The sequence below is a fragment of the Microbacterium sp. C23T genome (assembly GCF_053345975.1).
Window position 1 is genome coordinate 1 of record NZ_JBKFBD010000022.1, and the last position, 84,067, is coordinate 84,067.

At 70.3% G+C, this 84,067-nt stretch carries 80 protein-coding genes and 2 tRNA genes; 32 read left to right on the forward strand and 50 right to left on the reverse strand.

The genetic code is table 11. The features are described 5' to 3' along the window. Positions 1 to 129: 129 nt before the first annotated feature. The 8 genes from ACLBXX_RS13285 (at position 130) to ACLBXX_RS13320 (ending at position 7,667) form a co-directional block, all read left to right on the forward strand. Positions 130 to 1,041, forward strand: coding sequence for an ABC transporter ATP-binding protein (locus ACLBXX_RS13285; RefSeq protein WP_387137025.1), 912 nt, complete (start codon positions 130 to 132; stop codon positions 1,039 to 1,041). Beyond that, positions 1,038 to 1,847, forward strand: a complete 810-nt coding sequence (locus ACLBXX_RS13290) for an ABC transporter permease subunit (RefSeq protein WP_387137022.1) — start codon at positions 1,038 to 1,040, stop codon at positions 1,845 to 1,847. The genes ACLBXX_RS13285 and ACLBXX_RS13290 overlap by 4 nt, the downstream gene beginning before the upstream one ends. A 125-nt stretch (positions 1,848 to 1,972) precedes the next feature. Continuing rightward, positions 1,973 to 3,211 carry a sensor histidine kinase gene (locus ACLBXX_RS13295; RefSeq protein ID WP_447658448.1) on the forward strand — a complete coding sequence of 413 codons (1,239 nt, stop codon included), beginning with the start codon at positions 1,973 to 1,975 and terminating at the stop codon, positions 3,209 to 3,211. Beyond that, a complete protein-coding gene (locus tag ACLBXX_RS13300; protein ID WP_447658395.1) occupies positions 3,208 to 3,909 on the forward strand; it encodes a response regulator in 702 nt (233 codons plus the stop codon). The genes ACLBXX_RS13295 and ACLBXX_RS13300 overlap by 4 nt, the downstream gene beginning before the upstream one ends. 46 nt (positions 3,910 to 3,955) lie before the next feature. Next, complete coding sequence (locus ACLBXX_RS13305) at positions 3,956 to 5,065, forward strand: mechanosensitive ion channel family protein (protein WP_447658396.1); 1,110 nt, start codon at positions 3,956 to 3,958, stop codon at positions 5,063 to 5,065. Continuing rightward, positions 5,062 to 5,544 carry a globin gene (locus ACLBXX_RS13310; protein ID WP_310291127.1) on the forward strand — a complete coding sequence of 161 codons (483 nt, stop codon included), beginning with the start codon at positions 5,062 to 5,064 and terminating at the stop codon, positions 5,542 to 5,544. Before ACLBXX_RS13305 ends, ACLBXX_RS13310 begins: the two co-directional genes overlap by 4 nt. A 39-nt stretch (positions 5,545 to 5,583) precedes the next feature. Beyond that, positions 5,584 to 7,242 carry an FAD-binding dehydrogenase gene (locus ACLBXX_RS13315; protein WP_447658397.1) on the forward strand — a complete coding sequence of 553 codons (1,659 nt, stop codon included), beginning with the start codon at positions 5,584 to 5,586 and terminating at the stop codon, positions 7,240 to 7,242. Beyond that, positions 7,239 to 7,667, forward strand: a complete 429-nt coding sequence (locus tag ACLBXX_RS13320; RefSeq protein ID WP_387137006.1) for a GNAT family N-acetyltransferase — start codon at positions 7,239 to 7,241, stop codon at positions 7,665 to 7,667. Before ACLBXX_RS13315 ends, ACLBXX_RS13320 begins: the two co-directional genes overlap by 4 nt. A 16-nt stretch (positions 7,668 to 7,683) precedes the next feature. Here ACLBXX_RS13320 and ACLBXX_RS13325 read toward each other — a convergent pair whose 3' ends face one another. Further along, complete coding sequence (locus tag ACLBXX_RS13325; protein ID WP_387137003.1) at positions 7,684 to 8,361, reverse strand: hypothetical protein; 678 nt, start codon at positions 8,359 to 8,361, stop codon at positions 7,684 to 7,686. Positions 8,362 to 8,472: 111 nt separating this feature from the next. On the opposite strand from ACLBXX_RS13325, the gene ACLBXX_RS13330 reads away from it, so the two are divergent. Next, positions 8,473 to 9,333, forward strand: coding sequence for an acyl-CoA thioesterase (locus ACLBXX_RS13330; RefSeq protein WP_447658449.1), 861 nt, complete (start codon positions 8,473 to 8,475; stop codon positions 9,331 to 9,333). A gap of 13 nt (positions 9,334 to 9,346) precedes the next feature. On the opposite strand, the gene ACLBXX_RS13335 is transcribed toward ACLBXX_RS13330, so the two are convergent. The 4 genes from ACLBXX_RS13335 to ACLBXX_RS13350 all read right to left on the reverse strand — a co-directional run bounded on the left by ACLBXX_RS13335 (position 9,347) and on the right by ACLBXX_RS13350 (position 12,764). Next, entirely contained in the window at positions 9,347 to 9,868 is a 522-nt protein-coding gene (locus ACLBXX_RS13335; RefSeq protein WP_447658398.1) for an acyl-CoA thioesterase, read from the reverse strand. Further along, the gene (gene ettA / locus ACLBXX_RS13340) at positions 9,861 to 11,540 is read right to left on the reverse strand and encodes an energy-dependent translational throttle protein EttA (protein WP_447658399.1); all 1,680 of its coding nucleotides are present in this window, start codon (positions 11,538 to 11,540) and stop codon (positions 9,861 to 9,863) included. The genes ACLBXX_RS13335 and ettA overlap by 8 nt, the downstream gene beginning before the upstream one ends. 111 nt (positions 11,541 to 11,651) lie before the next feature. Next, positions 11,652 to 12,179, reverse strand: coding sequence for a DUF6993 domain-containing protein (locus ACLBXX_RS13345; protein WP_447658400.1), 528 nt, complete (start codon positions 12,177 to 12,179; stop codon positions 11,652 to 11,654). 42 nt (positions 12,180 to 12,221) lie between these two features. Then, positions 12,222 to 12,764: a single-stranded DNA-binding protein gene (locus ACLBXX_RS13350; protein ID WP_387136993.1), complete on the reverse strand. Its 543-nt coding sequence runs from the start codon at positions 12,762 to 12,764 to the stop codon at positions 12,222 to 12,224. Between the two features lie 227 nt (positions 12,765 to 12,991). Between ACLBXX_RS13350 and ACLBXX_RS13355 the strand changes: the two genes are divergently transcribed. Further along, positions 12,992 to 13,255 carry a hypothetical protein gene (locus ACLBXX_RS13355; RefSeq protein WP_447658401.1) on the forward strand — a complete coding sequence of 88 codons (264 nt, stop codon included), beginning with the start codon at positions 12,992 to 12,994 and terminating at the stop codon, positions 13,253 to 13,255. A gap of 34 nt (positions 13,256 to 13,289) precedes the next feature. On the opposite strand, the gene yczR is transcribed toward ACLBXX_RS13355, so the two are convergent. Then, entirely contained in the window at positions 13,290 to 14,714 is a 1,425-nt protein-coding gene (gene yczR / locus ACLBXX_RS13360) for a MocR-like transcription factor YczR (RefSeq protein WP_447658402.1), read from the reverse strand. 61 nt (positions 14,715 to 14,775) lie between these two features. Between yczR and yczE the strand changes: the two genes are divergently transcribed. Further along, a complete protein-coding gene (yczE, locus tag ACLBXX_RS13365; protein WP_447658403.1) occupies positions 14,776 to 15,384 on the forward strand; it encodes a membrane protein YczE in 609 nt (202 codons plus the stop codon). Between the two features lie 46 nt (positions 15,385 to 15,430). Here the strand turns inward: yczE and ACLBXX_RS13370 are convergent, their stop codons facing one another. Then, positions 15,431 to 15,643, reverse strand: a complete 213-nt coding sequence (locus ACLBXX_RS13370) for a methyltransferase (protein WP_220287448.1) — start codon at positions 15,641 to 15,643, stop codon at positions 15,431 to 15,433. Positions 15,644 to 15,749: 106 nt separating this feature from the next. Here ACLBXX_RS13370 and ACLBXX_RS13375 point away from each other — a divergent pair. The 6 genes from ACLBXX_RS13375 to ACLBXX_RS13400 all read left to right on the forward strand — a co-directional run bounded on the left by ACLBXX_RS13375 (position 15,750) and on the right by ACLBXX_RS13400 (position 17,837). Beyond that, positions 15,750 to 15,822, forward strand: a tRNA-Arg gene (locus tag ACLBXX_RS13375). Between the two features lie 77 nt (positions 15,823 to 15,899). Further along, entirely contained in the window at positions 15,900 to 16,526 is a 627-nt protein-coding gene (gene orn / locus ACLBXX_RS13380) for an oligoribonuclease (protein ID WP_310291146.1), read from the forward strand. Between the two features lie 38 nt (positions 16,527 to 16,564). Then, positions 16,565 to 16,640, forward strand: a tRNA-His gene (locus ACLBXX_RS13385). Positions 16,641 to 16,699: 59 nt separating this feature from the next. Next, positions 16,700 to 17,047 carry a metallopeptidase family protein gene (locus tag ACLBXX_RS13390; RefSeq protein ID WP_082496959.1) on the forward strand — a complete coding sequence of 116 codons (348 nt, stop codon included), beginning with the start codon at positions 16,700 to 16,702 and terminating at the stop codon, positions 17,045 to 17,047. Next, positions 17,038 to 17,346: an ATP-dependent Clp protease adapter ClpS gene (clpS, locus tag ACLBXX_RS13395; protein WP_447658404.1), complete on the forward strand. Its 309-nt coding sequence runs from the start codon at positions 17,038 to 17,040 to the stop codon at positions 17,344 to 17,346. The genes ACLBXX_RS13390 and clpS overlap by 10 nt, the downstream gene beginning before the upstream one ends. After that, the gene (locus ACLBXX_RS13400; protein ID WP_447658405.1) at positions 17,343 to 17,837 is read left to right on the forward strand and encodes a DUF2017 family protein; all 495 of its coding nucleotides are present in this window, start codon (positions 17,343 to 17,345) and stop codon (positions 17,835 to 17,837) included. The genes clpS and ACLBXX_RS13400 overlap by 4 nt, the downstream gene beginning before the upstream one ends. A gap of 7 nt (positions 17,838 to 17,844) precedes the next feature. Here the strand turns inward: ACLBXX_RS13400 and ACLBXX_RS13405 are convergent, their stop codons facing one another. The 6 genes from ACLBXX_RS13405 to gatC all read right to left on the reverse strand — a co-directional run bounded on the left by ACLBXX_RS13405 (position 17,845) and on the right by gatC (position 23,534). Continuing rightward, a complete protein-coding gene (locus tag ACLBXX_RS13405) occupies positions 17,845 to 18,438 on the reverse strand; it encodes a hypothetical protein (protein ID WP_447658406.1) in 594 nt (197 codons plus the stop codon). Beyond that, positions 18,413 to 18,733: a hypothetical protein gene (locus tag ACLBXX_RS13410; RefSeq protein ID WP_310291154.1), complete on the reverse strand. Its 321-nt coding sequence runs from the start codon at positions 18,731 to 18,733 to the stop codon at positions 18,413 to 18,415. The genes ACLBXX_RS13405 and ACLBXX_RS13410 overlap by 26 nt, the downstream gene beginning before the upstream one ends. A gap of 82 nt (positions 18,734 to 18,815) precedes the next feature. Continuing rightward, entirely contained in the window at positions 18,816 to 20,078 is a 1,263-nt protein-coding gene (locus tag ACLBXX_RS13415; RefSeq protein ID WP_447658407.1) for a DNA polymerase IV, read from the reverse strand. A gap of 102 nt (positions 20,079 to 20,180) precedes the next feature. After that, a complete protein-coding gene (gene gatB / locus ACLBXX_RS13420) occupies positions 20,181 to 21,704 on the reverse strand; it encodes an Asp-tRNA(Asn)/Glu-tRNA(Gln) amidotransferase subunit GatB (protein WP_447658408.1) in 1,524 nt (507 codons plus the stop codon). Then, a complete protein-coding gene (gene gatA, locus ACLBXX_RS13425; protein WP_447658409.1) occupies positions 21,704 to 23,224 on the reverse strand; it encodes an Asp-tRNA(Asn)/Glu-tRNA(Gln) amidotransferase subunit GatA in 1,521 nt (506 codons plus the stop codon). Before gatA ends, gatB begins: the two co-directional genes overlap by 1 nt. Before the next feature lie 10 nt (positions 23,225 to 23,234). Beyond that, positions 23,235 to 23,534, reverse strand: a complete 300-nt coding sequence (gene gatC, locus ACLBXX_RS13430; RefSeq protein ID WP_447658410.1) for an Asp-tRNA(Asn)/Glu-tRNA(Gln) amidotransferase subunit GatC — start codon at positions 23,532 to 23,534, stop codon at positions 23,235 to 23,237. A gap of 60 nt (positions 23,535 to 23,594) precedes the next feature. Here gatC and ACLBXX_RS13435 point away from each other — a divergent pair, with 60 nt between their 5' ends. Further along, positions 23,595 to 25,295, forward strand: a complete 1,701-nt coding sequence (locus tag ACLBXX_RS13435) for a long-chain-fatty-acid--CoA ligase (protein WP_447658411.1) — start codon at positions 23,595 to 23,597, stop codon at positions 25,293 to 25,295. Positions 25,296 to 25,299: 4 nt separating this feature from the next. Here the strand turns inward: ACLBXX_RS13435 and ACLBXX_RS13440 are convergent, their stop codons facing one another. The 4 genes from ACLBXX_RS13440 to ACLBXX_RS13455 form a co-directional block, all read right to left on the reverse strand. Continuing rightward, complete coding sequence (locus ACLBXX_RS13440; protein ID WP_447658412.1) at positions 25,300 to 25,608, reverse strand: YciI family protein; 309 nt, start codon at positions 25,606 to 25,608, stop codon at positions 25,300 to 25,302. 54 nt (positions 25,609 to 25,662) lie between these two features. After that, the gene (gene ligA / locus ACLBXX_RS13445; protein WP_447658450.1) at positions 25,663 to 27,990 is read right to left on the reverse strand and encodes an NAD-dependent DNA ligase LigA; all 2,328 of its coding nucleotides are present in this window, start codon (positions 27,988 to 27,990) and stop codon (positions 25,663 to 25,665) included. A 127-nt stretch (positions 27,991 to 28,117) separates the two neighbouring features. Continuing rightward, entirely contained in the window at positions 28,118 to 29,215 is a 1,098-nt protein-coding gene (gene mnmA, locus ACLBXX_RS13450; RefSeq protein WP_447658413.1) for a tRNA 2-thiouridine(34) synthase MnmA, read from the reverse strand. Positions 29,216 to 29,224: 9 nt separating this feature from the next. Next, the gene (locus ACLBXX_RS13455) at positions 29,225 to 30,409 is read right to left on the reverse strand and encodes a cysteine desulfurase family protein (RefSeq protein ID WP_447658451.1); all 1,185 of its coding nucleotides are present in this window, start codon (positions 30,407 to 30,409) and stop codon (positions 29,225 to 29,227) included. A 123-nt stretch (positions 30,410 to 30,532) separates the two neighbouring features. Between ACLBXX_RS13455 and glgX (ACLBXX_RS13460) the strand changes: the two genes are divergently transcribed. The 3 genes from glgX (ACLBXX_RS13460) to glgB all read left to right on the forward strand — a co-directional run bounded on the left by glgX (ACLBXX_RS13460) (position 30,533) and on the right by glgB (position 36,952). Beyond that, positions 30,533 to 32,617 carry a glycogen debranching protein GlgX gene (gene glgX / locus ACLBXX_RS13460; protein ID WP_447658414.1) on the forward strand — a complete coding sequence of 695 codons (2,085 nt, stop codon included), beginning with the start codon at positions 30,533 to 30,535 and terminating at the stop codon, positions 32,615 to 32,617. A gap of 76 nt (positions 32,618 to 32,693) precedes the next feature. Further along, positions 32,694 to 34,778 carry a maltotransferase domain-containing protein gene (locus ACLBXX_RS13465; protein WP_447658415.1) on the forward strand — a complete coding sequence of 695 codons (2,085 nt, stop codon included), beginning with the start codon at positions 32,694 to 32,696 and terminating at the stop codon, positions 34,776 to 34,778. After that, positions 34,775 to 36,952, forward strand: coding sequence for a 1,4-alpha-glucan branching protein GlgB (glgB, locus tag ACLBXX_RS13470; RefSeq protein ID WP_447658416.1), 2,178 nt, complete (start codon positions 34,775 to 34,777; stop codon positions 36,950 to 36,952). Before ACLBXX_RS13465 ends, glgB begins: the two co-directional genes overlap by 4 nt. A gap of 91 nt (positions 36,953 to 37,043) precedes the next feature. Here the strand turns inward: glgB and ACLBXX_RS13475 are convergent, their stop codons facing one another. Beyond that, positions 37,044 to 37,985: a tetratricopeptide repeat protein gene (locus tag ACLBXX_RS13475; protein ID WP_447658417.1), complete on the reverse strand. Its 942-nt coding sequence runs from the start codon at positions 37,983 to 37,985 to the stop codon at positions 37,044 to 37,046. Continuing rightward, on the reverse strand, positions 37,985 to 39,868 hold the full coding sequence (locus tag ACLBXX_RS13480) for a glycosyl transferase (protein WP_447658418.1): 1,884 nt from the start codon (positions 39,866 to 39,868) through the stop codon (positions 37,985 to 37,987). The genes ACLBXX_RS13475 and ACLBXX_RS13480 overlap by 1 nt, the downstream gene beginning before the upstream one ends. 176 nt (positions 39,869 to 40,044) lie before the next feature. Here ACLBXX_RS13480 and ACLBXX_RS13485 point away from each other — a divergent pair, with 176 nt between their 5' ends. Next, complete coding sequence (locus ACLBXX_RS13485; RefSeq protein ID WP_387136937.1) at positions 40,045 to 41,112, forward strand: AI-2E family transporter; 1,068 nt, start codon at positions 40,045 to 40,047, stop codon at positions 41,110 to 41,112. A 3-nt stretch (positions 41,113 to 41,115) separates the two neighbouring features. On the opposite strand, the gene ACLBXX_RS13490 is transcribed toward ACLBXX_RS13485, so the two are convergent. From ACLBXX_RS13490 to rpsB, 9 genes are all read right to left on the reverse strand, one after another. Next, a complete protein-coding gene (locus tag ACLBXX_RS13490; protein ID WP_375872003.1) occupies positions 41,116 to 41,841 on the reverse strand; it encodes an alpha/beta hydrolase in 726 nt (241 codons plus the stop codon). Between the two features lies 1 nt (position 41,842). Continuing rightward, positions 41,843 to 42,127 (reverse strand): hypothetical protein, encoded by a 285-nt coding sequence (locus ACLBXX_RS13495; RefSeq protein ID WP_447658419.1) that lies wholly within the window; start codon positions 42,125 to 42,127, stop codon positions 41,843 to 41,845. A gap of 3 nt (positions 42,128 to 42,130) precedes the next feature. Next, entirely contained in the window at positions 42,131 to 42,808 is a 678-nt protein-coding gene (locus ACLBXX_RS13500; protein WP_447658420.1) for an aggregation-promoting factor C-terminal-like domain-containing protein, read from the reverse strand. A gap of 138 nt (positions 42,809 to 42,946) precedes the next feature. Beyond that, positions 42,947 to 43,510 carry a DivIVA domain-containing protein gene (locus ACLBXX_RS13505; protein WP_387136930.1) on the reverse strand — a complete coding sequence of 188 codons (564 nt, stop codon included), beginning with the start codon at positions 43,508 to 43,510 and terminating at the stop codon, positions 42,947 to 42,949. After that, positions 43,507 to 44,550: a phosphatidate cytidylyltransferase gene (locus ACLBXX_RS13510; RefSeq protein ID WP_447658421.1), complete on the reverse strand. Its 1,044-nt coding sequence runs from the start codon at positions 44,548 to 44,550 to the stop codon at positions 43,507 to 43,509. The genes ACLBXX_RS13505 and ACLBXX_RS13510 overlap by 4 nt, the downstream gene beginning before the upstream one ends. 9 nt (positions 44,551 to 44,559) lie before the next feature. Further along, on the reverse strand, positions 44,560 to 45,114 hold the full coding sequence (gene frr, locus ACLBXX_RS13515) for a ribosome recycling factor (protein WP_045297881.1): 555 nt from the start codon (positions 45,112 to 45,114) through the stop codon (positions 44,560 to 44,562). Between the two features lie 52 nt (positions 45,115 to 45,166). Next, positions 45,167 to 45,886: a UMP kinase gene (gene pyrH, locus ACLBXX_RS13520; protein ID WP_045297882.1), complete on the reverse strand. Its 720-nt coding sequence runs from the start codon at positions 45,884 to 45,886 to the stop codon at positions 45,167 to 45,169. 84 nt (positions 45,887 to 45,970) lie between these two features. After that, entirely contained in the window at positions 45,971 to 46,798 is an 828-nt protein-coding gene (tsf, locus tag ACLBXX_RS13525; protein ID WP_387136925.1) for a translation elongation factor Ts, read from the reverse strand. A gap of 101 nt (positions 46,799 to 46,899) precedes the next feature. Next, on the reverse strand, positions 46,900 to 47,808 hold the full coding sequence (gene rpsB, locus ACLBXX_RS13530) for a 30S ribosomal protein S2 (protein WP_447658422.1): 909 nt from the start codon (positions 47,806 to 47,808) through the stop codon (positions 46,900 to 46,902). Between the two features lie 404 nt (positions 47,809 to 48,212). Here rpsB and ACLBXX_RS13535 point away from each other — a divergent pair, with 404 nt between their 5' ends. After that, complete coding sequence (locus ACLBXX_RS13535) at positions 48,213 to 48,725, forward strand: murein hydrolase activator EnvC family protein (RefSeq protein ID WP_447658423.1); 513 nt, start codon at positions 48,213 to 48,215, stop codon at positions 48,723 to 48,725. A 7-nt stretch (positions 48,726 to 48,732) separates the two neighbouring features. Here ACLBXX_RS13535 and ACLBXX_RS13540 read toward each other — a convergent pair whose 3' ends face one another. The 9 genes from ACLBXX_RS13540 to ACLBXX_RS13580 all read right to left on the reverse strand — a co-directional run bounded on the left by ACLBXX_RS13540 (position 48,733) and on the right by ACLBXX_RS13580 (position 55,859). Further along, on the reverse strand, positions 48,733 to 49,638 hold the full coding sequence (locus tag ACLBXX_RS13540; protein ID WP_447658424.1) for a tyrosine-type recombinase/integrase: 906 nt from the start codon (positions 49,636 to 49,638) through the stop codon (positions 48,733 to 48,735). 72 nt (positions 49,639 to 49,710) lie between these two features. After that, positions 49,711 to 50,898, reverse strand: coding sequence for a DNA-processing protein DprA (gene dprA, locus ACLBXX_RS13545; protein WP_447658425.1), 1,188 nt, complete (start codon positions 50,896 to 50,898; stop codon positions 49,711 to 49,713). After that, a complete protein-coding gene (locus ACLBXX_RS13550) occupies positions 50,895 to 52,418 on the reverse strand; it encodes a YifB family Mg chelatase-like AAA ATPase (protein WP_447658426.1) in 1,524 nt (507 codons plus the stop codon). The genes dprA and ACLBXX_RS13550 overlap by 4 nt, the downstream gene beginning before the upstream one ends. Next, positions 52,415 to 52,783 carry a YraN family protein gene (locus ACLBXX_RS13555; RefSeq protein WP_447658427.1) on the reverse strand — a complete coding sequence of 123 codons (369 nt, stop codon included), beginning with the start codon at positions 52,781 to 52,783 and terminating at the stop codon, positions 52,415 to 52,417. The genes ACLBXX_RS13550 and ACLBXX_RS13555 overlap by 4 nt, the downstream gene beginning before the upstream one ends. Before the next feature lie 112 nt (positions 52,784 to 52,895). After that, on the reverse strand, positions 52,896 to 53,219 hold the full coding sequence (locus tag ACLBXX_RS13560) for a DUF2469 family protein (protein WP_045297888.1): 324 nt from the start codon (positions 53,217 to 53,219) through the stop codon (positions 52,896 to 52,898). Positions 53,220 to 53,280: 61 nt separating this feature from the next. Further along, a complete protein-coding gene (locus tag ACLBXX_RS13565; RefSeq protein WP_447658428.1) occupies positions 53,281 to 53,940 on the reverse strand; it encodes a ribonuclease HII in 660 nt (219 codons plus the stop codon). Next, positions 53,937 to 54,713 (reverse strand): signal peptidase I, encoded by a 777-nt coding sequence (lepB, locus tag ACLBXX_RS13570; RefSeq protein WP_447658429.1) that lies wholly within the window; start codon positions 54,711 to 54,713, stop codon positions 53,937 to 53,939. Before lepB ends, ACLBXX_RS13565 begins: the two co-directional genes overlap by 4 nt. 132 nt (positions 54,714 to 54,845) lie before the next feature. After that, positions 54,846 to 55,196, reverse strand: a complete 351-nt coding sequence (gene rplS, locus ACLBXX_RS13575; protein ID WP_310291209.1) for a 50S ribosomal protein L19 — start codon at positions 55,194 to 55,196, stop codon at positions 54,846 to 54,848. 168 nt (positions 55,197 to 55,364) lie between these two features. Beyond that, positions 55,365 to 55,859, reverse strand: a complete 495-nt coding sequence (locus tag ACLBXX_RS13580) for an MFS transporter permease (protein WP_447658430.1) — start codon at positions 55,857 to 55,859, stop codon at positions 55,365 to 55,367. Positions 55,860 to 55,978: 119 nt separating this feature from the next. On the opposite strand from ACLBXX_RS13580, the gene map reads away from it, so the two are divergent. After that, positions 55,979 to 56,761, forward strand: a complete 783-nt coding sequence (map, locus tag ACLBXX_RS13585; protein WP_447658431.1) for a type I methionyl aminopeptidase — start codon at positions 55,979 to 55,981, stop codon at positions 56,759 to 56,761. 23 nt (positions 56,762 to 56,784) lie between these two features. On the opposite strand, the gene glgX (ACLBXX_RS13590) is transcribed toward map, so the two are convergent. Both glgX (ACLBXX_RS13590) and ACLBXX_RS13595 read right to left on the reverse strand, forming a co-directional pair. Beyond that, positions 56,785 to 58,986: a glycogen debranching protein GlgX gene (glgX, locus tag ACLBXX_RS13590; protein WP_387136906.1), complete on the reverse strand. Its 2,202-nt coding sequence runs from the start codon at positions 58,984 to 58,986 to the stop codon at positions 56,785 to 56,787. 64 nt (positions 58,987 to 59,050) lie between these two features. Further along, on the reverse strand, positions 59,051 to 60,463 hold the full coding sequence (locus ACLBXX_RS13595; protein WP_447658432.1) for an aminotransferase class V-fold PLP-dependent enzyme: 1,413 nt from the start codon (positions 60,461 to 60,463) through the stop codon (positions 59,051 to 59,053). Between the two features lie 305 nt (positions 60,464 to 60,768). Here ACLBXX_RS13595 and nirB point away from each other — a divergent pair, with 305 nt between their 5' ends. The 4 genes from nirB to ACLBXX_RS13615 are packed head-to-tail and all read left to right on the forward strand — an operon-like array spanning position 60,769 to position 65,646. Continuing rightward, on the forward strand, positions 60,769 to 63,348 hold the full coding sequence (gene nirB / locus ACLBXX_RS13600; RefSeq protein ID WP_447658433.1) for a nitrite reductase large subunit NirB: 2,580 nt from the start codon (positions 60,769 to 60,771) through the stop codon (positions 63,346 to 63,348). After that, positions 63,345 to 63,743: a nitrite reductase small subunit NirD gene (gene nirD, locus ACLBXX_RS13605; RefSeq protein ID WP_387136900.1), complete on the forward strand. Its 399-nt coding sequence runs from the start codon at positions 63,345 to 63,347 to the stop codon at positions 63,741 to 63,743. Before nirB ends, nirD begins: the two co-directional genes overlap by 4 nt. Next, entirely contained in the window at positions 63,740 to 64,513 is a 774-nt protein-coding gene (cobA, locus tag ACLBXX_RS13610) for a uroporphyrinogen-III C-methyltransferase (protein ID WP_447658434.1), read from the forward strand. The genes nirD and cobA overlap by 4 nt, the downstream gene beginning before the upstream one ends. Continuing rightward, complete coding sequence (locus ACLBXX_RS13615) at positions 64,510 to 65,646, forward strand: uroporphyrinogen-III synthase (RefSeq protein WP_447658435.1); 1,137 nt, start codon at positions 64,510 to 64,512, stop codon at positions 65,644 to 65,646. The genes cobA and ACLBXX_RS13615 overlap by 4 nt, the downstream gene beginning before the upstream one ends. Before the next feature lie 39 nt (positions 65,647 to 65,685). Here ACLBXX_RS13615 and trmD read toward each other — a convergent pair whose 3' ends face one another. Beyond that, positions 65,686 to 66,381, reverse strand: a complete 696-nt coding sequence (gene trmD / locus ACLBXX_RS13620) for a tRNA (guanosine(37)-N1)-methyltransferase TrmD (protein ID WP_447658436.1) — start codon at positions 66,379 to 66,381, stop codon at positions 65,686 to 65,688. A 179-nt stretch (positions 66,382 to 66,560) separates the two neighbouring features. Between trmD and ACLBXX_RS13625 the strand changes: the two genes are divergently transcribed. Further along, entirely contained in the window at positions 66,561 to 67,994 is a 1,434-nt protein-coding gene (locus ACLBXX_RS13625; protein ID WP_447658437.1) for an MFS transporter, read from the forward strand. Positions 67,995 to 68,221: 227 nt separating this feature from the next. On the opposite strand, the gene ACLBXX_RS13630 is transcribed toward ACLBXX_RS13625, so the two are convergent. The 4 genes from ACLBXX_RS13630 to rpsP all read right to left on the reverse strand — a co-directional run bounded on the left by ACLBXX_RS13630 (position 68,222) and on the right by rpsP (position 73,694). Next, the gene (locus tag ACLBXX_RS13630; RefSeq protein ID WP_447658438.1) at positions 68,222 to 72,274 is read right to left on the reverse strand and encodes a molybdopterin-dependent oxidoreductase; all 4,053 of its coding nucleotides are present in this window, start codon (positions 72,272 to 72,274) and stop codon (positions 68,222 to 68,224) included. Positions 72,275 to 72,375: 101 nt separating this feature from the next. Further along, complete coding sequence (gene rimM, locus ACLBXX_RS13635) at positions 72,376 to 72,978, reverse strand: ribosome maturation factor RimM (RefSeq protein WP_447658439.1); 603 nt, start codon at positions 72,976 to 72,978, stop codon at positions 72,376 to 72,378. A 49-nt stretch (positions 72,979 to 73,027) separates the two neighbouring features. Next, complete coding sequence (locus tag ACLBXX_RS13640) at positions 73,028 to 73,258, reverse strand: RNA-binding protein (protein WP_106814138.1); 231 nt, start codon at positions 73,256 to 73,258, stop codon at positions 73,028 to 73,030. A 4-nt stretch (positions 73,259 to 73,262) separates the two neighbouring features. Continuing rightward, on the reverse strand, positions 73,263 to 73,694 hold the full coding sequence (gene rpsP / locus ACLBXX_RS13645) for a 30S ribosomal protein S16 (RefSeq protein WP_387136885.1): 432 nt from the start codon (positions 73,692 to 73,694) through the stop codon (positions 73,263 to 73,265). A gap of 229 nt (positions 73,695 to 73,923) precedes the next feature. On the opposite strand from rpsP, the gene ACLBXX_RS13650 reads away from it, so the two are divergent. Further along, positions 73,924 to 75,087, forward strand: coding sequence for a glutamate--cysteine ligase (locus ACLBXX_RS13650; protein ID WP_447658440.1), 1,164 nt, complete (start codon positions 73,924 to 73,926; stop codon positions 75,085 to 75,087). A gap of 120 nt (positions 75,088 to 75,207) precedes the next feature. On the opposite strand, the gene ffh is transcribed toward ACLBXX_RS13650, so the two are convergent. The 3 genes from ffh to ACLBXX_RS13665 form a co-directional block, all read right to left on the reverse strand. Next, positions 75,208 to 76,773, reverse strand: coding sequence for a signal recognition particle protein (gene ffh, locus ACLBXX_RS13655; protein WP_310291237.1), 1,566 nt, complete (start codon positions 76,771 to 76,773; stop codon positions 75,208 to 75,210). Between the two features lie 73 nt (positions 76,774 to 76,846). Then, the gene (locus ACLBXX_RS13660; protein ID WP_447658441.1) at positions 76,847 to 78,916 is read right to left on the reverse strand and encodes an elongation factor G; all 2,070 of its coding nucleotides are present in this window, start codon (positions 78,914 to 78,916) and stop codon (positions 76,847 to 76,849) included. Positions 78,917 to 79,015: 99 nt separating this feature from the next. Further along, entirely contained in the window at positions 79,016 to 80,011 is a 996-nt protein-coding gene (locus tag ACLBXX_RS13665) for a TetR family transcriptional regulator (RefSeq protein ID WP_447658442.1), read from the reverse strand. Between the two features lie 128 nt (positions 80,012 to 80,139). Here ACLBXX_RS13665 and lipB point away from each other — a divergent pair, with 128 nt between their 5' ends. Together lipB and lipA are read left to right on the forward strand one after the other, a co-directional pair. After that, positions 80,140 to 80,778: a lipoyl(octanoyl) transferase LipB gene (lipB, locus tag ACLBXX_RS13670; RefSeq protein WP_447658443.1), complete on the forward strand. Its 639-nt coding sequence runs from the start codon at positions 80,140 to 80,142 to the stop codon at positions 80,776 to 80,778. Beyond that, the gene (lipA, locus tag ACLBXX_RS13675; RefSeq protein ID WP_447658444.1) at positions 80,775 to 81,833 is read left to right on the forward strand and encodes a lipoyl synthase; all 1,059 of its coding nucleotides are present in this window, start codon (positions 80,775 to 80,777) and stop codon (positions 81,831 to 81,833) included. The genes lipB and lipA overlap by 4 nt, the downstream gene beginning before the upstream one ends. Positions 81,834 to 81,846: 13 nt before the next feature. Here lipA and ACLBXX_RS13680 read toward each other — a convergent pair whose 3' ends face one another. The 3 genes from ACLBXX_RS13680 to ACLBXX_RS13690 form a co-directional block, all read right to left on the reverse strand. Continuing rightward, complete coding sequence (locus tag ACLBXX_RS13680; protein WP_447658445.1) at positions 81,847 to 82,347, reverse strand: DUF2004 domain-containing protein; 501 nt, start codon at positions 82,345 to 82,347, stop codon at positions 81,847 to 81,849. Positions 82,348 to 82,428: 81 nt separating this feature from the next. Beyond that, entirely contained in the window at positions 82,429 to 83,301 is an 873-nt protein-coding gene (gene ftsY, locus ACLBXX_RS13685) for a signal recognition particle-docking protein FtsY (RefSeq protein WP_447658446.1), read from the reverse strand. A 26-nt stretch (positions 83,302 to 83,327) separates the two neighbouring features. Next, positions 83,328 to 83,819, reverse strand: coding sequence for a hypothetical protein (locus ACLBXX_RS13690; protein ID WP_447658447.1), 492 nt, complete (start codon positions 83,817 to 83,819; stop codon positions 83,328 to 83,330). Positions 83,820 to 84,067: the final 248 nt, after the last annotated feature.

Below are 84,067 nucleotides of genomic sequence, written 5' to 3' on the forward strand. Positions count from 1 at the left end.
CGACGGATGCCTCGCCCCTGCGTGGGTCGAGGCATCCGTCGTCTTCGGCACCCTGGTACCACGTCGTCGGCCATTGTTCATCCCGAAGGCTGACGCGCACGGGCACAGCTGACTCATAGCGTTGTGGGCATGATCGTTGCAGAACAGCTCACGAAGCGCTTCGGAGACAAGACCGCGGTGTCCAACGTGTCGTTCACCGTGCAGCCGGGGAAGGTCACCGGGTTCCTCGGTCCGAACGGCGCCGGCAAGTCGACCACCATGCGGATGATCGTCGGCCTCGACCGGCCCACCTCCGGCACGGTGACCGTCGCCGGCCAGAATTACGCGCACCTGCGCTCACCGCTGACCGAGGTCGGCGTCCTGCTCGACGCGAAGGCCGTGCACACGGGTCGCTCGGCCCGCAACCACCTGCGCGCGATGGCCGCGACCCACGGCATCGGACGCTCGCGCGTCGATGAGGTGATCGAGCTCACCGGCATCCAGTCGGTCGCCGGCAAGCGGGCGGGCAAGTTCTCGCTCGGCATGGGCCAGCGGCTCGGCATCGCGGCGGCGCTGCTCGGCGATCCGCGCACGCTCATCCTCGACGAGCCGGTGAACGGCCTCGATCCCGAGGGCGTGCGGTGGGTGCGCCAGTTCGTGCGGCACCTCGCCGCCGAGGGTCGCACCGTGCTCCTGTCCAGCCACCTCATGAGCGAGATGGCGCAGACCGCCGACCACGTCATCGTGCTCGGCCGCGGGCAGGTGCTCGCCGATGCCGAACTGTCCGAGCTCGTGCAGGCGTGGACCACCAACAACGTCATCGTGCGGTCGCCGCGCCTGTCGGAGCTCGTCGCCGCCCTCGCGGGCCCCGACGTCACCGTGACGGCGTCGTCCCCCGGGGTCGCCGAGATCTCGGGCGTCACGGCCGCGTCGATCGGCGACCTCGCCGCATCGCTCGGCATTCCCGTCCACGAACTCACCTCCCGCACCGGATCACTGGAAGACGCCTATCTCGCCCTCACCGGCGACGCCGTCGAGTACACCTCCAAGGAGATCGCATGACCGCCCTCGCCCCCGCCACGCGTGCCGACGCCGGAGCGCGCGCCGCATCGCCGTACCGCCTGACGTTCGCGAATCTGCTGCGCAGCGAGTGGATCAAGATCACGACGCTCCGCTCGACGTGGTGGTCGCTCGGGATCACCGCGGTGCTCTCGATCGGCATCTCGATGATGATCGCGTCGGCGTCCGCCCAGTTCGGCGGCGGATTCCCCGCGGTCAGCGCGATCCTCTCGCCGACGCAGTTCACCATGCTCGTCGCCGGCATCCTCGGCGCGATCGTCATCACCGGCGAGTACTCCACCGGCATGATCCGCTCGACCCTCACCGCCGAGCCGCGCCGCGGCGCCGTCGTCGTGGCGAAGGCGGTCGTCATCGGCGTGCTCATCGCGCTGACGACCGTGGTGACCTACGCCCTCGCGATCGCGGCGACCGCCCCGTTCCTCGCCGAGGGGATCGACTGGTCGGAGCCCGCGCAGTCGATCGTGCCGCTCGCGCTCGGCGTGCTCTCGATGGTGGTCTTCACCTTCATCGGCCTCGGCTTCGGGTTCATCCTGCGCAACGGCGCCGGAGCCATCGCGGTGACCGTCGGCGTGCTGTTCGTGCTGCCGATCGTGTTCAGCCTGTTCTCGATGTTCGGTGAGAGCTGGAGCTGGATCGCCGACCTCGCCCAGTACCTCCCGATGAATGCCGCGTCCGCGGTGACCGCTCCGGGCGCGGAGGACCTCGCGGTCCCGCTCATCACGCTGGCCGCGTGGGGCCTCGTGCCCCTCGTGGGCGGCTGGGCGGTGCTGCGCGGTCGCGACGCGTAGAGTCGACCGAATGCCGCGAACCGCCAGCCAGGCCGTCGTCGGTGCCGTTCCCGGCACCCCCCGGCGGCTCCGCCCGCCGCGCCCCGGGCGGGCGCCCCCCCCCCCCCCCACCCGCCCCCCTGCTGCTGCCGCGGCCCCCGGGCGTCTTCCGGCGCTTCTGGGCGCGGCATCCGCGAGCCGCCGATGTGATCGTCGCGGTCCTCGCGTTCCTCCTGTCGGCACCCACTGCCGCGTTCCGCTCCGAGTATCCGGTCCCCCCGACGGTGCCGCAGACGGTGTATGCGATCGTCGTGGTCGTCGGCGCCTGCGTCGCCCTGGTGTTCCGCCGCTCACGGCCGCTCCTCGTCTTCGCCGTGGCGGCGATGCCCCTGGTGATCCTGCCGCCGAGCCTGGTCCCCGCAGCCCATGTCCTTCCGGCTTTCGCGATCTACGCGGTCGCGGTCTATCGGTCGGTGCGGTCGTGCTGGATCGCCTTCGCCACGGCGACGGGCCTCATGGCGGTGTACACGGTGATCGCCGGCCTGGCGGCTCCTGCGACGTGGGGCTATCTCGTCACCTCGCTGGTGTCGGGCGCGATCGCCATGCTCATCGGCGCGTTGATCGGGATCAACGTCGGCAACCGGCGGCGGTATCTGGAGGCTCTCATCGACCGATCGCGCCAGCTGCTCGTCGAACGCGATCAGCAGGCGCGCCTGGGCGCCGCCGCCGAGCGCACGCGGATCGCCCGCGAGATGCACGACATCGTCTCGCACAACCTGACCGTCGTCGTCGCCCTCGCCGAGGGGGCGACCGCGACTCCGGACCCGGCCCGCGCGCGGGCGGCCACGGAGCAGATCGCCGACACGGCGCGCGGCGCCCTGACCGAGATGCGCGCGATGCTCGGCGTGCTGCGCGATCCCGAACTCTCCCCGGACGCGCCCCTCGCGCCGGTCGACGCGGCGTCGGTCGCGGACGCTGTCGAGTCGGCGCAGCGCGCCGGGTTCCCCGTCGTGCTGCACGTGGAGGGTCGCCTCGACGATGTCCCCGCGGAGGTGCGGTTCGCAGTGGCGCGCATCGTGCAGGAGTCCCTCACGAACGCGATGCGGCACGCCCCCCTCGCCACCACGATCGACGCGCGGATCGCCGTGCGGGCGGACGCCGTCGACCTCGACATCGTGAACGACGGCGTGCGACCGCGCACCGAAGCGGCGGATTCGCCAGGGGGCGCGGGGTTCGGCCTCCCGGGGCTCCGCGAGCGCGCGGCGCACGTCGGCGGCACGCTGCAGGCCGGAGCGGTCGACGGCAGGCGCTGGGCGGTACGCGCTTCGCTGCCCCTGCCGGCGCAGGCAGGCGCGCAGGCCGACCTCGAGGAGAACGCACCATGACGACACCCATCCGCGTGCTCCTGGTCGACGACCAGGAGCTGATCCGCCTCGGCTTCCGCCTGGTGCTCGAGGCCGAACCGGACGTCGAGGTGGTCGGTGAGGCGGCCGACGGCGACGAGGCGCTGCGTGCGGTGGCGGCGCATGCACCGGATGTGGTGCTGATGGACATACGGATGCCGCGCACCGACGGCATCGCGGCCACCCGGTCGATCGTCGCCGCACACCCGTCGACACGCGTTCTCGTGCTCACGACGTTCGACCTCGACGAGTACGCCGTGGGGGCGCTCGATGCCGGCGCCAGCGGATTCCTCCTGAAGGATGCGCACCGGTCCGAGCTCACCGCGGCGATCCGCGCTGTGCATCGGGGTGACGCCGTGCTGGCGCCGTCGGTCACACGGCGGCTCATCGACCGGCTCCACGCGGCGCCGCCCGTGACGGGACCCGCGAGCCCGGCGAGCGACCCGACGGCCGAGCTCACCCACCGCGAGCGGGAGGTGTTCCTCGCGATCGCGCGCGGGATGAACAACGCCGAGATCGCGGGTCACCTGTTCCTCAGCGAATCGACGGTGAAGACGCACGTCGGCCGTGTGCTGGCCAAGATCGGGGCGCGAGACCGGGTGCAGGCCGTGATCCTCGCCCATCGTCACCGGCTGGTCGACGAGTCCGCGCCGCCCGAGGGTGAGCGGTCCACAACCTGAGCGCCGCCCAGGGTGAGCGCATCCTCACCTCGTTAGGATCGTGACGATGATCAGCGTCCCCCTCGACAACACGACTCCCGACGAGCCGACCATCGCAGACATCGAGTTCTGGCAGGCGATCGGCGCGTTCTTCGTTCAGGCCGGCTGGAACCTGCTCGCAGTCGCCGGCATCATCGTCGGCGCCGTGCTCGTCGTGTGGATCCTCCGCTTCGTGATCCACCGGGTCGTCGGCCGCATCGTCAACGGCGCCAAGAACAAGGCGAACGTCGACGACACCCAGGCGCTCGAGCGGTCGCCGCTCGCGTCGGTGCGGCTCGTCCAGCGCACGCGCACGCTCGGCTCGATCCTCGGCAACATCGTCAATGTGACGGTGGTGATCATCGCGCTGCTGCTGATCATCAACGTGCTGGCGCCGTCCGCGCTCGGATCGCTCACGCTCCTCACGGCCGCCATCGGCGCCGGCCTCGGCTTCGGCGCGCAGAACATCGTCAAGGACGTGCTCAACGGCATCTTCATCGTCGCCGAGGACCAGGTGGGCATCGGCGACGTCGTCGACCTCGGACTCGCGACGGGCATCGTCGAGTACGTGAGCGTCCGCGTCACGCACGTGCGCGACGTCAACGGCACCCTCTGGTACGTGCGCAACGGCGAGATCCTGCGCATCGGCAACCTCTCGCAGGGGTGGTCGCGGGTCATCCTCGATCTCTCGGTGGCCACCGACTCCGACATCGGCGAGGTCGAGAAGGCGATGCTCGACACCGCCAAGGAACTCGCGAAGGATCCGAAGTGGCGCACGCGGATCCTCGAGCAGCCCGAGGTGTGGGGCCTCGAGTCGATCTCGGGCGACGCGCTCGTCATCCGTCTCGTCATGAAGACGCGTGCGAACGCGAAGGACGACGTGGCACGCGAGCTGCGCATGCGCCTGAAGCACACGATCGACGAGATGGGCATCACGCTGCCCGCCCTCACGGCAGTCATGCCGAGCGGCCTCGAGGGCGCGCAGCGCGTCCGCGGCGCCAACCCGCCCAAGACCAAGCCCACGCCGGTCGCTTCCACGCCGGAGCGCCCCGTGTGGAAGCCGAAGCGAACCCCCAAGAAGCCGTCGACACCGTCCACGGGCGACGAGTCCGGCCCGACCACCGGAGGAACCCCATGACGGACCCCGCCACCCCGCTGAGCTTCTACGACGAGGTCGGCGGCCACGACACGTTCGTGCGGCTCGTCGACGTGTTCTACCGCGGGGTCGCCGAGGACGAGGTCCTGCGCCCCATGTACCCCGAGGAGGACCTCGGCCCGGCGCAGGAGCGGCTCACGCTGTTCCTCGAGCAGTACTGGGGCGGTCCGACGACGTACAGCCAGGAGCGCGGCCACCCTCGGCTGCGCATGCGTCACGCGGCGTTCCACGTGGACCCCGACGCGCGCGACCGCTGGCTCGCGCACATGCGGGTCGCCGTGGACGAGCTCCAGCTCCCACCTCTCCACGAGGCCACCCTCTGGGATTACCTCCAGCGCGCCGCGTATGCCATGGTGAATACCTTCGAGCCCTCGGGCATCGGACCCGCCGCAGGACCCCGGGCTGCAGCATCCATTCCCGTCACGGCGGCACCGCCGGCTGACGCCGACCCCGCTCGCTGAGCTTCGCCTCAGCCTCCCCTCGCCGACGAAGGAGTCGACATGCCCTCCCACCACACCGACATCCTCGTCATCGGATGGGGACTCGCCGGCCTCGTCGCCACCGCGGAGGCGGTCGCGGCGGGCAAACGGGTGACGATCGTCGACCAGGAGCCGCGGTCGAATCTCGGCGGGCAGGCGTGGTGGTCGTTCGGCGGCCTCTTCTTCATCGATTCGCCCGAGCAGCGGCGCCTCGGCATCCACGACTCGCTCGAGCTCGCGCGGCAGGACTGGTTCGGCAATGCCGGGTTCGACCGGGATGAGGATCTCTGGCCCCGACGCTGGGCCGAGGCGTACCTGCAGTTCGCGCACGAGGAGAAGCGCGCGTGGCTGCGTGAGAAGGGCGTCGGCTTCTTCCCGATCGTCGGCTGGGCGGAGCGGGGCGGGTACACCGCGACCGGCCCGGGCAACTCGGTGCCGCGCTTCCACATCACATGGGGCACCGGGCCCGGGATCGTGGCGCCCTTCCAGGCGGCCGTGGAAGCCGGCGAAGCCGACGGACGCGTGACGATCCTCCCCCGTCATCGCGTCACGTCGCTCACCGTCGAGGGCGGCGTCGTCACGGGCGCGGCCGGTGATGTGCTGGCGCCGTCCGGCGCCGCGCGCGGCGTCGCGAGCTCGCGCGAGGTCGTCGACACGTTCGAGGTCACGGCGGACGCGACGATCGTGTCGTCCGGGGGTATCGGGGGCAACCACGACCTGGTCCGCCAGTGGTGGCCCGAGCGCCTCGGCACTCCCCCCGCGACGATGGTCACCGGGGTGCCGGCGTACGTCGACGGCTCGATGCAGCCCGTGTCGGAGGCTGCGGGCGCGCGCCTGATCAACGGCGACCGCATGTGGCACTACGTCGAGGGCATCCAGAACTGGGATCCGATCTGGCCGGATCACGGCATCCGCATCCTTCCCGGACCTTCGTCGGTCTGGCTCGACGCGACGGGCAATCGCCTGCCCGTCCCGCTCTTCCCCGGTTTCGACACGCTGGGCACGCTCGCGCACCTCCGCGCCACCGGGCACGACCACTCGTGGTTCGTGCTGTCGCAGAAGATCATCGAGAAGGAGTTCACGCTGTCCGGCAGCGAGCAGAACCCCGACCTCACCGGCAAGGACGTCAAGCTCCTCGCGAAGTCCCGCCTCGGAAAGGGCGCCGCGGGTCCCGTGCAGGCGTTCATGGATCAGGGCGCCGACTTCGTCGTGCGCGACAACCTCGACGACCTCATCGCGGGCATGCAGGCGCTCCCCGGCGGCGACGCGCTCGACGCCGACCGCGTCCGATTCGAGGTCGAGGCTCGCGACCGTGAGATCGACAACGACTTCACCAAGGACGCGCAGATCGCGATGCTGCGCTCGGCGCGCGCGTTCCGCGGCGACCGCCTCATCCGCACCGCGAGCCCGCACCGCATCCTCGACCCCAAGTCCGGACCGCTGATCGCCGTGAAGCTGCACGTGCTCACCCGGAAGTCCCTGGGCGGCATCGAGACCGACCTGTCGGGCCGCGCGCTCGGTGCCGGCGGCGAGCCCGTTCCCGGCCTGTACGCCGCGGGCGAGGCGAGCGGATTCGGCGGCGGCGGCATCCACGGCTACCGCGCCCTCGAAGGCACCTTCGTCGGCGGATGCCTCTTCTCGGGGCGGGTCGCCGGGCGTGCGGCAGCGGCGGCAGTATGACGCCGTCGCCGGTGGAGTTCGTCGACCGGATCCCGACTCCCGCCGAGCATCGGACGATCGCCGAGGCCGTCGGATGGACCCACGCCTTCGACTGGGACACGATGGACGCGTCGCTCGCGGGCTCCACCGCCGGCGTCGTCGCGGTTCGGGACGGTCGTGCCATCGGCATGGGCCGCCTGGTCGGCGACGGCGTGAAGTACTTCTACGTCCAGGACCTCGCCGTGGTCCCCGAGGCCCAGGGCGAAGGGCTCGGTGCCCGGCTTCTCGACCACCTGCTCGCGTGGGTCGCCGATCATGCCCCCTCCCACGCATTCGTCGGGCTCTTCGCGACGGCGGAGGGGGATGCGCTCTACCGCTCCCGCGGGTTCGAGCGGGGCGACATGGCGGGCATGTTCCGCATCGTCGCTCCCACCGAACGGAGCTGAGCCTCGCGCGCGAGCGTCAGTTCGCAGAGGAGCCCGTGCGGCGCACCGGCGTGAGTCCGGTCGCCACCGGTCCGCGCACCAGCACGTGCCCGCGGCTGAGGCTCACTCGCGTCCATGGACCGCTCGCGAAGACCCGAGCGGTCTCGCCGCCGCTGATGAAGCCGAGGCTCAGGGCTGCGAACGCGACGCCGAGCGGCAGACCGCCCAGCTCGTCGTCGGGCGCGCCCCACACGGCGGCGCGGACGGTGCGCACCACGTCCTCGCCGGCATCCGTCGGCACCGTGTCGGCGACGCGGGCGATCCCTCCTTGGGCCTTGGCGGCGAGCGTCGAGGCCTCGATGCCGGGCCGCGCGTCCCACCCGCTGCGCGGCGGGGTGATGCCCGCCCACGCGGGCGACAGGGCGGTCTCGGGGAGCGTGAGCGCGCGCGGATCGTCGGCGTTCGCAGAGAGGGCGGATGCCTCGACCACGAGGTCGCACACGAGCTCGGGGTCCGCGTTCAGCGACCGGAGTGCGAGGACAGTCGGGGTCGGATCCCCGAAGCCGCGCGGCGCGAGCGGTGCCGCGGTCATCGCCAGGATCCCGCCGGAGGCCTGCAGCCGCACGCCCTCGACGGTGAAGCGCGCTGCCCGACCCGCGAAGGTGAGGGCGTCGGCGGCGGACTCGGGATCGGCGAGCAACAGGCGCGGTGACATCGCCTCTAAGCTACCAAGCGGACCTGCGGGCGGCCGCCGCCCCGGAGAGGAGCACCCGTGGATGCCGAGCCGAACGCCGAGACCGCGCCGGAGAAGGATCCGGTCGCCTCGATGCTGTCGGTCATCGATCTGAGCGCATCCGATGCGCGCACCACGGAGGACATCTTCACCGGCGCATCGCAGTCGATGCCGCTCGGGCGCGTGTACGGCGGCCAGGTGCTCGCACAGTCCATCGTGGCCGCATCGCGCACGATCCCCGAGGAGCGGATCGTGCATTCGATGCACGGGTACTTCCTGCGCCCCGGCGACTCCGCGAAGGGCATCACGTTCTCGGTGGACCGCATCCACGACGGCCGCTCGTTCTCGACCCGGCGCACGCAGGCGTTCCAGGAGGGGGTCCCGATCTTCTCGATGATCGCGTCCTTCCAGGATGAGGACCCGGGGCTCGAGCATCAGGAGCCGATGCCGGAGGGTGTGCCCGCGCCCGAGGACCTCCCCGACATCGAGTCGCATCTCGGCGGCCTGCATCCGATGTCCAAGCGGCTCTTCACCGATCGGCCGGTGGATCTTCGGCACGTCCCGGCGCCCATCTACGTCAGGGCGGACGCCGAGAAGGCGCCTCGCCAGGCCGTCTGGATGCGCGTGCGCCGCCCGATCCCGGACGACCCAGCGATCCACCGCGCCGCGCTCGCGTACCTGAGCGACCTCACCATCCAGGAGTCGATCCTGCGCGCACACGGCGTCTCGTGGGCGACGCCGGGGCTGAAGGTCGCGAGCCTCGATCACGCCATGTGGTGGCATCGGTTCGGCCGCGTGGACGAATGGATGCTGTACGTCCAAGAGTCCCCGAGCGCCCGCGGTGGCCGGGGCCTCGCGTCAGGACGGATCTACGCCGCTGACGGCACCCTGATGGCCAGCGTGGCGCAGGAGATCATGATCCGGGTTCCCGGGGCCGGAGGCGACGCCGGCTGAGTCCGTCGGCCGGTCAGCGCCGGTGGGCGTAGTGGATCGGCTCGCCGACGTAGGGCCCCCACGCCGCGCGCTCCTCGCCCGTGAGCCGGAGCGGGCGCCCGGTCTCAGCATCCACTTTCACGATGACCGTGGTGGCGCGTGCGTACAGGGTTCGACCGCCCGCAGCGGACTCGACCGGGCTGTAGACCTCGTAGCAGACCTCGATGCTCGACCCGCCCAGCTTGCCGAACCACATCTGCACGTCGAGCGGGTGCCGCTGATACGGCACGGGCGCCAGGTACTCGATCTCCTGCCGGGCGATGAGCGTCAGCATCCCGCTGAAGATGCTCGAGTCCAGCACCGCCGTCGGCGGTGCGTCCTCGCCCGGTTCGGGCAGCCAGAACGCTCGCACTCGGGCCTCTTCGAGCAGCTTCAGCATCGACGTGTTGTTGACATGGTTGAACGCGTCGAGGTCTCCCCATCGCAGGTGGATGGGGATGTGCAGGCGGCGGTCGCCGGCCGTGGCTGCGACCGCCGCGTCGCCTGCCTCAGTCACGCGTGAGCTTGCGGTACGCGGTGCGGTGCGGACGTGCCGCCTCCGCGCCCAGGCGCTCGATCTTGTTCGCCTCGTACGCCTCGAAGTTCCCCTCGAACCAGTACCACTGGTCGGGGTTCTCGTCGGTGCCTTCGTAGGCGAGGATGTGGGTCGCGATGCGGTCGAGGAACCACCGGTCGTGCGTGATGACGACGGCGCAGCCGGGGAACTCGAGCAGCGCGTTCTCGAGCGACTGCAGCGTCTCGACGTCCAGGTCGTTGGTCGGCTCGTCGAGGAGCAGCAGGTTGCCGCCCTCCTTGAGGGTCAGCGCGAGGTTGAGGCGGTTGCGCTCACCGCCGGACAGCACCCCCGCCTTCTTCTGCTGGTCCGGGCCCTTGAACCCGAACTTCGACACGTAGGCGCGCGAGGGGATCTCGGTCTTGCCGACGGTGATGATGTCGAGACCGTCCGAGACGACCTCCCACAGCGTCTTGTTCGGGTCGATGCTCGCCCGCGACTGGTCGACGTAGCTGATCTTGACCGTCTCGCCGATCTTGAGGGCACCACCGTCGAGCGGCTCCAGGCCGACGATGGTCTTGAAGAGCGTCGTCTTTCCGACACCGTTCGGACCGATCACGCCGACGATGCCGTTCGGCGGGAGCGTGAAGCTCAGGCCGTCGATGAGCGAGCGGCCATCGAAGCCCTTCTGCAGCTTCTTGGCGTCGATCACGACGCTGCCCAGGCGCGGCCCGGGCGGGATCGTGATCTCCTCGAAGTCGAGCTTGCGCGTACGGTCCGCCTCGGCGGCCATCTCCTCGTAGCGGGCGAGGCGCGCCTTCGACTTCGCCTGGCGGCCCTTCTGGTTCGAGCGGACCCAGTCGAGCTCCTCGGCGAGACGCTTGGCGAGCTTGGCGTCCTTCTTGCCCTGGATGGCGAGGCGCTCCGCCTTCTTCTCCAGGTAGGTCGAGTAGTTGCCCTCGTAGCCGATGAGGCGGCCGCGGTCGACCTCGGCGATCCACTCCGCCACGTTGTCGAGGAAGTACCGGTCGTGGGTGATGGCGATCACGGCGCCGGGGTACTTCTGCAGGTGCTGCTCGAGCCAGAGCACGCTCTCGGCGTCGAGGTGGTTCGTGGGCTCGTCCAGCAGAAGCAGGTCGGGCTTCTGCAGCAGGAGCTTGGTGAGAGCGACACGGCGCTTCTCACCGCCCGAGAGCGGCCCGATCTCGGCGTCACCCGGCGGGGTGCGCAGCGCGTCCATCGCCTGCTCGAGCTGGGAGTCGAGGTCCCAGGCGTCGGCGGCGTCGATCTCTTCCTGGAGCACGCCCATCTCGGCGAGGAGGGCGTCGAAGTCGGCGTCGGGGTCTGCCATGAGCCCCGAGATCTCGTTGAACCGGTCGACCTTCGCCTTGATCGCGATGCCGTCCTGGATGTTCTCGAGGACCGTCTTCGTCTCGTCGAGCTCGGGCTCCTGCATCAGGATGCCGACCGTGAAGCCGGGGCTCAGCTTCGCCTCGCCGTTGGACGGCGTGTCGAGCCCGGCCATGATCTTCAGGATCGTCGACTTTCCGGCGCCGTTGGGGCCGACCATGCCGATCTTCGCGCCGGGGAGGAACGCCATCGTGACGTCGTCGAGGATCAGCTTTTCGCCGACGGCCTTACGGGCGCGGACCATCGAGTAGATGTACTCAGCCATGCGGGTTTCTGCTCTCCTTGGACTTCAGACGTCAGCGTCCCAGCCTACCGGGCGATGCGACGAGCGGCGTGAGCCGACCCCCTCCGAGACGAGGTGGGTGGCCCTCGGACGTCACCAGTCGATGGGCCGGGTCAGCCCCACGAGGCAGTTCCCCTCGGCGAGCACCGGCACCACGACGGTGACCGGGTCCCCCGTCGCCGGGCCCACCTGGCCGATGAGGCACTGATCGTTCCAGCGCACCGAGAACTGGATGCTCTCGGCGGGATTGCCCACCGTCGACTGGTCCTGGGTCACCTGCATCGCGGCCTTGTCGAACCCCGCCGCAGTGAGCGCGTCGATGTACGCCCGCCCCGTCACCCGGGCGTCGGTCGCCCATACCGCCGCGGTGACCGACGAGAACAGCGGGAGGTTGTCCTCCGCGGTTCCGTCCGGCACGAGCGTGGGCTCGGCCGGCGTCGTCGGCGTTGCGCTCGGGCTCGGGGTGCCGTCGGCGGTCGTCGTGGTGGGGGTGGGTGTCGCCTCCGGGTCACCGGGGCTGCACGCCGCGAGTACCCCGACGAGCGCGACGGTGAGGATCACCCGCGCGGCGCGCCGTGAACGGACATCGAAGCGAGCGCGGGGCGGGAGGTCTCGGGCCACGGGGAGAGTTTAGGGCCGCCGGCCCCGCGCAAGCTGAACGCCTCAGAAGGGCGCCTCCATGCCGTCCGTCGACGAGTCGCCGCCCGCCGCGACGGCGACGAGCACCGGCCTCACGGCCTCTTCGACCTCGCCCGCGGCCCCGCCGTCGATCCCGGGGGTCGCCCACGCGTCGTCGCCGACGGGAGTCGGCCGCGCCGCGGCGGGGTCGATCGTCGCGCTGTGAGAGTCCTTCACGAAGGTGGTGGTCCCCCAGAGCAGGTCATGCCCGATCGCGTCGGCGTCGATCTCGATCGCCGTGCCACGGCGCGTGCCGTTGTCCCATTCCCGCAGCCGGAGGCGGCCCGTGAGGATCACCCGATCTCCCTTCTGCAAGGACTTGTAGGCATGGTCGGCCAGCGAACGGAACACCGACACGGTGTACCAGTTCGTCCCGGCGTCGGTCCACGCCTCCGCCCCGCGGTCGTAGCGGCGCTGACCGCTCGCGACCCGGAAGGTGGTGATCGGCACCCCGGCCGGCGTCCGTTTCAACTCGGGAGGTGTCGCCACGTTCCCGGTGATCGTGATGGTGTCGCCTCTGTCGCTCATCGCTCATCCTCTCTGTCTTCCGAGGACCCTCCTCGGTCCTGCCGGCGCCCCGTGCCCGAGGACGCCGGCAGTGGATCCAGCCTCACCGCGCCGAAGCGCCTGGAGTGAGGCGCGCGGGTGATCTGTGGACAGCGGCGTCGTGCGCTTGCCTGGGGAGGAAACGCCGGACGAAACCGTCACCCTGGATGTCGGAGGTCGTATCTATGTTCGAACACGAAGGAGGCACCATGTCAGCTCTCATCGAAACCCGCACCTCGGGCGCTCCGCTGCTCGAGTCGCGGACCCGCATGCGTCTCGTCACCGCGGCCCCTTACCTGTGGCGGGTCGTGGAACCGGGTGGCCGCGTGATCGGCCATCTCCAAGAAGTCGCACAGGCGGGCAGCATCCGCTTCCGCGCGCGGCGCTACAACCCCGCAGCCCACGTCTTCCGCGATCTGGGCGATTTCTGGAACGCCGACGACGCTGTCGAGTGTCTGGCGTTCGCCCGCTGAACCCGCATGGCGGGCATGGGGCGCCACCCGTGGTTCAGATGACCGCGCCGACCTGCTCCACGAGCGTCGAGGGCGCGCCGGCGCGGACCGACGACCAGGCGTCCGCGAGCACGTCTGCGGCGCGCACCATCTCCTCGGGCGGCGCAGTGAAAGGCACGCGGAGGTGTCGCTCGTGCCCGCCCTCCACGGAGAAGCGCGGTCCGGCGCTCAGCAGCACGCCGCGCGTCCGCGCCTCGATGACCAGCGCGGAACTGAGCGGGGCGCCCAGCTCGATCCAGAGCGAGACGCCGCCATGCACGTCCGGGACGTCCCACGAAGGCAGCCGCTGCCCCAGCGCTCGCACCAGCGCGTCGCGACCCGATCGCAGCAGCTCCGAGCGCTGCCGGACGATGCCGTCGAACTGCGAGAGCAGTCGGGTGGCGATCGCCTGCTCGAACTCCGGCGTGCCGAGGTCGTGCGCCGGCCGCGCCGCGACGAGCCTGCGGATCAGGTCGCCGTCCGCGCGTACCCACCCGAGCCGCAGCCCGCCCCACACCGTCTTGCCCAGAGAGCCGATGCGCACGACCGTCCCGGGCTCGGACGCCGCGAAGCCCGCGGCGAGCGGTCCGCGGTCGATGTCCAGATCGGCGGTCGTCTCATCGAGGACGAGCACCGTTCCCGACCGCTCCCCCGCCGCGAGCATCGCCTCACGCTCTCCGACGCTCATGCTCCGGCCCGTGGGGTTCTGGAAGTCGGGCATCAGGTACGCCATCACGGGAAGCGTGCGCGAAAAGGCCTGCTCCGCCCGATCGAGATCCCAGCCTTCCTCAGTCGTGACCGGCACACCCACCAGCCGGGCGCCGGCCCGGCGGAGAGCGTCGGCCGCGTGCGGATAGGTCGGCGTCTCGACCAGCACACGGTCCCCGCGGCCGATGAGCACGGTCGACACGAGATGGATCGCGCTCTGGGCGCCCGTCGTCACCAGCACCTCATCCGGGCGCGTCGGCACCCCGCGAGCGGTGTACCGGTCGGCGATCGCCTCACGCAGCTCGATGCGTCCGAGCACGTCGTACCCCACGCGCGATACGAGTGCGGACGCACCGCCTGCCGTCTCGGCCATGATCCCGGCCAAACCCGGCCACGCGGGCGGGCTGGCCTGCTGGAGATCGATCATCCCCTCGCCGGCGTCGGCGCGTCCGGGCTCTCGGCGCCCGAGAGGCAGCGTGACGCTGCCCGACCCGCGCAGACTCGCGATGTGGGCCGTCTCCCGAAGGCTCCGATAGGCAGCTGCCACCGTGCTGCGGCTCAGGTGAAGGGCGGACGCGAGCTCGCGCTCGGCCGGCAGGGCGGTGCGAGGGGCGAGGCGGTTGTCCAGACAGAGCAGACGGATGCCGTCCGCCAGTGCTTCGTAGGCCGGCTCGCGCGTGCGCCAACCACCGAGGGCTGCCGACAGGGCGCGCGCAGAGATGCGGGAGTCCATGAGGCCAGAGTAGTCGCATTGGACTGCAGGTAGCGATCCACTTCTGCGATTGGATGGACCCATGCCGCGCCGAATCGTCCAGTTGCTCGTCGGTCTCTTCCTTTACGGAGCGGGCTGCGCCCTGACCGTCGAAGCCGGCCTCGGCGTCGATCCGTGGACCGTCTTCGCCCAGGGACTCTCCGTCCGCACGGGGATCGGCATCGGCTGGGTCACCAATATCGTGGGCTTCTTCGTGCTCCTGTTGTGGATTCCGCTCCGGCAGAAGCCGGGCGTCGGCACGATCGCCAACATCCTCCTGGTCGGCACCAGCATGCAGATCGTGCTCGGTGTCGTCCCGCCGGTGTCGGGGCTCGTCGCCCAGTTCGCGACACTGCTCGGCGGGATCGCCCTGGTCGCGATCGCGTCAGGCCTCTACATCGGGGCGCATTTCGGGCCCGGGCCCCGCGATGGCCTGATGACAGGCATGCATGCGCGCCTCGGCTGGCCGATCTGGCTGTGCCGTGCACTCGTCGAGGTGTCGGTGCTGATCGTGGGATGGCTTCTCGGCGGCACGGTCGGCATCGGCACGGTGCTCTTCGCGGTCCTCATCGGCCCGCTGGTGCACGTCGCACTGCCCCTGCTCGACACCCGCAGGACGTCGACGCGCGTCGCCGCCGAGCATACGGCGTGACGCGCGTCACCCGGCGGCGCACCCGCGACCGGGTGCGCCGTGCAGGTCAGTGCTCGCGGAACATGGGCCAGTCGCTGCCCGGCGTCATATGCGAGTGAAGTGCGCTCTTCGCGATCTCCATCGTCGGGTACGTACCCGTCGCTTCGCTCGCGCCGGCCATGGTGACCGTGTAGCCGTCGTCGTCCTTGCGGATGCTTCCGGCGACGCCGGATGCTCCGTAGGCGACCCAGAGAGGGTGGTGCGTCTCCGTGGTGCTCATCGGTGAACTCCTTTCGATGCCTCCGGTGCCGACGCTACGCCGAGAGGCCGTCATCCGCCAGCGTCCGCGACGGCGTGGTGCGACCCGGTAGTGTGGAAGGACCTTTCCCTCCGTAGCTCAGGGGACAGAGCGAGCGGTTTCTACCCGCAAGGTCGGGGGTTCGAATCCTCCCGGAGGGGCGAACGGGTCCGGCGTGGGAGTCGGCACCTGGGTCCAGGCCCGTGGGATGTCTGGACTTGCGATAAGGATGGAGCACATGGTGGGTGCATCCGAGAACGACCGTCTGGTGTGGATCGACTGCGAGATGACGGGCCTCGACCTGGGCGTCGACGAGTTGGTGGAGATCGCCGTTGTCGTCACCGACTTCGAGTTGCGAACGCTCGACCCGGGCTTCTCGGTGGTGATCAAACCGGACGACTCGGCACTGGCGAACATGAACGAGTTCGTCACGAACATGCACCGCTCCTCGGGGCTGCTCGACGAGATTCCGCACGGCGTGAGCCTGGCGGACGCCGAGTTCCAGGTCCTCGAGTACATCCAGCGGTTCGTCCCACTGGAGGGCAAGGCTCCCCTCGCGGGCAACACCATCGGCACGGACCGCATGTTCCTGGCGAAGTACATGCCGCGGGTGGACCGCTGGCTGCACTATCGCAACGTCGACGTGTCGAGCATCAAGGAGCTCTCGCGCCGCTGGTACCCGCGCGCGTACATCCACGCACCCGCGAAGGACGGCGGCCACCGCGCCCTCGCCGACATCCTCGAGTCGATCCGCGAGCTCGCCTATTACCGCCAGGCGGTGTTCGTTCCGGAGCCCGGTCCGACGAGCGACGGCGCGCGCGCAGCCGCTGCTGCCGTCGTGTCGTCGTTTGCTCCCGAGGTGTGAGAGAATCATCTGGTTGCCCCGCGCGAGCGGGGCACATGGTGGGTATAGCTCAGTTGGTAGAGCGCGGCCTTGTGGTGGCCGATGTCGCGGGTTCGAGCCCCGTTACTCACCCCAAGTCAGATCGAATGGGGCGCGTCTCACGCGCCCCATTCGCGTAGAAGCGGGGCATCATGATGGAGATGGATGCCGCCACCTTCGAGACGCTCGTCATCGACGAGCTGGATGCGCTCCCCGACGACATGGTCGAGGGCCTCGACAACGTCGTGTTCGTCGTCGAGGACCGGCCCGAGGACGGCAGCCTCGACCTGCTGGGGTTGTACGACGGCTGGGCGCTGACCGAGCGGGAGCGCTACGGCATCGGCGAGCTGCCGGATCGCATCATCGTGTACCGCGAACCCCATCTGGCGGTCTGCGACGACGAAGACGAGCTGCGCGATGAGGTCCACACGACGCTCGTGCACGAGATCGCGCACTTCTACGGAATCGATGACGACCGCCTTCACGAGCTGGGATGGGCATGATGGCCGCGCTCGCCACACCGTCGGTCGACGAAGACATCGACCTCTCCGAGCTCGTCGATCCCGTACGCCCCTGGCAGACCGTCGTCTGGGACGATCCGGTCAACCTCATGAGCTACGTCACGCACGTGTTCCGCGAGTACTTCGGCCTCGCCCGCCCGGACGCTGAGCGCCTCATGCTCGCGGTTCACAACGAGGGGCACGCGGTCGTCTCGCGCGGCCCCCGCGAGCAGATGGAGATGCACGCGCAGGCGATGCACGACTACGGCCTGTGGGCCACCGTGAGACAGGAGCCCCGATGAGCGACCGGGTCGTCGTGCTCGAGGTCGCCCGCCTCGAGGCCGCCCATCTCGCGGGCCTGGTCGGCCAGTTCGCCGAACTGCTGCGCGAATCCGCGCCCGACGACGGCGACCCCGCCATCGCCCGGCTGGTGCCGTCGGCCTACTCGGACGACGAGGACGCGGCGCGGGAGTTCCGGGCGCTCACGCAGTCCGACCTGCTCGATCGGCGTGCCTCCGACGCAGGTCTCGTGCTCGCATCCCTCCAGGACGCGGCCGAGATCCCGGAGGACCCCGACGACCCGGCACTGCTGGAGCAGGTGGAGATCAGGCTCGCCCCCGAGACGGCTCAGGCCTGGTTGCGCACCCTCGCCGCCGTCCGCCTGGTGCTCGCCACCCGGTTGGGCGTCGTCGACGAGGACGATCACGAACACGACGATCCGCGGTTCGGCGTCTACGACTGGATCGGGTACCGGCTCGACGGTCTCGTCGCGGCTCTCGACAGCGGGGACTGATCCGCACTCACGGCACGGGGAACACGAGGGACGCGAGGCTCATCGGATCGTCGCGGGTCACGTGCTGCTGTTCCTGCCGCGCCCATCGATCCCAATGAGGACGGTACGTCGCGCCGTCGCGGGCCAGGGCGCGCTCCTTGCGCGATGCCGCCGGCGACTCGAGCCACACCCGCACATCCGCGAGCCGAGCGGTCGCCGGGGTGAGCGCACCGGAGCCTTCGACGATGAGCGGCAGAGACGGATCGACGGCATGCGCCTCAGCAGGTTCGCCGACGGTCCAGTCCCACCGTTGCCACACCCCCACGATTCCCTTGGCGTGCGGCGTCAGGATCAGCTCCCTCGCGAGCTCGACGCCGTCGTCCAGGCCGTCCCAGCCCGGGTAGACCGAGTCGAGCGCCACGAGTTGAACGCGGCCGCGCAGGGGCCATCTCGCCACGAGCGTGCGTGCCAGCGAAGTCTTGCCCGCACCGCTTCGTCCGTCGATGAGGACGACGGGATTGGATGCGGCGACCTCTGCGACTGCCGCGATGATCCGATCGACCGCGATCCCGAGCGAATTGCCGACCGCGTCCGAGTTACTTCTTGAGGGTGCGGATGACACGGCTGAGCGCGCGACCGGCGAAGAAGACGAACGGAACCGCGACCGTCAGGAGCGCGATGATGTTCGGCTCGAACCGGAGGTCATCGCCCCGACGGATGTATGCGCCGACCGGGATGGCCCAACCGCCTCCGCCGCCACCGCCGTTCCCCGCCTCGTCGGATCCGCCGCCGAAGCCGGACCACGTCAGCGCCACCGGGATGATGCGGACGCCGTCGACGTCCTGCTGATCGCCGTATGCGCTCTTCACGCCGAAGGACGCGGACTGCTTGCCGAGTTCGAGTGCGATGTTGGGCATGGGTCCAACGTACCCGCCGCCGCGCCGCGCGCACAGCGCGCAGGCCAACTCGGGTGACCCCATCCAGCCTCGACCGAGCGCGTCACCCCTGGTCGAGCCGGGGCGGGGGCGGGCTGGACGGCAGGGTGCCTCCGCCGCGCGTACCGAGCAGTGTGGCGCGGGTGACCGCGCCGCGTCCGAATTTCGCGGTGGCACCGTCGAGCGCGTCCTCGATGCGGCGCCATCCCTCGTCGTCGTCCCACAGCGTCGGCATCGCCGCGCCCGCGGGGCGCAGCTTCTCCGCGCGCACACCGATGAGCCGCACAGGCAGCGCTCGATCCACCGACGCGAAGAGCTCGTGGGCGGCATCGCCGATGCGCTGCCCCACGGCCGTGGGCTCGGTGAGCGTCTGCGAGCGGGAGATCGTCGTGAAGTCCGCGTAGCGCACCTTGATCGCGACGGTCGACGCCTCCCACCCGCTGCTGCGCAGTCGGGCACCCACACGATCGGCGAGGCGCCGCAATTCGGAGCGCAGGATGGCGGTGTCGCCGATGTCCTCATGGAAGGTCTCTTCGTGCCCCACGCTCTTCTCGACGCGGCTCGTGTCGACCTCGCGCGCGTCGATCCCCCGCGCCAGATGCCAGATCCGATCCCCCATCGCGACCCCGAGAGCACGGTCCAGCAGCTCGCGGGGCGTGTCGAGCACGTCGGCGATGGTACGGATGCCGCGTGCCTCGAGCGCTTCGGACGTCTTGGGGCCGACGCCCCACAGCGCGCGCACCGACCGCGGCGCGAGGAACGCGGTCGTGTCTGCCTCCGCGACGATGAGCAGCCCGTCGGGTTTGCTCATCGTCGAGGCCATCTTCGCGACGTGCTTGGTCGCCGCGACGCCCACGCTGCATGTGAGGCCGGTCTCGTCGAGGACGCGGCGGCGCAGCATCCGTGCGATCTCTCCGGGACTCCCCCACAGCCGGCGCGCGCCCCGCACGTCGAGGAACGCCTCGTCGATCGACAGCGGCTCGACCAGCGGGGTGACATCGCGGAAGATGCGCATGACCTGTGCCGACGTCTCGAGGTACCGGTCGAAATGCGGGGGGACGACGACCGCGTGCGGGCACAGCCGGAGCGCCTGGCCGACCGGCATGGCCGAACGCACGCCGTAGCGCCGGGCCTCGTACGACGCGCTGGACACGACCGAGCGGCTGTCGGGCGCGCCGATGATGATCGCCTTGCCGCGCAGCGACGGATCGTCCAGCTGCTCGACCGACGCGTAGAACGCGTCCATGTCGACGTGCAGAATGCCGGCGCCACTGTCATCGGCACCGTCTGGTGAGACGACACGGCCGGTCCCGTCGCCACGCCCCATGCGTCGATCCTTCCACCAACCCCGGACATCGAAGAAGGAGGGCGGATCCCAGCCGGGATCCGCCCTCTCGAAGCTGCACGGGCGCTCACGCGCCCTCAGCCGTTACGCGCCCGTCGAGCCGGCGCGCTCGAGCACCAGCTCGCGCACGCGTGCGGCGTCCGCCTGGCCCTTCATCGCCTTCATGACCGCGCCGATGACGGCGCCCGCGGCCTGCACCTTGCCGTCGCGGATCTTCTCGAGCACGTCGGGCTGAGCGGCCAGCGCCTCGTCGATCGCCGCGATGAGCGCGCCGTCGTCCGAGACTACTGCGAGGCCGCGGGCGTCGACGATCTCCTGCGGCGTGCCCTCACCGGCGATCATGCCCTCGAGCACCTGGCGCGCGAGCTTGTCGGTGAGCGTTCCCGCGTCGACCAGCGCCTGCAGTGCAGCCACGTCCGCGGGGGTGGCGAGCTCCGCGGGTTCGCGCCCCTCGGCGTTCGCGATGCGCAGCAGCTCACCCGTCCACCACTTGCGCGCCGCTGCCGGCGACGTGCCCGCGGCGATCGTCGCCTCGACCTCGGCGAGCAGACCGGCGTTCACGACACCCTGGAAGTCGATGTCGGCGAAGCCCCAGTCCGCCTTGAGACGGCGGCGGCGGGCTGCGGGCGGCTCGGGCAGGGCCGCGCGCAGCTGCTCGATCAGCTCGATGGACGGCGCCACCGGCAGCAGGTCGGGCTCGGGGAAGTAGCGGTAGTCGTCCGCGTCGGACTTCGGACGACCGGGCGACGTGGTGCCGGTGTCCTCGTGCCAGTGGCGCGTCTCCTGAGTGATCGTCCCGCCAGCGGCGAGGATGGCGGCCTGACGCTGGATCTCGTACCGCACGGCACGCTCGACCGAGCGCATCGAGTTGACGTTCTTCGTCTCGGTGCGCGTGCCGAGCTTCTCCTGGCCGCGCGGACGCAGCGAGACGTTGGCGTCGCAGCGGAGGTTGCCGCGCTCCATGCGCGCCTCCGAGATGCCCAGTCCGATCACGATGTCGCGGATCGTCGCGACGTACGCCTTCGCGATCTCGGGCGCGCGGTGCTCGGCGCCGAAGATCGGCTTCGTGACGATCTCGACGAGCGGGACGCCGGCGCGGTTGTAGTCGACGAGCGAGTACTCGGCGCCCTGGATGCGACCGGTCGAGCCGCCGACGTGCGTGAGCTTGCCGGCATCCTCTTCCATGTGCGCGCGCTCGATCGGCACCGTGACGATCTCGCCGTCGGCGAGCTCGATGTCGACCGAGCCCTCGAAGGCGATGGGCTCGTCGTACTGCGAGATCTGGTAGTTCTTGCCCAGGTCGGGGTAGAAGTAGTTCTTCCGCGCGAACCGGCTCGACGGTGCGATCGAGCAGCCGAGGGCAAGGCCCAGGCTGATCGAGTACCGCACCGCGGTCTCGTTGACGACGGGGAGCGCGCCCGGCAGTCCCATGTCCACGGGAGCGACCAGGGTGTTCGGCTCTGCACCGTGGTTCGCGTGGTTCGCCGGGTTGGCCGCCGCCGAGAACATCTTGGTCTCGGTGTTGAGCTCGACGTGCACCTCGAACCCGAGCACCGGCTCGTAGAGCTCGAGCGCCTTGTCGAAGTCCATCAGCTTGTCCTTCGCCATCAGCGGGCACCTCCGTTCGCGCCGAGCGCCGGCGCCCTGTCGAGGAGCGGGCCGCCCCACGAGTCGACGAGCAGGGACTCCAGCGCCGCACCGACGCGGTACAGGCGAGCGTCCTCGTGGGCCGGGGCGAGGAACTGGATGCCGACCGGCAGGCCGTCCTCGGACGCGAGGCCCGACGGGATCGAGATGCCGGGCACGCCCGCGAGGTTCGCCGGGATGGTCGTCACGTCGTTGAGGTACATCTGGAGCGGGTCGTCGATCTTCTCGCCCAGCTTGAACGCCGTGGTCGGAGCCGACGGCGTCGCGATGACGTCCACCTTCGAGAACGCGTCCGCGAAGTCCTGCTGGATGAGCGTGCGCACCTTCTGGGCCGAGCCGTAGTAGGCGTCGTAGTAGCCCGCCGACAGGGCGTAGGTGCCGAGGATGATGCGGCGCTTCACCTCGTCGCCGAAGCCGGCGTCGCGTGTCTTGGCCATGACGTCTTCGACGGTGCCCCCCGGCACGTCGACACGCAGTCCGAAGCGGACTGAGTCGAACTTCGCAAGATTGCTGGATGCCTCGGCCGGGAGGATCAGATAGTACGCGGCGACGCCGTACTCGAAGTGCGGCGCGCTGATCTCGACGATCTCGGCGCCCTGGGCCTCCATCGCGGCGAGAGCCGCGCGGAAGGACTCCGACACGCCGGCCTGGAAGCCGCTGTCGGGCAGCTCGCGGATCACGCCGACCTTGAGGCCCTTGAGCACCTGGCCGGTCGCGCCTTCTCGCGCGGCGGCGGCGAACGACGGCCACTCGTGGGCGAGCGACGTGGAGTCGTGCGGGTCGTGCCCGCCGATCACGTCGTGGAGGAGTCCGGCGTCGAGCACCGTGCGCGTGACGGGGCCGACCTGGTCGAGGCTCGAGGCCAGCGCGATCGCGCCGTAGCGGCTGACGCCCCCGTAGGTCGGCTTGATGCCCACGGTGCCGGTGACGTGCGCGGGCTGGCGGATGGATCCGCCGGTGTCGGAGCCGAGGGCGAGCGGGGCTTCGAACGCCGCGACCGCGGCGGCCGAGCCACCGCCCGAGCCGCCGGGGATGCGGGAGAGATCCCAGGGGTTGCGTGTCGGACCGTACGCCGAGTGCTCGGTCGACGAGCCCATCGCGAACTCGTCCATGTTCGTCTTGCCGAGCGGGACGAGACCCGCGGCGCGCGAGCGCGCGACGACGGTCGCGTCGTACGGCGACATGTAGCCCTCGAGGATCTTCGAGCCGCTGGTCGACGGCATGTCCGTCGTGACCAGCACGTCCTTGATCGCGAGGGGGACGCCCGCGAGCGGGCCGAGGTCGTCACCGGCTGCGCGCCGGCGGTCGATGTCGGCGGCCACGTCCAGCGCATGCTCGCTGACGTGGAGGAAGGCGTGCACATCGGCATCGACGGCGGCGATGCGGTCGAGGTGGGCCTGCGTGGCCTCCACGCTCGACACCTCGCCGGCGGAGAGCTTGTCTGCGAGCGCGGCGGCGCTCAGCTTCGTGAGATCGGTCACGTCGGGCCCCTTACTGCTCTTCGCCGAGGATCGCGGTCACGCGGAATCGGCCGTCCGCGGAATCCGGTGCGTTCTGCAGCACCTGCGCGGGTGTCAGCAGACCACCGGGCACATCCGAACGGAAGATGTTCTCGAGAGGGATCGGGTGACTGGTGGCGGGGACGTCGGGGGTGGCGACCTCGGAGACCTTGGCGATGTTGTCGACGATGGCGTCGAGCTGGCCGGTGAGGCGCTCGACCTCTCCGTCGCTCAGCTGGATCCGGGCGAGCACACCGAGATGGCGCACGAGATCGGGGGTGATTTCAGACACCACCTAAGACTACCGGGGCCGCACCCATGGCCCCGGGCGTCCCCGGCGTAGGCTGTGCCCGTGACGACCTACGACCCGCCGCGCCCCTGGATCGCCAGCTATGCCGAAGGGGTTCCGGAGGACCTCGCCCCCGTGACGGGCTCGCTCGTCGACATCGTCGATGCGTCGGCACGCGATTACCCGGATGCTGCGGCCCTGCAGTTCTTCGGACGCGAGACGTCCTACCGCTCGCTGCACGAGCAGATCGAGCGCGCGGCCGCCGGACTCCGTGACCTCGGAGTGAAGGCCGGTGACCCGGTCGCGATCGTGCTGCCGAACTGCCCGCAGCACATCGTCGCGTTCTACGCGATCCTGCGCCTGGGCGCGGTCGTGATCGAGCACAACCCGCTCTACACGCCGCGCGAGCTCCGCAAGCAGTTCGAGGACCACGGCGCGAAGCACGCGATCGTCTGGACCAAGGTCGTCGCGACCGTGCAGGACTTCCCCGCCGATCTCGCCGTGACGAACCTCATCTCGGTCGACGTGATCAAGGCGATGCCGTTCGGCACCCGCCTCGCCCTCAAGCTCCCCATCGCCAAAGCCCGCGAGGCGCGCGAGGCGCTGACCGAACGGGTCTCGGGGACGGTGACATGGGAGAAGATCGTCGGGTCGCCGGCGCTCCCGGCATCCCATCCGCGCCCCGGCACCGACGACCTCGCGCTCATCCAGTACACGAGCGGAACGACCGGCACTCCGAAGGGCGCCTCGCTCACGCATCGCAACCTGCTCTCGAACGCGGCGCAGGCCCGCGCGTGGGTGCCCTCGATCGTCCGCGGAGACGGGTGCGTCGTCTACGCCGTGCTGCCGATGTTCCACGCCTACGGACTCACCCTGTGCCTGACCTTCGCGATGTCGATGGGCGCGCGCCTGGTCCTCTTCCCCCGCTTCGACCCCGACATGGTGCTCGACGTCACGAAGAAGCATCCCGCCACCTTCCTCCCGCTCGTCCCGCCGATCGCCGATCGCCTCCTCAAAGCCGCGCGTGAGAAGGGTGTGTCGCTCGCGGGCACCGAGGTCGCGATCTCGGGCGCCATGGCGCTCCCGCACGAGCTCGTGGTGCCCTTCGAGGCGGCGTCCGGCGGGTTCCTCGTCGAGGGCTACGGGCTCAGCGAGTGCTCGCCGGTGCTGATGGCGAATCCCGTCGCCGACAACCGGGTCCCGGGGACGGTCGGTCTTCCGCTCCCGGGCACCGAGTGCCGCGTCGTCGACCCGGACGACCCGACCCAGGACGTGCCCGCCGGAGAACGGGGTGAGCTGGTCGTGCGTGGCCCGCAGGTGTTCAGCGGCTACTACGGCAAGCCCGAAGAGACCGAGGCCGTGTTCACCGAGGGCTGGTTCCGCACCGGGGACATCGTCACGATCGACGACGCCGGGTTCGTGCGCATCGTCGACCGGATCAAGGAGCTGATCATCACGGGCGGCTTCAACGTCGCGCCCACCGAGGTCGAGAACGCGCTTCGCCAGTACCCCCAGGTCGAGGACGCGGCCGTCGTCGGACTCCCGAGCGAGCACTCCGGCGAGGAGGTCGTCGCCGCGATCGTGGTCGCCCCGGGCCAGGAGATCGACGTCGAAGCCGTGCGCGACTTCGCGCGGGGCATCCTCACGCCCTACAAGGTGCCGCGACGCATCTACGTGGTCGACGAGCTGCCCAAGTCCCTGATCGGCAAGGTGCTGCGCCGCCAGGTGCGCGACCGCCTCCTCGCGCTGAACACGGGAGCCTGACGGCTCAGTCCTCGAGGCCGTCGCGCGCGACTGCGATCCGATAGGGATGCAGCGACGCGACGAAGACGCCGGCCGCAACGGCGGGGTCGGCGTTCATGATCCCGCGCGCCGTGGCTTCGTCGTCGGCTTCGAAGATCGTGATGCCGAAGGTGCCCGCGGTCTCCTGCGTCCGCCCGGCGAGGACCAGTGCACCGCGGTCGCGTAGCGCGACCAGGTAGGCGAAGTGCTCGCCCACGATGCGCTGCTCGTCAGGAGTCGCGTCGGCGACCATCTCGGGTCGAGACGGGACGATCCGATAGAGCCACTGCGCCATGCGGTCATCATCCCAGCCGCGGACCGCCGGCGCACCGTCCTCGGGAAGTCGGCGTCAGCCCGCGTCGGGAACGAGGGCGTCGAGCGCCTCGGGTCCTTGCGTCACGAGGATGTGGAACTGCGCGGCGTCGAGGATCCGGATCCCGAGCTCCTCCGCTTTCGCCAGCTTCGAACCGGCGCCCGGGCCGGCCGCGACGAAGTCCGTCTTCTTCGACACGCTCGACGCGGCCTTGCCGCCGGCCTTGAGGATGGCCTCCTGCGCCCCCTCACGGCTGTAGCCCTCGAGGGAGCCGGTCGCGACGACGGTGAGGCCGTCGAGCACTCCCCCGGTGCTGACGGCCGCGCCGGGCCCTGGGTGGCCAGGGGTGGCGAGCTGGGCGCCTGCCGCCTGCCACCGCTCGACGATGTCGCGGTGCCAGTCCACCTCGAACCACTCCCCGAGGGAGTCGGCGATGATCCCGCCCACTCCCTCGACCGCGGCGAGGTCGTCGCGGGATGCCTCACGGATCGCCGCGACCGACCCGAACCACTGCGCCAGTGCTCGCGCCGCCACCGGCCCGACGTGGCGGATGTTGAGAGCCACCAGGAAACGCCACAGCTCCTTGGACTTCGCGCGCTCCAGCTGATCGATGAGCGTCAGAGCCTGCGCCGACGGCTGTGCGTCGGTGATGCCGGCCTTCTTCTCGGCCGGAGTGGGGTTGCGTCGGAACGGCGCCCGCCGCACGATCTCACCCGACTTCTCGTCGATGCGCGGCTCGCCGGTCTCGGCGTCGCGCACGACGACCTCGATCGGCACCAGCTGCTCGACCGTGAGCTCGAAGAGCGTCGCCTCGGTCTCGAGGGGAGGCACCTCGGGTACCGACGGCTGCGTGAGCGCAGCCGCGGTCACCTCGCCCAGCGCCTCGATGTCGAGCGCACCGCGCGAGCCGATGTGCTCGACGCGGCCGCGCACCTGGGCCGGGCAGGCCCGCGTGTTGGGGCAGCGCAAGTCGATGTCGCCCTCCTTCGCCGGCGCGAGCGGGAAGCCGCACTCGGGGCAGTCGGCGGGCATGACGAACTCGCGCTCGGTGCCGTCGCGGAGCTCGACCACGGGACCGAGGATCTCGGGGATCACATCGCCGGCCTTGCGCAGCACGACCGTGTCGCCGATCAGCACACCCTTCGCGCGCACGACGTCCTGGTTGTGCAGCGTCGCCTGACGCACCACCGACCCGGCGACGCGCGCCGGCGCCATCACGGCGAACGGCGTGGCGCGACCCGTACGACCGACCGAGACGACGATATCGAGCAGCTTCGTGTTCACCTGCTCGGGCGGGTACTTGTACGCGATCGCCCACCGCGGCGCGCGGCTGGTCGCGCCGAGCTCGTCGTGCAGCGCGAGCTCGTCGACCTTGACGACGACGCCGTCGATCTCGTGCTCGACGTCATGGCGGTGCTCGCCATAATGTGCGACGAAGTCCAGGACACCGTCGATGTCGTCGGCCGTGCGGAAGTACGGGCTGGCCGGAAGTCCCCACTCGGCGAGGAGGCCATACGTCTCGCTCTGGGAATCGACCGGCGGGCGACTCCACGCCCCGATGCCGTGGACGAAGAGGCGGAGCGAATCGAGCCGGGCCTGCCCGGCCTCGCGTTCCAGGCCGTCCTTCTTGTCGAGCTGCTGGCGGAGGCCGCCCGAGGCGGCATTGCGCGGGTTGGCGAACGACGGGAACCGCCGCTCCGCGCTCAGGCGCGCCTTGGCCTCGTCGAACGCGCGTCCGCGGGCGCGCGTCTCTTCGACGGCGCGGTCGCGCATGTCGGCCTGCAGCGCGTTGAGCGCCTCGAAGGCCGCGACCGGGATGAACACCTCGCCGCGCACCTCGACGAGGTCGGGGTGTCCGCTGCCCTCGAGTCGCTGCGGGATCCCCGCCACGCGGATCGCGTTGACCGTGACGTCCTCACCCGTGCGGCCGTCGCCGCGCGTCGCCGCCGAGGTCAGGACGCCCTTCTCGTAGCGCAGGCTGATCGCGAGTCCGTCGATCTTGAGCTCGGTGAGCCACCGCACCTTGCGGCCGGCCGCCGTCTCGGCCTTCACGCACCAGTCCCGCAGCTCGTCGAGGCTGAACACGTTGTCGAGGCTCAGCATGCGCTCTGCGTGCTCGACCGGGGCGAACATCGAGCTCTCGGCCGCGCCGACGGTCTGGGTCGGCGAGTCCTGGCCCTGGAGTTCGGGGTGCAGCCGCTCGAGCTCCTCGAGCCGGTGCATCCACCCGTCGTAGGTCGCGTCGTCGACGAGTTCGGCGTTGCGGCCGTAGTACGCGTCGCGGGCGTCGATGATGCGGTCCGTCAGCTCCTGCGCTTCGGCGCGCGAGGCCTCCAGACCGGCGTCGGCGGGGAGGGGGGCCACCGCATCGAGCGGGGCGGAGGCTGGCGTACCGAGGTCATCCGTCACCGCACCAGTCTAGGAGCGGGGTCGGACACCGCCAGGGCGCCGAAGCGCCCGCAGAACCGGGCGGCGCAGCATCCGATCCGGTCTAGGCGTCGACCGGAACAGCCGAGACCGTGCGATCGATCGTGAACTGCCCGATCACGCGCGTGCCGTCGTACAGCACGGCCGTCTGGCCCGGAGCGACGCCGTCGAACGGCGCCTCGGGAACCACCGTCAGCAGGCGGTCCGCGAGCGTGGCGGTCGCCGGCACGGGGTCCGCGTGGGCGCGGATCTGCACATGGCAGGCGAACTCGCCGGCGGGCTGGGGACGCCCGGCCCAGGAGTACCGCTCCCCCGCGATCTCGGCGGTCGCGAGGGCCTCCTTCGGGCCCACGACGACGGTGTTGGACACGGGCCGCACCTCGAGCACGAAGCGCGGCTTGCCGTCGGGCGCCGGAACGCCGAGCTGAAGGCCGCGGCGCTGGCCGACGGTGAAGGCATGCGCGCCGTCGTGCGCTCCCACGACCGCGCCGGTCCGGTCGACGATGTCACCGCGCTCGGCGCCGACCTTCTCGGCCAGCCAGCCGCGCGTGTCGCCGTCGGGGATGAAGCAGATGTCGTGGCTGTCCGGCTTGTGCGCGACGGTCAGGCCGCGCTCCTCGGCCTCGGCGCGCACGAGGGCCTTCGACGGTGTCGCACCCAGCGGGAAGTAGGTGTGCGCGAGCTGCTCCGCGTTCAGGACGCCCAGCACATAGGACTGGTCCTTCGCGGCGTCCGAGGCGCGGTGCAGTTCGAGGCCCTCCGGGCCGTCGACCAGCGTGGCGTAATGCCCTGTGCACACCGCGTCGAAGCCGAGCTCGATCGCACGCTCCAGGAGCGCGGCGAACTTGATCTTCTCGTTGCACCGCATGCAGGGGTTCGGCGTGCGACCGGCGCGGTATTCGGCCACGAAGTCGTCGATGACGTCATCGCGGAACCGCTCGGAGAAGTCCCACACGTAGAAGGGGATGCCGAGGCGATCGGCGGCCCGGCGCGCGTCCATGGCGTCCTCGATGGTGCAGCAGCCGCGGCTGCCGGTGCGCAGCGTGCCGCCGGCCCGTGAGAGCGCCAGATGCACGCCGACGACCTCGTGTCCCGCCTCGACGGCCCGGGCGGCCGCGACGGCGGAGTCCACTCCACCGCTCATGGCCGCAAGGATCCGCATGGGTCCAGTCTACGAACCTCTGCCTGACCGTGGCCCGGATGCCGCCCTCGCGCGCTCGACGACGTCGGGCAGCAGCGCGAGCACGGCGTCGACGTCGGCGTCGGTGGTGGTCCTCCCCAGCGTGAACCGCAGCACCTGGCGGGCCTCGGCATCGGTCCGTCCCATCGCGAGCACGACGTGCGACGGCTCGGGCACCCCCGCCTGACACGCCGATCCGGTGGAGACCTCGACGCCCGCCATGTCGAGGAGGAACAGCAGCGTCTCACCCGACGCCCCCGGGAAGAGCAGGTGCGCGTTGCCCGGGACACGGTCGATCGGGTCTCCGAGCAGCTCGGCATCGGGGATTCGGTTCCGGATGCTGCCCACCAGCCGCTCCCGCAGGGCGGCGAGTCGCTCCGCCTCTGCCAGGCGTTCCGCCTCCGCGAGTTCTGCGGCGACCGCGAAGGCCACGGCGCCGGGCACGTCCTGCGTGCCGGCGCGGAGTCGTCGCTGCTGGCCACCGCCGTGCAGGAGCGCCGTGAGCTCCGCGCCGCGCGCCACGACGAGCGCGCCGACGCCCGTCGGGCCGCCGATCTTGTGCGCCGACACGCTCATCGCTGCGAGCCCGGCGCGACCCCGCGCATCGCCCCGCCAGGTGCGGAACGACACCGGCACGTGACCGAAGGCCGCCACTGCGTCGAGGTGCAGCGGCACGCCCGCCGCCGCGGCCGCGGCCGAAAGGGCGGCCGCATCGTTCACCGTGCCGGCCTCGTTGTTCGCGACGAGCGCGGTGGCCAGAGCCGCGTCGGACAGCGCCGCGGCGAACTCGTCCACGCGGATCCGGGCAGCGTCGTCGATGCCGACGTGCCGGAGGCTCGCACCCTGCGCCTCGAGCCACTCGACCGCGTCGAGGGTGGCGTGGTGCTCACCGTCCGGCAGCACCACGGCGTCGGACTCCGGTCGGCGCGCCCACCACAGGCCCTTGACCGCGAGGTTGACGGCCTCGGTGCCGCCCGAGGTGAAGACGATCTCGATCGGGTCCGCCCCCACCACCGCGGCGAGGCGCTCGCGCGCCTCCTCCAGCACACGTCGCGCGTGCTGACCCGCGCCGTGGATGGACGAGGCGTTGCCCACCGTCGCCGCGGCGTCGACCCACGCGTCTCGCGCCTCCGGTCGCAGCGGCGCGGTCGCGGCGTGATCCAGATAGATCCGCACGTCGCTCATGACCGGTCGGCCTCCCTCGCGATCGGATGCGGCGGCTGCTGCATCCGAGTTCCGTGTCCGGTGGGACCCGGTGTCGTAACACCGCCGACTCGGACCATGGTTATGGTAGTCCGCATGATCAGCCCGGTCTCCGTGATCTCGCCCCCTGACGCGGATCTGCTCGATCCCCAGCTCGATGGGCTGGGCGTCGTGCTCCTCGACGGGCACGCACGCCTGCGCGTCTGGTCGGACGCGGCGGACGCGATCGACCTCGTCGTCTTCGACGACACCGACCTCGACTGGATCACCGCGACCGAGCCCCTCGTCGCGATCGGCGGCGGCGTGTGGGAGATCACGACGCCGCTCCTGCGCCCCGGCACGCGATACGCGATCCGCGTCGACGGGCCGCAAGCCCCCGGCAACACCTTCAATCGCGGCACGCTCCTGCTCGAGCCCTACTCCCGCGGCCTGGTCCGCACCGGTTACGACGGCTGGCGTTCGGAGGTCGTCGACGGATCGTTCGACTGGGGCGGTGTCGCCAAGCCGGCGATCCCGATGGACCGCACGGTGCTGTACGAGGGCCATCTGAAGGGCCTGTCGAAGCGGCATCCCGATGTCCCGGGCGCCCTCCGCGGCACGTACGCCGGCCTCGCCCACCCGGCCATGGTGCAGCATTTCCTCGACCTCGGCGTCACGAGCATCGAGCTGCTGCCGATCCACGCGTTCACGACCGAACCGCGACTGCTCCAGCACGGACTCACCAACTACTGGGGTTACAACTCGCTGAACTTCTTCACCCCGCACACCGCCTACGCGACCGAGGATGCGCGTCGACAGGGCCCCGAGGCGGTCCTGCGCGAGTTCAAGGGCATGGTGAAGCTGCTGCACGAGGCGGGGCTGGAGGTGATCCTCGATGTCGTCTACAACCACACGGCCGAGGAGGGCATCGGCGGTCCGCGCTCGAGTCTGCGCGGCATCGACAACCGCGCCTATTACCGCCAGCAGGAGGACGGCGCGTACATCGACGTCACCGGCTGCGGCAACTCGGTGAACACGTCGACGGATGCTGCCGCCCGCCTGGTGCTGGACTCCCTGCGCTACTGGGCGAACGACGTGCAGATCGACGGGTTCCGGTTCGACCTCGCTGCGACGCTCGGACGCGACGCGGGACACGTGTTCACCCCGGAGCATCCGCTGCTGCGCGCCATCCTCGACGACCCCGCGCTCGCCGGCGTCAAGATGATCGCCGAGCCCTGGGACGTGGGCATGGGCGGCTGGCAGACCGGCAACTTCGGCGACGGCTGGAGCGAGTGGAACGATCGCTACCGCGACCGCGTCCGCAACTTCTGGCTGAGCGACGTCGACTATGCCCGCCGCGCCTCGACCTCCCCGGTCGGCATCGGCGGGTTCGCGAACCGCCTCGCGGGTTCCGCGAACACCTTCGCGGACGCCCGCGGTCCGCTCGCCGGCATCAACTTCGTGACAGCCCACGACGGCTTCACGCTGCGCGACCTCGTCTCGTACGACGTCAAGCACAACCTCGGCAACGGCGAGCAGAACCGCGACGGAGCCGACACCAATCGATCCTTCAACCATGGCGCGGAGGGACCGACCGACGACGAGCGCATCCTCTCGACGCGGCGCAAGGCGATGCGCAACCTCATGGGCACGCTGCTGCTGTCGGCCGGCGTGCCGATGCTGACCGCCGGCGACGAGTTCGCCCGCACGCAGCGCGGCAACAACAACGCCTACTGCCACGACTCGGTCCTGACCTGGCTGTCGTGGGAGCACGCGCCGTGGCAGCAGGAGCTGTATGCACACGTGCGACACCTGCTCCGTCTGCGTCGAGACAACCCGGCGCTGCGCCCGAGCCGCTTCGCGCGGCTCGGCGAACGCACGCCGTCGGCATCCGTCATGGAGTGGTACGACGAGCGCGGCGAGACCATGTCGGGCGAGCGGTGGACGGATCCGTCGCACCGCACGCTGCAGTACGTCGCCGCGTCGACGCCCGAGTTCGAGGGGTTCAACCGCGTGCTGCTGATGGTCCACGGCACGGAGCGGGCGATCGACGTCACGCTTCCCGACGTGGAGGACGTGACACGATACGTGTCGCTGTGGTCGAGCGCCGACGAGACGCCGTCCGAGAGCGGGGAGACCTTCGCACCCGGAGACACCGTCTCGCTCGCCGGCACGTCGATGCGTCTCTTCCGTGCCGAGTAGCTCGGAACCGCCGACGAAATCGCGGCACCGCGTCACGTCGCTGTCATCCCGGTCGGGCGCGCGATAGGTTCGAGTCGTGGTCACGAAGACGCGCTCCGTGCGCTCCCGCCCGTGGCGGAGCGCCTCGGCACTCCCCGTCCGCAAGACCCGCGCCTGGCAGGCGGAACGCGATACCGCAGCGCGGCGCGTTCCTCTCGCGCAGCCGACACCGGCGGTTCCGTGGGGCGATTACCGGCCCACGGCGTTCGTCGGCGAGGTGGTGCCGTTCGGGGTGACGTCGTTCCGCGAAGGGCATGACCGCATCGGCGTGCAGGTGCGGCTGTTCTCGCCCTCCGGCGACGAGTCGCTGCACCGCCTCGACCCGCTCGAGGACGGCTTCGACCGCTGGCGCACCGAGGTGGCCCTGCTCGAGCAGGGCATCTGGCGCTTCCGGTTCGAGTCGTTCGGCGACGACTTCGCCACGTGGGAGCACGCCGCATCGCTCAAGATCGCGGCGGGGGTGGACGTCCCTCTCATGCGCGAGATGGGCGCTCGCCTGTTCGAACAGGCCGGCGCCGAGAGGGGCCGCCCCGCGGCGGAACGCCGAGCGCTCGCCGACGCGGCGGCGTCCCTGCGCGACACCGAGGTCGACGATGCCGGGGCGCTGTCGATCGTCGAAGACCCTGCGATCGCACAGTACTTCCACGAGCGGCCGGTCATGTCGCTCGTGACCATCGGGGACGACCTCGAGCTGCTCGTCGAGCGCGAGCGCGCCGGCGTCGGCGCCTGGTACGAGTTCTTCCCCAGATCGGAAGGGGCCCGTCGCCTCAAGGACGGCACCATCAAGAGCGGCACGTTCCGCACGGCGGTCAAGCGGCTCCCGGCCGTCGCCGACATGGGCTTCGACGTTCTCTACCTGCCGCCGATCCACCCGATCGGCACGCTCAACCGCAAGGGGCCGAACAACACGCTCGACGCGGGTCACGGCGACCCCGGCTCGCCGTGGGCGATCGGCTCGGCGGCCGGCGGCCACGACACCGTCCACCCCGACCTCGGCACACTCGCGGACTTCCGCTCGTTCGTGCGCAAAGCACGCGACGCGGGCATCGAGATCGCCCTCGACCTCGCGCTGCAGGCCGCGCCCGACCACCCGTGGGTCGCCGCGCATCCGGAGTGGTTCACGACCCTCCCCGACGGGTCGATCGCCTACGCCGAGAACCCGCCGAAGAAGTACCAGGACATCTACCCGGTCAACTTCGACAACGATCCGGAAGGGATCCGCGCCGAGGTGCTGCGGATCGTGCGCCACTGGATCGCCCAGGGCGTGCGCATCTTCCGCGTCGACAATCCCCACACCAAGCCGCTGCAGTTCTGGGAGTGGCTGATCGCGACGGTCTCGGCCGACGAGCCGGACGTCGTCTTCCTCGCCGAGGCGTTCACGCGGCCGGCTCCGCTGCAGAGCCTCGCATCCGCCGGCTTCCAGCAGAGCTACACGTACTTCACGTGGCGCAACACGAAGGCGGAGCTCGAGGAGTTCCTCTCGGGACTCGCGCACGAGACCTCCGCCTTCCTCCGCCCCAACCTCTTCGTCAACACGCCCGACATCCTCACGGAGTACCTGCAGTTCGGCGGCAGGGCCGCGTACCGCATCCGTGCCGCCATCGCGGCGACCGCCGCCCCCAGCTACGGCGTGTATGCGGGTTACGAGCTCTACGAGAACGTCGCACGCCCGGGCTCCGAAGAGAACATCGACAACGAGAAGTACGAGTACAAGGTCCGCGACTGGGCGGGCGCCGTCGAGCGCGGCGACTCGCTCGCGCCGTTCCTCACCCGCCTTAACGAGATCCGGCGCGCGCACCCGGCTCTGCGGCAGCTCCGCAACCTCAGCGTCCACTGGAGCGACGACGACGCCATCCTGGTCTACACCAAGCACCTCGACGCCGCGCTGTCTCCCGACGGCCGCAGCGACACGATCATCGTCGTCGTCAACACCGACCCCCACTCGGTGCGTCAGACGATGGTCCACCTCGACACCCGTGTGTGGGGCGTCGAGCCGGGCACGCCGTACGAGGTCGAGGACCTCGTCACCGGCGCCCGGTGGACGTGGTCGGATCACAACTTCGTGATGCTCGACGCGTTCACCGAGCCGGTCCACATCCTCCACGTGAAGGAGTCCCGATGACGCCCGCCGACCAGATCCTCGATGCCGTCGCGACGGGCTCGCACCACGATCCCCACGCCGTGCTCGGCATCCATCCCGACACGGATGCCGAGGGCACCGCGACCTGGATCGTTCGCGCCCGCCGGCCGCTGGCGCGCAGCGTCACCGCGGTGTTCGCCGATGGCACCCGCGTGCCGCTCGAGCACGTGCACGGCGGGATCTGGGAGGGGACGCGCGCGGGAGCGCTGACCCGGTACGAGCTGCTGACCACGTACCCCGACGGTCCCGACTTCATCGCCGACGATCCCTACCGTCACTCTCCCACGATCGGCGAGCTCGACCTGCATCTCATCGGCGAGGGACGCCACGAGGAGCTGTGGCGTGTGCTCGGTGCCCACGAGCGCGAGCACGACGGCTCGCTGGGAACCGCCTTCACGGTGTGGGCGCCCAACGCCCGCGCGGTGCGCGTGGTGGGCGACTTCAACGGCTGGGACGGCCAGGGGCACGCGATGCGCTCGATGGGCGCGAGCGGCGTGTGGGAGCTGTTCATCCCCGGCGTCGGCCAGGGCTCGACCTACAAGTTCGAACTTCGTGCCCGCAACGGCGACTGGGTGCTCAAGGCCGACCCGATGGCCCGGTTCGCGGAAGTGCCGCCGGCCACAGCATCCGTCGTCGTCCAGTCCTCCTACTCGTGGGGCGATGCCGCATGGCTCACTCAGCGTTCGAAGTCGACACCGGTGTCGCGGCCGATGTCGGTCTACGAGCTCCACCTCGGCTCGTGGCGTCAGGGGCTGTCGTACCGCGAAGCCGCCGATCAGATCATCGACTACGTGAGCGCGCAGGGCTTCACCCACGTCGAATTCCTTCCGCTCGCCGAGCACCCGTTCGGGGGGTCGTGGGGCTACCAGGTGACCGGGTACTACGCACCGACCAGCCGATTCGGGCACCCCGACGACCTCCGGTACCTCATCGACCGGCTCCACCAGGCCGGCATCGGCGTGATCATGGACTGGGTGCCGGGCCACTTCCCGAAGGACTCCTTCGCCCTCGCCCGCTTCGACGGTGAGCCGCTGTACGAGCACGCCGACCCGCGGCGGGGCGAGCACCGCGACTGGGGCACGTACATCTTCGACTACGGTCGCAACGAGGTGCGCAACTTCCTGGTCGCCAACGCGCTCTACTGGTTCGAGGAGTTCCACGTCGACGGGCTGCGCGTGGACGCCGTGGCCTCGATGCTCTACCTCGACTACTCGCGCGAAGACGGCGAGTGGGCGCCGAACGTGCACGGCGGCCGCGAGAACCTCGAGGCGATCCGCTTCCTGCAGGAGGTGAACGCCACCGCATACAAGCGGTATCCCGGCATCGCGATGATCGCCGAGGAGTCGACGAGCTTCCCCGGGGTCACCGCGCCCACCAGCCAGGCCGGACTCGGTTTCGGCTTCAAGTGGAACATGGGCTGGATGAACGACTCGCTCCAGTACATCGCGCGCGATCCGATCTATCGCTCCCACCACGAGGGCGAGCTGTCGTTCTCGTTCGTGTATGCGTTCAGCGAGAACTACGTGCTGCCGATCAGCCACGACGAGGTCGTCCACGGCAAGGGCAGCCTCTTCTCACGGATGCCGGGCGACCATTGGCAGAAGCTCGCCAACATGCGCGCATTCCTCGCCTACATGTGGGGGCACCCCGGCAAGCAGCTGCTGTTCATGGGCCAGGAGTTCGGTCAGCTTTCGGAATGGTCGGAAGGCCGCTCGCTCGACTGGTGGCTGCTCGATCAGCCCACGCACGCCCAGCTCCAGCAGTTCGTCGGCGCGCTCAACCGGGTCTACCGCGAGGAGTCCGCACTGTGGGCGCGCGACAGCGACGGTGCGGCGTTCACGCGCCTGGGTGCGCCGAAGTGGAACCCCAATGTGATCGCCTTCGCCCGGAGGGACTGGCACGGCAACACGATCGTCGTCGCCGCGAACTTCTCGGGCAACCCGATCTCGTCCTACGAGCTCGACCTTCCCGAGACCGGAGTGTGGGACGAGATCCTCAACACCGACGCGCAGCTGTACGGCGGGTCGGGGGTCGGCAACCTCGGCGTGGTCCACGCGGGCGCAGGCGGACGCGCATCGCTCGTGCTGCCGCCGCTGGGCGTCCTGTGGCTGCGCCACCGGACGGACGCACACATCCCCTCGCCCACGAAGGGCTGAGAATCCTCTGACGCGCGATGAGGGCCCCGGATGCAGCATCCGGGGCCCTCATCCGCGAAGTGGATACTCCGTCGTCAGGTGAGCGGATCGCTCAGAACAGCAGCGACGCCAGGCGACCCCGGGCGGCGATGACGCGCGGGTCGGCGTCCCCGACGAGCGCGAACAGCTCGAGCAGCCGTTCGCGCACCGGGGTGCGCTCATCAGCCGGAAGCTGGGCGAACAGATCGAGCAGGCGCCCGTAGGCGTCTTCGACGTGCCCGCCGGCGAGGTCGAGATCAGCGACCGTGAACTGCGCGGCCACGTCCCGAGGGGCGGATGCTGCGGCCGCGCGGGCGGCCTGCAGGTCGACACCCTGCACACGGTCGAGCAGGCGCACCTGCCCGAGGCCGGCTCGTGCCTCCGCGTCGCGGGGGTTCTCGACAAGGGCCTTCTCGTACGCGGCGACGGCGCGCGCGTAGTCGCCCTCCTCGATGGCCGCGAACGCCTCGGCGTGCAGCGGAGGAAGCGGCGGCTCCTCGGCGGGGGCTTCCTCAGGTGCCTCTCCGCCGACGGACGCGGAGCCGGTCACGCCGTTCTGCGCGGCGAGCTGAAGGAGCTGCGCGAACACCTCGCGCACCTGCTGCTCAGGCACGGCGCCCGTGAACATCGGCACCGGCTGACCGGCGACCAGGGCGACGACCATCGGAATCGACTGGGCGCGGAACGCCTGCGATAGCTGGGGGTTGGCGTCGACGTCGACCTTCGCCAGCACGACGCGGCCGCCGAGCTCGACGACGACCTTCTCGAGGATCGGGCTCAGCTGCTTGCAGGGGCCGCACCACTCGGCCCAGAGATCGACGACCACGGGGACGGTGCGCGACAGCTCGAGCACCTGCGGGAACGTCTCGTCGGTGACGTCCAGCACGAGGGACGGAACCGCGACGCCGGCGCCGGCCGGAGCTTCCTCACCCGGCGCGGCGGGCGCCGGACGGTTGCGGAGGGAGGACAGGTCGACGGCACCGCGCAGCGAGGCGCCCAGAGTGGGATCGGTCACTACAGAATCTTCGCATCGAGGATGTCGGACGAGTAACCGAGGAGCCGGATCTTCTCGTTCGAACCGGGACCGGGCACATAGAAGAACACCTGGTCGCTGAAGGTCGTGGCGAATCCGGTCTGCGACTGGTCGACGCCGGCGAGCGTCTTGACCGTCCGGTTGTCGTTGACCTTGATCACGGCGTCCGCGTTGGTCGGCTTAACCGTGTCGATCTCGTTGATGTTCACGGCGACGATCGCACCGCTCTCGACCGTCTGCAGTGCGAACGGCTCCTGCACCCCGGCTGCTGAGCTGAACTCGAGGTTTCCGGTCGACGATGCGGTCTTGTTGAACTCTTCGAGCCGCCGCTGGCGGTCGGCCGCGATGCTGGCGCGGAGCTGGTCGCCGTCGGCCTCGAAGAGGTCGTAGTACTGGCTGGACTCACCATTGGTGATGATGTCCGAGTACGCGGCGGCGATCTCGTTCGGCGGCAGCAGGAGGAACGGGGAGTCCGGCTCGACCTGCGGTGCGCCGATGTACGCGGGCGCGAGGTCGGGAAGGGTCGTCGAGGCCTCCAAGCTTCCGACATACGACAGCTTGTAGTCCGCCCACTGATCCTGCTGCGTGAGCACCATGATGCTCGACGTCTTGGATTCGTCGTCGTCCGCGACGGCGATGACCGAGCGCGGCCAGCCGTCGTACGCCTGCGGCAGGATGATCTCGAGCGGCTTCGCCAGGATCGGCGCCGGCGCCGGGTAGTCGCCGAGGGCGGCCCGCAGCTTGTAGTTCGTGTCGCGTGCCGCGAGTGCCGCGCCCTCGAGGCGCGTGTCGGCGAGGTCGCCGTCCATCGCCGCGTCCGCGTCTGCAACCGTGGCGGCGATGCGGGTGAGGATGCGCTCGGCCTGGGCCTTCGTGACGGCCGGCGCCTGCTGGCCGTCGGGGGCGATCACGGTCGCGGTGGGCGACGGCGTCGGCGACGAGCCGAGCTGCGGCCAGGCATCGGCCGAGCAGCCCGAGAACAGCAGCGCCGAGACGGCCACCACGGGGAGCACCGCGAACGCGCGACGGCCGGCGCTCGAGACGGCGCGGCGCGTCGGCTTCGCGCTGCTGATCACGCCCTTGTCGTCGTGGTCGATCGCGATGTCGATGGGTTCGGTGACAGGCAGCGGCAGCCCCTTGCGTCGCGGCCCGCGCTTACGGCGCGCGTGGCGGATGCCGAGGATGTACAGGAACACGCCGACGGCCATCAGGATGCCGCCGACGACGATGAGCGGCCCCGCCCACGGCGTCGACGTCTGCAGCGGCCAGGAGACCGTCACCTTGCTCGGCGCGGGGGCGGTGCCGTCCGCGGCGACGAGCACGCTCATGTCCTCCGGCAGCTGCAGCGGAGCGATGAGAAGGTCGGTCTGCTGGTACTCGTCGAGCCACAGGTCCGATCCGACAGGCGTGCGACCGGTCGTCTCTGCGGCGGCGTCCCCGCTTGTCGCGTCATCGGTCGCGGCCGCGTCGTCGGCGGCCGCGTCACCGGCTGCCGCATCTTCGGCCGGAGCCTCAGCGGCGGGATCGACGGTCGCGTCGACTGCGGGTTCGACCACCTGGGTATCGAGGGCGCCCTGGTCGTCCAGCGTGACGTGGGTGTAGGTCGAGTCGGAGAGCCAGGCCTCCATGTCGGCGGTGCGGCCGTAAGAGGCGAAGATGTCGCCCTCGGCCTGGGCGCGCAGGGTCTGCGTGCCGGGCATCTGGTTGAGCACGGCGCCGTCGATGAGGAGATACGGAGTCTGCTCTTCGACCGAGATCGCCGTGGTCTCGGTCTTGGGTCCCTGGAAGATCGTCCGCTGGGCGATGCCCGCACCGATCATCACGGTGGCGAGCACGAAAGCCGCCACGGCCCACACGAAACGCACGAAGAACACCTTTCCGGGGCGCGCGGACACAGCGCAGCCCTTCGATTCGACAGTTCAGACTAGCGAATACGACCTGAGAGGCGCGTGGGAGGCGGCATTCCCGGGGCTGAACGTCCCTGATGCGTATCCTGGGCGGACAGACGAATCGACACCGTGTCGACCTGAGGGGGAACTCGATGAAGCTGCACAACCCGTTCCGCACAGCGCTGCTCGCGACGCTGGGTGTCGGGCTCGGGCTGCTGCTCATCGGAAGCATCCAGAACCTCCAGACGATCCTGCTGTACGTCGGCACGGCGCTCTTCCTGTCGCTGGGCCTGGATCCGATCGTGGCCTGGCTCGAGCGCCGCAAGCTGCCGCGCTGGGCGGCCGTCCTCATCACGATCCTGGGGGTGCTCGCCGTCTTCGCGGGGATCATCCTCATGGTCGTGCCGATCATCGTTCAGCAGATCGGTCAGCTCGTCACGACGATCCAGGACCTCGCCGAGAAGGGCGAGTTCGATGATCCGGTGAGTGCGATCCAGGACTGGCTGCACGCCGTCTTCCCCGCCCTCAACGTCGACGAGGTGTGGGGCTACATCGAGGACTGGTACGCCTCGCTCGACGTGGGCGCGATCGGCTCCGAGGTCGGCGGCAGCATCATCGCGATCATCGGCGCCCTCATCGCCGGGTTCGCCGGTGCGTTCATCGTGCTGATCCTCACGATCTACTTCACGGCGTCGACGCCGAACCTGAAGCGCGCCGTCTACCAGCTGGTCCCGGCGTCCAAGCGTGCGCGGTTCATGGACCTCGGCGAGCAGATCACCGACTCGGTCGGCTACTACGTCATCGGCCAGGTCACGCTCGGCCTCATCAACGGTGTGCTCAGCGCGATCTTTCTCACGATCATCAAGGCGCCGTTCCCCGCCGTGCTCGCGGTGATCGCCTTCTTCTTCTCGCTGATCCCGCTCGTGGGCACGCTCACGGGCTCGATCATCATCGTGTTCACGTGCCTGGTCGTGGGCTCCCCCACGACCGCCTTGATCGCCGCGATCTACTACCTGATCTACATGCAGATCGAGGCGTACGTGATCTCGCCGCGCATCATGGGACGCGCGGTCGCGGTGCCCGGTGCGGTCGTCGTGATCGCCGCCCTCGCCGGCGGATCACTGCTGGGCCTGCTCGGCGCCCTGGTCGCGATCCCCGTGGCCGCCAGCATCCTGATCATCTACCGACAGGTCGTGATCCCGCGTCAGAACGAGCGCTGACGCTCAGCCCTCGGCGGCCGGGCCGTGCCATTCGAGCGGCAGCGGCAAGGCGTCGGGGTTGACCGCAGCGACGATCTCGGTCAGCACGCGGCGGGTCTGGTTCTCCCCCACCCACAGGTGCTTGCCGCCCTCGACCGGGATCAGGACGGCCTCCGGCACGCTCGCGAAGCGCTGGGCCGCGGCATCCGGTCGAAGGTAGTCGTCGAACTCGGGGACGAGCACGATCAGACGACGCTCGTCCCCCGCCCACGCCGCGACCTCTTCGTCGGTCGCGCGGTGCAGCGGCGGCGAGAGCAGCACGGCGCCCTCGACGCCGTGGTCGCGACCGTACTTGAGTGCGAGCTCGGTGCCGAACGACCAGCCCACGAACCACGGCCGCGGGAGGCCGCGCTCGCGCACGAAGTCCATGGCCGCAGCGACGTCGAAGGCCTCGGCACGACCGCCGTCGAACGAACCGTCGCTGGTGCCGCGCGGCGACGTCGTGCCGCGGGTGTTGAACCGCAGCACGGCGAGGTCGGCGAGGGCGGGAAGGCGCCCGGCCGCTTTGCGCAGGATGTGGGAGTCCATGAAGCCGCCGGCCGTCGGAAGCGGATGCAGCGTCACGAGCGTCGCGACGGGCTCGCGGGTCTCGGGCAGGGCGAGTTCGCCGACGAGGGTCAGCCCATCGAGCGTCTCGAGCTCGATGTCCTCGCGGCGCGCGGGCAGCAGCATCGGTCCGCGGATCTCCATGTCAGGCCACCTTCCAGCAGTGCTGATGCCAGTGCCGCCGTGCGGCCAGGTCCGCAGCGTCGCCCAGCACGCCGTCGGCGCGCCACGCCACCAGGTGCGCGACGCCGACGTCGATCTGCCGACCGCACCAGGGGCACGTGTACGGTTTCTGCGCCTGTGCGGCCGAGACCGGCTGCACCGTCCACTCGACACCGCGCCGCATCTCGGTGCGCTTCCAGCCCGCGAGCAGGCGCTCGAACGAGTCGTCGCCGCTCGAATCGTGTCGACGGCGGTTGGAGCGCGGCACGACTCAGTACCAGCCTGTGCGCTGCGAGTGGTCCCACGCGCCGCACGGCGTGCTGTAACGGCCGCCGATGTAACCGAGGCCCCAGGCGATCTGCGTCGCGGGATTCGTCTCCCAGTCGGCGCCGGCGCTGGCCATCTTGCTGCCCGGGAGCGCCTGCGGGATGCCGTAGGCGCCGCTGCCCGCGTTGTACGCGTTGACGCGCCAGCCGGACTCTTTCTTCCAGAGCGCGACGAGGCAGGCGAACTGGTCGTCTCCCCAGCCCCGAGCCAGCACCATGTCGTAGGCGATGGCCTGCGCGCTGCCCGGGTCCGGCGTGACGAACGGAGGACGCCATCCGCCGGAAGACGACGTGGAGGTCGATGCCTGGACGGTCGGCGTCGGCTTCGGCTTCACGTAGACCGTGTAGTTGCCGCGGTCGAGAGCCGCGGGCTCCGGATCGGCCGCCGACTCGTCGCCGGCACGGGACTGGACGTCATCGAGTCCGCTGGCGTAGAGCGAGACCTGCGACTCGTCGTCCGCGCTCGCCTGAGCCAGCGCGAGCCCGGTCGGACCGATGTACGCGACCACGAAGCCGAGCACGGCGAAGGCGGCGAACGCGCCGACGACACCACGACGACGAGACCAGCGCGGAGCAGGCTTGCGGGGAGGTGAGGAGGGCGCCGAGGGACTGGATGTTGCCACCGCGACCGGCCTCGCAGACCGGGCCGCCACCTCGTGACGTCGGGCGCGTCTGGTCGGGTACAGCTCGTTTCCAGAAGTCACAGTGTCCCGATTCTCGCATACCGGCACGACGAGGTGCCATCCGCGGACCCGCGCGTCTCACTTGACGGCGAGCATCACCTCGACGACGGCATCGAGCACGGCGTCGACCTGCGTCTCGCGGTACCCCCCGCGCTGCATGCGGAACGCGACCGAGCGAACCTGCTCGACGGTGACGGAGTCGCCCGTCTCGAGGAACCGCGCGAGCTTGTCGGTGACGAGGTCGACCTCCGCGATGCGGTAGCCGTAGCGCAGCGGCGACACGCGGTCGAAGCGGCGCTTGGCCGGCCGGCTGAGGCGGTCCAGCACCTCCTGGGCGAGCTCGCGGGTGTGGCCGACCCACTCCCTGGCACCGGTGGCAGCGACCGCCGACGAGCGCTCGCGGGCGGCGAAGGCATCCTCGATGCGGCCGAGTGCGGCGTCCACCGAAGCGATGGCGTAGCCGTGGCGCACCAGCGGGAACGCGACCTGACGGATGTCGGCGGACGTGAGTGCGTCGCTGCCGCGCTCGAACGACGCGCGTGCGCGGGCGAGGAACTCGTCGACGGGCTGCTTGTCGTAGCCCTTCTCGCGCCCGCGGGCTTCGGGGAAGGACGCCCGGGCGGTCGTCTCGGATGCCGTCATGATGCCACCAGCGGAGTGAAGAGGTAGTAGAGGGTCAGCGCCGCGACGACCGACAGGAGGATCGAGTCGAGGCGATCCAGGACGCCGCCGTGACCCGGGAGCCAGGAGCTCATGTCCTTGATCCCGAGGTCGCGCTTGATCATCGATTCTCCCAGGTCGCCGACCGTGGCCGTGGCGAGGATGAGGATGCCGAACACGGCGCCCATCCACCACTCGAGGCCCAGCATGAAGATCCCGACGAGCACGCCGGCGAGGATCGCGGCGGCAGCGGCACCCGCGAAGCCCTCCCACGTCTTCTTCGGGCTGATGCGGGGAGCCATGGGGTGCTTGCCCATTGTGATGCCCGCGGCGTACGCGCCCGTGTCCACGGCGACGGCGACGATGATGAACGACAGGACCCACAACTCGCCGCCCTCCTTCGCCAGCAGCACGAGCGTGAGGCTTCCGAGGAAGGCGACATAGAGCTGGAGGAACGTCGCGATGAGCACGTCGCCCAGCACCAGACCGTACGGTCTGCCGTCGTGCGACGCCATTTGACCGACCAGTCGCCACACCACGACGAAGGCGAGTGCGACGAACAGCAGCACCCAGTGCAGCCACGAGTCGACGAAGTACGCCGACAGCACGACCACCGCACCCGCGATGAGCTGCGGGATCAGATCGACCCGGCGACCGCTCGCGATGAGAGCCCGCGAGAACTCGAAGAGCGCGAGCAGCGCCGCGGCCAGGGCGAACGGCACGAACGCCCACTTGACGAACAGCAGCGACCCGAGCAGGACGAGACCGATCGCGAGGCCGATGAGGATCGCGACGATCAGGTCGCGCCCCGTCCGCTCCTTGATGCGCTCGTTAGCCTCCTCGAAATCGGCCCGCGCCTGCGCGACGTGGCCTTCCAACTCGCTGCGCGCCGCGCGCAGATGAGACTGCAGTGCGGGGCCCGTGTCAGGGGTCTCGGCGGCACGGCGTGCCTCGCCGGCCTCGCGCCGCGTCTGCGGTGAGGACGGCTGGTCGCTCCGCGGCGGGTCGGATGCGTCGGTCATGGGCAGACCTCAGACCTCGAGGAGCTCGGCCTCTTTGCGCTTGAGCGCCTCGTCGATGGCGTCGACGTGCGCGCGCGTGAGCGCGTCGAGCTCCTTCTCGCCGCGAGCGAGCTCGTCCTCGCCGACCTCGCCCTTCAGCGCGTCGATGTCGTCCTTCGCCTTGCGACGGATGCCGCGCACGTGGACCTTCGCGTCCTCGCCCTTGGTGCGCGTGAGCTTCACGTACTCCTTGCGGCGCTCCTCGGTGAGCTCGGGCATCGTGACGCGCACGAGGTTGCCGTCGTTCGTGGGGTTCACACCGAGGTTCGGGATGTCGCGGATCGCCTGCTCGATCGCCTTCAGCGCCGACTTGTCGTACGGCGTGATGAGGAGCGTGCGCGCCTCGGGGTTGTTGATCGACGCGAGCTGCGCGAGCGGCGTCGGGCTGCCGTAGTAGTCGACCAGGACCTTCTGGAACAGCTGCGGGTTCGCGCGTCCGGTGCGCACCGTGGCGAAGTCCTCCTTCGCAGCCTCGACGGCGCGGTCCATGCGCACTCCGGCATCGGCCAAGACGTCCGCGATCACAGTGTCTCCTTCGCGTAGATGGGGCTGGTCAAGTCTATCGACGCGGGACGCGTCACGCCGTGACCAGCGTGCCGATGGTGTCGCCCAGCAGAGCCTTCGTCACGTTGCCCGCGGGCTCCATGCCGAACACGCGCATGTCCATGCGGTTGTCCATGCAGAGGCTGAACGCGGTCGAGTCGACGACCTTGAGACCCCGCTGCAACGCGTCGAGATAGGTGATGCGATCGATCAGGGTGGCCGAGGCATCCTTCTTCGGATCGGCGGTGTACACCCCGTCGACGCCGTTCTTCGCGACGAGCACCTCCTGCGCGTCGATCTCGAGTGCGCGCTGGGCGGCGACCGTATCGGTGGAGAAGTACGGCAGGCCGGCGCCGGCGCCGAAGATGACCACGCGGCCCTTCTCCATGTGCCGCTCGGCGCGACGCGGGATGTAGGGCTCGGCGACCTGTGTCATCGAGATCGCGGACTGCACGCGCGTCGCGGCGCCCGCCTGCTCGAGGAAGTCCTGCAGGGCGAGGGCGTTCATGACGGTGCCCAGCATGCCCATGTAATCGGCGCGGCCGCGGTCCATGCCGCGCTGGCTGAGTTCGGCCCCGCGGAAGAAGTTGCCGCCGCCGACGACGATCGCGATCTCGACGCGGTCGACAGCGGCCGCGATCTCCTGGGCGATCTGGCTGACCACGTCGGGGTTCACACCCAGCTGGCCTCCGCCGAACGCTTCGCCGGACAGCTTCAGAAGGACGCGGCGGCGCCCGGTGTTCTCGTTGATCACTGTGGTCCTCTCGTCTACGACAAACTACCGAAGGGCATGAGAAAAGGCCCGCATCGGCTTGCCGATGCGGGCCTTCTCAGGAGGTCAGGCGCCGACCTTGTAGCGGGCGAAGCCCGTCAGGGTCAGACCGGCGTCCTTCGCGACCTGCGCGACCGACTGCTTGTTGTCCTTCGCGTAGTCCTGGTCGAGCAGCGAGACCTGCTTGAAGAACGCGTTGACGCGGCCCTCGACGATCTTCGGAAGGGCGGCCTCGGGCTTTCCCTCGTTGCGGGAGATCTCGGTGACGATCTCGCGCTCCTTCTCGACCTCGGCCTCGGGGACCTCGTCGCGCGACAGGTACGACGGGTTCGCGAACGAGATGTGCTGTGCGAGGCTGCGCGCCGTCTCGGCGTCGTCGCCCGAGTAGGCGAGGACGACACCGACCTGCGGCGGCAGGTCCTTGCTGGTCTTGTGGAGGTAGATCTCGAACTTGTCGCCCGAGAGCGTGTTCACGCGACGCAGCTCGACCTTCTCGCCGATGATCGCGGCCTCGTCCGAGATGAGCTCGGCGACCGTCTGGGTGCCGGCGGACGCGGCGAGGGCGGCCTCGGCCGAGTCGGCGTGCGCGGCGGCGGCGGCGTCGAGGACCTTCTCCGCAAGGGCGATGAAGCGCTCGTTCTTCGCGACGAAGTCGGTCTCGGTGTTGAGCTCGATGATCGTGACCTGACCGTCGACCTCCTTGGCCGCGACCAGACCCTCGCTCGTGGAGCGGTCGGCGCGCTTGGCGTTGCCCTTCGCACCCTTGAGGCGCAGGATCTCGACGGCCTTCTCGAGGTCGCCGTCGGCCTCCTCGAGCGCCTTCTTGGTGTCGACCATTCCCGTGCCGAGCTGCTCGCGCAGCGTCTTGATGTCAGCGATCGTGAAGTTTGCCATGGGTGGCGGCTCCTTGAATTGGTGAGTTCTCGTGGATGCCTCGGCGGGACCGTCCGGACCGTTCGATCTGGGCGATCCCGCCGGGGCGGAGTGTGTGAGCCTTACTCGGCGGAGGTCGCCTCAGCGGCCTCAGCGACCTCGGCGGCTTCGACAGCTTCAGCGGCCTCGGCGCCCGCCTCGTCGGCGGCCGACTCGGTCGCGATGGTCTCGACCTCGGCGACGTCGGTCACCACGGCCTCGTCGGAGGGCGCGGGCTGCTCGAGCAGCTCGCGCTCCCAGTCGGCGAGGGGCTCCGCGTCAGCGGTCTCGTCGGTGGGCTGGTGGCGCTGGATCAGGCCCTCGGCGGCGGCGTCGGCGATGATGCGGGTGAGCAGGCCCACCGAGCGGATCGCGTCGTCGTTGCCGGGGATCGGGTACTGGAACTCGTCCGGGTCGGCGTTGGTGTCGAGGATGCCGATCACCGGGATGCCGAGCTTCGACGCCTCGTCGATGGCGAGGTGCTCGCGCTTGGCGTCGACGACCCAGATGGCCGAGGGCGTCTTCTGGAGGTTGCGGATGCCGCCCAGCGACTTGTGGAGCTTGTCGAGCTCGCGCTTCTTGAGGAGGAGCTCCTTCTTGGTGAAGCCGCTCGCTGCCGGGTCCTCGAAGTCGAGCTCCTCGAGCTCCTTCATGCGCGCGAGACGCTTCGACACGGTCGAGAAGTTGGTGAGCAGACCGCCGAGCCAGCGCTGGTTGACGTAGGGCTGGCCCACGCGCGTCGCCTGCTCGGCGATGACTTCCTGCGCCTGCTTCTTGGTGCCGACGAAGAGGACGGTGCCGCCGTGGGCGACCGTCTCCTTGACGAACTCGTACGCCTTGTCGATGTACGTCAGCGACTGCTGCAGGTCGATGATGTGGATGCCGCTGCGCTCCGTGAGGATGAAGCGCTTGACCTTCGGGTTCCACCGGCGGGTCTGGTGTCCGAAGTGGACGCCGCTGTCGAGCAGCTGGCGAATGGTGACGACGGCCATGGCCGTTCTCCTGTTCCGGCGCGTGCGCGCCTGTTGCGGTTGTTCTCGCGCCGGCTCGTGGCCGGCGTGGCCTGGTGCCCGGCTCATTCCCGCCTCGCGCTCGCTCGGAAGCGTTCGCCAGGACCGTTGGGGATGGATGCCGCGCCGCACCCTTCGTCAGACTCGGGGCTTGCGGCGCTATGGGCACGCGGAGTCACCCCGACATGCGGAGTGCACAGTCAGTGTATCAGGAGCGGCCGGGCCGCTCCTCCTCCCCCGACGGCCGAACGCGCGCCTTCTCCACGGGTGTCGGTGCCACAGATCCACCGCGTCCACCGCACGGTCACGGTGGGATCATGTCGCGATCGGTTCCCACCCGCCAACGCCCATTCCGCTGCGGGTCGCGCCGTCGTGCCGTGGGGGCGATGGCCCTCAGTGTCCTTCTTGCGGCCGCACCAGCTGCAGCACAGGCCGCCGCGGTCCGTGAGCCCGAGCCCGCGCCGGTCGCCGACGGCGGGATGGTGTCGCTCGCACGGGACTGGACCTGGCCAGTTCACCCGTTCCGGCTCGTGCGCCCGTTCGTCGCACCGCCGCACGAGTATGGGCCGGGCCACCGGGGAATCGACCTGCTGCCCTCAGGAGACGGCGTGGTGCGCGCCCCGGCGCCAGGCGTGGTGGCGTTCTCCGGACAGGTCGCAGGGCGCGGAGTGATCACCGTGGACCATGGCGACGGCCTGGTGTCGACGATCGAGCCGGTCGACCCCGGGCTTGCCGTCGGGACGCCGGTCGAACGATCCACTCCCCTGGGCATGATCTCGGCCGGAGGACACGCTGAGGCCGGCGCTGTGCATTTCGGTGTCCGGCTGGACGGTGCGTACATCAACCCGCTCGTGCTGCTGGGCGGGGTGCCGCGGGCCGTGCTTCTCCCCTGCTGCTAGCCGCCCCTCAGGCCCGCGGGTGCGCGAGGCGGTAGGACGCAGCCAGTCGCTCGCTCGAGACGTGCGTGTAGATCTGCGTGGTCCCGAGGCTCGCATGGCCCAGCATCTCCTGGACGGCGCGGAGGTCTGCGCCGCCGTCGAGGAGGTGCGTCGCGGCAGAGTGACGCAGCGCGTGCGGTCCCACCCGCGCCCCGAGCTCGGGGCCGAGTTCGCGCGACACGAGGTCGTACACCGCACGGGCGCCGATCCGACCGCCCCGGGCACCGAGGAACAGGGCCGGCACGGGCACGTCGTCCGCACGTCTGGCGAGGAGCGACGGTCGCCCGCGGACGAGGTAGGCCTCGACCGCCCGGAGCGCCGGCACGCCGAACGGCACCACCCTCTCCTTCGATCCCTTTCCGAGGACGCGAGCCGTGCGTCGGTCGCGGTCGAGGTCGTCGACGTCGAGCCCGCACAGCTCGGAGACACGCACGGCAGCTCCGTACAGCACCTCGAGGATGGCGTGATCGCGCAACGCGACCGGGTCGCCCTCCGCGGCGGCGGATGCCAGCCGGTCGAGCACCCCGCCGAGGGTGTCCGCTGTCGCGACCTTGGGGAGCGTCTTGCCGCGCTTCGGTGCGACCAGGCGAAGGCTCGGGTCGGCCGGGATCGCGCCGGTCTCGGTCGCCCAGGCGAAGAGGCCCCGGGCGGCCGCCGTGCGCCGCGCGATCGTGGCGCGGCTGTCGCCGCGCTGGACGGCGTGCCAGAGCCAGTCGCGGAGCTTCTCGAGATCGACGGCGACCAGGTCGATATCGCCGCAGGTCGTGGCGAGTCCGTCCAGATCGGAGCGATAGGCCCGCACCGTCGCCGGAGACAGACGGCGGACCTCCGCGAGGTGGCGCAGGTACGCCGCCGCTGCCCCGTGGATGTCCATGCGTCCAGCTTGCGCCCGCGCGTGCGCGCGGCGGTGTTGCGACGCACCCGAAGACGCTCCGCCGTCCGTCGATCACGCCCCTACCCGTCGCAGCCTCCATCCCTCGATCCCCGACTCCACCGCCCCGTCGAGCGCCAGCAGCCCGAGGATCCCCTCCACGACGTCGGCCGCCATCCCCGCGCGTTGCGCGATCGCGCGGGCGTCCCGCCACACGCGGGTGCTCATGGCATCCTTCACACGGGTCGCGTCCCCGGTGTACGTCCCGCCGACGGCGGGTGCGGCATCCATCGCCCTTCCCATCCCGAGCAGCTCGCGGACGTCATCCGCACTCGTGATGCACAGGGCGCCGTACTCCCGGATGAGCCGGTGCGTGCCTGCCGACGTCGCGGATGTGATCTGGCCGGGGACGGCGCCGAGCGGGCGCGACAACGTCGCCGCATGGCCCGCGGTATTGAGCGATCCGCTGCGCCAGCCGGCTTCCACGACCACCGTGGCGGCCGAGAGGGCGGCGATCAGCCGGTTCCGCTGCAGGAAGCGCCACTTCGTCGGCGCCGAGCCGCACGCCACCTCGCTCGCCACGACACCTCGTCGGGCGACGTCGTCGATCAGCTGCGTGTGGCCCGCAGGATACGCGCGATCGGCACCGCCCGCGAGCAGCGCGACAGTGAGTCCGCCGGCGAGAAGGGCGGCACGGTGCGCTGCGCCGTCGATGCCGTAGGCGCCGCCCGACACCACGGCGATGCCGCTGCCCGCCAGGTCGGCGGCGAGCTCCCTCGCCACGTGGTCGCCGTAGTGGGAGGCAGCCCTGGCGCCGACGATCGCGACGGATGCCGCGAGCCGGCGCAGTGCCGAGGCATCGCCGCGCACCCACAGGCACAAGGGCGCATGCGCGCCGAGGTCGTCGAGCTGGGTCGGCCAGTCCGGATCGCCGCGCGTGAGCAGCGTCACGCCGCGTGCCGCTGCTGTGACCAGTGATTCGGCCACCGCGCCCGCCGACAGTCGCGGAAGCCAGCGCCTGCGCCCTTCGGCGAGCTCCTCCGGCGTGAGTTCGGGAAGCGCTGCGCCCCCGAGCACGGCTTCCAGCGCCGCGACGGGGCCGCGCGCGCCGATGATGCGGCCGGCGACGGAGTCGCCCGGCTCGATGAGCTGGCACCAGACAGCCGTCGCATACCGGGTCCGGCCCTCATCCGCGTCGTACTCGAGGCCCGCGGGCGACAAGGCCCGCCGGGCGGCGTCTGCGCTCAGGTCGAACGCGATCACAGCGCGATCCCCTTCTTCAGGTACAGGGCGCGTCCGACATGCTCCGCGCCGAGCTGGCCGCGGCCCTCGATGTCGGCCAACGACCAGGCGACGCGCAGAACCCGGTCGTACGCCCGCAGGGTGAGCGATCCGCGGTGGAGTGCGGCGTCGAGCGGGCGCCGGACGACCGGAGACGGCGCGGCCGGTCCCTCGCGAAGCCACGTTCCCGGCACGTCGGCGTTCACCTTCCACGGCGTCTCGGCGAGGCGGTGGCGCGCGCGTGCCCGCGCATCGGCGACCTGCGCTCGCGCGCTCTCGGTCGAGACCGTCGGCCCGGTGCCGCGTTGCGCCACGGCGACGCGCGTCAGCGTCAGCTCGATGTCCATGCGGTCCAGGAGCGGTCCGGACAGCCGGCCGAGATAGCGGCGGATCGCGGCCGGTGGACACGTGCACGTGCCGCCGCGGATGCCGTAGTCACCGCAGGGGCACGGGTTCGTGGCGAGCACGAGTTGGAACCGCGCGGGATACTCGGCGTGCGCGCCCGCGCGGTCGATCGTGATGGCGCCGGACTCGAGGGGCTGACGCAGGGCATCCAGCGCACTGGCTGCGAACTCGCCGGCCTCGTCCAGGAACAGCACACCCTCGCTCGCGCGCGCGATCGCCCCCGGGCGCACCACTCGGGAACCGCCGCCGACCAGGGCGGCGACGCTCGCGCTGTGGTGCGGGGCGACGAACGGCGGGGTGCGCGAGAGCTCGACCACGCGGGAGCCGGCGAGGCTCCGGATCGATGCCGCCGCCAGCGCCGCACGGTCGTCGAGTTCGGGGAGTATTCCGGGCAGCCTACGTGCGAGCATCGTCTTGCCCGCCCCGGGCGGCCCGCACATCAGCAGGTGATGACCGCCCGCCGCTGCGACCACGAGCGCCTCGACGGCGTCGCGCTGGCCGATCACCTCCGCGAGATCCAGCGAGGGCTCGGCCGCCTCCTCGTCGTCCGGGAGAGCGACCGGCTCGTCGTCGGTGACTTCGACGTCGCCGCCGTGCCAGGCGATCACCTGCGCGAGGTTGACGGCGGCGAGGACCTCGACGCCGTCCACCAACGACGCCTCGGGGCCGTTCGCGTGGGGAACGACGACGCGTCGATGGCCGGCCCGCCGTGCGGCAACCACGGCCGGAAGGACGCCCGGCACCGGCCGGAGGCGCCCGTCGAGCCCGAGCTCACCGATGTGGACCGCCGACGCGACGGAGGCGGCATCCATGGAGGTCTCGGTGGCGAGAGACGCGACGGCGATGGCGACGTCGAATCCGGAGCCCTGCTTGGGCAGGCTCGCGGGCGACAGATTGACCGTGAGGCGTCGTCGCGTGAGCGGCGTGCCGGTGTTCGCACAGGCGTTGTGCACGCGCTGGACGGACTCGCCGAGAGCTTTGTCGGGAAGCCCGATGATGCGGAAGTCCGGCTGCTGATTCGAGAGGTCCGCCTCGACCTCGACGCATTCGCCCTCGGCCCCGACGAGGGCGACGGCCCATGTTCGTGCGACCTTCACGGCACCTCCACGTCGACGAGGTGCTCCAAGCGCGCGGTGCGAGGATCGGCGCCGATGAGGCCGACGGCGTCGATGCGCAGTCGTCGTCCCTGCACGAGCTCGCGGTGCGCACTCGCCCACGCGATCGAGAGGCGCCAGAGCCTTCCGCGCTTTCGCGCGTCGATCGCCTCGAAGGGGTGCCCGAACCCCTCATCACGCCGCGTCTTGACCTCGACGACGACCACTGCCGACCGATCGGCGACCACGAGGTCGATCTCGCCGTCGCGACATCGCCAGTTGCGCGCCAGGACGGTGAATCCCTGCGCTTCGAAGTACCGGGCGGCGCGGTCCTCGCCCGCCCGACCGAGGACGTCTTTGTCTGCCATTCCGGCATCGTCGCGCGCCAATGTACACGCGCGGGCGCGCGGCCGCGGCATCCGTTCAGAACTCGCGGTGAGTCCCGGAATCGGTGGGCTGGGGAGGAGGCGTCAGGCCCGCTCAGGTATCGAGCGAGAGCTCCTCGGGGAGGTGGAAATCACGGCGCGAGAGCTCTTCGACGTTGACGTCTTTGAAAGTCAGCACGCGCACCGCCTTCACGAAACGGTCGGCGCGGTAGATGTCCCACACCCAGACGTCGGACATCGAGATCTCGAAGTAGAAATCGTGCTCGGTGTCGCGGCGCACGACGTTGACCTCGTTCGCGAGGTAGAAGCGCCGCTCCGTCTCGATCACGTACTGGAACTGCGAGACGACATCGCGGTACTCGCGGTACAGAGCGAGTTCGAGCTCGCGGTCGTAGTCTTCGAAGACCTCGTCATCCATGGTGAATCCATCCTATGGGCGCGAGCGGGTACGGCGACCCGCATGCGCGTGTGGCGAACGCTCAGAAGAGCGTCGGCGCCTCGGCGATCGACCACGAGGCGCGGTGATGGCGGCTGATGCCGTACGTGCGGATGGCTTCACGATGGTCGGGGCTGGCGTAGCCCTTGTTGCGCGCCCAGTTGTACGCGGGGAGCTCGTCATGCAGCTCGGTCATCAGGTGGTCCCGCGCGACCTTGGCGATGACGGATGCCGCGGCCGCCGAGGCGCAGTCGCGGTCGGCTTTGATCACCGGGCGCACGGTGAGCCCCCACTCGCCGGCGGGACGGATGTAGTCGTAGTTGCCGTCGAGGATGACGATGGCGTCTTCCGGCACGACGCCGTGCGCGCGGAGATCCGCGATGGCGCGGATCGAGGCGAGGCCGAGGGCGCGCATGATGCCGATCTCGTCGATCTCCTCGGAGCTTGCCCATCCGACGGCGCTTGCGGCGACCCACGATGCCGCGCGTGCCGCGACGTCGGCGCGCTTCGGCTCGGGAACGAGCTTCGAGTCACGCAGCCCCTGCGGAATGCGTTTGCGCGATCGCTGGGCGTCCACGACCGCCGCGCCGACCGCGACCGGACCTGCCAGCGCCCCTCGCCCCACCTCGTCACACGCGATGACGAGCGTGTGCTCGCGCAGGAGCCGGCGCTCGAGCGTCAGGCGGGGCTCGGCGACGGTCACTTCCCGCCGCCCTCCGGCTCCGCGTCGGGAACGCCGGCGAACACGTCGTGGTGGAAGTCCAGCAGGCCGAACCGGTCGAACGGCCACGTCACGAGGAACGCACGGCCGACGAGATTGTCGATCGGCACGAAGCCCTTTCCGGGCTGATCCGTGTTGTACCGCGAGTCCTTCGAGCGGTAGCGGTTGTCGCCGAGCACCCAGAGTCTGCCCTCGGGGACCGTCACGTCGAAGGGGTCGCCCGAAGCGGCGGTCTCCCCGGCGGGCAGCTTGAGGTACGCGCTCTCGTCGATGGGCACGTCGTTGACCGTGATCTGACCGATGGCGTTGCAGCACACGACGTGGTCGCCGGGAACCCCGATGATGCGCTTCACGAGATGGTCGTCGCTGTCGGGCGCCGCGAGGCCGACGAGCGACAGGACCCACTCGACACCCTCGACGATCGGAGGACGCGCGGGGGCCGTACTGGGCGGCAGCCATCCGCCGGGATCCTGGAACACGACGATGTCGCCGCGCTCGTAACCGCCGAAGCGCGGCGTGATCTCGTCGACGAGGATGCGGTCCTTGACGTGGAGGGTGTCCTCCATCGACCCAGACGGGATGTAGAAGGACCGCACGAGGAACGTCTTCACCACGAGCGAGACGAGGACGGCGATGAGGATGATCACGACGACATCGCGAAGGAACACCAGCCAGCCCCGACGACGCGGCTGAATGGTCGCAGCGGGCTCGGGCCCGGGCGCCGGCTCGGCCGGAGCCGACTTCTCGGTCGTCATGAGTTCCTTCGCGGGTGCCGGCGGTCGCGGCGGCCCGCCTTCAAGGGTCGCACACTCCGGCCCTTCCGGAGTACGGACGAAGCCCCGGACCTGGTCGGTCCGGGGCTTCGTGACAGCGCTGCAGGGAGAGCGTCAGTTGCTCTCGCGCTTCTCCTTGATCTTGGCCTTCTTGCCACGGAGGTTGCGCAGGTAGTAGAGCTTCGCGCGACGCACGTCACCGCGGGTCACGACCTCGATGTGGTCGATGACCGGGGAGTGCACCGGGAAGGTGCGCTCGACGCCGACCTGGAAGCTGATCTTGCGGACCGTGAAGGTCTCGCGAACGCTGTCGCCGGAGCGGCCGATGACGACGCCCTGGAAGACCTGGATACGCGAGCGGTTGCCCTCGGTGATGTTGACGTGCACCTTCACGGTGTCGCCGGCGTTGAAGGCGGGGATGTCGGAGCGGAGTGAAGCCGCGTCGACGGCGTCGAGGATCTGCATGATCGTCTCTCTCTGCGGCCGCCACAGGTCGACCGCGGGAAGGATGGTAAAGGACTGAGTGTGCCGCAGGCCTTCGGCGTGACGCCGTCCAGCTGGTTCCCCTGAGGCAGAACCGGTCAGGGCACAAACAGCTATTCTGCCATGGATGCCGCACCCGGCCAAACCACGTCAGCTCGCGGGTGGAGTCTGCTTCTCCGAGATGACGATGACCTCGCGCGGAGCAGCCTCCGGCGCGTCGGTCTCCGCGGGGATGTAGGCGACCCCCTCCGAGGTGTGCAGGACGAATCGCGAGGGCCGCGCCTCGCTCCACAGCTGCCACAGCTCGAGCCAGAAGAGACCGACGCCCGCGAGGATCGCCACCACCATGACGGGCGCCCACCATGCCTCGGCGAAGAAGCCGAGCGAGATGACGAGCAGGTGCCACACCGTGAACCCGAGCACGTCCCACCACGAGACGGCGCGGTGAGCCCGCACGGTTCCGCGCGCCCGCACCAGCACGGTGAGGAGCAGCTGCCACAGGAAGACGCCAGGGATGGCGAGGAACAGCACCCAGAGGAACGCCCAGCCGCCGGCGTTGAACACGGCCCACCCCACCAGGAGCCACAGCGGCAGCAGGAAGGCGGCCGGGATCAGCCAGCCGAAGAATGCGCGACGCAGCCACATGCCACTGATGCTACGCCCGCACACGTCCCCGGTGGTCCGCTTCCGCGTGCCGCGGAGCATCCTCCCAGCCCCGTGCGTACGGGTCAGACAGAATGGAGGGGAACGAGAGGATCCCCTACATGATCGAGTTGCGCACGCCTGCCGAGATCGAGGCGATGAAGCCCGCAGGGCGATTCGTCGCCGAGACCCTCGCGACGCTGCGCGACGAGACCAAGGTGGGCACGAACCTCCTGGCGATCGACCGTCGCGCGCACGACCTCATCCGCCGAGCCGGCGCCGAGTCGTGCTACATCGACTACCACCCGTCGTTCGGCGCCCGTCCCTTCGGGAAGGTCATCTGCACCTCGGTGAACGACGCCGTCCTGCACGGGCTCCCCTTCGACTACGCGCTGCGCGACGGCGACCTCGTCTCGCTCGACTTCGCGGTCTCGGTGGACGGCTGGGTGGCAGACTCCGCCGTCTCGTTCGTCGTGGGCACCCCGCGGGACGAAGACCTCGCGCTCATCGACACGACCGAGCGTGCGCTGGCCGCCGCCATCGGCGCGGCGACGGTGGGCAACCGCATCGGCGACATCTCGGCGTCGATCGCCGCGGTCGCGCACGCCGACGGCTATTCGATCAACACCGACTTCGGCGGTCACGGCGTCGGCAGGATCATGCACGGCGACCCGCACGTGCCCAACGACGGCAAGGCCGGACGCGGCTACCCGCTCCGCGCGGGCCTCGTGGTCGCGCTCGAGCCGTGGTTCCTGCAGACGACCGACGAGCTCGTGACCGACCCTGACGGCTGGACTCTGCGATCGGTCGACGGTTCCCGTGGCGCCCACGCCGAGCACACCGTCGCGATCACCGAGGACGGCCCCATCGTCCTCACCGACCGGTCCTGGCTCGGCGTCGCCTGACCCGGTGCACCTGACCGGTCCGGTCAGGTGCGCAGCTCCGCACGGGGTGCGTGCGCGGGCGTCCCGGCGCCGGCGAGGGCGGCGAGCGATGCCGCCACCGAGTGATCGACCTCGCGCTCGACCCGCGGGTGCTCGCTCAGCACGATGAGCGACTTCGCCGCGAGGCGCAGGGTGTCGCCCGGCTCGATGAGCGCCGAGTCTGCGCGCTCCCCTGCCGTGTCGATGACGACCTCCCAGTCGGGGCTGAACTCGACCACCGGGATGCGGAAGTCGATGATGTCGTCGCCGGCATTGAAGAGGACGATGAAGTGGCGGTCGCGGATCGGCTCGCCGCGCCGGTCCTTCTCGCGGATGCCCTGACCGTTCAGGAAGACCCCGACCGCCCGCCCGAAGCCGGACTCCCAGTCGTCCGGCTGCATGAGCGTCCCGTCGGGGCGGAGCCACGCGATGTCCTGAATCGGAACGCCGGCGTCGCGGCGCACGGGACGGCCCTCGAAGAAGCGCCGACGGCGGAACGTGGGGTGGTCGCGCCGCAGCCGGCTCATCGCCGCCGTGAATTCGAGCAGCGGGCGGTCCGCAGCATCCCAGTCGATCCACGTGGTCTCGTTGTCCTGCGCGTAGCCGTTGTTGTTGCCCTGCTGCGTGCGGCCGAGCTCGTCGCCGTGCAGCAGCATGGGAACCCCCTGGCTGAGCATGAGCGTCGCGATGAAGTTGCGCTGCTGGCGGGCGCGCATCGTGAGCACCGCGGGGTCGTCGGTGGGGCCTTCGACGCCGAAGTTGTCGGAGCGGTTGTCGTCGGCCCCGTCACGGCCGTCCTCTCCGTTGGCGTCGTTGTGCTTCTCGTTGTACGACACGAGATCGCGCAGCGTGAACCCGTCGTGGGCAGTGACGAAGTTGACGGATGCCACGGGCCGGCGCCCGGAGTGCTCGTAGAGGTCGCTCGACCCCGTGAGCCGTGAGGCGAACTCGCCGAGCGCCTGCGGCTCACCGCGCCAGAAGTCGCGGACGGTGTCGCGGTACTTGCCGTTCCACTCGGTCCACTGGGGTGGGAAGTTCCCCACCTGGTAGCCGCCGGGGCCGACGTCCCACGGCTCGGCGATGAGCTTCACCTGTGAGACCACGGGGTCCTGCTGGACGAGTTCGAAGAAGGTCGACAGGCGGTCGACGTCGTAGAACTCGCGCGCCAGCGCGGACGCGAGGTCGAAGCGGAACCCGTCGACGTGCATCTCGAGCACCCAGTACCGCAGCGAGTCCATGAGGAGCTGCAGCGAGTGCGGATTGCGCACGTTGAGGCTGTTCCCGGTACCCGTGTAGTCGGTGTAGTAGCGCTTGTCGTCGTCGAGCTTGTAGTAGGCGGCGTTGTCGATGCCTCGCATCGAAAGGGTCGGCCCGAGGTGGTTGCCTTCGGCGGTGTGGTTGTAGACGACGTCGAGGATCACCTCGATGCCCGCGGCGTGCAGTGCCCGCACCATTCCCTTGAACTCCTGGACCTGCTGACCGCGGTCGCCGGTCGCCGCGTAGCGGTTGTGCGGGGCGAAGTACGAGATCGAGTTGTAGCCCCAGTAGTTCGAGAGCCCCTTCTCCTGCAGCACCGCGTCGTCGACGAACTGGTGCACCGGCATGAGCTCGATCGCCGTCACGCCGAGTTTCGTGAGGTGCTCGATGATCGCCGGATGCGCGACGGCGCTGTATGTGCCGCGCATGTCCTCCGGGATCGCGGGATGGCGCTCGGTCAGTCCGCGGACGTGCGCCTCGTAGATGAGCGTCTCGGAGTACGGCGTCCCGGGCCGGCGGTCGCCCGCCCAGTCGAAGAAGGGATTGACGACGACGCCCTTGATCATGTCGGCGGCGGAGTCGTCGTCGTTGCGCGAGTCGGGATCCCCGAACGTGTACCCGTAGACCGACTGCCCCCACGTGACCGCGCCTTCGACCGCCTTCGCGTACGGGTCGAGGAGCAGCTTGGCGGGGTTGAAGCGCAGGCCGTTCGCGGGGTCGTACGGGCCGTGGACGCGATAGCCGTAGCGCTGGCCGGGCTGGATGTTCGGCACATACGTGTGCCACACGAACGCGTCGACCTCGACGAGTTCGAGGCGGGTCTCGGCACCGCGCTCGCCGAACAGGCAGAGCTCGACGCGCTCGGCACCTTCGCTGAACAGCGCGAAGTTCGTACCGCTCCCGTCGAATGTCGCTCCGAGCGGATATGCCGATCCAGGCCAGGTGTGCACGAATCTTCTCCCTCGCCGTCGGGTCGCTACACCCTATCGGAGCGGGATTGCCGATCCCCGGAGCTCAGATCCGCTCGGCGACGCCCTCGAGCGGATGTGGGGCGCCGCTGGGCGCCGGGGCGGCGACGAACCGTTCCGGCGTGTCGAGGGCCTGACGGACGGCCTCGACGACACGATCGACGTCTTCGGGGGTGTTGTAGAGGGCGAAGCTCACGCGGCAGCTGGCGGGCGGATCGATCCCCAGGTCGTGGTGCGCGAGCGTCGCGCAATGGCACCCGGCGCGCGACTCGACCCCCTGCGCGTTGAGCGCCCGGGCGATGTCGAACGGCGAGTGCCCGTCGATGTTGAACGCGACGAGCGGGGTCCGCTCCCTCCCCCGTGGCACGCCGTACACATGCAGTCCGTCGATGGCCTCGAGCTCCTCCAAGGCCTGTTGGGTGAGGGATGCCGCGTGCCCGGCGACGATCCCCATGGCGGCGTCGACGGCGGCAGAGCTGAGCGGGTCGTCCGTGCGGAACCAGGCGCGTTCGGCATCCGCGCCGACCATGTCGACGATGAGACGGAGCGTCTGCGCCGACGCGATCACCCCGAGGATGTTCGGGGTGCCGGCTGAGTACTTCCACGGCAGCTCGTTGTACTCGACGCGGTCCGGGAAGACCCGCCCCTCGGCGATCATGTCGCCCCCGTACAGGAAGGGCGGAAGCGACTCTCGAAGCGTCTCCTTCGCGTAGAGCACCCCGACGCCGAGGGGAGCCAGCAGCTTGTGGAACGAGAACGCCACGAAGTCGGCATCCATCGCCTGCACCTCCACGCGTGAGCTCGCGAACCGCTGGGCGGCATCGACGAGGAGGAGCGCACCGCGGCGGCCGTCCGGCTGCGCGTAGCCGCCCGCGTCCGCGATCGCGCGCACGCTGTCCAGCGGCGGCTTCGTCCCGAGGAAGTTCGACCCGCCCGTGCAGCACACCAGCTTCGTGCGGGCGTCCACGAGTGAGGTGAGGTGCTCCAGATCGAGCTCACCCGTCTCATGGTCGAATCGCGCGAGCCGGCATTCCACCCGCAGGCCGAACCGCGGCAGGATCTCGCGGCACAGCGCATGCCAGGGGACGTAGTTCGAGTTGTGCTCCATGAGCGTCGTGACGACGTTGTCGCCGTCGCGGAAGTCGGCCATCAGCGAGTACATCGCGGCGTTGATCGCCTCCGTCGTGCTGCGGTGCATCGACAGCGTACGTCTCGACGGCGCGTTGATCCACGCCGCGATGGTGTCGAAGGACGCCTCGAACATCTCGGTGGTCCGGATGGACGCATCGGACTGCCCGCGGTGGACGTTCTCGTACGTCTCCGACAGGTCGCGCAGCAGCTCGAACACCGCGAGCGGAGGCTGAGTGCTCGCGGCATTGTTCGTCACGGTGCGGTCGCGGAGCGGGAACGCGAACTGGGAGCGGATCAGCTGGAGCTCGCGCGAAGCGAGGTTCCCCATGCAGCAGAGAATCCTCCTCTTCATCCCGCGCGGCAAGGGCCTCCGGCCGGAGGGCCGCGCGCCCGCGGGCGCGCTGCAGGTCGCAGCATCCTCTCCGCTCTTCTCACTTCCCCGTGCCGGCCGGTGTGATCGAAACGTTCGCTCGGGGTAACCGCCCGCGGTCCGGCGGTGAAACACCGCGCTCGTAGCGTCAGCGTCACCGAGACGTCTGCCCCCGAGGAGGAGCCATGGCCCACCGCGACCGTGTCAACAGCCGGAAACATGACGCTGACGCTGCTGCAACATCACCGGCGTACGGTGACGGCATGAGCGAGACCCCTGCCCTCGGCACCCACGTGGTGATCGTGGGCGCGGGCATGGTCGCGCACCGCTTCGTCGAGAGCCTGCTCAGCCGGGCCGGCGAAGAGTGGCGCATCACGCTCATCGGCGAAGAGGAGCGTCACCCCTACGACCGGGTCGGCCTCACCGGGTTCTTCGCCGGCGCCTCGCCCGAAGACCTCGAGCTCGAGCGCGCGGTGCTCGACGACGAGCGCGTGCGGTTCCTCCGCGGCGAGGCCGTCACCCGCATCGACCGCGCTGCGCGCCGCGTGACGACGCGCAGCGGCACGAGCCTCGCCTACGACAGGCTGATCCTCGCGACCGGCTCGTATGCCGCGAAGCTCGCCGTCGACGGCTTCGGTCTCGAGGGCTGCTTCGTGTACCGCACCCTCGACGACGTCGAGAAGCTCGAGCAGTTCGTCCAGCGCCGCTCGGCCGAGCTCGGACGTCCGCTCGTCGGCACGGTGATCGGCGGCGGACTCCTCGGACTGGAGGCCGCAGGCGCCCTCCAGGGACTCGACGTCGACTGCACGGTGGTCCAGTCCTCCGACCGGCTCATGTCGGCGCAGCTCGACCTTCCCGCCGGCAACGCCCTGCGGCGCCTCATCGAGTCGCGCGGGATCACCGTGAAGACCGAAGCGGTCACCACCCGTCTCGACCCAGACCGTTCGGGACAGGTGACGGGCCTCGAGTTCCGCGACGGCACGTACGCGCGCACCGACGTCGTGGTCTTCACCGTCGGCGTGCGCCCGCGCGACGAGCTGGCGCGCGGCGCCGGCCTCGACGTGCACCCCCGCGGCGGCGTGCTGATCGACGCCGGCTGCCAGACCTCCGACCCTCGCGTGCTGGCGATCGGCGAGGTCGCCAACTACGACGGCATGTGCGTGGGACTGGTCGCACCCGGATATGCGATGGCCGAAGTCGCCGCCACGCGACTGCTCGGGGGCGAGGCATCCTTCCCCGGCTACGACCTGTCGACCAAGCTCAAGCTGTCGGGCGTCGACGTCGCCAGCTTCGGCGACGCGTTCGCCGAGACGCCGGGCGCACTCGACGTCACGTACGCCGACCCGGTGGCCGGCGTCTACAAGAAGCTCGTGCTGTCGGACGACGCGAAGACGCTGCTCGGCGGCATCCTCGTCGGCGACGCATCGGCCTACGGGTCGCTACGTCCGCTCGTCGGCGGCGCGCTCGGCGGCGACCCCGCCGCCTACCTCATGCCCGAGGGCGGCGTCGCCGCGCCGACCGGCGACCTCCCCGACGACGCGCTCGTGTGCTCGTGCAACAGCGTCACGGCGGGCGCGATCCGCCACGCGGTGCACGAGGAGGGCTGCACGGATGTCGCGGCCATCAAGTCCTGCACCAAGGCCGGGGCGGCATGCGGCTCGTGCGTGATGATGGTCAAGAAGATCGTGGGCACGGAGCTCGCGAAGTCCGGTGCGGCGCTCAGCAACGCCATCTGCGAGCACTTCGACATGTCGCGCCGCCAGCTGTTCGACGCCGTGCGCGTGTCGGGACTCACCACGTTCAGCGCCGTGATCGAGCGCTTCGGCACCGGGCGCGGCTGCGACATCTGCAAGCCCGCTCTCGCCAGCATCCTGTCGACGCTCGTGCGCGGTCACGTGCTCGAGGGCGAGAACGCCACTCTGCAGGACACCAACGACCACGTGATGGCGAACCTGCAGAAGGACGGCAGCTACTCGGTGGTCCCCCGCATCCCCGGCGGCGAGATCACGCCCGAGGGACTGCTCGTGATCGGCCAGGTCGCGAAGGACTTCGGTCTCTACACGAAGATCACCGGCGGACAGCGGATCGACATGTTCGGCGCGCGCCTGGAGCAGCTGCCCGAGATCTGGAAGCAGCTCGTGGACGCCGGATTCGAGTCGGGTCACGCCTACGGCAAGTCGCTGCGCACGGTGAAGTCGTGCGTCGGCTCCACCTGGTGCCGCTACGGCGTGCAGGACTCGGTCGGCATGGCGGTGCAGCTCGAGCTGCGCTACCGCGGGCTGCGCTCCCCGCACAAGATCAAGCTCGGTGTCTCGGGCTGCGCGCGCGAGTGCGCGGAGGCACGCGGCAAGGACGTCGGCGTGATCGCCACCGAAGCGGGCTGGAACATGTACGTCGGCGGCAACGGCGGCTTCACGCCCCGCCACGCCGTGCTGCTCGCCGAGGGGCTCAACGACGACGAGCTCCTCACGGCGATCGACCGGTTCCTGATGTACTACATCTTCACCGCCGACCGCCTGCAGCGGACCGCGCCGTGGTTCGAGGACCTGGACGGCGGCATCGAGGGCCTCCGTGAGGTCATCTTCGACGACAGCCTCGGCATCTGCGCCGACCTCGACGCCGCGATGGAAGCCCACCTCGACTCGTACGAGGACGAGTGGAAGGCGACCCTCGAGGACCCCGAGAAGCTCCGGCGCTTCGCGTCGTTCGTCAACGCCCCGACGACGCCCGACCCCTCGCTGGCCTACACCGCCGAGCGCGGCCAGCCCCGTCCCGCCACCGAGGACGAGCGCGCCGACTCGCGCGTGCTCATCGCCGGAACGACCCTGGAGGTGCGCCGATGACCCTCGTCGACCCGCAGACCGCCGAGTACACCGCTCCCGACGGCTGGGTGCGCGTGTGCGCGCTCGACGACCTCGAGATCGAGCGCGGCCGTGCAGCCCTCCTGGGCGGAACGCAGATCGCACTGTTCCTGCTCCACGGGCCCGACGGCTCTGCGGGCCGCGTCCACGCCGTCTCGAACCTCGACCCCTACAGCCACGCGCATGTCATCTCGCGCGGCATCGTCGGCACCCGGCAGGACGTCCCCACGGTCGCCTCGCCCATGTACAAGCAGGTCTTCGATCTGCGCACGGGCGTCTGCCTCGACACGCAGGGCAAGGAGCCGAAGAGCCTGCACGTCTGGCCCGTGGCCATCGACGACGGGCATGTCCTGGTCCGCTGGGAGGGCGAGCGATGACCGGGCGCGCGACGACCGCCGTCGGGCGCGTCGACCTCATCGGCGGCGGTCCCGGTCCGATCGACCTGCTCACCCTGCGCGCGTGGCGCCTGCTGACGCGCGCGGAGGTCGTCGTGATGGACCGGCTCGGGCCCACCGACATCCGCGACCACGTCGGCCCCGACGTGGAGATCATCGACGTGGGAAAGCTCCCCGGCCACCACCCGGTGCCGCAGGACGAGATCAACCAGCTCCTCGTCGACCGCGCCCGTGCGGGCAAGCGGGTGGTGCGCCTCAAGGGAGGCGACCCCTTCGTCTTCGGCCGCGGCGGCGAAGAGGTCGCCGCGTGCCTCGCGGCCGGCATCCCGGTCGACGTCGTGCCCGGCATCTCGAGCGCGGTCGCAGTTCCACAGGCAGCCGGCATCCCGATCACCCATCGCGGTGTCGCAGGAGCGGTGCACATCATGAACGGACCGTCCGAGGTGACCGAGGCCACGCTCGCGGCCCTCCGCGACGACAGCGTCACGACGGTCATCCTGATGGGCGTCGGCGCACTGCCCCGCATCGTGTCGGACGCCCTCCACGCCGGCGTCCCCGCGGATCGCCCGGTCGCCATCGTCGAGCGCGGGCACCACCGCGACCAGCGCACGACGCGCAGTACCCTGGGGTCGGTCGTCGTCGATGCCGGCCTCGCCGGCGTGCGCAACCCCGCCGTCATCGTGGTCGGCGAGGTGGCCCGCGCCGGGCTGCTGCTTCCCGACCCCCAACTGGCAGGTGACATCGTCCTTTGAGCTCCACCCCACGCCCCACCCTCTCGGCCGCGCTCGACGGCTGCACGATCGTCATCGCCGTCGATCGTCGCTCCTCCGAGCTGGCCGCAGCACTCGAGCGTCATGGCGCTCAGGTGCGCCACGCGCCCGCGCTGACGATCGTGCCCCACATCGATGACGACGCCCTCATCGCCGCGACGCGCGAGCTGATTGCGCGGCAGCCCGACGTGGTCGTCGCGACGACCGGCGTGGGCTTCCGCGGCTGGATGGAGGCCGCCGACGAAGCCGGACTCCTCGACGACCTCCACGCCGCACTGTCCAGGGCCCAGATCGTCGCCCGCGGCCCCAAGGCGCGTGGCGCGATCCAGCAGGCGGGTCTCACCGCCGACTGGGTGGCCGAGTCCGAGACCTCTGCCGAGCTCGGCGAGTACCTCCTCGCCGAGGGTGTCGCCGACAGGCGCGTGGCGGTTCAGCACCACGGCTCGGGCGCCGACGGCCTGGACGAGCTGTTCGAGGGCGCGGGCGCCGACGTGGTGAGCCTCACCGTGTATCGCTGGGGTCCTCCGCCGGACCCCGCAGCGGTCTCGCGCTCCGTCATCGCCGCCGCGCAGGGCGAAGTCGACGCGGTGCTGTTCACGTCCGCCCCCGGCGCCGCCGAGTGGATCACCGCGGCACGGAACGAGGGCGTGATCGACCAGATCGTCGACCGTGAGGCGGAAGGACGCCTGCTCATGGCCGCCGTCGGACCCATCACCGCGGGTCCGCTCCAGGATGCGGGCCTCCAGCCGCTGATCGCCGAGCGGGGTCGCCTCGGCTCCTTGGTGCGGGCCGTCGTCGCCCACTTCGGCGGCGGCGGCGCGGCGTCGCTGCCGACCTCTGCGGGGCGCCTCGAACTGCGCAGCACGGGCATCGTGCTGGACGGCCGGCACATCCCGCTGTCGCGCAGCGCCACGGATATCGTCGCCGCGCTGTTCGACGCCCAGGGTGGTGTCGTGTCGCGGCCTCGCCTGCAGGCGGCGCTGCCGCGATCGGGCGAGAACACGCACGCCGTCGAGATGGCCGTCGCGCGGCTCCGCGAGTCGCTGGGCGTCCCCGACCTGGTGAAGACCGTGGTGAAGCGCGGCTACCGGCTCAACGTCATCGAACCCGCCTGACGCCTCCCCTGCGATACCGCCGGGGCCGCGGCATCCGCCTCAGGCGGCAGGATCGGGCTCGCTCAGCAGGTCCGGACGATGGGCCCGCGTGCGTTCGAGGCTCTGCTCGTGCCGCCACGCGGCGATGGCGCCGTGGTTGCCGCTGAGGAGCACCGGCGGCACCTCGAGCCCCCGCCATTCGGCGGGTTTCGTGTAGCTCGGGTACTCGAGCAGGCCGAGCTCGTGCGATTCCTCGACGAGGCTCTCGGGGTTGCCCACGACGCCCGGGATCAGCCGGGACACCGCCTCGATCACGGCCATCGCCGCGACCTCTCCCCCGTTGAGGACGTAGTCGCCGAGGCTCACCAGTCGCACGCGCCCGCGCGCCGCGTAGTGGTCGACGACGCGCTGGTCGATCCCCTCATAGCGTCCGCAGGCGAACACGAGGTGCTTCTCGTCGGCGAGTTCGCGCGCCATCGGCTGCGAGAAGAGTTCGCCGGCGGGCGACGGCACCAGCAGCACGGCGTCGTCGCTCAGCACGTCGTCGAGCGCCTCGCCCCAGGGCTCGGGCTTCATCACCATGCCGGCGCCCCCGCCATACGGGGTGTCGTCGACGGTGCGATGGCGATCGTGGGTCCAGTCCCGCAGATCGTGGACGTGCATGTCGAGGATGCCGCGATCCCGGGCCTTCCCGATGAGCGAGACGCCGAGCACGTCGAAGAACGTCGGGAAGATCGTGACGATGTCGACGCGCATGCCTTCGAGTCTAGAAGCCCCACGTGTTTCCGACGTGTGACGGGGCGTCCACCTCGGGCGGCAGCATCCGTGATCGAGAAGTGACCGAGAGGTAACCGCGGGAGCAGGCGGGCCGAAACACCGCGTTCCTAGCGTGGAGACACACTCACCCCCAGTGTCTGCTCAATCAGGGAGGCGCCATGACCACGACCGACACCCCGTCGATGACGGATACCGCAGCTCCATCCCGCACCACCGCACCGGCCGATGCGCCGGTCGCACTCACCCATCGCCCGGGCCGCTGGATCGACGGCTGGAACGCCGAGAACCCGACGTTCTGGGCGGCGTCAGGCCGCGCGATCGCACGACGCAACCTCGGCTGGTCGATCTTCGCCGAGTTCCTCGGGTTCATCATCTGGCAGCTGTGGAGCATCGTCGTCGTGATGCTGCCGGCCGCCGGCTTCCAGCTCACCAGCTCCGAGTCGTTCTGGCTCATCTCGCTGCCCAGCCTCGTCGGCGCGACCCTGCGCTTCCCCTACACGTTCATGGTCGCGATCTTCGGCGGCCGCAACTGGACGATCGTGTCGGCGGCGCTGCTGCTCATCCCCGCGACACTGCTCGGCATCGTCGTGTCCAACCCCGAGACCCCCTTCGGCGTGCTGCTGCTCGTCGCGGCGCTCGGCGGCGTGGGCGGCGGCAACTTCGCGAGCTCGATGGCGAACATCACCTACTTCTTCCCGCAGAAGGAGAAGGGCTGGGCGCTGGGCCTGAACGCCGCGGGCGGCAACCTGGGCACGTCGGTCGCCCAGTTCGCCGTGCCGATCGTCGTGACGCTCGGCGCAGGGGCGACCCTCAACATCTCCCTCGCGGGCTGGATGTGGATCCCGCTGATCCTGGTCGCGATGTTCGGCGCATGGCGCTATATGGACAACCTGTCGTCGGCGAAGGCGGACTTCGGCAGCTCCGCCGCAGCGCTGCGCGAACCGCACCTGTGGATCATGGCGCTGCTTTACATCGGCACGTTCGGCTCGTTCATCGGGTTCGCGAGCGTCTTCCCGAAGCTCATCGCCGACCAGTTCCCCGAGTTCTCCACGATCCAGGTCGGACAGGCGGCGGTCTCGCTCGCCTTCCTCGGGGCGCTCGTCGGCTCGCTCGCCCGCCCCTACGGCGGCCGCCTCGCCGACCGCTTCGGCGGCGCACGCGTGACGGTGTGCGCCTTCTCGGTGATGGCACTCGGCGCGCTCGCCCTCGTCTGGACGCTGCCGCTGCACAACTTCGTCGTGTTCCTCGCGTGCTTCCTCGTCCTGTTCGCGGCGACCGGCATGGGCAACGGATCGACCTACCGCATGATCCCGAGCATCTTCGCCGCGCGCTCGCAGGCGCGGGGCTACGCGCCCGGCACGCCGGAGGCCACGAAGATGATCCGCAAGGCGGCCGCGGCGCTCGGCCTCATCTCGGCGATCGGCGCCTACGGCGGGTTCCTCGTTCCCCAGGTGCTCAACGCCTCGCAGCTCGCCACCGGCGGCTACCAGGCCGCGTTCTACGGCTTCGTCGCCGCGTACGTGGGGCTCCTGCTGCTCACGGTGTTCGTGTACGTGATCCCGAGGGCGTCGCTGGCGAAGCAGCGCATCTGACCGCACCAGCTTTGACGGAGAGCGGATGCCTCGACCCGAGGCATCCGCTCTTCTGCGTGTCCGTCCGCATCCTGGTCAACGGCGCGTTCGTTCGTCACAGATGTACGCGAACGTCGCCGATCTGCGTACATCTGTGACGAACGAACAGGAGGGTGGCGGGGTTCGCGACGGTCGGGACCGCGTGAAGCTGCGGGTCCCGCGACCGGCAGCGTCGGCCAGGGCCGCGCTCAGTAGACGTCGCGGACGTACCGCTCGTCGGCGGCAAGGCCGCGGACGTACTCGGCGGCGGCCTCTTCGGAGAGCTTGCCGTGCTGCTGGGCGATGGCGACCAGGGTGGCGTCGACGTCCTTGGCCATGCGCATCGCGTCACCGCACACGTAGACGTGCGCGCCGTCGTCCTCGAGCCAGCGCCACAGGTGGGCGCCGTGCTCGATCATGCGATCCTGCACGTAGATCTTCTGCCGCTGGTCGCGCGAGAACGCGACATCGAAGCGGGTGAGGAACCCGTCCTCGCGCATCTCGTCGAGCTCGTCGCGGTAGTAGAAGTCGCTCGCGGCGTGCTGCTCGCCGAAGAACAGCCAGTTGCGGCCGGTGTGGCCGTCGGCGCGACGGTCGTGCAGGAACGCGCGGAACGGGGCGATCCCGGTGCCCGGGCCGATCATGATCATCGGGGTGTCGCCGCTCGCCGGCGGGCGGAACGCGGGCGAGCGCTGCAGGTACACCGGCGCGCCGAGGGCGTCGCCGTCCGCGAGGAACGTCGAGCACACGCCGCCGCGGGCGCGTCCGGAGTCGGTCTCGAAGCGGACCACCGAGACCGTGAGCTCCACCGTGTCGGGGTCGGCCTTGGGGCTCGACGAGATGGAGTACTGACGGGGCTGCAGTCGCTTGAGCACGCCGGCCCAGTCGGCGGCGGTGGCCCGCACCGGGAAGTCGCGCACGAGGTCGACCGCCTGCTGGCTCCACAGGAACTGCTCGAGGCGCCCCTTGTTCTCACGCCGCAGCAGGCCTGCGAGCATGCTGTCGCCGCTGCGCTCGGCGATGAAGCGCACCAGGTCGACGGGCGTCTTCGTGATGTCGAGCCGCGTCCGCAGGGCATCGGCGAAGGTGCGCTCCTCGCCGTCGACCTCCACGATCTCGAGCGGCGCGATGCCGGTCGCATCGATCCACTCTGCGACGACCGCAGGAGCGTTGGCGCACACGACGCCGAGTGAGTCTCCGGCCTCGTACGTCGCGCCCGAATCCGAGAGGTCGAACGCGAAGCGCCGCACCTCCTTCTGCGAACCCGGACCGCTGAGGAGGTCGTTGCGCACAAGCGGTGCCTGCACCGGGTTGGCCCGGCTGAACAGGCGCTTCGCCGGCGGAGCCTGGAGAGCGACGGATGCCGCACCCGTCGTCCCTTCCGCGGCCAGCGTGTCGAGGATCTGGGCCAGCCACGCCTCGCGCGGTTCGTCGGCGTCGGGCTCGAGATCGACTCGTTCGAGGAGAGCGGTCGCGCCGAGCTCGCCCAGGCGACTGTCGAGCCGCCGACCATGGCCGCAGAAGTCGTCGTAGTTCGAGTCGCCGAGCGCGAGCACCGCGTAGCGCAGCCCCGACAGCTCGGGCGCACCGTCGGCGTTGAGCTCATGCCACAGGGCTGCGGCGTTGTCGGGCGGCCCACCGTCGCCGAACGTGGAGGTGACCACCAGCAGACGCTTCACCGCCGTCAGGTCCGTCGCGCGCAGCTCCGCCATGCTCCGGGCACGCGCGGGGATGCCGCGCGCGCCGAGTGCGGCGGTCGCCGCCGTCGCGAACTCCTCGGCGTTCCCCGTCTGCGAGCCCCAGAGCACGACGACCTCGTCCATGCCCTCGGCCCCCGGCATCGCCACGCCGACCGCGGTGCGGGAGAAGGCCCCCGCGAGCACGCCGTCGAACCACGCCCGCACGAGCGCACCGAGCGGGGCCTCGGCGGGCAGCACCGGCACCTCGCCCGGAGCGAGCACCACCGACCGCACCGTCGAGAGGAAGCCTGCGAGGTAGGCGCCCTCCAGATCGTTCAGCTGCGGCGGCGCGAGCGCCACGCCGGCGCTCGCGAGCGCCTCGTCGGCGGATGCGGTCGACGATCCTGCTCCTCCGACCGCCGGGCCGACCCGGCGGAGGGTCACGGCAGCGAACTTGAACTCCGGCTGCGCCGACAGCGGGTCCACCGCGTCGCTCGTCACGGCGTTGACGGTGACGTACTCTCCGTGCTCGTCGTTCCAGTGGAACGGCGCGAACAGCCCGCCCGGCTGCACACGGTCGGTGAGCACCGCGGGCACGACGAAACGGCCGCGGCGCGAGGCGACCTCGACCTGATCGCCCTCGGCGATGCCGAGCCGCTCGGCGTCGGCCGGGTGCACCTCGACGAACGGTCCGGGGTGCAGCTTCGCGAGCTTGGCCACGCGGCCGGTCTTCGTCAGCGTGTGCCAGTGGTGCGGGAGGCGCCCGGTGTTGAGCACCCAGGGGTAGTCGTCGTCGGGAAGCTCAGCCGGTGCCAGGTGCGGCCGTGCGAGGAACTGCGCGCGCCGCGACGGCGTCGCGAACGCGAGGCGCGGCACCGTGCCGTCGTCCTCGACGTGCAGCGACTGGCTCACCCCGTCGTTCAGATACCGGATCGGATGCCGCGTCGCGGCGTCGTCCGGCGGCGCGGGCCACTGCACCGGCGTCTCACGCAGCCGCTCGTAGGTCACGCCGCGCAGATCCCACCCGGTCTGCGGGTTCCAGAAGCGTCGGATCTCGTCGAACACCTCGGCGCTCGAGGCGAAGTCGAACCCCTCGAAGCCCATCGCACGGGCGATCTGGCAGATCGTGAGCCAGTCCGGCTGCGCCTCGCCCGGCGCCGCGATCACGTCGCGCACGAGCGTCAGCGTGCGGTCGCTGTTCACCGTCACGCCATCGGCTTCGACCCACAGCGTGGCCGGCAGCAGGATGTCGGCGTACGCGGTGGTGGCCGTCTCGGTGTAGACGTCCTGTGCGATGACGAGCTCCGCGGTCTCCAGCGCCTCGATCACGGTCTTGCGGTTGGCCACCGACGCGACGGGGTTGCTGCAGATGATCCAGACGGCCTTGATCTCGCCGTCGGCCGCGCGCCGGAACATGTCGATCGTGCCCGAGCCCGACTCCGCGCGGATCGCACCGGACTCCAGTCCCCAGACGTCCTCGACGAACGCGCGGTCGGGCGCGCTGAACACCGCGCGCTGGCCGGGCAGACCCGGCCCCATGTACCCCATCTCGCGCCCGCCCATCGCGTTCGGCTGGCCGGTCAGCGAGAACGGTCCGCTTCCGGGGCGGCAGATCGCGCCGGTCGCGAGGTGGAGGTTGCAGATGGCGTTCGTCGACCACGTGCCGTGGGTGGACTGATTGAGCCCCATCGTCCACAGCGTCATCCACTCGCCGGCCTCGCCGATCCAGCGGGCGGCGGTGCGGATGTCGTCTTCGGCCAGTCCGGTCAGCTCTGCGACGCGCGCCGGCGGGTACTCGGCGAGGAGCTCGTCCATGTGCTCCCAGCCCTCGGTGTGGGCGGCGATGAACTCCTCGTCGATGTCGCCGGCCTCGACGAGGAGGTGCAAGAGGCCGTTCAGCAGCGCGAGGTCGGTGCCGGGCCGGATCTGCAGGAACAGGTCGGCGCGGTCCGCGGTGGTGGTGCGACGCGGGTCCACGACGATGAGCTTCGCGCCCTGCTTCAGCCGGTCGGCCATGCGCAGGAACAGGATCGGGTGGCAGTCGGCCGTGTTCGAGCCGATCACGAAGAAGAGGTCGGCGCGGTCGAAGTCCTCGTACGATCCGGGCGGTCCATCGGCACCCAGCGACTGCTTGTAGCCGGTGCCGGCCGACGCCATGCACAGCCGCGAGTTCGACTCGATGTGGATGCCGCGCAGGTACCCCTTGACCAGCTTGTTCGAGAGGTACTGCGCCTCCATGCTCATCTGCCCCGAGACGTACAGCGCGATCGCGTCGGGACCGTGCTCGTCGAGGATCGCGCGGAGGCGGGCCGCAGCATCCGTCACCGCGTCGGAGACCGGAACGGGCGCCGCGGGCTCACCGCGCGACGGCCGGACGTGCGCCGTGGTCATGCGACCCGGAGCCTGCATGAGCTCGGCGTGGGTCGCGCCCTTGGTGCACAGCCGCCCCGCGTTCGTGGGGTGCGCGCGGTCGCCCGCCACCTTCGCGATGGCGAGCGGATGCCCCGCACCGGCGCCCGAGGTCGTCACCGAGATACCGCAGCCGACGCCGCAGTAGGAGCACACGGTGCGCACTTCGCCCATGTCTTCGATGGTCCCGGACGGAGATTCCGGGGCGTTTCCCGCCGTGTTTCCCGCAGATCACATCTGCCGCACGCCGAGAGGCTGCGCGCAGTGAAGAGGAGTCAGTCGGTGGAGTCGTCGGCGTCGGGCTCGGAAGGAGCCTCCTCGCCGTCGTCCGGGATCTCTTCGAAGAGTCCTGCGGGCGGCGTCACGATCACGCGACCGCCCGCGATGTCGACCTCCGGCACGATCGCCTTGACGAACGGCACCAGAACCTCGTCGTCGCGGACCTTCACGATGAGCAGGTCCTGCGAGGGGAAGTGGTCCACGCGTGCGACCTTGCCGACGGTCTCCCCGTCACGCACGACGTCGAGGCCGACGAGCTGGTGGTCGAACCAGGCGTCCTCTTCGGCGGGCGAGGCCTGCATGTCCTCGTCGACCCAGAGGATCGCGCGGATGAGCCCTTCGGCCGCGTCGCGGTCGTCGACACCGTCGAAGAAGGCGACCGGGTGGCTGTTCATCCATTTGAACTCGCGCACCGTGAGGGGCTTGCCGTGCCACGGCGACGACTCGGGCACCTGGAGCGTGAATGTCGCGCCGGGGACGAAGCGTCCTTCCGGGTCGTCGGTGTACAGCTCGAGCTTGATCGCGCCCTTCAGGCCGTGCGCCTTCACGAGGCGGCCGACCCGGAGCTGCGTCTTGCCCACGGGGGGAACTGCGTTCACGGGCTTCCGGGCGTCAGCGCCCGATCCCGCGGTGTCTTCGCCTGACACCTCAGTCGTCCGCGACGTCGACGCGCACACGGCGTCCGTCGGCGAGGGCGGAGATGAGGGTGCGCAGGGCTTTGGCCGTGCGGCCGCCGCGCCCGATCACGCGACCCCGGTCTTCGGGGTGGACGTGCACCTCGAGCACGTCGCCTCGCGGCGACGTGGACGAGTCGATGCGGACGTCGTCCGGGTGATCGACGATCCCCTTGACGACGTGTTCGAGCGCGGCGGCGAGCAACGGATTACTCGGCGGACTCGTCGGCGGCGTCGGCCGCGTCGGTCGCCTCGTCGGCGGGAGCCTCGGCGGGCTCCTCCGCCTTCTTCTCAGCCTTCGGCTTGACGACCGACTTCTTCGAGGCGTCGGCCTCGAAAGCGGCCTTGTCCTCGCGGGTCTTCACGGTCGAGACCGCGTTCTTGTCGCCCTTGAACTGGCCCCAGTCGCCGGTCAGCTTGAGGATGGCGAGCACCTGCTCGGTCGGCTGGGCGCCGACGGACAGCCAGTACTGCGCGCGCTCCGAGTCGACCTCGATGAACGAGGGCTCCTCGGTGGGGTGGTACTTGCCGATCTCCTCGATGACACGACCGTCGCGCTTGGTGCGCGAGTCGGCCACGACGATGCGGTAGTAGGGCGCACGGATCTTGCCGAGGCGCTTGAGACGAATCTTGACAGCCACGATTCTCCTGAATGTGTGGAAAGTGATTGAACCGGTCGCCTGGAGAGTGGGGTGCACACCCGGCGGAAGCTCTGAGGGAGGATCTCCGCGCTGGATAGAGGGTCGAGCGGGTGATCCAGCCCTCTATTCTGCCAGAACGCAGGAGCTCCCGCGAACACCCCGCCCACCAGATGACGAACGATGCCGTGAACCAAGAAGGTCCGGCGAGTCCCCATGTCAGACTGTGCCCATGACGGTGCCCTTCGCGACATCCGCCCGATCGTCCGTCGGTCTCGAGTGGGAACTGATGCTCGCCGATGCCGTGACCGGAGACCTCATCCCGGGCGCGCCCGGGCTGCTCGCCGCCCTCGAGGAGCGATCGACCCTCGAGCGCTATACGGTCACCGGGGAACTGCTGACCAACACCGTCGAGCTGACCAGCGGGATCGGCGACACGGTCGCCGCCGCCGTCGACGACATCGCCGACGCGATCGCCGAGGTGCGCACATACACCGACCCCCACGGCGTCGATCTGCTGTGCGCCGGCAGCCACCCGTTCGCGCAGTGGTACGACCAGAGCGTCACCGACAAGACCAGGTACCACAAGCTCATCGAGCGCACCCAGTGGTGGGGTCGCAACATGATGATCTGGGGCATCCACGTGCACGTCGGCGTCGACGACGTCGACAAGGTGTTCCCGATCATCAACGCCCTCGCCGTGTACCTCCCCCACCTCCAGGCGCTGTCGGCGTCGAGCCCCTTCTGGGCGGGTGACCGTACGGGTTACGCATCGAACCGCGCCCTCGTCTTCCAGCAGCTGCCGACCGCGGGACTCCCCTGGCCGCTGCGCGACTGGACCGAGTTCGAGGGCTACCTCGACGACATGGTGAAGACGGGCGTGATGGAGGACGCCAGCGAGGTGCGGTGGGACATCCGCCCCGCCCCTCGCTGGGGCACGATCGAGGTCCGTGCGTGCGACGGGATGTCGACGCTCCCGGAGCTCGCCGCGGTCGCCGCTCTCGTCCAGGTTCTGGTCGAGCACTTCTCGCGACGCCTCGACGAAGGGCTGCCGCTCGAGACGATCCAGCCCTGGTTCATCCGCGAGAACAAGTGGCGCGCCGCCCGCTACGGCCTCGATGCCCGTGTGATCGTGGACCACTCGGGTACGCAGCGCCCCGTCGTGGACCACCTCCGCGAAACCCTCGAGGAGGTGGGCGACATCGCCGTCGAGCTCAAGTGCGCACGCGAGCTCGCAGGGATCCGGACGATCCTCAGCGACGGCGCCAGCTACTCGCGTCAGCTCGCGATCGCCGACGCTGCGGACGGCGACCTCCGCGAGGTCGTGCGTCACCTCGTGGGCGAGTTCCGCTCAGGCCCCACCCTGCGAGAGCATCTCGCCGCGCTCGGTCACTGATCCTGCGCAGACGTGCGGGCTGACGGTCCCCACGCCCACTCCAGGCGCCGCTAGCGCGTCGCCCGGAGCCTCCGGGCGCCTGGGCCGAGCTGCGGGCCGCAGCATCCGTTTCCTTCGCTGTCAGCCGCGGCCGAGCATCTTCTGCAGCTCGGCGAGGTCGGCCTCGGTCGGCGCGCCCTTCGCGCCACCGCCGCCGAGCCCGAAGCCGGAGCCGGTCGGCGCCTCCGCCGCCTCCGCCGCGATGCCGGCGTTCTCGGCGGCGCGCTTCGCCGGGTTCCCGGACCGCGACCCCTTGGCCTTCTGCTGCTTGCCGCGCTTCGACGACGCACCTGGACGCCCGGCGCCGGGGATCGGGCCCATGCCGGGGATGTTCGGCACGCCGCCGCGGGCGACGGTCTTCATCATCTTCGCGGCCTGGTCGAACCGCTGCACGAGCTGGTTGACGTCGGTCACCGTCATGCCCGAACCGCGTGCGATACGCAGGCGGCGAGAGCCGTTGAGGAGCTTCGTGTTGCGGCGCTCGGCGGGGGTCATCGACCGGATGATCGCCTCGGTCCGGTCGATCTCGCGCTCGTCGAAGTTCTCGAGCTGGTCCTTCATGGACCCCATGCCGGGGAGCATCCCGAGCATCTTCTTCATCGAGCCCATCTTGCGCATCTGCTGCATCTGGGCGAGGAAGTCCTCGAGGGTGAAGGTCTCGGTCGCGAGCTTCTCGGCGACCTTGAGCGCCTCTTCCTCGTCGAACGCCTGCTGCGCCTGCTCGATGAGGGTGAGGATGTCACCGAGGTCGAGGATGCGCGACGCCATGCGGTCGGGGTGGAACGCCTCGAGGTCGTCGAGACCCTCACCCGTCGACGCGAAGATGATCGGGCGGCCGGTCACCGAGGCCACCGACAGCGCGGCGCCACCGCGTGCGTCGCCGTCGAGCTTCGACAGCACGACGCCGGTGAAGTCGACGCCGTCCTGGAACGCCTTCGCCGTGTTGACGGCGTCCTGACCGATCATCGCGTCGATGACGAAGAGGACCTCGTCGGGATCGGTCGCCTTGCGGATGTCCGCGGCCTGCTTCATGAGCTCGGCGTCGACACCGAGACGGCCGGCGGTGTCGATGATGACGACGTCGTGCTGCTGGCGACGGGCGACCTCGACGCCGTCCTTCGCGACCTTGACCGGGTCGCCGACCCCGTTGCCCGGCTCAGGCGCGTAGATCGCGGCGCCGGCGCGCTGGGCGACGACCTGCAGCTGATTGACGGCGTTCGGCCGCTGGAGGTCGGCGGCGATGAGAAGCGGCGTGTGGCCGTCCTTCTCGAGCATCTTCGCGAGCTTGCCCGCGAAGGTCGTCTTTCCGGAGCCCTGGAGGCCCGCGAGCATGATGACGGTCGGCGGGTTCTTGGCGAACTGCAGGCGGCGCTGCTCGCCGCCGAGGATCGCGATGAGCTCCTCGTTGACGATCTGCACGACCTGCTGGGCCGGGTTCAGGGCCCGGTTGACCTCGTCGCCGAGCGCACGCTCGCGCACCTTGGCAGTGAACTCCTTGACGACGGGCAGCGCCACGTCGGCATCGAGCAGGGCGCGCCGGATCTCGCGGACCGTGCCGTCGACGTCCGCGGGCGTGAGCTTGCCCTTGGTTCGGAGGTTGCGGAAGGTCTCGGTGAGCCGGTCGGAGAGGGTGCCGAAAGTCGCCATGATCCCCCGATTCTATCGTCGAGCGCGCCACGTGCTTCGCCGGGCGGCGTCGCCTCGCCGTTTCACGCGTGGTTCACGTGCGCGCACCCTCCGGCGCCCGCTCATAGCCGTACGGAGTGAGCGTCAGCTCCGCCTGACCACCGGTGAGCGCGCGCAGGTCCAGCACGTACCGCGCGAGCTCCGCGTCCGGGACGGTCGCGATGACGCGGGTGCGTCCGTCTGCGTCCGTCTCCGACTGGACCACGCGACCCCGGCGTCCCGACAGGTCCGTCAGCACATGCCCCTGTCCGGCAGCCGGCACGACGACGACCACCGTCGAGACGGGCTCGAGCAGCACGGCCCCGGCTTGCGCGAGCGCGGCCCTCACCCCGATGGCCGCGGCGGTGCGGAAGGCCATCTCCGACGAGTCGACCGAGTGCGACTTGCCGTCGTAGAGCTCGACGCGAACGTCGACGACCGGATGCCCGAGCGTGCCTCCGGCGGCGAGGGCGTCACGTGCGCCCTTCTCGACGGCCGGGATGTACGAGCGGGGCACGGCACCGCCGACGACAGAGTCGACGAACTCGAAGCCCCCTCCGGGAGCGAGCGGAGAGACCCGCAGCATGACGACGGCGAACTGCCCGTGCCCGCCCGACTGCTTCTTGAGCTTGCCCTCGGCCGCCGCGCCGTGCGCGATCGTCTCCCGGTAGGCGACCGGCGCCGGGCCGGTCGTCACGTGCACGCCGAGCACGCGCGCGAGCCGCTCGACGGCGACCGCCACATGCGTGTCGCCGAGTCCGCGCAGGATCGTGTCCGGCCCGACCCGATCCACGACGAGTGTCGGGTCCTCGGCGAGGAGGCGGCCGAGCGCCGTCGTGAGCTTCGTATCGTCCGACTGCGACACCGGTTCCAGGCTCATCGCGAACACCGGCGGCCGGCTGGGCAGCCGCGCAGGACGGGCGTTCGTCTGGGGCCGGCTCCACAGCAGCGAGCCCGAAGGCGTGCCGGCGAGCTTGGCGACGGCCCCGATCTCGCCGGCCTGCAGCGCGTCGACCGGCAGATGGTCGGCTCCCCGAAGCCGGAACAGCGCCGGCATCCGCTCCTCGACGCCCGTCGTGGCGTTGCGCAGACGATCACCGGGGCGCAGGACGCCAGAGAGCACTTTGAGCATCGCGATCTGACCCACGAACGGGTCTGCCACGGTGCGGAACACGTGGACCAGCTTTTCGCCCGCAGGCTCCGGCGCGACGCTGTGCTCGCGCCCCCCTCCGCCGTCTTCGTCCACGCCGAGCACGATGCTGCTGTCACGGTGCGCCACGGCGGGAGCGAGCTCCCCCAGGAGGTCGAGCACGCGGTCGACGCCCGTCCCGGTCACGCCGGAGCATACGACGACAGGCACGCCGTCTCCGGCGGCGACGGTGCGGGCGAGCGTGCGCCCGAGTTCGGCTGCTGCGGGCTCCTGTCCCTCCAGGTACGCCTCGAGCTGGTCGTCGTCCCGCGACACGATCTCCTCGGTGACCGCCTGGTGAAGGCGGTGCTCCTCCTCTGCGAGGTCGGCGGGCACCGGTTCTTCGTGCTGTCCGCCGTCGGCGTCGTAGAGCACGGCCTGCTCCGAGAGGACGTCGGCGACGCCGTGGAAGGACTGCGCCTCCCCGACGGGCAGCTCCAGCGCCCAGATGCGGTCGCCGAACTCCTCGCGGAGCTGATCGAGGACTCCGCGGAACGACGCCCGTGCACGATCCTCCTGGGTCACGACGACGACCCGGGCGACGCCGGCGGCCTCCGCAGCGGACCATGACGCCCGGGCGCCGGCCGTCACGCCGTCGATCGCGCTCACGACGAGCACAGCCACATCGGCGACCGCCAGCGCGGCGTCCACGGCGCCCGCGAAGTCCGGGTGACCGGGTGTGTCCAGGAGCGTGATGCCGCAGTCCGCGTCTCCGACACGCCAGGACAGCCACGCCGGTGTCAGTCCGAGCGTCGTGTGACGCGCGATCTCCTCGGGTTCGTGGTCGCAGACCGTCGTACCCTGCTCGATCGCCCCCCGCCGTGAGATCGCTCCGGACCGGTGCAGCAGCGCCTCCGCGAGCATCGTCTTGCCCGAACCCGTCGGCCCGATGAGGGCGACGGAGCAGTGCATGGAGAGTGCGGATGCCGATTCCACGGGGACCTCCCACGACGATGTGCGCTGGGCACCATCGTGCACCGTCTCAAGGGCGGCTGCCAGAGGACTCCGGCAAGAGACCCTTGCTCGCGTGGAGCGTCACTCCGCGGGGCCGAGCTCCTGGAAGAGCGTGAGCTGCAAGCCCGCCGGGCCACGGAGGCGCGCGTTGACCGAGCGCCAGGGCGTCTCGCGTGCGGATGCCTCGATCTCGGCGCCCGCGTCGGACAGCCGTGTGGCGGTGCTCGCCGTGTCTGCGACTTCGAGGGCCAGACGGATCCGGTCGCTCGGAGCATCGCCGTCGGTCTCGACGCGGTCGATGAAGTCGACCTGGGCGGGATTGGCGATCTCGAGTGTTGCGCGACCGGCCGCGAGGATCGCGACGCGCGCGCCGCCCTCCGCCTCGTATGCCTCGGCCTGCGGCATCCCGACCACGTCGCGATAGAACGCGAGGGTCTGCTCGAAGGCTGCCGCCTGCACCACGACGCGAAGCTGCGCGACGTCGCCGGCCGGAGCCGTCGACGAGACCGGCGCCGCCGCGTCGGCCGCGAGCGAGAGGAAGCGGGCGAGCGACGTGCGGCCCGCGCCGTCGTGCGCCCACGCCTCGACGGCCGCGAGGACCGCGCCGCCCCACGCCGCTCCGGCGACCTCGGCGCGGACGCGATCGGCGCCGCCCGCCAGCAGGCGAGCGGAGACCGCTCGCGCCACACGCGCGCGCCGCAGCGCGGCATCACGCTCGTACTCCGCCTCCAGACCCATCGCCGTGGCGTTCACGATCCCGAGGGCGAGGCTGTCGGGCGCGAAAGACTCGGCGATGCCCAGCGTCGCGGCGCGAACAGCGGCGGAGGCATCCGTGCCCTCCACTTCTTCGAGGCGCTGCTCGAAGACCGTGAGCCGTTCGTCGAGACCGGCCCAGAGGACGTCGGACTTCGACGAGAAGTAGTTGAAGAAGCTGGATCGGCTCACTCCGGCACGACGGGCGATGTCGACGATCGACGTCTGCTCGTACCCCTGCTCGAGGAAGAGCTCGCAGGCAGCCTCGGCGATGGTCTCGCGCGACGACGCCTTGGGGCGCCCCGCGCGCGGCTCGGTGGACATGAGCCCACCCTATTGGCCGCCCTCGGCGCGCGTGCCGGACGATGCCCGGGGCCGACGGCACTCCGCCCTGCGGATGTATTGTTGGACGCGATCCATCAATCGCCATAAGCGAAGAGCGAAGGAGCACGATGCTCGACATCCAGACCGTCGGCCTGTCCCCCGACTACGTGCCGTATCTCGACGGGTGGGCGCTGCAGCGCAGCCTTCACGCCGACATCGTCGCGGGGACCCGACCCGACACTCTTCTGCTGCTCGAGCACGAGGCGGTCTACACCGCAGGGGCGCGCACGGCGCGCCACGAGCGGCCGACCGACGGCACGCCGGTCGTCGACGTCGACCGCGGCGGCAAGATCACGTGGCACGGACCCGGCCAGCTGGTCGGCTACCCGATCGTGCGCCTCGTCGAGCCGGTGGACGTGGTCGCGCACGTGCGTCGCCTGGAACAGTTGCTCATCGACGCGCTGCACGAGTTCGACGTGGACGGCTACCGGGTCGAGGGGCGCAGCGGCGTGTGGGTGCGCCGCCCGCTCGGCGAGGACAAGGTCGCGGCCATCGGCGTGCGCGTACAGCGTGGCGTCACGATGCACGGCTTCGCGCTGAACTGCGACAACTCGCTGGCAGGCTTCCGCGGGATCATCCCCTGCGGGATCACGGATGCCGGGGTCACGACCGTCAGCGAGATCGTCGGCGCCGACATCTCCCCGAGCGACGTGATCGACACCGTGTCACGGGTCTTCGCCGACGACTTCGCGGGGGTGCCGGCATGAGCGCGTGCGGCACGAGCCACGGAGCATCCGCAGGCGCCGGGGGCGCAGCATCCGTCTCCCCCTCCTCCGCTCCCGAGGGGCGCAAGCTGCTGCGACTCGAGGTCCGCAACGCGCAGACGCCGATCGAGCGCAAGCCGGAGTGGATCAAGACGCGAGCGAAGATGGGGCCGGAATACCAGGCGCTGCACTCGCTCGTGAAGACCGAGGAGCTGCACACCGTCTGCCAGGAGGCCGGCTGCCCGAACATCTACGAGTGCTGGGAGGACCGGGAGGCGACGTTCCTCATCGGCGGCTCGCAGTGCACCCGTCGGTGCGACTTCTGCCAGATCGACACCGGCAAGCCCGCCGACTACGACACCGACGAGCCCCGCCGCGTCGCCGAGAGCGTCGTGCGCATGAACCTGCGCTACGCCACGGTCACCGGCGTCGCCCGCGACGACCTGCCCGATGGCGGCGCGTGGCTGCACGCCGAGACGGTGCGCGCGATCCACGCGGCGAACCCGAACACGGGCGTCGAGATCCTCGCGACCGACTTCAACGGCGACCCGACGCTGCTCGGCGAAGTGTTCGACAGCCGCCCCGAGGTCTTCGCGCACAATGTCGAGACGGTGCCGCGCATCTTCAAGCGCATCCGCCCCGCGTTCCGGTACGAGCGCTCGCTCGACGTGCTCACGCAGGCACGGGATGCCGGCCTCATCACGAAGTCGAACCTGATCCTCGGCATGGGCGAGGAGCCGGAAGAGGTCGTGCAGGCTCTCGAGGACCTGCACGCTGCCGGGACCGACATCATCACGATCACGCAGTACCTGCGGCCGTCGCCGCGCCACCTGCCGGTGTCCCGCTGGGTCAAGCCGCAGGAGTTCGTCGAGTTCAAGGAGGAGGCCGAGCGCATCGGGTTCCTCGGCGTCCTCGCCGGACCGCTCGTGCGCTCGTCCTACCGCGCCGGGCGCCTCTGGGCGCAGTCGATGATCTCCAAGGGGCGCGAGATCCCGTCGCACCTCGCGCACATCGCGGAGGACGTGCACGTCGACCGCGGTTTCGCTCAGGCGGTCTGAGGGCGAGCGGACGCTAGTCGGCGCTCGTCACCGACAGCACGCCGCCGTCGGAGTCGAGGTTGACGAGCAGCACGTCGTCGGTGGCGTCGGGATCGAGGGCGTACTCGAGAACGGCGAACGGGTCGGCGCCGCCGTGCTCGTCGGCGAGGATCGTCATGCTCATCAGCTGCAGCGAGCGGATCACGTCGATGTGCACGTCGCCCGAGATGTCGACGAGCGTGTCTTCGAGGGCGTCGCCGAGCGCCTCCTGCTGCTGCAGGATGTACTCGGTCACCTCGCTGGTGCGGTCGCTCAGCTCGTTGACCATCGCGTTGCGGGCGCTGCGGTCGATGTCCTCGATCGCGGAGATGAGCGCGGCGGCCACGTCGAGGGCCGCCTCGGAGACGTCGTCCTGGTCGGGAGCCGTGAGATCCACCGTGACGGACTGGTCTCCCAGTTCGACGTTCTCCGACCAGAAGATCGATCCGTCAGGCCCCGATTCCAGGAGTCCGAAGTAGTCGTGCTCGATCGCCATGACCCCATGAAACCGCAACGAGCGCGTCCGCGATAGCCCGAGCGCGGCATGGCGCGGAATCGGTCGGATCCGCGCGGCGATTCAGTCGACGAGGGATGCCGCGAACACGTGCGGAGTGAAGCCCGTGAGGTCTCCGATGCCCTCGCCCTGGCCCAGCAGCTTGACCGGGATCCCGGTGCGCTCCTGCACGGCGAGGACGAAGCCGCCCTTGGCGGAACCGTCGAGCTTCGTGAGGACGAGGCCGGTGACGCCGGCGTGCTCGAGGAACGCCTGCGCCTGCATCACGCCGTTCTGTCCGGTCGTCGCATCGAGCACGAGGAGCACCTCGCTGATGGGCGCCTGCTTCTCGATGACGCGCCGGATCTTGCTGAGCTCGTCCATGAGCCCGCCCTTGGTGTGGAGGCGTCCCGCGGTGTCGACGAGCACGATCTCGGTACCGGTGTTCTTGGCGTACTCGATCGTCTGGAAGGCGACGGATGCCGGATCCTGTCCCTCCTGCTGCGGCCGGACGATCGTCGCGCCGCCGCGCTCCGCCCACGTCGCGAGCTGGTCGACGGCCGCGGCACGGAACGTGTCGGCCGCGCCCACGACCACCGAGCGGCCGTAGCGCTGCAGGAACTTCGCGAACTTGCCGATCGTCGTCGTCTTGCCGACGCCGTTGACCCCGACGACCAGCACGACGGCCGGTCGTTCGGTCAGACGCAGCGTCGTGTCGAACTTCGCGAAGTGCTCCTCGAGCGTCTCCTTCAGCATCCGCTGCAGGTCCCTCGGGTCGGTGGTGCGGTAGCGCTCCACCTTCTCGCGCAGTTCGTCCACGATGCGCTCGGTGATGTCGGGTCCGAAGTCCGCGGTGAGCAGCGCGGTCTCGAGGTCTTCCCACGTCGTCTCGTCGATGGTCGGCTTGACGAACATTCCGCGCAGCGCGCGTCCGAGCGACCAGGAGCTCTCTGCCATGCTCCCAGCCTAGGTGCCGACGCCGGTCACTCCGACGTGGACGAGACCGCGATGCCGAGGTACGAGTTCAGCACGTCCGACACCTCCGACGACGCGTCCTGACCCTGCGGGCACTCCACGTTCACGACGAGCGCTGTGCCGAGCGTGCCGAACATGCGCCCGAACTCGCTCCACGTGGCCTCCGCGCCCGCGCTTCCGCCGGTTCCGACGACGATGCGGACATCGACGCTGCCCTCCTGCGTCGTCTGTGCGACGTACTCGTCGGTCGCGTTGGCACTCACATCGGCGCCCGTGACTCCGGGAATCTGCGCGCCGAGCACCGCCGCGAGCATGTTGTCGGTGCTCTCCCGGTCGTCGGCGCCGAGCTCGAGGTCGGTGATCGCCCCCTGGTAGAACGCCACGGAGCACTGCGTCTGCTGGTCCAGGTACGCCCAGCTGCCGTTGCCGTCGTCGGGCGTCGAGACCGAGAACCGGGCGTCGCCGGCCATGAGCCGGTCGTCCCAGGCGGCCGCCCACATGCCGGGCGCCAGCTCGGCGCCGGCCTCGAACGTGAGGTCCGTCGGAGGCGCCGTGTCGAGCTCTTCGACCGCCTCGGGCGTCTCCGTGGCGTCAGCCGACGGAGACGGCTCGACGTCTAAATGTGATGTCCAGGGACGTTGTTTTGTGAATCGCGGTTGAGCTGCTGATAGGTGAAGGCCTCCGGTTGTGAAGTGGAGCTGTCTAGAAACCGCTTCACGAACCAGGAGGCCTTCGTGTCCCACGCTAA

What these genes read in the sequence shown, in the direction of transcription:
- ACLBXX_RS13650 (WP_447658440.1), top strand. Translation starts at nt 73,924, where the DNA reads ATGACGGTGCCCTTCGCGACATCCGCCCGATCGTCCGTCGGTCTCGAG.
- glgX (WP_447658414.1), top strand. Translation starts at nt 30,533, where the DNA reads ATGATCAGCCCGGTCTCCGTGATCTCGCCCCCTGACGCGGATCTGCTC.
- ACLBXX_RS13595 (WP_447658432.1), bottom strand. Translation starts at nt 60,463, where the DNA reads ATGGGGAACCTCGCTTCGCGCGAGCTCCAGCTGATCCGCTCCCAGTTC.
- ACLBXX_RS13555 (WP_447658427.1), bottom strand. Translation starts at nt 52,783, where the DNA reads ATGGCAGACAAAGACGTCCTCGGTCGGGCGGGCGAGGACCGCGCCGCC.
- trmD (WP_447658436.1), bottom strand. Translation starts at nt 66,381, where the DNA reads ATGCGCGTCGACATCGTCACGATCTTCCCGACGTTCTTCGACGTGCTC.
- ACLBXX_RS13540 (WP_447658424.1), bottom strand. Translation starts at nt 49,638, where the DNA reads ATGGACATCCACGGGGCAGCGGCGGCGTACCTGCGCCACCTCGCGGAG.
- ACLBXX_RS13505 (WP_387136930.1), bottom strand. Translation starts at nt 43,510, where the DNA reads ATGACGGCATCCGAGACGACCGCCCGGGCGTCCTTCCCCGAAGCCCGC.
- ACLBXX_RS13315 (WP_447658397.1), top strand. Translation starts at nt 5,584, where the DNA reads ATGCCCTCCCACCACACCGACATCCTCGTCATCGGATGGGGACTCGCC.
- ACLBXX_RS13485 (WP_387136937.1), top strand. Translation starts at nt 40,045, where the DNA reads ATGAAGCTGCACAACCCGTTCCGCACAGCGCTGCTCGCGACGCTGGGT.
- ftsY (WP_447658446.1), bottom strand. Translation starts at nt 83,301, where the DNA reads ATGGCAGAGAGCTCCTGGTCGCTCGGACGCGCGCTGCGCGGAATGTTC.
- ACLBXX_RS13625 (WP_447658437.1), top strand. Translation starts at nt 66,561, where the DNA reads ATGACCACGACCGACACCCCGTCGATGACGGATACCGCAGCTCCATCC.
- gatB (WP_447658408.1), bottom strand. Translation starts at nt 21,704, where the DNA reads ATGGCGAAGGACAAGCTGATGGACTTCGACAAGGCGCTCGAGCTCTAC.
- ACLBXX_RS13510 (WP_447658421.1), bottom strand. Translation starts at nt 44,550, where the DNA reads ATGACCGACGCATCCGACCCGCCGCGGAGCGACCAGCCGTCCTCACCG.
- ACLBXX_RS13325 (WP_387137003.1), bottom strand. Translation starts at nt 8,361, where the DNA reads ATGTCACCGCGCCTGTTGCTCGCCGATCCCGAGTCCGCCGCCGACGCC.
- ACLBXX_RS13490 (WP_375872003.1), bottom strand. Translation starts at nt 41,841, where the DNA reads ATGGAGATCCGCGGACCGATGCTGCTGCCCGCGCGCCGCGAGGACATC.
- ACLBXX_RS13680 (WP_447658445.1), bottom strand. Translation starts at nt 82,347, where the DNA reads ATGGCGATCGAGCACGACTACTTCGGACTCCTGGAATCGGGGCCTGAC.
- mnmA (WP_447658413.1), bottom strand. Translation starts at nt 29,215, where the DNA reads ATGCGGATCCTTGCGGCCATGAGCGGTGGAGTGGACTCCGCCGTCGCG.
- ACLBXX_RS13300 (WP_447658395.1), top strand. Translation starts at nt 3,208, where the DNA reads ATGACGACACCCATCCGCGTGCTCCTGGTCGACGACCAGGAGCTGATC.
- ACLBXX_RS13535 (WP_447658423.1), top strand. Translation starts at nt 48,213, where the DNA reads ATGGCCCTCAGTGTCCTTCTTGCGGCCGCACCAGCTGCAGCACAGGCC.
- ACLBXX_RS13285 (WP_387137025.1), top strand. Translation starts at nt 130, where the DNA reads ATGATCGTTGCAGAACAGCTCACGAAGCGCTTCGGAGACAAGACCGCG.
- rplS (WP_310291209.1), bottom strand. Translation starts at nt 55,196, where the DNA reads ATGCAGATCCTCGACGCCGTCGACGCGGCTTCACTCCGCTCCGACATC.
- ACLBXX_RS13630 (WP_447658438.1), bottom strand. Translation starts at nt 72,274, where the DNA reads ATGGGCGAAGTGCGCACCGTGTGCTCCTACTGCGGCGTCGGCTGCGGT.
- yczE (WP_447658403.1), top strand. Translation starts at nt 14,776, where the DNA reads ATGCCGCGCCGAATCGTCCAGTTGCTCGTCGGTCTCTTCCTTTACGGA.
- ACLBXX_RS13415 (WP_447658407.1), bottom strand. Translation starts at nt 20,078, where the DNA reads ATGGGGCGTGGCGACGGGACCGGCCGTGTCGTCTCACCAGACGGTGCC.
- glgB (WP_447658416.1), top strand. Translation starts at nt 34,775, where the DNA reads ATGACGCCCGCCGACCAGATCCTCGATGCCGTCGCGACGGGCTCGCAC.
- ACLBXX_RS13440 (WP_447658412.1), bottom strand. Translation starts at nt 25,608, where the DNA reads ATGGCGCAGTGGCTCTATCGGATCGTCCCGTCTCGACCCGAGATGGTC.
- ACLBXX_RS13370 (WP_220287448.1), bottom strand. Translation starts at nt 15,643, where the DNA reads ATGAGCACCACGGAGACGCACCACCCTCTCTGGGTCGCCTACGGAGCA.
- ACLBXX_RS13330 (WP_447658449.1), top strand. Translation starts at nt 8,473, where the DNA reads ATGCTGTCGGTCATCGATCTGAGCGCATCCGATGCGCGCACCACGGAG.
- rpsB (WP_447658422.1), bottom strand. Translation starts at nt 47,808, where the DNA reads ATGGCCGTCGTCACCATTCGCCAGCTGCTCGACAGCGGCGTCCACTTC.
- ACLBXX_RS13690 (WP_447658447.1), bottom strand. Translation starts at nt 83,819, where the DNA reads ATGTGGGCGGCCGCCTGGGACGACCGGCTCATGGCCGGCGACGCCCGG.
- lepB (WP_447658429.1), bottom strand. Translation starts at nt 54,713, where the DNA reads ATGACGACCGAGAAGTCGGCTCCGGCCGAGCCGGCGCCCGGGCCCGAG.
- ACLBXX_RS13400 (WP_447658405.1), top strand. Translation starts at nt 17,343, where the DNA reads ATGAGCGACCGGGTCGTCGTGCTCGAGGTCGCCCGCCTCGAGGCCGCC.
- clpS (WP_447658404.1), top strand. Translation starts at nt 17,038, where the DNA reads ATGGGCATGATGGCCGCGCTCGCCACACCGTCGGTCGACGAAGACATC.
- ACLBXX_RS13580 (WP_447658430.1), bottom strand. Translation starts at nt 55,859, where the DNA reads ATGTGGCTGCGTCGCGCATTCTTCGGCTGGCTGATCCCGGCCGCCTTC.
- ACLBXX_RS13355 (WP_447658401.1), top strand. Translation starts at nt 12,992, where the DNA reads ATGTCAGCTCTCATCGAAACCCGCACCTCGGGCGCTCCGCTGCTCGAG.
- ACLBXX_RS13320 (WP_387137006.1), top strand. Translation starts at nt 7,239, where the DNA reads ATGACGCCGTCGCCGGTGGAGTTCGTCGACCGGATCCCGACTCCCGCC.
- yczR (WP_447658402.1), bottom strand. Translation starts at nt 14,714, where the DNA reads ATGGACTCCCGCATCTCTGCGCGCGCCCTGTCGGCAGCCCTCGGTGGT.
- ACLBXX_RS13290 (WP_387137022.1), top strand. Translation starts at nt 1,038, where the DNA reads ATGACCGCCCTCGCCCCCGCCACGCGTGCCGACGCCGGAGCGCGCGCC.
- ffh (WP_310291237.1), bottom strand. Translation starts at nt 76,773, where the DNA reads ATGGCGACTTTCGGCACCCTCTCCGACCGGCTCACCGAGACCTTCCGC.
- orn (WP_310291146.1), top strand. Translation starts at nt 15,900, where the DNA reads ATGGTGGGTGCATCCGAGAACGACCGTCTGGTGTGGATCGACTGCGAG.
- ACLBXX_RS13560 (WP_045297888.1), bottom strand. Translation starts at nt 53,219, where the DNA reads ATGGATGACGAGGTCTTCGAAGACTACGACCGCGAGCTCGAACTCGCT.
- lipA (WP_447658444.1), top strand. Translation starts at nt 80,775, where the DNA reads ATGAGCGCGTGCGGCACGAGCCACGGAGCATCCGCAGGCGCCGGGGGC.
- ACLBXX_RS13410 (WP_310291154.1), bottom strand. Translation starts at nt 18,733, where the DNA reads ATGCCCAACATCGCACTCGAACTCGGCAAGCAGTCCGCGTCCTTCGGC.
- tsf (WP_387136925.1), bottom strand. Translation starts at nt 46,798, where the DNA reads ATGGCAAACTTCACGATCGCTGACATCAAGACGCTGCGCGAGCAGCTC.
- ACLBXX_RS13305 (WP_447658396.1), top strand. Translation starts at nt 3,956, where the DNA reads ATGATCAGCGTCCCCCTCGACAACACGACTCCCGACGAGCCGACCATC.
- lipB (WP_447658443.1), top strand. Translation starts at nt 80,140, where the DNA reads ATGCTCGACATCCAGACCGTCGGCCTGTCCCCCGACTACGTGCCGTAT.
- ACLBXX_RS13390 (WP_082496959.1), top strand. Translation starts at nt 16,700, where the DNA reads ATGGAGATGGATGCCGCCACCTTCGAGACGCTCGTCATCGACGAGCTG.
- cobA (WP_447658434.1), top strand. Translation starts at nt 63,740, where the DNA reads ATGACCGGGCGCGCGACGACCGCCGTCGGGCGCGTCGACCTCATCGGC.
- nirD (WP_387136900.1), top strand. Translation starts at nt 63,345, where the DNA reads ATGACCCTCGTCGACCCGCAGACCGCCGAGTACACCGCTCCCGACGGC.
- ACLBXX_RS13350 (WP_387136993.1), bottom strand. Translation starts at nt 12,764, where the DNA reads ATGAGCGACAGAGGCGACACCATCACGATCACCGGGAACGTGGCGACA.
- ettA (WP_447658399.1), bottom strand. Translation starts at nt 11,540, where the DNA reads ATGGCTGAGTACATCTACTCGATGGTCCGCGCCCGTAAGGCCGTCGGC.
- ACLBXX_RS13310 (WP_310291127.1), top strand. Translation starts at nt 5,062, where the DNA reads ATGACGGACCCCGCCACCCCGCTGAGCTTCTACGACGAGGTCGGCGGC.
- ACLBXX_RS13665 (WP_447658442.1), bottom strand. Translation starts at nt 80,011, where the DNA reads ATGTCCACCGAGCCGCGCGCGGGGCGCCCCAAGGCGTCGTCGCGCGAG.
- nirB (WP_447658433.1), top strand. Translation starts at nt 60,769, where the DNA reads ATGAGCGAGACCCCTGCCCTCGGCACCCACGTGGTGATCGTGGGCGCG.
- map (WP_447658431.1), top strand. Translation starts at nt 55,979, where the DNA reads ATGATCGAGTTGCGCACGCCTGCCGAGATCGAGGCGATGAAGCCCGCA.